The organism is Mycoplana sp. BE70, assembly GCF_031455855.1.
Classification (GTDB): domain Bacteria; phylum Pseudomonadota; class Alphaproteobacteria; order Rhizobiales; family Rhizobiaceae; genus Mycoplana.
The window spans coordinates 163,817-276,949 of the sequence record NZ_JAVDTM010000003.1 but is presented as its reverse complement, the minus strand read 5'-3'; the positions used below and the strand labels follow the sequence as shown (position 1 = coordinate 276,949).

Annotated in this window: 109 protein-coding genes (2 of these 109 only partly in view); 58 read left to right on the top strand and 51 right to left on the bottom strand. The window is 63.5% G+C overall.

What is annotated here, in order from left to right:
• Nucleotides 1–1,146: the 5' portion of a monovalent cation:proton antiporter-2 (CPA2) family protein gene (locus J2Y48_RS07515; protein WP_310415125.1), read on the bottom strand. 678 nt of this gene lie to the left of the window's left edge; the window shows 1,146 of its 1,824 coding nt (coding positions 1–1,146); its start codon is at nt 1,144–1,146; its stop codon lies off the left edge, out of view.
• A 112-nt stretch (nt 1,147–1,258) separates the two neighbouring features.
• On the opposite strand from J2Y48_RS07515, the gene J2Y48_RS07510 reads away from it, so the two are divergent.
• The 6 genes from J2Y48_RS07510 to lpxK all read left to right on the top strand — a co-directional run bounded on the left by J2Y48_RS07510 (nt 1,259) and on the right by lpxK (nt 7,113).
• Nucleotides 1,259–2,605, top strand: coding sequence for a TldD/PmbA family protein (locus J2Y48_RS07510; RefSeq protein WP_310415120.1), 1,347 nt, complete (start codon nt 1,259–1,261; stop codon nt 2,603–2,605).
• A 41-nt stretch (nt 2,606–2,646) separates the two neighbouring features.
• Nucleotides 2,647–3,468, top strand: coding sequence for a 3'(2'),5'-bisphosphate nucleotidase CysQ (locus J2Y48_RS07505; RefSeq protein WP_310415116.1), 822 nt, complete (start codon nt 2,647–2,649; stop codon nt 3,466–3,468).
• Between the two features lie 60 nt (nt 3,469–3,528).
• On the top strand, nt 3,529–3,765 hold the full coding sequence (locus J2Y48_RS07500; RefSeq protein ID WP_310415113.1) for a DUF4170 domain-containing protein: 237 nt from the start codon (nt 3,529–3,531) through the stop codon (nt 3,763–3,765).
• 104 nt (nt 3,766–3,869) lie between these two features.
• Nucleotides 3,870–5,180 (top strand): lipid IV(A) 3-deoxy-D-manno-octulosonic acid transferase, encoded by a 1,311-nt coding sequence (gene waaA, locus J2Y48_RS07495; protein ID WP_310415110.1) that lies wholly within the window; start codon nt 3,870–3,872, stop codon nt 5,178–5,180.
• Nucleotides 5,181–5,194: 14 nt separating this feature from the next.
• Nucleotides 5,195–5,932 (top strand): HAD family hydrolase, encoded by a 738-nt coding sequence (locus J2Y48_RS07490; RefSeq protein ID WP_405030179.1) that lies wholly within the window; start codon nt 5,195–5,197, stop codon nt 5,930–5,932.
• A gap of 140 nt (nt 5,933–6,072) precedes the next feature.
• Nucleotides 6,073–7,113 carry a tetraacyldisaccharide 4'-kinase gene (lpxK, locus tag J2Y48_RS07485; RefSeq protein WP_310415105.1) on the top strand — a complete coding sequence of 347 codons (1,041 nt, stop codon included), beginning with the start codon at nt 6,073–6,075 and terminating at the stop codon, nt 7,111–7,113.
• A gap of 39 nt (nt 7,114–7,152) precedes the next feature.
• Here lpxK and J2Y48_RS07480 read toward each other — a convergent pair whose 3' ends face one another.
• Together J2Y48_RS07480 and mutL are read right to left on the bottom strand one after the other, a co-directional pair.
• Nucleotides 7,153–7,377, bottom strand: a complete 225-nt coding sequence (locus J2Y48_RS07480; protein WP_310415103.1) for a DUF2093 domain-containing protein — start codon at nt 7,375–7,377, stop codon at nt 7,153–7,155.
• A 153-nt stretch (nt 7,378–7,530) separates the two neighbouring features.
• Nucleotides 7,531–9,348: a DNA mismatch repair endonuclease MutL gene (mutL, locus tag J2Y48_RS07475; RefSeq protein ID WP_310415100.1), complete on the bottom strand. Its 1,818-nt coding sequence runs from the start codon at nt 9,346–9,348 to the stop codon at nt 7,531–7,533.
• 286 nt (nt 9,349–9,634) lie between these two features.
• Here mutL and J2Y48_RS07470 point away from each other — a divergent pair, with 286 nt between their 5' ends.
• The 3 genes from J2Y48_RS07470 (at nt 9,635) to J2Y48_RS07460 (ending at nt 13,305) form a co-directional block, all read left to right on the top strand.
• Nucleotides 9,635–11,362 carry a response regulator gene (locus J2Y48_RS07470; RefSeq protein ID WP_310415097.1) on the top strand — a complete coding sequence of 576 codons (1,728 nt, stop codon included), beginning with the start codon at nt 9,635–9,637 and terminating at the stop codon, nt 11,360–11,362.
• A gap of 133 nt (nt 11,363–11,495) precedes the next feature.
• Nucleotides 11,496–12,854 (top strand): EAL domain-containing protein, encoded by a 1,359-nt coding sequence (locus J2Y48_RS07465; protein WP_310415094.1) that lies wholly within the window; start codon nt 11,496–11,498, stop codon nt 12,852–12,854.
• 112 nt (nt 12,855–12,966) lie between these two features.
• Nucleotides 12,967–13,305, top strand: coding sequence for a PilZ domain-containing protein (locus J2Y48_RS07460; protein WP_310415091.1), 339 nt, complete (start codon nt 12,967–12,969; stop codon nt 13,303–13,305).
• 22 nt (nt 13,306–13,327) lie between these two features.
• Here J2Y48_RS07460 and J2Y48_RS07455 read toward each other — a convergent pair whose 3' ends face one another.
• Nucleotides 13,328–14,236 carry a LysR substrate-binding domain-containing protein gene (locus J2Y48_RS07455; protein ID WP_310415088.1) on the bottom strand — a complete coding sequence of 303 codons (909 nt, stop codon included), beginning with the start codon at nt 14,234–14,236 and terminating at the stop codon, nt 13,328–13,330.
• An 88-nt stretch (nt 14,237–14,324) separates the two neighbouring features.
• On the opposite strand from J2Y48_RS07455, the gene J2Y48_RS07450 reads away from it, so the two are divergent.
• Nucleotides 14,325–15,875, top strand: a complete 1,551-nt coding sequence (locus J2Y48_RS07450) for a trimethylamine methyltransferase family protein (RefSeq protein ID WP_405030170.1) — start codon at nt 14,325–14,327, stop codon at nt 15,873–15,875.
• 84 nt (nt 15,876–15,959) lie between these two features.
• Here J2Y48_RS07450 and J2Y48_RS07445 read toward each other — a convergent pair whose 3' ends face one another.
• From J2Y48_RS07445 to J2Y48_RS07425, 5 genes are all read right to left on the bottom strand, one after another.
• Complete coding sequence (locus J2Y48_RS07445; protein ID WP_310415084.1) at nt 15,960–16,607, bottom strand: PRC-barrel domain-containing protein; 648 nt, start codon at nt 16,605–16,607, stop codon at nt 15,960–15,962.
• 200 nt (nt 16,608–16,807) lie between these two features.
• Nucleotides 16,808–17,692 carry an SMP-30/gluconolactonase/LRE family protein gene (locus tag J2Y48_RS07440; protein WP_310415081.1) on the bottom strand — a complete coding sequence of 295 codons (885 nt, stop codon included), beginning with the start codon at nt 17,690–17,692 and terminating at the stop codon, nt 16,808–16,810.
• Nucleotide 17,693: 1 nt separating this feature from the next.
• Complete coding sequence (locus tag J2Y48_RS07435; RefSeq protein WP_310415078.1) at nt 17,694–18,326, bottom strand: 2-dehydro-3-deoxy-6-phosphogalactonate aldolase; 633 nt, start codon at nt 18,324–18,326, stop codon at nt 17,694–17,696.
• A gap of 26 nt (nt 18,327–18,352) precedes the next feature.
• Nucleotides 18,353–19,270: a 2-dehydro-3-deoxygalactonokinase gene (locus J2Y48_RS07430; protein WP_310415074.1), complete on the bottom strand. Its 918-nt coding sequence runs from the start codon at nt 19,268–19,270 to the stop codon at nt 18,353–18,355.
• Nucleotides 19,270–20,040, bottom strand: coding sequence for an SDR family oxidoreductase (locus tag J2Y48_RS07425; protein WP_310415071.1), 771 nt, complete (start codon nt 20,038–20,040; stop codon nt 19,270–19,272). The genes J2Y48_RS07430 and J2Y48_RS07425 overlap by 1 nt, the downstream gene beginning before the upstream one ends.
• Nucleotides 20,041–20,161: 121 nt before the next feature.
• Here J2Y48_RS07425 and J2Y48_RS07420 point away from each other — a divergent pair, with 121 nt between their 5' ends.
• From J2Y48_RS07420 to J2Y48_RS07365, 12 genes are all read left to right on the top strand, one after another.
• Entirely contained in the window at nt 20,162–20,959 is a 798-nt protein-coding gene (locus J2Y48_RS07420) for an IclR family transcriptional regulator (RefSeq protein ID WP_310415066.1), read from the top strand.
• A gap of 251 nt (nt 20,960–21,210) precedes the next feature.
• Nucleotides 21,211–21,948 (top strand): LuxR family transcriptional regulator, encoded by a 738-nt coding sequence (locus tag J2Y48_RS07415; protein WP_310415063.1) that lies wholly within the window; start codon nt 21,211–21,213, stop codon nt 21,946–21,948.
• Nucleotides 21,949–22,021: 73 nt separating this feature from the next.
• Nucleotides 22,022–22,777, top strand: coding sequence for a LuxR C-terminal-related transcriptional regulator (locus J2Y48_RS07410; protein WP_310415060.1), 756 nt, complete (start codon nt 22,022–22,024; stop codon nt 22,775–22,777).
• Nucleotides 22,778–22,930: 153 nt separating this feature from the next.
• Nucleotides 22,931–24,088 (top strand): iron-sulfur cluster carrier protein ApbC, encoded by a 1,158-nt coding sequence (gene apbC / locus J2Y48_RS07405; RefSeq protein WP_310415056.1) that lies wholly within the window; start codon nt 22,931–22,933, stop codon nt 24,086–24,088.
• 145 nt (nt 24,089–24,233) lie between these two features.
• Nucleotides 24,234–25,217: a magnesium transporter CorA family protein gene (locus tag J2Y48_RS07400; protein ID WP_310415053.1), complete on the top strand. Its 984-nt coding sequence runs from the start codon at nt 24,234–24,236 to the stop codon at nt 25,215–25,217.
• 15 nt (nt 25,218–25,232) lie between these two features.
• Entirely contained in the window at nt 25,233–27,137 is a 1,905-nt protein-coding gene (locus J2Y48_RS07395; RefSeq protein WP_310415728.1) for a potassium transporter Kup, read from the top strand.
• 248 nt (nt 27,138–27,385) lie between these two features.
• Nucleotides 27,386–28,561, top strand: a complete 1,176-nt coding sequence (locus J2Y48_RS07390; RefSeq protein WP_310415726.1) for a cell wall hydrolase — start codon at nt 27,386–27,388, stop codon at nt 28,559–28,561.
• 263 nt (nt 28,562–28,824) lie between these two features.
• Nucleotides 28,825–29,199 (top strand): AtpZ/AtpI family protein, encoded by a 375-nt coding sequence (locus J2Y48_RS07385; RefSeq protein WP_310415050.1) that lies wholly within the window; start codon nt 28,825–28,827, stop codon nt 29,197–29,199.
• A gap of 58 nt (nt 29,200–29,257) precedes the next feature.
• On the top strand, nt 29,258–30,010 hold the full coding sequence (locus tag J2Y48_RS07380) for a F0F1 ATP synthase subunit A (protein WP_310415047.1): 753 nt from the start codon (nt 29,258–29,260) through the stop codon (nt 30,008–30,010).
• 82 nt (nt 30,011–30,092) lie between these two features.
• Nucleotides 30,093–30,320, top strand: a complete 228-nt coding sequence (locus J2Y48_RS07375; RefSeq protein ID WP_310415044.1) for a F0F1 ATP synthase subunit C — start codon at nt 30,093–30,095, stop codon at nt 30,318–30,320.
• A 75-nt stretch (nt 30,321–30,395) separates the two neighbouring features.
• Nucleotides 30,396–31,079: a F0F1 ATP synthase subunit B gene (locus tag J2Y48_RS07370; protein WP_310415041.1), complete on the top strand. Its 684-nt coding sequence runs from the start codon at nt 30,396–30,398 to the stop codon at nt 31,077–31,079.
• An 11-nt stretch (nt 31,080–31,090) separates the two neighbouring features.
• Complete coding sequence (locus J2Y48_RS07365) at nt 31,091–31,576, top strand: F0F1 ATP synthase subunit B (RefSeq protein WP_310415037.1); 486 nt, start codon at nt 31,091–31,093, stop codon at nt 31,574–31,576.
• 326 nt (nt 31,577–31,902) lie between these two features.
• On the opposite strand, the gene J2Y48_RS07360 is transcribed toward J2Y48_RS07365, so the two are convergent.
• Entirely contained in the window at nt 31,903–32,562 is a 660-nt protein-coding gene (locus J2Y48_RS07360) for a ribonuclease HII (RefSeq protein ID WP_310415034.1), read from the bottom strand.
• 168 nt (nt 32,563–32,730) lie between these two features.
• The gene (locus tag J2Y48_RS07355; RefSeq protein ID WP_310415031.1) at nt 32,731–33,888 is read right to left on the bottom strand and encodes a PA0069 family radical SAM protein; all 1,158 of its coding nucleotides are present in this window, start codon (nt 33,886–33,888) and stop codon (nt 32,731–32,733) included.
• A 202-nt stretch (nt 33,889–34,090) separates the two neighbouring features.
• Here J2Y48_RS07355 and J2Y48_RS07350 point away from each other — a divergent pair, with 202 nt between their 5' ends.
• Nucleotides 34,091–34,624, top strand: a complete 534-nt coding sequence (locus J2Y48_RS07350; protein WP_310415027.1) for a glycosyl transferase — start codon at nt 34,091–34,093, stop codon at nt 34,622–34,624.
• A gap of 21 nt (nt 34,625–34,645) precedes the next feature.
• On the opposite strand, the gene moaB is transcribed toward J2Y48_RS07350, so the two are convergent.
• The 4 genes from moaB to J2Y48_RS07330 all read right to left on the bottom strand — a co-directional run bounded on the left by moaB (nt 34,646) and on the right by J2Y48_RS07330 (nt 39,116).
• Nucleotides 34,646–35,188, bottom strand: coding sequence for a molybdenum cofactor biosynthesis protein B (moaB, locus tag J2Y48_RS07345; RefSeq protein WP_310415024.1), 543 nt, complete (start codon nt 35,186–35,188; stop codon nt 34,646–34,648).
• Entirely contained in the window at nt 35,175–36,098 is a 924-nt protein-coding gene (locus J2Y48_RS07340; RefSeq protein WP_310415022.1) for a 4-(cytidine 5'-diphospho)-2-C-methyl-D-erythritol kinase, read from the bottom strand. The genes moaB and J2Y48_RS07340 overlap by 14 nt, the downstream gene beginning before the upstream one ends.
• 7 nt (nt 36,099–36,105) lie before the next feature.
• Nucleotides 36,106–37,947, bottom strand: a complete 1,842-nt coding sequence (locus J2Y48_RS07335) for a tetratricopeptide repeat protein (RefSeq protein WP_310415019.1) — start codon at nt 37,945–37,947, stop codon at nt 36,106–36,108.
• Between the two features lie 152 nt (nt 37,948–38,099).
• Nucleotides 38,100–39,116, bottom strand: a complete 1,017-nt coding sequence (locus J2Y48_RS07330; RefSeq protein WP_310415016.1) for a polyprenyl synthetase family protein — start codon at nt 39,114–39,116, stop codon at nt 38,100–38,102.
• A 104-nt stretch (nt 39,117–39,220) separates the two neighbouring features.
• Here J2Y48_RS07330 and J2Y48_RS07325 point away from each other — a divergent pair, with 104 nt between their 5' ends.
• The 6 genes from J2Y48_RS07325 (at nt 39,221) to J2Y48_RS07300 (ending at nt 43,779) form a co-directional block, all read left to right on the top strand.
• Complete coding sequence (locus J2Y48_RS07325; protein WP_310415014.1) at nt 39,221–39,442, top strand: DUF2007 domain-containing protein; 222 nt, start codon at nt 39,221–39,223, stop codon at nt 39,440–39,442.
• Complete coding sequence (locus tag J2Y48_RS07320) at nt 39,439–40,254, top strand: methyltransferase (RefSeq protein ID WP_310415010.1); 816 nt, start codon at nt 39,439–39,441, stop codon at nt 40,252–40,254. The genes J2Y48_RS07325 and J2Y48_RS07320 overlap by 4 nt, the downstream gene beginning before the upstream one ends.
• A 126-nt stretch (nt 40,255–40,380) precedes the next feature.
• Entirely contained in the window at nt 40,381–41,253 is an 873-nt protein-coding gene (locus tag J2Y48_RS07315) for a S49 family peptidase (RefSeq protein ID WP_310415008.1), read from the top strand.
• A gap of 14 nt (nt 41,254–41,267) precedes the next feature.
• Complete coding sequence (locus tag J2Y48_RS07310) at nt 41,268–41,459, top strand: hypothetical protein (protein WP_192242639.1); 192 nt, start codon at nt 41,268–41,270, stop codon at nt 41,457–41,459.
• Between the two features lie 194 nt (nt 41,460–41,653).
• A complete protein-coding gene (locus J2Y48_RS07305) occupies nt 41,654–42,721 on the top strand; it encodes an NAD-dependent epimerase/dehydratase family protein (RefSeq protein WP_310415004.1) in 1,068 nt (355 codons plus the stop codon).
• 98 nt (nt 42,722–42,819) lie between these two features.
• The gene (locus tag J2Y48_RS07300) at nt 42,820–43,779 is read left to right on the top strand and encodes a glycine--tRNA ligase subunit alpha (protein WP_310415001.1); all 960 of its coding nucleotides are present in this window, start codon (nt 42,820–42,822) and stop codon (nt 43,777–43,779) included.
• A gap of 56 nt (nt 43,780–43,835) precedes the next feature.
• Here the strand turns inward: J2Y48_RS07300 and J2Y48_RS07295 are convergent, their stop codons facing one another.
• Nucleotides 43,836–44,207: a hypothetical protein gene (locus J2Y48_RS07295; RefSeq protein ID WP_310414998.1), complete on the bottom strand. Its 372-nt coding sequence runs from the start codon at nt 44,205–44,207 to the stop codon at nt 43,836–43,838.
• Nucleotides 44,208–44,294: 87 nt separating this feature from the next.
• Between J2Y48_RS07295 and J2Y48_RS07290 the strand changes: the two genes are divergently transcribed.
• The 4 genes from J2Y48_RS07290 (at nt 44,295) to J2Y48_RS07275 (ending at nt 49,587) form a co-directional block, all read left to right on the top strand.
• Nucleotides 44,295–44,843, top strand: coding sequence for a LemA family protein (locus tag J2Y48_RS07290; RefSeq protein WP_310414995.1), 549 nt, complete (start codon nt 44,295–44,297; stop codon nt 44,841–44,843).
• 15 nt (nt 44,844–44,858) lie between these two features.
• Entirely contained in the window at nt 44,859–46,802 is a 1,944-nt protein-coding gene (locus J2Y48_RS07285) for a DUF2207 domain-containing protein (protein WP_310414992.1), read from the top strand.
• 105 nt (nt 46,803–46,907) lie between these two features.
• A complete protein-coding gene (gene glyS / locus J2Y48_RS07280) occupies nt 46,908–49,022 on the top strand; it encodes a glycine--tRNA ligase subunit beta (protein WP_310414990.1) in 2,115 nt (704 codons plus the stop codon).
• 61 nt (nt 49,023–49,083) lie between these two features.
• Nucleotides 49,084–49,587: a DUF523 domain-containing protein gene (locus J2Y48_RS07275; RefSeq protein ID WP_310414987.1), complete on the top strand. Its 504-nt coding sequence runs from the start codon at nt 49,084–49,086 to the stop codon at nt 49,585–49,587.
• 110 nt (nt 49,588–49,697) lie between these two features.
• Here the strand turns inward: J2Y48_RS07275 and J2Y48_RS07270 are convergent, their stop codons facing one another.
• Both J2Y48_RS07270 and purD read right to left on the bottom strand, forming a co-directional pair.
• Nucleotides 49,698–50,174, bottom strand: a complete 477-nt coding sequence (locus J2Y48_RS07270) for a plant virulence effector HPE1-like domain-containing protein (RefSeq protein WP_310414984.1) — start codon at nt 50,172–50,174, stop codon at nt 49,698–49,700.
• Nucleotides 50,175–50,293: 119 nt separating this feature from the next.
• On the bottom strand, nt 50,294–51,565 hold the full coding sequence (purD, locus tag J2Y48_RS07265) for a phosphoribosylamine--glycine ligase (RefSeq protein WP_310414981.1): 1,272 nt from the start codon (nt 51,563–51,565) through the stop codon (nt 50,294–50,296).
• A gap of 215 nt (nt 51,566–51,780) precedes the next feature.
• Between purD and ubiA the strand changes: the two genes are divergently transcribed.
• Entirely contained in the window at nt 51,781–52,731 is a 951-nt protein-coding gene (gene ubiA / locus J2Y48_RS07260) for a 4-hydroxybenzoate octaprenyltransferase (RefSeq protein WP_310414978.1), read from the top strand.
• Nucleotides 52,732–52,735: 4 nt separating this feature from the next.
• Here the strand turns inward: ubiA and J2Y48_RS07255 are convergent, their stop codons facing one another.
• Both J2Y48_RS07255 and J2Y48_RS07250 read right to left on the bottom strand, forming a co-directional pair.
• The gene (locus tag J2Y48_RS07255; protein WP_310414975.1) at nt 52,736–54,109 is read right to left on the bottom strand and encodes a cyclopropane-fatty-acyl-phospholipid synthase family protein; all 1,374 of its coding nucleotides are present in this window, start codon (nt 54,107–54,109) and stop codon (nt 52,736–52,738) included.
• Between the two features lie 428 nt (nt 54,110–54,537).
• Nucleotides 54,538–55,104 (bottom strand): DUF6101 family protein, encoded by a 567-nt coding sequence (locus J2Y48_RS07250; RefSeq protein ID WP_310414973.1) that lies wholly within the window; start codon nt 55,102–55,104, stop codon nt 54,538–54,540.
• A 295-nt stretch (nt 55,105–55,399) separates the two neighbouring features.
• Here J2Y48_RS07250 and J2Y48_RS07245 point away from each other — a divergent pair, with 295 nt between their 5' ends.
• Nucleotides 55,400–57,703 (top strand): DUF1217 domain-containing protein, encoded by a 2,304-nt coding sequence (locus tag J2Y48_RS07245; RefSeq protein ID WP_310414970.1) that lies wholly within the window; start codon nt 55,400–55,402, stop codon nt 57,701–57,703.
• Between the two features lie 33 nt (nt 57,704–57,736).
• Here J2Y48_RS07245 and J2Y48_RS07240 read toward each other — a convergent pair whose 3' ends face one another.
• Together J2Y48_RS07240 and J2Y48_RS07235 are read right to left on the bottom strand one after the other, a co-directional pair.
• Nucleotides 57,737–59,167, bottom strand: coding sequence for an FAD-binding oxidoreductase (locus J2Y48_RS07240; RefSeq protein WP_310414968.1), 1,431 nt, complete (start codon nt 59,165–59,167; stop codon nt 57,737–57,739).
• Nucleotides 59,168–59,179: 12 nt separating this feature from the next.
• Nucleotides 59,180–60,154, bottom strand: a complete 975-nt coding sequence (locus J2Y48_RS07235; protein ID WP_310414965.1) for an L-threonylcarbamoyladenylate synthase — start codon at nt 60,152–60,154, stop codon at nt 59,180–59,182.
• Between the two features lie 171 nt (nt 60,155–60,325).
• Between J2Y48_RS07235 and J2Y48_RS07230 the strand changes: the two genes are divergently transcribed.
• From J2Y48_RS07230 to J2Y48_RS07220, 3 genes are all read left to right on the top strand, one after another.
• Nucleotides 60,326–61,399, top strand: a complete 1,074-nt coding sequence (locus J2Y48_RS07230; RefSeq protein WP_310414962.1) for a diguanylate cyclase domain-containing protein — start codon at nt 60,326–60,328, stop codon at nt 61,397–61,399.
• A gap of 166 nt (nt 61,400–61,565) precedes the next feature.
• On the top strand, nt 61,566–62,228 hold the full coding sequence (locus J2Y48_RS07225; RefSeq protein ID WP_310414959.1) for a peroxiredoxin: 663 nt from the start codon (nt 61,566–61,568) through the stop codon (nt 62,226–62,228).
• A gap of 45 nt (nt 62,229–62,273) precedes the next feature.
• Entirely contained in the window at nt 62,274–63,311 is a 1,038-nt protein-coding gene (locus J2Y48_RS07220; protein ID WP_310414956.1) for an MBL fold metallo-hydrolase, read from the top strand.
• 31 nt (nt 63,312–63,342) lie between these two features.
• Here J2Y48_RS07220 and J2Y48_RS07215 read toward each other — a convergent pair whose 3' ends face one another.
• Both J2Y48_RS07215 and J2Y48_RS07210 read right to left on the bottom strand, forming a co-directional pair.
• The gene (locus J2Y48_RS07215) at nt 63,343–63,951 is read right to left on the bottom strand and encodes a DUF6656 family protein (protein WP_310414952.1); all 609 of its coding nucleotides are present in this window, start codon (nt 63,949–63,951) and stop codon (nt 63,343–63,345) included.
• 175 nt (nt 63,952–64,126) lie between these two features.
• Entirely contained in the window at nt 64,127–65,242 is a 1,116-nt protein-coding gene (locus tag J2Y48_RS07210) for a GH25 family lysozyme (RefSeq protein WP_310415723.1), read from the bottom strand.
• Between the two features lie 400 nt (nt 65,243–65,642).
• Between J2Y48_RS07210 and J2Y48_RS07205 the strand changes: the two genes are divergently transcribed.
• From J2Y48_RS07205 to greA, 3 genes are all read left to right on the top strand, one after another.
• A complete protein-coding gene (locus J2Y48_RS07205) occupies nt 65,643–67,424 on the top strand; it encodes an acyl-CoA dehydrogenase (protein WP_310414949.1) in 1,782 nt (593 codons plus the stop codon).
• 13 nt (nt 67,425–67,437) lie between these two features.
• Complete coding sequence (locus J2Y48_RS07200) at nt 67,438–68,187, top strand: crotonase/enoyl-CoA hydratase family protein (RefSeq protein ID WP_310414946.1); 750 nt, start codon at nt 67,438–67,440, stop codon at nt 68,185–68,187.
• Between the two features lie 136 nt (nt 68,188–68,323).
• Nucleotides 68,324–68,806, top strand: coding sequence for a transcription elongation factor GreA (gene greA / locus J2Y48_RS07195; RefSeq protein WP_310414943.1), 483 nt, complete (start codon nt 68,324–68,326; stop codon nt 68,804–68,806).
• Between the two features lie 50 nt (nt 68,807–68,856).
• Here greA and J2Y48_RS07190 read toward each other — a convergent pair whose 3' ends face one another.
• The 11 genes from J2Y48_RS07190 to J2Y48_RS07140 form a co-directional block, all read right to left on the bottom strand.
• On the bottom strand, nt 68,857–69,048 hold the full coding sequence (locus J2Y48_RS07190; RefSeq protein ID WP_310414940.1) for a hypothetical protein: 192 nt from the start codon (nt 69,046–69,048) through the stop codon (nt 68,857–68,859).
• A gap of 134 nt (nt 69,049–69,182) precedes the next feature.
• Nucleotides 69,183–70,433: a class I SAM-dependent RNA methyltransferase gene (locus J2Y48_RS07185; protein ID WP_310414937.1), complete on the bottom strand. Its 1,251-nt coding sequence runs from the start codon at nt 70,431–70,433 to the stop codon at nt 69,183–69,185.
• Nucleotides 70,430–71,185, bottom strand: a complete 756-nt coding sequence (locus J2Y48_RS07180) for a TlyA family RNA methyltransferase (RefSeq protein WP_310414934.1) — start codon at nt 71,183–71,185, stop codon at nt 70,430–70,432. The genes J2Y48_RS07185 and J2Y48_RS07180 overlap by 4 nt, the downstream gene beginning before the upstream one ends.
• 71 nt (nt 71,186–71,256) lie before the next feature.
• Nucleotides 71,257–73,176, bottom strand: a complete 1,920-nt coding sequence (gene dxs, locus J2Y48_RS07175) for a 1-deoxy-D-xylulose-5-phosphate synthase (protein WP_310414932.1) — start codon at nt 73,174–73,176, stop codon at nt 71,257–71,259.
• 205 nt (nt 73,177–73,381) lie between these two features.
• Nucleotides 73,382–74,305 (bottom strand): pirin family protein, encoded by a 924-nt coding sequence (locus J2Y48_RS07170; protein ID WP_310414929.1) that lies wholly within the window; start codon nt 74,303–74,305, stop codon nt 73,382–73,384.
• Between the two features lie 96 nt (nt 74,306–74,401).
• The gene (locus J2Y48_RS07165) at nt 74,402–74,794 is read right to left on the bottom strand and encodes a helix-turn-helix domain-containing protein (RefSeq protein WP_310414926.1); all 393 of its coding nucleotides are present in this window, start codon (nt 74,792–74,794) and stop codon (nt 74,402–74,404) included.
• Between the two features lie 439 nt (nt 74,795–75,233).
• On the bottom strand, nt 75,234–75,488 hold the full coding sequence (locus tag J2Y48_RS07160; RefSeq protein WP_310414923.1) for an exodeoxyribonuclease VII small subunit: 255 nt from the start codon (nt 75,486–75,488) through the stop codon (nt 75,234–75,236).
• A 2-nt stretch (nt 75,489–75,490) separates the two neighbouring features.
• On the bottom strand, nt 75,491–76,417 hold the full coding sequence (locus J2Y48_RS07155; protein WP_310414920.1) for a histone deacetylase family protein: 927 nt from the start codon (nt 76,415–76,417) through the stop codon (nt 75,491–75,493).
• Nucleotides 76,418–76,537: 120 nt separating this feature from the next.
• On the bottom strand, nt 76,538–77,101 hold the full coding sequence (locus J2Y48_RS07150) for a biotin transporter BioY (protein WP_310414918.1): 564 nt from the start codon (nt 77,099–77,101) through the stop codon (nt 76,538–76,540).
• 106 nt (nt 77,102–77,207) lie between these two features.
• Nucleotides 77,208–77,813 (bottom strand): energy-coupling factor transporter transmembrane protein EcfT, encoded by a 606-nt coding sequence (locus J2Y48_RS07145; protein WP_310414915.1) that lies wholly within the window; start codon nt 77,811–77,813, stop codon nt 77,208–77,210.
• Nucleotides 77,807–78,487 (bottom strand): ABC transporter ATP-binding protein, encoded by a 681-nt coding sequence (locus J2Y48_RS07140; RefSeq protein ID WP_310414912.1) that lies wholly within the window; start codon nt 78,485–78,487, stop codon nt 77,807–77,809. The genes J2Y48_RS07145 and J2Y48_RS07140 overlap by 7 nt, the downstream gene beginning before the upstream one ends.
• 203 nt (nt 78,488–78,690) lie before the next feature.
• Between J2Y48_RS07140 and J2Y48_RS07135 the strand changes: the two genes are divergently transcribed.
• On the top strand, nt 78,691–79,884 hold the full coding sequence (locus J2Y48_RS07135; protein WP_310414909.1) for a winged helix-turn-helix domain-containing protein: 1,194 nt from the start codon (nt 78,691–78,693) through the stop codon (nt 79,882–79,884).
• Between the two features lie 48 nt (nt 79,885–79,932).
• Here J2Y48_RS07135 and J2Y48_RS07130 read toward each other — a convergent pair whose 3' ends face one another.
• From J2Y48_RS07130 to J2Y48_RS07115, 4 genes are all read right to left on the bottom strand, one after another.
• Nucleotides 79,933–81,054: a hypothetical protein gene (locus J2Y48_RS07130; protein ID WP_310414907.1), complete on the bottom strand. Its 1,122-nt coding sequence runs from the start codon at nt 81,052–81,054 to the stop codon at nt 79,933–79,935.
• 161 nt (nt 81,055–81,215) lie between these two features.
• Nucleotides 81,216–82,316 carry a 3,4-dihydroxy-2-butanone-4-phosphate synthase gene (gene ribB / locus J2Y48_RS07125; protein WP_310414905.1) on the bottom strand — a complete coding sequence of 367 codons (1,101 nt, stop codon included), beginning with the start codon at nt 82,314–82,316 and terminating at the stop codon, nt 81,216–81,218.
• 25 nt (nt 82,317–82,341) lie between these two features.
• Entirely contained in the window at nt 82,342–83,439 is a 1,098-nt protein-coding gene (gene aroC / locus J2Y48_RS07120) for a chorismate synthase (RefSeq protein WP_310414902.1), read from the bottom strand.
• Between the two features lie 154 nt (nt 83,440–83,593).
• On the bottom strand, nt 83,594–86,698 hold the full coding sequence (locus J2Y48_RS07115) for an EAL domain-containing protein (protein ID WP_310414900.1): 3,105 nt from the start codon (nt 86,696–86,698) through the stop codon (nt 83,594–83,596).
• A 257-nt stretch (nt 86,699–86,955) separates the two neighbouring features.
• On the opposite strand from J2Y48_RS07115, the gene J2Y48_RS07110 reads away from it, so the two are divergent.
• On the top strand, nt 86,956–87,216 hold the full coding sequence (locus J2Y48_RS07110) for a DUF1344 domain-containing protein (protein WP_310415720.1): 261 nt from the start codon (nt 86,956–86,958) through the stop codon (nt 87,214–87,216).
• 50 nt (nt 87,217–87,266) lie between these two features.
• Here J2Y48_RS07110 and J2Y48_RS07105 read toward each other — a convergent pair whose 3' ends face one another.
• The 4 genes from J2Y48_RS07105 to J2Y48_RS07090 all read right to left on the bottom strand — a co-directional run bounded on the left by J2Y48_RS07105 (nt 87,267) and on the right by J2Y48_RS07090 (nt 90,389).
• Nucleotides 87,267–87,848, bottom strand: a complete 582-nt coding sequence (locus J2Y48_RS07105) for a histidine phosphatase family protein (protein WP_310414897.1) — start codon at nt 87,846–87,848, stop codon at nt 87,267–87,269.
• A gap of 21 nt (nt 87,849–87,869) precedes the next feature.
• Complete coding sequence (gene fabI / locus J2Y48_RS07100) at nt 87,870–88,688, bottom strand: enoyl-ACP reductase FabI (RefSeq protein WP_310414894.1); 819 nt, start codon at nt 88,686–88,688, stop codon at nt 87,870–87,872.
• 122 nt (nt 88,689–88,810) lie between these two features.
• Nucleotides 88,811–89,869: a DnaJ C-terminal domain-containing protein gene (locus tag J2Y48_RS07095; protein ID WP_310415718.1), complete on the bottom strand. Its 1,059-nt coding sequence runs from the start codon at nt 89,867–89,869 to the stop codon at nt 88,811–88,813.
• A gap of 169 nt (nt 89,870–90,038) precedes the next feature.
• Nucleotides 90,039–90,389: an RT0821/Lpp0805 family surface protein gene (locus J2Y48_RS07090; protein WP_310414891.1), complete on the bottom strand. Its 351-nt coding sequence runs from the start codon at nt 90,387–90,389 to the stop codon at nt 90,039–90,041.
• 146 nt (nt 90,390–90,535) lie between these two features.
• Here J2Y48_RS07090 and pdxH point away from each other — a divergent pair, with 146 nt between their 5' ends.
• The 3 genes from pdxH (at nt 90,536) to J2Y48_RS07075 (ending at nt 93,235) form a co-directional block, all read left to right on the top strand.
• A complete protein-coding gene (gene pdxH / locus J2Y48_RS07085; protein WP_310414889.1) occupies nt 90,536–91,156 on the top strand; it encodes a pyridoxamine 5'-phosphate oxidase in 621 nt (206 codons plus the stop codon).
• A gap of 261 nt (nt 91,157–91,417) precedes the next feature.
• Nucleotides 91,418–92,644 carry a DUF937 domain-containing protein gene (locus tag J2Y48_RS07080; protein ID WP_310414886.1) on the top strand — a complete coding sequence of 409 codons (1,227 nt, stop codon included), beginning with the start codon at nt 91,418–91,420 and terminating at the stop codon, nt 92,642–92,644.
• Nucleotides 92,645–92,737: 93 nt separating this feature from the next.
• Nucleotides 92,738–93,235 (top strand): hypothetical protein, encoded by a 498-nt coding sequence (locus J2Y48_RS07075; protein WP_310414883.1) that lies wholly within the window; start codon nt 92,738–92,740, stop codon nt 93,233–93,235.
• A 23-nt stretch (nt 93,236–93,258) separates the two neighbouring features.
• Here J2Y48_RS07075 and J2Y48_RS07070 read toward each other — a convergent pair whose 3' ends face one another.
• The 3 genes from J2Y48_RS07070 to J2Y48_RS07060 form a co-directional block, all read right to left on the bottom strand.
• Nucleotides 93,259–94,314, bottom strand: coding sequence for a polysaccharide deacetylase family protein (locus J2Y48_RS07070; protein WP_310414880.1), 1,056 nt, complete (start codon nt 94,312–94,314; stop codon nt 93,259–93,261).
• A gap of 100 nt (nt 94,315–94,414) precedes the next feature.
• Nucleotides 94,415–95,830 carry a metalloprotease TldD gene (tldD, locus tag J2Y48_RS07065; protein ID WP_310414877.1) on the bottom strand — a complete coding sequence of 472 codons (1,416 nt, stop codon included), beginning with the start codon at nt 95,828–95,830 and terminating at the stop codon, nt 94,415–94,417.
• 141 nt (nt 95,831–95,971) lie between these two features.
• Nucleotides 95,972–96,505, bottom strand: coding sequence for an invasion associated locus B family protein (locus tag J2Y48_RS07060; RefSeq protein WP_310414875.1), 534 nt, complete (start codon nt 96,503–96,505; stop codon nt 95,972–95,974).
• Nucleotides 96,506–96,901: 396 nt separating this feature from the next.
• On the opposite strand from J2Y48_RS07060, the gene coxB reads away from it, so the two are divergent.
• The 11 genes from coxB to rnhA all read left to right on the top strand — a co-directional run bounded on the left by coxB (nt 96,902) and on the right by rnhA (nt 106,123).
• Entirely contained in the window at nt 96,902–97,786 is an 885-nt protein-coding gene (gene coxB / locus J2Y48_RS07055; RefSeq protein ID WP_310414871.1) for a cytochrome c oxidase subunit II, read from the top strand.
• Between the two features lie 19 nt (nt 97,787–97,805).
• Complete coding sequence (gene ctaD / locus J2Y48_RS07050; protein WP_310414867.1) at nt 97,806–99,467, top strand: cytochrome c oxidase subunit I; 1,662 nt, start codon at nt 97,806–97,808, stop codon at nt 99,465–99,467.
• 87 nt (nt 99,468–99,554) lie between these two features.
• Complete coding sequence (locus J2Y48_RS07045) at nt 99,555–100,511, top strand: heme o synthase (RefSeq protein WP_310414865.1); 957 nt, start codon at nt 99,555–99,557, stop codon at nt 100,509–100,511.
• Nucleotides 100,511–100,651: a hypothetical protein gene (locus J2Y48_RS07040; RefSeq protein WP_310414862.1), complete on the top strand. Its 141-nt coding sequence runs from the start codon at nt 100,511–100,513 to the stop codon at nt 100,649–100,651. The genes J2Y48_RS07045 and J2Y48_RS07040 overlap by 1 nt, the downstream gene beginning before the upstream one ends.
• 3 nt (nt 100,652–100,654) lie before the next feature.
• Nucleotides 100,655–101,260 (top strand): cytochrome c oxidase assembly protein, encoded by a 606-nt coding sequence (locus tag J2Y48_RS07035; RefSeq protein ID WP_310414859.1) that lies wholly within the window; start codon nt 100,655–100,657, stop codon nt 101,258–101,260.
• Nucleotides 101,261–101,317: 57 nt separating this feature from the next.
• Nucleotides 101,318–102,193 carry a cytochrome c oxidase subunit 3 gene (locus J2Y48_RS07030; RefSeq protein ID WP_310415715.1) on the top strand — a complete coding sequence of 292 codons (876 nt, stop codon included), beginning with the start codon at nt 101,318–101,320 and terminating at the stop codon, nt 102,191–102,193.
• Nucleotides 102,194–102,382: 189 nt separating this feature from the next.
• Entirely contained in the window at nt 102,383–102,766 is a 384-nt protein-coding gene (locus tag J2Y48_RS07025) for a DUF983 domain-containing protein (protein ID WP_310414855.1), read from the top strand.
• Nucleotides 102,759–103,502: an SURF1 family protein gene (locus J2Y48_RS07020; RefSeq protein WP_310414852.1), complete on the top strand. Its 744-nt coding sequence runs from the start codon at nt 102,759–102,761 to the stop codon at nt 103,500–103,502. Before J2Y48_RS07025 ends, J2Y48_RS07020 begins: the two co-directional genes overlap by 8 nt.
• Nucleotides 103,503–103,665: 163 nt before the next feature.
• Nucleotides 103,666–104,673 (top strand): 4-hydroxy-3-methylbut-2-enyl diphosphate reductase, encoded by a 1,008-nt coding sequence (gene ispH / locus J2Y48_RS07015; protein ID WP_310414848.1) that lies wholly within the window; start codon nt 103,666–103,668, stop codon nt 104,671–104,673.
• Nucleotides 104,674–104,717: 44 nt separating this feature from the next.
• The gene (locus J2Y48_RS07010; protein WP_310414845.1) at nt 104,718–105,686 is read left to right on the top strand and encodes a homoserine kinase; all 969 of its coding nucleotides are present in this window, start codon (nt 104,718–104,720) and stop codon (nt 105,684–105,686) included.
• On the top strand, nt 105,683–106,123 hold the full coding sequence (rnhA, locus tag J2Y48_RS07005) for a ribonuclease HI (RefSeq protein ID WP_310414843.1): 441 nt from the start codon (nt 105,683–105,685) through the stop codon (nt 106,121–106,123). Before J2Y48_RS07010 ends, rnhA begins: the two co-directional genes overlap by 4 nt.
• 85 nt (nt 106,124–106,208) lie before the next feature.
• Here rnhA and J2Y48_RS07000 read toward each other — a convergent pair whose 3' ends face one another.
• Both J2Y48_RS07000 and J2Y48_RS06995 read right to left on the bottom strand, forming a co-directional pair.
• The gene (locus J2Y48_RS07000) at nt 106,209–106,694 is read right to left on the bottom strand and encodes a peroxiredoxin (RefSeq protein WP_310414840.1); all 486 of its coding nucleotides are present in this window, start codon (nt 106,692–106,694) and stop codon (nt 106,209–106,211) included.
• A 69-nt stretch (nt 106,695–106,763) separates the two neighbouring features.
• A complete protein-coding gene (locus J2Y48_RS06995; protein ID WP_310414838.1) occupies nt 106,764–107,576 on the bottom strand; it encodes a protein-disulfide reductase DsbD domain-containing protein in 813 nt (270 codons plus the stop codon).
• Between the two features lie 197 nt (nt 107,577–107,773).
• Here J2Y48_RS06995 and J2Y48_RS06990 point away from each other — a divergent pair, with 197 nt between their 5' ends.
• Entirely contained in the window at nt 107,774–108,379 is a 606-nt protein-coding gene (locus J2Y48_RS06990; RefSeq protein ID WP_310414836.1) for a YqgE/AlgH family protein, read from the top strand.
• A gap of 144 nt (nt 108,380–108,523) precedes the next feature.
• Here J2Y48_RS06990 and J2Y48_RS06985 read toward each other — a convergent pair whose 3' ends face one another.
• From J2Y48_RS06985 to J2Y48_RS06975, 3 genes are all read right to left on the bottom strand, one after another.
• Entirely contained in the window at nt 108,524–111,436 is a 2,913-nt protein-coding gene (locus J2Y48_RS06985; protein ID WP_310414833.1) for an EAL domain-containing protein, read from the bottom strand.
• Between the two features lie 7 nt (nt 111,437–111,443).
• Nucleotides 111,444–112,094 carry a GNAT family protein gene (locus J2Y48_RS06980; protein WP_310414829.1) on the bottom strand — a complete coding sequence of 217 codons (651 nt, stop codon included), beginning with the start codon at nt 112,092–112,094 and terminating at the stop codon, nt 111,444–111,446.
• A gap of 123 nt (nt 112,095–112,217) precedes the next feature.
• Nucleotides 112,218–113,133 carry the 3' portion of a pitrilysin family protein gene (locus J2Y48_RS06975; protein ID WP_310414826.1) on the bottom strand. Its footprint extends 380 nt past the window's final position, so the window shows 916 of its 1,296 coding nt (coding positions 381–1,296); its start codon lies off the right edge, out of view — the gene reads right to left on this strand; its stop codon occupies nt 112,218–112,220.

Sequence of the window (113,133 nt, the reverse complement as noted above, 5' to 3'; positions counted from 1 at the left end):
GAGCACGCCGACCAGAAGCGAGGCGATCGGAGTGAGCGCCATCGAGACGGTGACGATCACCACCAGCAGCGAGGCGACGGCTGACGAGAAGACGCCCGCGGCCGCAGCGGCGGTGAACAGCACGAAGCCGAATTCCCCGCCCTGCAACAAGAGCAGCGCGACCCGCACCGCATCGTTGTGCGGCGAGCGTCCCATGCGGCAGATCAGATAGATCACGACGGCCTTGGCCAGCATCAGCACCGGCACAGCGATGAGGATGACCTGGTAGTTCCGGAACACCACGTCGATGTCGAGTGACAGCCCGACGGCCATGAAGAAGAGGGCGAGCAGAATCCCGCGGAAGGGTTCGATGTCGGCCTCGAGCTCGTGTCGGTAGGATGATTCCGAAAGCAGCACGCCGGCGAGAAAGGCGCCCATGGCCATCGACAGCCCAGCGAACTGCAACAGCGTGGCCGAGCCGAGGACCACGAACAGGGCCGCCGCTATCATCGCCTCGCGCGCGCCGGTGCGGGCGATGACCTGGAACAACGGATTGAGCACATAGCGTCCGATCATCAGCATCGCGGCGATGGCCGTGATAGCGACGATGAAGTCCTGCAATGCTGTGGTCGTGTCTTCGGGTGTCTGCTTGGCCAGCAGCGGGATCAGCGCCAGCAGCGGAACGATGGCAAGATCCTGAAACAGCAGCAGCGAAAAGGACCGCTGCCCGTAGCGCGTGTTCGTGTCGCCTTTTTCGTCCAGGATCTGCAGCGCGAACGCGGTTGAGGAAAGGGCAAGACCAAAGCCGATGATCAGCGCCGCCTGCCACTCCTCCACGCCCATCAATAGGACGAGGCCGGTCAACACCACTCCGGTCGCCACGACCTGTGCGGTGCCGAGGCCGAAGATCTCCCTGCGCATCTGCCACAGCCGCGAGGGTTGCAACTCCAGCCCGATAAGGAAGAGCAGGAAGACGATGCCGAGTTCGGCCACCCCCAGGATCTCCTCGCCGTCGTGGATATAGTGCAGGATCGGACCGATCACGACGCCCGCCGCGAGGTAGCCGAGAATCGTGCCGAGCCCGAGCTTCTTGAAGATGGGCGCAGCCAGAACCGCGCCTCCGAGCAGGAGCAATGCTTCGGCAAACAGGGCATGCGTATTTGCCATGCGAGTGCGCGTCCTTCGGTATGTTAGATCGGTGCTGGCCAAGAATCACGGGTTCCACCCTTGATGCCTCTGCCAGTGCACAATAAATGGGGCAGGAATGAAAGGCCAAATCATGTCCGAGATCATCGATTCCGAAAGCCTTCTCGCCCGCGCCGGAGAACTCATCGACCATGCGGTCAAAGCAGGCGCCGAAGCGGCCGACGCGGTCGTCGTGCGCGGCCGCTCCCGCTCCGTCACGGTCCGCCTCGGCAAGGTGGAGGGAACGGAAGCGTCGGAGAGCGACGACTTCTCGCTTCGCGTCTTCATCGGCAAGCGTGTGGCGAGCGTTTCGGCCAATCCCGGTTTCGACCTTAAGCTTCTGGCGGAGCGTGCCGTTGCGATGGCCAAGGCCTCACCTGAGGATCCCTTCGCCGCCTTGGCCGATCCGGCGGACCTGGCGAAGACTTGGCCGGACCTCGAATTGTTCGACCCGACCGAGGTCTCTTCCGACGATCTGGCGGGAGCAGCCCTTGCCATGGAGGAAGCCGCGCTGGCGGTTGCCGGCGTGACGAACTCCAGCGGCGCAGGCGCCTCGGCCGGCATGGGCGGGCTGGTGCTGGCCACCTCGCACGGGTTCTCCGGCGCCTATTCCGCCAGCCGCTTCGGCCGCTCCGTTAGCGTGATCGCGGGCGAGGGCACCAAGATGGAGCGCGACTACGATTTCGACAGCCGGCTGTATTTCGCCGATCTGCGCGATGTCGGCGACATTGGCCGCGTGGCGGGCGAGCGCGTCGTCAAGCGTCTCAACCCCCGGCAGGTGCCGACGGCCAAGAATGTTACCGTCGTGTTCGACCCGCGCATGGCGCGCGGCATGGCGGGTCACATCGCCAGCGCCATCAATGGCGCCTCGGTGGCGCGCAAGACGAGTTTCCTGCGCGACAAGATGGGCAAGCAGGTGCTGAAGGCCGGGCTTTCGGTGACCGACGATCCGTTGGTCGTCCGCGGCTCGTCCTCGCGCCCGTTCGACGGCGAGGGCGTCACAGGCGAGCGCCTGGTCATGATCGAGGATGGGGTGTTGAACCACTGGTTCCTGTCGACCTCGACGGCGCACGAGCTGGGCCTGCACACCAACGGGCGCGGCGTGCGCGGCGGCACCGCCGTCAGCCCGGCCTCCACCAACTTCGCGCTTGAACCGGGCGATATCCTGCCCGAGGACCTCATCCGCTCGATCGGCACGGGCTTTTACGTGACGGAGCTCATCGGGCATGGTGTGAACATGGTGACAGGCGAATACAGCCGCGGCGCCTCCGGCTTCTGGATCGAGAACGGCGAACTGGCCTACCCGGTCTCGGAAGTAACGATCGCATCTACCCTCACGGACATGTTCATGCGCATGACGCCGGCCAACGATATCGACAGGAAGTTCGGCGTGGCCGCGCCGACGCTTGCGATCGAGGGCATGACTCTCGCAGGCAAGTGAGCATGGCCGCAAGCCGGGGTCGAATGGAAACTGGAGCGCACATGCCGGACGGCGAAGATCACGCCCGGTGGGAAGACGACCTGGCGCTGCTGCTCGAAGCGGCGCGGGCTGCCGGCGTCCGCGCAATGGAGTATTTTTGCAACAAGCCGGACGTCTGGTGGAAGAATGAAGGGCGTTCGCCCGTCAGTGCCGCCGACATCGCTGCCAACGATATCCTCAAGTCAGCCCTGCTTTCGGCGCGATCGGACTATGGCTGGCTGTCGGAGGAAACGGACGACGATCCCGAGCGTCTGTCCCGCGAAACGCTTTTCGTGGTCGATCCGATCGACGGAACGCGCGCCTTCATCGCCGGCAAGGATCAGTGGTGCGTCAGCGCTGCTGTGGTGCATCGAGGCCGGCCCGTTGCCGGCGTGCTCGTGGCGCCCGCGCTAAACGAGGTCTTTGCGTCACGGATCGGCGGACCATCCCTGAGGAACGGATTGCCGGTTCGCGTGTCCGAACCGAATGGAGAGCGCCCCTTGCGACTGGCGGGGGGGGAGGACATGGTGTCGCGGTTGGATCGAGGCGTGCTCGGCGCCCTCGGCACGATCCAGCGCATTGCGCACGTGCCCTCGCTTGCCTATCGTCTGGCGATGGTGGCGGATGGCAGGATCGATGGCACGCTGGTCAAGGTCAATTCGCACGACTGGGACCTTGCCGCCGCCGACCTCATTCTCGCCAATGCGGGCGGTGGACTGGTAACGCTCGATGGTGCCGCGCTCACCTACAACCGGCCCGAAGTCCGCCACGACGTCCTGTGCGCGGCCGGAAATGCGTGGCTCGGAAGGTTGATAAGCGCCTCATGCGACCTTGCCGGCCATTGACCTTTTTGCGCGGATGGCCCAAATCCGATGTGAAATTATATCACAATTGAAGAGAACATCATGGCAGAGACCGGCGACAACAAGCAGCGCCTGCATCTCGTCTTCGGCGGCGAATTGACGACGCTGACGGACGTGCAGTTCCGCGACCTCGAAAACCTGGATATTGTCGGGATCTATCCCGACTATGCGAGCGCCCTGGTGGCGTGGAAGTCGAAGGCGCAGCAAACCGTCGACAACGCGCACATGCGGTATTTTATCGTGCATATGCACAAGCTGCTCGATCCAGAGAACGCTTGACGCCTTCATTTTGCCTCGCGGCTGCTCTTGATGCCGCGGGGCAACCAATGACCGAGACCCCCCATGAACGCTTTCGGACGGATCAACGCAGCCGGCAGGTGCCGATGAGCAATGCTCTCGCGCGCCTGGCTCTGTCCGCCTATCGCTGGGTCGGCCTCGGCCTCTACCCGGTCATGCGCCCCTACCTGGCGTTCCGGGCTGCGAAGGGCAAGGAGGAGCGCGGCCGCCGGGGCGAGCGCTTCGGTCGCGCAAGCGTCGAGCGACCGGCCGGACCGCTTGTCTGGATCCACGCGGCAAGCGTCGGCGAGACCAACGCGGTGTCGCCGCTGATCCGGGAAGTGCGCCGGCGGGGGATCAGCGTGGTCCTGACCACCGGCACCGTGACTTCGGCTCGTGTGGCCCGCGAGCGGCTGGGCGACAGCGTCATTCATCAGTATGTGCCGCTCGACCTGAAACCCGTCCTGAATCGCTTTCTCGACCATTGGCGCCCGGATCTCGCGATCATGGTGGAGTCGGAGATCTGGCCGATGACCATTCTCGAGCTTGGCGCGCGGCACATCCCGCAGGTGCTCGTCAACGGGCGGATGTCCGACCGCTCCTTTGCGCGGTGGCAGAAGCGCCCGGCGATCGCGGACGCGTTGTTCGAGAAGTTCGCCCTTGTCATCGCCCAGTCGGACGCGGACGCAGAACGCTTCCGCACGCTCGGCGCCCTGCCGGTGCTCGTGTCCGGCAATCTGAAGGTCGATACGGACGCACCGCCGCATGATCCCGCCGTTCTTGCCGCCTACCGCAGCCAGCTAGGCACCAGGAAGACCTGGGCGGCGATCTCCACCTTCGAGGGCGAGGAACTGGCGGCCGGAAATGTTCACGCTGCGCTCAAGCAGCACATCGAGCTTCTCACCATCATCGTGCCGCGCCATCCTGAGCGTGCCGACGCAATTGAGGAAGCGCTTGTCGCCAAGGGGCTGAAGGTGGCGCGTCGGACGCGCAATGATCCGCTTACGGCGGACACCGATATCTTCCTGGGGGACACGATCGGCGAAATGGGACTCTATCTGCGCATGACGGAGATCGCTTTCGTCGGCCGCTCGCTCTTCGGCGAGGGAGGGCAGAACCCGCTCGAGCCGGCGATGCTTGGCTGCGCCGTTCTTTCCGGCCCGAATGTTCAGAATTTCCGCGACAGCTATCAACAGCTTGCCAAAAGTGGCTGCGCCAGGATGGTGCGTGATGTCGAGATGCTGGCCAAGGGCGTCGGCTATCTCCTCGTCAACGATGACATGCGCCACAAGATGATCGCCGCCGGGCAGGACTCCCTACAGGAAATGCGTGGGGCGCTGACGGAAACGGTCCGTGGCCTCGAACCCTATCTCAACCCCTTGACGGTAAAGGCGCGGCTTCATCCGCGCGAGGCCTGATGAGCGGCAACTCCATGGAAAAGACACACACGATTTCCGGTATCCTGTTCGACAAGGACGGGACGCTGCTCGATTACGCGAAGAGCTGGGTTCCGGTGAACTACGAGCTTGCGCGCCTCGCGGCCAAAGGCGACGAGGATCTGGCCCGCCGATTGCTGGTGGCCGGAGGCATGAACCCGGATACCGGTCATGTCGCCCCCGATACGCTGCTTGCCGCGGGCAATACCGTCGAGATTGCCGAAGGCATGGTTGCCGCCGGTTCGCCGATGACGGTGGCGGAGCTTTCGACACTGTTCGACGGCCTTTTCGCGCAATCGGCATCGATGGCCGTGGCCGTCACCGATCTCGCCGGGTTCTTCGCCGCGCTGCACGCCAAGGGCTATCGCCTCGGCGTTGCCTCGAGCGACAACGAGCAGTCGATCCGGCAGACGGCGCGCCGCTTCGGGTTCGACCAGTATCTCCACTACGTCGCCGGCTACGACAGCGGCTTTGGAATCAAGCCCGAGCCGGGCATGGTGATGGGGTTCTGTGCCGCGACCGGTCTGGACCCGCATGAGGTCGCCGTCGTCGGCGACAACAATCACGACCTGCACATGGGACGCAGTGCCGGTGCCGGCTTGACGGTCGCGGTCCTCACCGGGACCGGTTCGCGGGAATCCCTGTCGGCGGCTTCTGATTATTGCCTCAACGACATCACCGAGCTTCCCGCCCTGTTGCCCGATGACGGGGCACCGCGCCGGGCAGTCGCCTGAAACCATTGCATTCCTTCATTTTCCGGGCATTGTTAGTGCGATTGCGGCGGGCATGCGCACCGAAATGCGCCGCAAGCGAGACTTACGCAGCCATGACTTCTGGGGCTTGCCGTCGCAAAGCGATCGGATCGGGGGGTGGAATGGTTTCTGAGGCTCCGCCGTTCTGGTGGACGAAGCCGGATTGGCGCGCCTACGCGCTGTGGCCGGTGTCGCGGCTCTACGGCTTGATTGCCGGGGCCCGCATGCGGCGTGCGCGCCGCACTGCCATCCCCGTCCCGGTCATCTGCGTCGGCAATTTCACCGTCGGTGGCGCCGGCAAGACGCCGACGTCGATTGCGCTTGCCCGGGCCGCCAAGGCGCGCGGCCTGCGTCCCGGATTTCTCAGCCGCGGATATGGCGGATCGCTGGACGTCATCACCGTGGTCGATCCGGACCGCCACCGCGCCCGCGACGTCGGCGACGAGCCGCTGCTCCTGGCGCGCGAGGCACTGACGGTGATCTCGCGTCGTCGCGTCGGCGGGGCGCGGCGGCTGGTGGATGAGGGCGTCGACCTTATCATCATGGACGACGGGTTCCAGAGTGCCCGGCTTGTCTTCGACCACGCGCTGCTCGTCGTCGACTCGCGGCGCGGCATCGGTAACGGCTACATGATACCGAGCGGCCCCGTGCGGGCGCCGCTGTCCGAACAGATGCACCAGGCATCGGCCCTTCTGGTCATCGGCGATGGAAATGCAGCGGACGCGCTGATCCGGCAGGGCGCGCGGGCCGGCAAGGCGGTCCATACGGCAACGCTTGCGACCGTCGACGTGGCGGACCTCGTCGACAGGCCGGTGCTTGCATGGTCGGGGCTTGCGGATAATGAGAAGTTCTTTCGCACCGCCGAGAGCACCGGCGCGTCGCTCTACGTCACCCGCAGCTTTCCGGATCACCACCACCTCTCCGACGACGAGGTCGCCGACATCCTCGACCATGCCGAGGCACACGGCTACGGCATCGTGACGACGGCCAAGGACAGCGTACGCCTGGCGGGTGGGCACGGGCGATCGGAGGAGCTGAGGCTGAAGAGCCGCGTGATCGAGGTGGAGATCCGCTTCGACGACCCGCGCGCACCGGACAAGATCATCGAGGCGGCCCTGGAGTCCGCCCGCAAGCGCAGGCTCGGGACACCACGAAGCCCGTGACGCTGCACGTTGGCGCGGCACGTAGCAGGCTGACCGGGATCAGCGGGTCTGATTTGGCAGCGCGCCGGCTCGCTTTTCCGCTTCGAGGGAGGCGGTCGCATCGACATAGGCCTCCTGGCGGGCGACGCTCCAGTAGCGCAGTTCATCGATGGGGATCTGTTCTCCGGTCACGGCGCAGACGACGTAAGCGCCGGGCATGAGGATCTGGAAATCGCCGTCGAGGTAACGGATCTTGGCCTCACGGCTTCCTTCAATTCGGTTCATCGTCCGCGTCTCCTGTTGCCTGCGCCTGCTGGCCGGGAAGGGGCGTCGCGAGGCGCTCATGGTGGCAGGTTCCTGGTTGCCGTCTCGCCCTGTGCTCAGGCATGGCCGTCATTCCAGTGCCATATCGCGGCGGGTCGCCGAACGCCAGTAGTTTCAGCTTCTGCCGAACAGTCGCTCGATATCGGCAAGCTTGAGTTCGATGTAGGTCGGCCGGCCATGGTTGCACTGGCCGGAGCCCGGGGTGGTTTCCATCTGCCGCAAAAGGGCGTTCATCTCCTCCGGCCGCATCCGCCGCCCCGAGCGCACCGAACCGTGGCAGGCCATGGTCGCGGCAAGATAGTCAAGCCGGCTGGCAAGCCCGTTCGCCGTGTCCCATTCCGCAAGCTCGTCGGCGAGCTGCCGGACAAGGCCGGCCGCATCCATCTCGCCGAGCATAGCCGGCGTCTCTCGGACGGCGACGGCACCGGGCCCGAAGCGCTCGATGCCGAGCCCCAGTCGCGCGAAAGCCTCCGCATGGGCGACGAGGCGGTCGCAGTCGTCCTCCGGCAGATCGACGATTTCCGGAATGAGAAGCGCCTGCGCCGGGATCGGGTGTGCGTGCAGCGCGGTGCGCATCGCCTCGAAGACAAGCCTTTCATGCGCGGCGTGCTGGTCGACGATGACGAGGCCGTCCTCGGTTTGCGCGACGATATAGTTCTCATGCAGTTGCGCCCGCGCTGCGCCGAGCGGATGGCGCTGCGGTTCCGCCTCAGTGGCGGTCGGGGCCATGGTCGGGATCGGCTCGGCGCGCGCCGAGGGCTGGATACCCATGTCGAAGCCGGCCTGGTCGAAGCCGGCTTGCCGGATCTCCGAGAAACCGTTCAAGGCAGGCTGGTCCGCGAGCGGCCGATAAGGGGACGTCGACGGGCTCCAGGGCTGGGAAGGGCGAGCTGTCTCCGGCCGGAATGCCCGCATCAAGCCGGCCGCGCCCGACGTGGCGGCGCGGTCGCCCTCGCGCGTCAATGCCTGGCGGATTGCGCCGATGATCAGGCCGCGCACCAGTCCGGGATCGCGGAAGCGAACGTCCGACTTCGCCGGATGCACGTTGACGTCGACCAGTTCCGGGTCGATGGCGATTTCGAGGACGGCGACGGGATAGCGGCCACTCGGCACTGTCTCGGCATAGGCACCGCGCAGCGCCGACCAGATCAGCTTGTCCTGCACCGGCCGGCCGTTGACGAAGGCGAATTGCTGCAGGCTGTTGCCGCGGTTGAAGGTCGGCACGCCGGCAAAGCCGGTCAGCCGCACGCCTTCGCGCTCGGCGTCGATCTCGATCGCATTGTCGCGAAAATCCTTGCCCAGCACCTGGGCTATGCGGGCCAGCCGGTCGCTTCCGGTGGCCGGCAGTTCCAGCGTCGAGCGGTCCGGTCCGGAGAGCACGAAGCGGACCGCCGGGAAGGCGATCGCCATGCGGCGCACCACCTCGGTGATGGCGGCGGCCTCCGCCTTCTCGCTCTTCATGAATTTCAGCCGCGCGGGTGTGGCGAAGAACAGGTCGCGCACCTCGACCACCGTTCCGCGGTTGGCCGGCGTCGGCCGCACCGGCTCCACGCGGCCGCCGACCACCGCAATCTCCGAGCCTTCCCGGGCATCGGCCGTCCGGCTCTGGATCGACAGCTTCGCCACCGAGCCGATCGAGGGCAGCGCCTCGCCGCGAAAGCCGAGCGTGCGCACGTCGTCGAGACTGTGGTCGATCTTCGAGGTGCAATGGCGCCGGACGGCAAGCGCCAGATCGCCGGGCGACATCCCCGAGCCGTTGTCGCTGACCCGCAGGAGCGTCTTGCCGCCGCCGGCCGTGGCGATCTCAATGCGGGACGCGCCCGCGTCGATGGCATTTTCGATCAGTTCCTTGGTCGCGCTCGCCGGCCGCTCGATGACCTCGCCGGCGGCAATCTGGTTGATCAGGGTTTCGGAGAGCTGGCGTATCGTCATGGTCGTATTTTCCGGGATTCGTGCTCGCGTGGAAAGGGCCAAAGTTCCCGGGCCCTGCTTCTCCCGGCTTTTCAGCTGACAGCCAATGTCCCTGTCGTTTCGTCGCTTAAGTCGACTTTAATAAAATGCTGCGAATCTGTCGCTCTCGCTTGTATGAGCACAAGCCGGCCGGATCGCACCGGCGGACCATTTCAGCGCTGCTGGCCGCTGAATTTCCTCGCGTCCAAGGGCATTTTGCCTGATCAGCATGGTTGAATAATCGCATGGACGGCGGGGACTGCAGAGAATGAACGATGGTACGTCCATCGACGCAGACATCCAATCCGGAATGTTCGACGCGGCCTGCGACCTCCTGGGCGTCGGTGCGTTCATCTATGACAGGAACGACTGCCTCGTCTTCGCCAGCCGTCAGATGCACCGTTTCCTGCCGATCAGCCCCGATGTCTTGCGGCCCGGCGCGCGCCTGCGCGATGTGCTGGGCGCCGTCTTCGACGCGGGCATCCGCTACGGTATCCCCGCCGAACAGCGACACAGGGTGGTCAATCGCGAGGAATGGATCTCGGCGCGCATTTCCGCCCATTGGCGCGAACAGCACGAGATGGTGGAGCGACTCGGCAAGGACCGCTGGGTACGTTTTCGCAAACGCCGCCTGCCGAACGGCTACAATATATCGACCCTGACGGATGTCTCGGAACAGCGCAAACAGGAAGAGCAATGGCGCGCCGATCTGAAACGGGTCGCGCTGACCGAGCACGTCCTCGACACGCTGCCGCATCCGCTCATCATCAAGGACCGAAACCTCGTCTATCTCGCCGTCAACAAGGCGTTCTGCGCCATCCACGGAGTGGAGAGTGAGGCAATCCTCGGCCACACGGTTTGGGATCTTGTCGATGCCGAAAATGCGATGCGCATCGACGCAAGCGACCGCGGCGTTCTCGAAACCGGCATACCGTCCCGAAGCGAAGAGCATATCGTCGGAACGGACGGCAGCCACCTCTACGTGGTCACGCGCAAGTACAGGATCGGCACGCCGGACAACTCCTTCCTCGTCACGCTTATGGACGACGTCACCCATATCGTCGATCCGAAGGAAGAGTTGGCGGCAAATCGCTTCACCTTGCGGGTGACGACCCAATTCGTGAAAGCCGAAAACTGCTTCGATCCGGCTCGTGAGGCAGAAACGCGGCTGTTGCTGCAGCAGTGGTGTCAGGATGACGAGGCAGATGTTGCCGGCAAAAGGATCCTGCTGGTGACGCCGACGCGCCGGACTGAAGAGTTGCTGATCGGCGAGTTGCAGGCGCGCGGTGCCGACTGCTGTGCGGTCCGCTCCCTTGCAGAGTTCAATACCTTTCTCGACGTCGCAAACAGTTGTGGCGTCGGCCTGGACCTCATACTGCTCGACGACACCATGGATGGGTTCGAGGCCATCGCCGAGGCCGGCGGCGTGCCGGTGCGGGTTATCACGCCAGACCGGATCGGGGTCGACTTCTTTCGGGCGCTGGTGGAACCGCATGCGGTGGTGGCGGAGGCCATGCCGATCGATGTCGTCGCCCCCTCGGCGCTGTTCGATGACTGGTATATTGCGACAGACGCCGACTCGATGTCCCCGATCGTGGAGGGGGATATCGAGGTGCTGGTCGCCGAGGACAACCAGATCAATCAGTTCGTCTTTTCGCAGATCCTGGAGGGCATGGGCGTATCGCACCGGATCGCCGAGAACGGCGAGGAGGCTGTCGCCCTGTGGCGCAAGCACCAGCCACGACTGGTGCTCATGGACATTGCCATGCCCGTCATGAACGGGCTGGATGCAACGCTCGAGATCCGCGAGGCGGAAAAGGCGCTCCAGACCCGTACGCCCATCGTTGCGGTCACCGCCCAGGCGTTGAACGTGGACATGCAGAACTGCCTCGATGCCGGCATGGACGACTACATCACCAAACCGGTCAGCCCAGACATGATCGAAAGCATCTATAAACGGTTCGTGACGCAGAAACGCGCCCAGAACGCCGCCTGAGGGCGCGTATCCCTGTCAACCCCCATTTTTCAGGGGGTGACGTGGGGCGACAGTGTAACCGCTTGCTATGCCTTTGTTAATTCTCGTGCCTCATTCTGTCTTTCGGAGACAGTACGTGTCGGGAAGTCGGTAAATGAAATCGGGTGAGTATTCGGATACGGACGTTTCTCCAAGCGATCTGCATGCCATGGCCTACACGGACCCGCTGACGGGTCTGGGCAATACCTACCGCCTGCGCGACAAGGTGCGCCAGCTGGCCGCGGAACGCGCGGAAGATCCTGCCCCCTTTGCCGTGGGGATTGCCAATCTCGACGGGTTCAAGCCGATCAATGATCTGTTCGGACCCGAGGCCGGCGACGAGATCCTCTGCCAGGTCGCCCATCGCCTGAAAGCCTGCATTCCGGACGGAGCGACGGTTACCCGCCATGGCGGCGACGAGTTCGCCTTCCTCTTCCCGCTCGTGTTCGAGCGCAAGGGTGCTGAAAAGCTGGCCCACATGCTGCGTGAAGTGCTTTCGGCGCCATTCGACCTCGGCGACCGCAATGTCCGGCTGTCCGCGTCCTTCGGACTTGCCATCTACCCCTTTGCCGGCGAGGAATTCACGGACCTCCTGAAGAGCGCCGACACCGCCCTCTATCGTTCGAAGCGTCGTGGCCGCGGGCAAGTGACGGTCTATTCGCAGGAAATTGCCCAGGAGATGAAGCGCGCGACCCATCTGGAGCAGGCGCTGCGCAACGCGATCATGGCCAACGAGGTCGATGTGCATTTCCAGCCAATCGTCAGCCTCCGCAACGACATGGTGGTCGGCTTCGAGGCGCTTGCGCGCTGGTGCGATGCCGATCTTGGCTACGTTTCCCCGGCCGTTTTCGTGCCGCTTGCGGAAGAGCGCGGCTTTATCGACTCGCTGTCCGAAACGCTGCTTCGCAAGGCGGCGGAAGCGGCCCTGTCCTGGCCGAAGGAACTGTTCCTGTCGTTCAACCTCTCCTCGGCGCAACTGATGGACCCGAAGACGAGCCTGACGACGCTGGCGATCCTCAACCGGGTCGGGCTGGACCCGCGGCGGCTGGAACTCGAAATCACCGAGACGGCGGTCATGACGGATGCGGCGACGGCACAGAAGATCGTTGCGGAGCTGCGCGGTGCCGGCGTGCGGGTCTCGCTCGACGATTTCGGCACCGGTCAGTCCAGTCTCGGCCGCCTGCGCGATTTCACCTTCGACAAGGTGAAGATCGACCGCGCTTTCGTTTCACGCATTTCTGACGACCGGGTGTCCGAACACATCATCAAGGCGATCGTCGCCATGTGCGAGGGGCTCGACCTGGAGGTCGTGGCGGAAGGGATCGAGGATTTCTCCGAGGCGCTCAAGCTGAAGGCACTCGGCTGCGGCATGGGGCAGGGCTATTTCTACGGCAAGCCTGCCGATGCAGTCGCGACAATGCGATTCCTGGCCGAACGCTACATGCGCGTCGAGCCCGAAGTGGCCCACGGCTGAGGCCCCGTTCCGGGGGTGAGCGCTTAATCATTTGTTTGCCATTCGCCTTAGCCGGAAATAAATTCGCCTGACCTAACGTAACGGCATCCAAATAAGAAAACGGGGTAACGGGATGCTGCAGAACATCAAGGATATGCCGGTCAGGACCAACGACCGCTCTAAGGTCCGCATTTTCGTGACGGTCAAGGTGATGCACGAGAAAAGCCGTGCAAGAGTCGTCGACCTTTCCCCGACCGGCATGGCACTCGACATCGAAAAGCCGATCCGGATCATGCCCGGCCAGATCGTCACCATCGAAAGCGAGGAACTGGGCCAGTTGACGGGAACGGTTCGCTGGTACAACAACGGCCGGCTCGGTCTTCAATACAAGCTCAACACCAACGCGCTGGCGCAGATCTCCTCCTATTTCCGCTTCTTCCACCAGGAAGTGAAGCCCGTCATGGGCCGCTGAAGGCGGCTTCTGCCGGCAGGCGCTAACGCCTGCCTTCCTCCAGCAGCCAGTCGCGCACGCGCCGCGCCTGGCTGTTGAGTTCCCGCGAACGCGGCCAGACGACATAGAAGGCCAGCCCTGTCTCCAATACGTGGCCACCGACCGGCACCAGCGCGCCGGATCCGATCTGCTGCGCGATCAGGTGCTGCCAGCCGAGCGCGATGCCTTCGCCCGCCAGCACGGCCTGGATCACGAGCACATAGTCGTTGATGGCGAGGCGCCGGGACTGTGCAGGATAGCGCAATCCCGCGCTTGCGAACCACTCCGGCCAATCGCAGGCCTGCCGCACCGGTTCCTCCAGATGAATCAGAGGTTGGCGCAACAGGTCCTGCGGCGTCCTCGGCATGCCATGCGCGTCGATAAAGGCGGAACTGGCGACGGCGGTGATGACCTCCGGCGCGAGCAGGGCGGCATGGTAGCGCGGCCATTTGGCGGGATCGCCACCGCGGATGCCGAGCGGAATCGGCTCCTCCTCCAGATCAAGGTCGCGCACGCTCGTCTGGATCCTGAGATCGATTTCCGGCAGGTCCTCGCGCAGCTTTGCCAGTCGTGGCAACATCCACATGGAAGCAAAGGCGGTGGAGGCGGCGAGCGTCACATTGACCTCGCGCCCCTTTGCGCGGATGTCCTCAGCCGACTTCTGGATCCGCCAGAGGCCGACCGATACCTCCGTGTGGAAGCGCTCGCCCGCGTCGGTGAGTGCAACGGCACGATGGACGCGATGGAAAAGCGGCACGCCGAGTTGCTCCTCCAGCCCGCGGATTGCGTAGGAGACGGCGGCCTGGGTCATGCCGAGTTCCTTGGCCGCATGGGTGAAGTTCTGGTGCCGCCCGGCAGCCTCGAAGACGATCAGGCTGGCGGCCGAGGGCAGAAGGCGACGAAGTGTTTCCATAAATCCAGCTTATATCTGCCCCAAGTTTTTTCCAGCGTTACATGGGCCTTTTTCCCGTCTAGCCTCCTTTGCAGTTATGGAGGAAGACATGGTGGCGACGGCGACAGTTGAAAACGCGACACGGCGCGGAAGGGGGGGGCGGCCGCAGCGCCGGGAGGGTTCCGCAAATGTGAAGGGCGTCCCCTACATTCAGCGCAACATCCCGACCTACGACATCCTGTCCGAGGAGAATCTGCAGAAGATCGAGCGAACCGCCGACCGCATCCTCGCCGAGGTCGGGATCGAGTTCCGCGACGATCCGGCCGCGATCGACCACTGGAAGCGGGCGGGTGCGAAGGTCGATGGCTTGCTGGTGCGCTTCGAGCCGGGCATGCTCAACGAGATCGTCTCGACCGCGCCCGCGCAATTCACCCAGTTTGCACGCAATCCGGCCAACAATGTCGAGATCGGCGGCAAGAACGTCGTCTTTTCCCCGGCTTACGGTTCGCCCTTCGTCATGGACCTCGACAAGGGGCGGCGCTACGGGACGATCGAGGATTTCCGTAACTTCATCAAGCTGGCCCAGTCCAGCCCGTGGCTGCACCATTCCGGCGGCACGATCTGCGAGCCGGTCGACGTGCCGGTCAACAAGCGCCATCTCGACATGGTCTACAGCCATATCAAGTATTCCGACCGTGCCTTCATGGGGTCGATCACGGCGGAGGAGCGGGCCGAGGATTCCATCGACATGGCGCGCATCCTGTTCGGCGCCGATTTCGTCGACCAGAACTGCGTCATTCTCGGCAACGTCAACGTCAACTCGCCGCTGGTCTGGGACGGCACGATGACGCGGTCGCTACGGGCCTATGCCCGCGCGAACCAGGCCGCGGTGATCGTCCCCTTCATCCTCGGCGGCGCCATGGGGCCGGTGACGAATGCCGGCGCGATCGCGCAGTCCTTCGCCGAGACGCTTGCCGGATGTGCGCTGACGCAGCTGGAGCGCAAGGGCGCCCCGGTGATCTTCGGAAACTTCCTCTCCTCCATGTCGCTCCGGTCCGGCTCGCCGACCTTCGGAACGCCCGAGCCGGCGATCGGCTCGATGGTGATCGGCCAGCTCGCCCGCCGGCTGAAGCTGCCGTTGCGATGCGCCGGCAACTTCTCCAACTCGAAGCTGCCGGACGGCCAGGCGATGCAGGAAGGCCTGATGTCGATGCTGTCGGCGATCCATTGCGGGGCCAACTTCATCCTGCATTCCGCCGGCTTCCTCGACGGTCTGCTCGCCATGTCCTACGAGAAGTTCGTGATGGACGCGGACCTGTGCGGGGCGCTGCATTCCTATCTCGCCGGTGTCACCGTCGACGACAACACGCTCGCGATGGACGCCTTCCTGCAGGTGGGCCCCGGCAGTCATTTCCTTGGCTGCGATCACACGATGCGCAACTACCAGACGGCCTTCTGGGATTCGACGCTGTCGGACAATGAGCCCTTCGAGAAGTGGAGCGAGGAAGGTGGTTCCACGGATATCGCCACGCGCGCCAATCGCCAGTGGAAGAAGACGCTTGCGGAGTATGAAGCACCGCCCCTGGATGTAGCCGTCGACGAGGCGCTCTGCGATTATGTCGAGCGGCGCAAGGCCGGCATGGCCGATGCGTGGTACTGATCGCATCCTGCGAACAGTCGGCCAATCCAAAAGAAAAGCCCGGCAACACATCGTGTTGCCGGGCTTTTCACTCCTGTTGCCCGCTTACTTTGCGGGTTCCGTCGTCGGAGCTGGTGCTGATGTCGCCGGAGCCGGCGTCATCGTCGTGGAGCCCGTTGCGGTCGTATCGACCGTGGAGCGCTCAGCGACCTTCTGCGACAGCGTCTTGAATTCCGGCGCTGCCTGCAGGCTTTCCGCCGTTTCGGTCGTGGTCAGTTTGACCTCGCCGCTATCGGGCGCCTGACTAATGGCAATGTTGCCGAACGGCACCGCCACCCACTTCTCGCCGATCCCCAGGAAACCGCCGACACCGATGACTGCAGCGGTGATGCCGCCGTCCTTCTCCATGATCAGGTCATTGATCGAGCCGATGCTCTCGTCCGCTGCGTTATAGACGGACTGGCCGATATAGGTATTGGCGCTGACCTGATCCGCCGACTGCTCGGTCAGATAGGTCTTGTCCATCACAGTCGTCATCGCCGGATCGGCGGATGGAGCGGTCGTAGTCGCTGCATTGTCCATTGGTTTGGCGGGATCCGCACTGGCGTCAGGCGTGGCGGGCTGACCCATCGTCTGCGTCTGTGTCTCAGGCTGCGCGGGTTGCGTCGTATCCTGCGCGAACGCTGCCGGGGCGACGGCCGCTCCGAGGAAAATCGCACCAGCAGCAACGGAAGTAAGAAGCTTCTTGGTCATTGTGAGCCTGCCTTTCTTCTGCGTTGGGTATCAAGGGCGGAGGACGCTTGCTGCCTCCGTCCGCACCAGCTGATGTTTGCAAAACTCGCTTGCTGAGGAATGGTTCCCGCGGAAATTGGTATCTCCAGGCCGTTTCCCAAATGAAAACAGCTTCGGATGCCAAGCCGAAGCTGTAACTAAAAGCGCCGATTGTGCCGGGTTCAGAGCCGGAAGGCCGGCTCGAACCGTCCCTTGACGGCGATGCCGAGTTCGAAAGTGCGGCCCGCTTCCGGGTCCGCTGCGCGCGCCTTTTCGCCCATCCCCTGCCAGGCCGAGGTGACGAGCAGCCGATCCGCGGTTGCGCCGATGAAGGCCGGGCAGCTCGCCTGCGTCGCCGGCACGGCGTAGCGCTGGACCATCATGCCGTCCGGCCGGTACACGTCGATAGTCCCGGTACCCCAGCGCGCGTTCCAGATCAGCCCGTCCGCATCGCAGACCGAACCATCGATACCGCCCGGGTAGCCTTTCTGCTCGCTCAGCACCTCGGGGGCACCGGTTGGCAGGCCGGTCGCGGGATCGACCGCGACGCGCATCAGATCGTTGACGGTGGTATCGGTGAAGTAGGCGGTGGCGCCGTCCGGCGAAAAGCAGATGCTGTTCGGAATGGTGATGTTGGAAAAGAGCCGCGTCACCGTGCTGCCGGCGACATGGTAGATGGCACCGGCATCCTTCTCGGCGTCATATCCCATCGTTCCGATCCAGAGCGCCCCGCTCGCGTGTACGCGACCGTCGTTGGACCGGTTGCCGGGTTTGTCCTCGATCGCAGCAAAGTGTTCGAGCTTTCCCGAATTTGTGTCGCGAACAAAAAGTCCGTCGTCGGAGGCGATCAGCTGGCGCGACGGATCGATTGTCGCGATGGCGCTGCCCATCAAGGGCAGGTCATGGACTCGCTTCGTCGAGGATGACAGGTGCAGTTCGTGTAGCTTGCGACCCTTGATGTCGAACCACCAGGCGGTATCGGTCGCGGGATCGTAGCTCGGCCCTTCGCCGAGCTCGCTCTTAACCTGGCACAAGGTCTGGCCGGTGAAGGGTACAATGTCCGTCATGTCAGGCTCCATAGACGCGGTCATAGGCTGCGATCGTCGTACGGGCGCGCGCGGCAACGTCCGCAGCGGCCATGTCCGGCTTGTAGAGGCTCGATCCAAGGCCGAAGCTCCTGATGCCGGCCTTCGCATAGTCGGCAAAGTTCGCCTCGGAAACGCCGCCTACCGCTGCGATCTCGAGATCGGCGGGTAGAACGGCGCGGATCGCGTTTATGCCGGACGGTCCGAGCACGCTGGCCGGGAAGAATTTCAACCCGGTCGCACCGGCACGGGCCGCGGCGAGCGCTTCGGTGGGTGTGAAGACACCCGGCATCGTCACCATGCCTTTGGCCGCAGCGAGCGAGATCACCGCCGGTTCGACGTTCGGGCTCACCATCAGGCGTCCGCCGACGACGTCGAGTTGTTCGACCTGATCTGTCGTCAATACGGTCCCGGCACCGATCAGGCAGTCGCTCGGCGCCATTTTCGCGGCGGTCTCGATCGAACGGAACGGATCGGGCGAGTTGAGCGGGATCTCGATCGCCGTGAAGCCGGCTTCGATCAGGGCGCCGACGACGCCCTCGGTCTCGGCGGGCTTCAATCCGCGCAGGATGGCGATGAGCGGCCGCTTCATCGCGGGAAAGGGAATGCGGCTCATAGGGTGACCTTCCTTCGCAAGACTGTTCAAAGAGCCCAGAGGCTGCGGGCCGCCACGGCGAGCCCGGCGCGCACGGCAATATCTGCATCGACGATCACCGGCTCGACCCCGGCGCAATCCAGCGCGCTTTCATAAAGCGCGCCAAGGGCGCCGGAGGCGACGAGCACCACGGGCGCCCCCGGCTCCGCAGCGTCAAGCGCGCCGGCGATTTCAAGGCCGATCAGGGTGCCGGATATCAGCGCTTTCGCATCCGTGGGGGCAAGACCGTGAAGGAGCGTTCCCGACCGGGCACCGAAGAGAAGACTGGTTGCGGTGGCCGGGTTGCGTATGACCTCCTCCACCGCCCGCCGGAAGGCGTCGCTGCCACCGTCGACCGCACCTGTATCGGCGATCGAGTGCTTGAGGATCGTGTGGCTTGCAACGGCGTCGAAAAGCTCCCCCGTCATGAAGGTGTGGAATCGGGTCACCATGCCGTCCGAAACATGCACCCATTTGCTGTGCGTGCCGGGCATGCAGACGAGGCTATGCCCGTCGGGGAGATCGGCGAGCGCGCCGAGAAGCTGCGTCTCTTCTCCGCGTATGACGTCGGGATGCGCCCTGTCGCGCTGCGCAAGTCCCGGCAGGATGCGGATGTCGGCGGTGGCATCGGGCACGCGCGCGGCGGCGAAGGGGATGGTGGAAAGCGCTGCTGGAACATCGATGTATCCGGCTTCGACCCAGCCCTGCCGGGCGCCGGCCATGCCGCAGATGATCACGGGCAGATCTGCCGGGGCCAAGACGGCTTCGCGATGGTTGGCCAGCACAGTGCCGAAGCCGGTCGTCGCCGCCGCCACCATGCCTTCGTTGCTGCGCCGTTCATCAAGGACGCTGCCGTCGTTGCCGATCAACCACAGCCGAAAACTGGAGGTGCCCCAGTCGACTGCGACGTAGGCCGGTTTCACCATCAAAATACTCCTCCGTCGATGATCATGGATTGCGCAGTCATCGCGCTCGATGCGTCGGATGCGAGAAACAGGCAGGGGCCGCTGATGTCGCCGGCCGTCAGCGACCGTTTCAGGCATTGCTCCTTCAGCATGGCGGCGATCGCCTCTTCGTCGAGCCACAGGCGCAACTGCCGGTCGGTCAGCACCATGCCGGGCAAGATGGCGTTGACCCGGATATTGTCCGGGCCGAGCTTGCCGGCGAGCGATTTCGTCAGGCCGATGATGCCGGCTTTCGCCGCGGCGTAGGCCGGCACCTCGCCCATGTTCAGCATGAACGCGATCGAGGAGACGTTAATGATGGAGCCGCCGCCGGCCTGGCGCATCGCCGGTGCCACCGCCTGGATCGCGAAGAACACGTGGCGCAGGTTGACCGCCTGGTTCTCGTCCCAATAGTCCGGCGTGACCTCGGCAAGGTCATGCCGGCTGTCGCGTGCCGCATTGTTGACCAGCACGCGAACCGGACCGATCGCCGCGCTGGCAGCTGCAATTGCCGACCGGTAGGCTTCGATGTCGCGAATGTCCGCCTTGAGGAACAAGGGCCGGTGGGACACCGCTGCGGCGAGGCGATCGACGAGCGCCATGCTTTCGTCTTCTGCGATGTCGACGAAGGCGACGCGGGCGCCCTGGCGGGCGAACGCTTCGACCAGGGCCGCGCCGATGCCGGAACCGCCGCCAGAGATCAGCACACCGCGACCTCGTAGCTCCGGATAGCTTGCGGCGGTCGCGGACATGACGTCTCCTTGCCGACTTCGGAATGAACGCGGTATGAGTTCCAATATATGGAATTCAGTTTGAATATATGGAATTATGTTCACCGGTTCGAGGTTGTCAAGCAGTCGCGCGGAGAGGAACATGGCTAGGCGGAACGGGGTGGAATCGGGGGCCTCGAGCACGGGGACACTCGGCAAGGCGGTCGCCGTTCTTGAACTCGTCGCGCTTTCGGATCGGCCGATGCGCTTTACGGAGATCCTGGAATTGGCGGGGCAGCCGCGCGGCACGCTGCACCGCCAATTGAGCCATTTGCTTGAGGAGGGGCTGCTCGAGCTGAACGCCGACCATTGCTACGAGCCCGGCCTTCGCCTGCTGAAGTTTGCCTCCAGCGCCTGGACGCGCAGCGACCTGCGCCGATTGGCAGCCCCGCATTTGCAGATACTGCATGAACTGACCGGCGAGACGGTCCACCTTGGCGTACTGAAAGGCTCGGAGATCATCTATCTCGACAAGGTCGAAAGCCGCCAGGCCGTGCGCATGGCCTCGCAGATCGGCAAGGCCTCGCCCGCTTACTGTACCGGGGTAGGCAAGGCCGCCCTTTCAGTCTTGCCGGAGCAGCATCTGCTCGATCTCCTGCGCGACGTCCCGTTTCGGCGCTTCACGGCGCAGACGATCACCAGCTTCGGGGCGCTGAGGGTGGAACTCGAGGCGATCCGCATGGCGGGATACGCCTTCGATCGGGAAGAGCACGAGCCGGGAATTCGCTGCGTTGCCGCCGCAATATCCGATTCAGGACTGAGCTTTGTGGGAGGCGTGTCGGTGACTGGACCTGCATACCGGGTCGGCGAAGAGGTGCTGCAGGCCTGGGCGCCGCTGGTGCAGAGGGTGGCGGCAGCGATCACGGAGGAAGTCGCCGCCCGGCTTGGCCCATCGCGCTGATCCTGAACCTAGTCCGGGAACGTGCGGAGGCAAAAATCCGAAGCCATTTTACGGTAAATTAGCAAAATGCGCTGGACGGACTTGGGGGGCGTGTTTAGCTTCCACTTCTGAGTGAACATTTCTGGGTGCTTCGTCGTAGCCTTGCGAGGAAGATGGCGCGCCAAGGCATGTTCTCGGGGGAGAAATGGGGAGGATGCCGCGATGGGCGTGCTAACGCTCGCAAGCCGCGGCTGGCTCCAGAAAGACTTGGAATGACCGAACAGCTTGTTGGGATGGCACCACAGACACCGCCTCACTGGGCGCGTCGCTTCGCCGAGGTCGGTTCGGAACGCGAGGTCTCGACGCTGCTGTCCGAAGTGACGAAGGGGTATGGCCTGTCCCGCTACCTCCTGATCAACGTTCCCGACAGCGCATCGACCGAAATTTCCCCCCATGTCCTGATGACGACCTGGCCTGCCGAGATGCTGCGGGGCTACGACCAGGCAGAATTGATCCTGGGTAGTCCGGTCATTCACCACCTGCGGCGCAGCACGAATCCATTCACCTATGACATGATCAGCACCAACAGCGACCGGCATGATGGCAAGGCGCAGATCGCCATTCGCCTGTTTGCGCAATACGGTCTGCCGCGCGGTGCTTATTTCCCGGCCCACAATCCCCTCGGGCAGCGTGGCGCCCTCGCATTTGGCGGCAATCGCTCCGTGCTGAAGCACATGGAGATGGCGGAACTGAACGCCATCGCCAACCTCGCCTTTACCAGGGTACTCGAGTTTCGGAGTGGGGCGCGGGTGCGTGCATCGTTGTCCCGCCGCGAAATCGAATGCCTGTCCTGGGCGTCCGCCGGCAAGACGAGCGCCGAGATGTCGGAGATCCTTGGCCTGTCCGAATACACGGTCAATCACTACTTGAACCGGGCAACGCGCAAACTGGACGCCGTCAATCGCGTTCAGGCGGTCGCCAAGGCAATTCGCGCCGGGCTCCTGAATTGACCGTGGTCGAGGCACAGGTCGGTCGCGACTTACGCAGATCCAAGCGGAAGCTTGCAGATCGCGCAGAGCATGGATGCAGAACGACATGACGGCGGAAGAAATAGGTCGCGAGGAACCGAACGGGTCTGATGCCAGCGCCGAGATTGCGAGCCTTGAGACGCAGTTCGACGTGGTTCGTTTTCTGCGGCGAACGGGTGAATCCTTTTCCCTGAAGCACTTCATCGCCTTCCTGCTGCCCGGGTTCGAGGCGGAGAAGCTGGGCGCTCATTCCATCGTCAGCAATTGGCCCGCGGAGGTCATCGCAAAATACGATGCCCTCAAGATGGTTCGCCGCAGCCCTGGCATCCGCAAGCTGCGGGCGACGACGATCCCGTTCTCCCTCGACTTGGCGGGTTGGATCGAAGGCGCCTCGCAAGAAGATGATCTGGCCAACCTGGCAGAGTTCCTGCAGGGGCATGGCATGCAGGCGGCGCATGTCTTCCCGGTCCATGACGCGCTCGGCAATCGTGGCGCGATCGTCTGGACTGGCGAGAAGCGTACGCTGAGCTTTGAGCAGCGGCTGTTGCTGCAGATGATCTCGATACAGGTGTTCAACCGCCTGGCGGAGATCGGAGCCGCCTGGAAGACCGGGCAGGTGGTGTTGACGGAGCGCGAGATCGAGTGCCTGAGCTGGACCGCCGCCGGCAAGACGAGCCTGGAGATCGCCGAGATCCTCGGCCTCTCCGAACACACGATCAATCACTACCTCAATCAGGTGACGCGCAAGCTCGAGGCGGTGAACCGCACCCAGGCCGTGGTGAAGGCGATCCGTCGGGGGTTCATCACCTGAAGTGCTGCAGTGCGGTGCTATCCATGCGACGCCGGCAATGACCCGGGCATCTTGCCGCACCGGCGGGCATGGAGAGGGGAGCCGTGCTGAATACCGTTCCGCTTCGACCGGGAATGCGCTATCAAAGCGCCAACGAATATCGGCGAGGTTGGCATGACGGACGTTTCGAAAGACCAGGTACTGGAAAAGCTCAAGTCGGTTCGCGGACCGGACATGGATGGCAATATCGTCGACCTGGGCATGGTCTCCGACGTGTTCATTTCCGACGGCAAGGTTTATTTTTCGATCACGGTTCCGGCAGAGCGGGCCAAGGAGCTTGATCCCATGCGCGCCGCGGCGGAACGTGTGGTGCGCGACATCCCTGGCGTGAAGGCCGCGATGGTGGCGTTGACCGCCGACAAGAAGGCGGGTGCGGGTTCGGCACCGGTGTCGCGACCGGCACCACAGGCGCAGGCGGGACATGCGCACGGTGCACACGGCCAGCAGCCGCAACGAGCCAAGAGCGGCGTTCCCGGCGTGGGAGCCATCATCGCGGTTGCCTCGGGCAAGGGCGGCGTCGGCAAGTCGACCACCTCGGTCAACCTGGCGCTGGCGCTTAAGGCGAACGGTCTTCGCGTCGGTATTCTCGACGCCGACATCTACGGTCCCTCCATGCCGCGCCTTCTCGGGATTTCCGGCCGTCCGCAGCAGATCGAAAACCGCATCATCAAGCCGATGGAAAACTACGGCATCAAGGTGATGTCGATGGGCTTCCTCGTCGACGAGGACGTGGCAATGATCTGGCGTGGCCCGATGATCCAGTCGGCGCTGATGCAGATGCTGCGGGAGGTGGCCTGGGGCGAACTCGACGTGCTGGTCGTCGATATGCCGCCGGGCACGGGTGACGCCCAGTTGACGATGGCGCAGCAGGTGCCGCTTGCCGGTGCCGTCATCGTTTCCACGCCGCAGGATCTGGCGCTCATCGATGCCCGCAAGGGTCTCAACATGTTCAACAAGGTCGAAGTGCCGGTGCTCGGACTGGTCGAGAACATGAGCTACTTCATCGCGCCGGACACCGGCAACCGCTACGACATCTTTGGCCACGGCGGTGCGCGCAGGGAGGCCGAGAAGATCGGCGTTCCCTTCCTTGGCGAGGTGCCGCTGACGATGGATATCCGCGAGACCTCCGACGCCGGGACCCCGGTCGTCGTCTCCAACCCGGAAGGGGCGGCGGCGAAAACCTATCGCGACATCGCCGCGCGCGTGTGGAGTGAACTGAAGGCAAAGCAGGCGACTGGCGCCCATGCCGCGCCGAGCATCGTCTTCGACTAAAGCCGGGCGCTCCCGACCGGGACTGTAGCGGGGCGGGACTTGATTTCAGAGCGGCGCTGCGCAATATGCGCATCCGCCTTGCCGACCCGCTTGGCGTCAACTAGGGCAAAGGTGCGCGTTTGGTCTTCTTCGGAGCCGCCCGCAGGTGATAACGGTCTATCGATCCAGCGGGGAAGCTGTGCTTCTTTCGCCCGAAATGCTGGCCGATTCCGGTTCGGTTCCGGCGGATATTGTTTGGATCGATCTCCTCTCGCCAACCCATGAAGAAGATGCCTTCGTCGAGAAGTTTCTCGATATCGATGTGCCGACGCGCGACGAGTTGAAGGATATCGAGCCGTCGAGCCGGCTCTACTCCGAAAACGGCACCGTCTACATGACGGCCTCGGTTGTCTGGAAGGCTGACAGCGATCAGCCGGAACTGGCCGACATCGCCTTCATCCTGACGGATCGTTGCCTGCTGACGATCCGTTATGCCGAACCTCGGTCATTTGAGCTCTTCCGGGCGGCGATGCCGCGTCTGGCGGGAGGCTGCGATAGGGGCACGGCGATGATCACGCGTCTCTTGGAGACGATTGTTGACCGGACGGCCGAGATTCTCGAACTGTCGGTGGCAAGGGCAGACCAGCTCTCGCTCGAGGTGTTCGGCGACAAACGCCATATCAATCGGCGAGCGCCGCGCTATCTCGAGGGTCGACTGGTGGCGGTCTCCGCCTTGCATCGGCTCGTGGCGAAGACACGCGACAGTCTGATGTCGCTTTCACGGCTGACGACATTCCTCTACACCGTGCCTCCGCTGCAGGCGGACGTGGAAAGTCGGGAACTGTGCCGCACCGTCTCGCGCGACATCCAATCGCTTTCCGAGCATGCGAACTTTATCGCAAGCAACATTTCGTTTCTGCTTGACGCCTCGCTGGGCTTGATCAATCTGGAGCAGAACCAGATCATCAAGATCTTTTCCATCGCTTCTGTCGTGCTGCTGCCGCCTACACTGATCGCTTCGATCTACGGAATGAATTTCGAATTCATGCCGGAATTGCACGTTAGCTACGCCTATCCATTGGTGCTCGGCGCGATGGTTGCTTCAGCCGTGATACCCTTTTTCTTCTTTCGCTGGAAAGGCTGGCTCTAAAGCCTGTTCAAAATGATGTCGCACATCGAAGCACACGCAGCAACTGGCCGTGGTGGCCGTGCGCGTACCCTGTTTCTCCTCGCGCTCGGCTCGATCGGCGTCGTCTATGGGGATATCGGCACCAGCCCACTCTATGCCTTCCGCGAGGCACTGCGCCCGATTTCGTACGATGGGGTCACCCGGGATGAAGTCGTGGGGTTGATCTCGCTGGTGATCTGGACGCTGACCATCATCGTGACCCTGAAATACGTGCTCTTCCTGCTGCGCGCCGACAATGGTGGCGAGGGCGGCACGCTGTCGCTCCTTGCCCTGTTGCGGAAGACAGCGAACGGGCACAAGGCCGTTCTCTTCTTCATGGGGCTCGCCGGTGCGGCGCTCTTCATCGGTGACGCCATGATCACGCCGGCGCTCTCCGTGCTTTCCGCTGTCGAAGGCGTGAAGCTCGTCACCCCCGACCTTTCCGACTATATCGTGCCGATCTCGGTCTTGATCCTCGTCGTTCTCTTTGCGGTGCAATCCTGGGGTACGGATGCCGTCTCGCGGTTTTTCGGCCCGATCATGTCGCTCTGGTTCATCGTCATGGCTGCTGCCGGCGCTGCGCACCTGGGCGACGACCCAGGCATCCTTGCGGCCTTCAATCCCGTCTACGCCGTGACCTTCCTCTACAATCACGGCTATCTCGGCTTGGTCGTGCTCGGAGCGGTTTTCCTCACGGTAACGGGGGCGGAAGCGCTCTATGCAGACCTCGGACATTTCGGTCGCAAGCCGATCCAGTGGGCTTGGTTCTGCCTGGTCTTTCCGGCGCTGACGCTGAACTACCTGGGGCAAGGGGCCCTTGTCCTGAAGCACCCTGAGGCGATCGAGAATCCCTTCTTCCTGCTGTTTCCGAAATGGGCGCTGCTTCCCGCCGTGATCCTGGCCACCGCGGCCACGATCATCGCCAGCCAGTCCGTCATCACCGGCGCCTTCTCGATCGCACGCCAGGCAATCCACCTGGGCTTTCTGCCGCGCATGGAAATCTTCCATACCTCGGCGACCCAGACCGGGCAGATTTACCTGCCGGCCGTCAATGCCGTCCTGCTTTTCGGGGTGATGTCCCTTGTGTTCATGTTCGGCTCCTCCGAGGGGTTGGCCACCGCGTACGGCATCTCCGTCACCGGGGCGATGGTGGTCACGACCGCACTCGCCTTCGAGTTCCTGCGCATGCGCTGGCGCTGGAAGCCCGCCGTGGCCGTGCTCGTGCTGCTGCCGCTGTTCCTACTGGAACTGGTCTTCCTCGGCGCCAATCTGCTGAAGGTCCACGACGGTGGCTATGTGCCGATCCTGATCGCGGCCGCTTGCACGCTGCTCATGTGGACCTGGGTCCGCGGAACGGCGCTCCTTCGCGACAAGACGCGGCATATCGAGGTGCCGCTGGATGTCTTTGTCAAGTCGATCGAAAAGAAGAGCGCCCATGCTCCCGTCTCAGTCAGCGGGACTGCGATCTTCCTGACGAGCGATCCGGATTTCACGCCCGCAGCCCTGCTGCACAACATCAAGCACAATCACGTGCTGCACGAGCAGAACTTCATCCTGACGGTTACCTCGACCAACACGCCGAAGGTCTTGCCGGCCGACCGCTGCAGCATGGAGCGCATCTCAGACCGCTTCGCCCGCATCCAGATCCGCTTCGGCTTCATGGAGACACAGAACGTATCACAGGCGCTCGGGCTTTTCCGCAAGTCGGGCGTGAAGTTCGACATCATGTCGACCTCCTTCTACCTCGGCCGGCGCAAGCTGGTGCCCGATCGCCATTCGGGCATGCCTTACTGGCAGGATCGCCTCTACATCGCCATGGCAAATGCGGCGGTCGACCCCTCGGACTACTTCCGCCTGCCGACGAACCGTGTCGTCGAGCTCGGCTCCCAGGTCATCATCTGAGGCGCACCGCCAAGACGAACGCCGGTGCCATTGCGGCGATCGCTGTCCAATCAGCTTCGGACATTCTGGAGCTGCCGGCGTTAACCGTCCATCAAGGTTAATTCTTCATTCTCCGTCAATGAAACGAGCCGGTTCGCCCCGCTTTCTCGGGGTCGGCTTCAGCAAGAGTGATCGCCTGCAGGTTCACCGCCCGGCTTGTCGGGTGGCGATGCCGCTTGGCCGTGTGTTGTCGGAGTGTGCCGGTGCGTATGCGTATCGTTCGTGTGAAGGGGTCGGCCCTGTGGCGGCGCGATTGGCTTGCCCCGGTGACCTTGGGACTTTCCCTCTACGCAGCGTTGCCCGCCGAAGCCGGCCATTCCGACCTGGCGACCTTCATCTCCGGCGTCAACCGGAAGGGCGGGAGCCAGCAGGTGGTCATGACCCCTTCGCCCGCCGGTTCAATTCACATGGTCGATGTCGCCTTCAACGACCCGATCACGACGGGTGCGCTTTCCAGCGGCGCCGGACTGGAACTGCCCGGCGGGGCGGAGGCTTCGATGGTCGCCGCCCACAAAGGGCAGGGCGGCATCCCGGACGAGGACCGCGTCAATCGCCGTGAAAAGAAGGGGCGCATCGTCGCAGTGACGCCGGTGGCGCCGCCGAAGGCCTTTACCGCCGGGTCGGTGCTCGACCGGCAGGCATCGCTGATGAGACCCGATTTCGACAATGCGGAGCGCATGCGTTTCATCGCGCCGAAGATCAAGGGCAAGGAAATCGAGATCGCCACGGCCTTCTACCGGAAAAAGCCGGTGGTGAAGGATCCCGGCGTGCCGGCAATGCTGGCGGATCTGGTTACCAATGAGGGCGCCGACGTTCTTGCCACCGCCTATGCCCCGCCCGAGGCCGACTATGCCCGCGTCTCGCCGTTCGATTCGATCCTGACGAAGAAGGATACAGCCGGCGGTCGGTTCATCCCGGAGATTGCGCCCGAAGACCACGCCTGGGCCGCCACCGTGCTTCCCGCGACCGTGTTTTCTGCGGCCGAGCAGAAGTGCCTGACGAACGGGATCTACTTCGAGGCGCGCGGGGAAACGCTGAAGGGCCAGGCGGCCGTGGCCCAGGTCATCCTGAACCGCGTGCGCAATCCGGCCTATCCGAAAACGATCTGCAGTGTGGTCTACCAGGGGCAGGATTTGCGCACCGGTTGCCAGTTCTCCTTCACCTGCGACCGCATCCCCGACCTCGTGCTGGCGCCCTGGCATTGGAAGACGGCCCAGGAGGTCGCCCTGGCGGTCACCGCCGGCAAGATCTGGCTGCCGGAAGTGGGCTCGGCCACCCACTACCACGCCACCTATGTCAAGCCGAACTGGGGCCCGACGATGCAGCGGGTCGCCAAGATCGGCAAGCACATCTTTTACCGCACCTATGGTGGAGGCTGGATCTGAGTCTGCTGCCGGTGGCGTGGCAAGTGGCCGCGCCGCCGGCGATTCCCTGTCGCTCAACCGGGGGTGATTCCCAGATTCCGTTCTAATATTTTGATTTTGCTGGTTAAATTTAGGGCCCGTCAAAGCTCCGCCCCGCCTTGACTATGCAAGTCCCTAAAACTATGTTGCGCCCGACTTCAAACGGGCCTGAAGCTGGCTTAAAACCTAACCGTGAATATGTCCGCAATAGGGCGCAGCGCGCCGCGGAAACGGAAGGAAACGCCATGAGCGACGGCCGGAAGGAAAGTCTGGAAGAACGCAGGCAGCGCCTTGACGCGGAACTCGCACAAAGGCGTAAGGATGATAGCGCAGTCGACGCAGCCGAGGAGAAGGCAGCCGAAAGCCGAAAGGGCTATGCGGTTGCGATGAAGCTCTCCAGCGAGTTCGTCGCCGCGGTCATCGTGGGCGCGCTTCTTGGCTACCTGGTGGATCGCTTTGCCGGGACTGCGCCGTGGGGCATGATCGTGCTCCTGTTGCTCGGTTTCGGTGCGGGCGTATTGAACGTGATGCGGTCGGCGGGAATGGTGGCTTCACCGCATCCGGTCGACAGGATGGCCGGCAGAGACGCCGGGCACAAGAAGAACGGGGACGGCGCCTGAGCGCTGTCCGGGTTAGAGGAATAACCGTCCGGCGGGCGGCAAACGAGAGAGATTAGCGGTGTCCAACGATCCGACCCATCAGTTTCTGGTCAACAAGATTGTTCCGATCGAAATTGGCGGAATCGATTTCTCCTTCACCAACGCTTCGCTGTTCATGGTGGCGTCCGCCGCCGTCGCCGCGGGCTTCCTCTACATGACGACGTCACAGCGCGGCATCATTCCGAGCCGCATGCAGTCCGTCTCGGAAATGTCCTATGAGTTCATCGCCTCGATGCTGCGCGAAGGCGCCGGCAGCAGCGGCATGAAGTTTTTCCCGATGGTGTTCTCGCTGTTCATGTTCATCCTGACCGCGAACCTTCTCGGCATGATGCCGTACTTCTTCACGGTCACCAGCCAGATCATCGTCACCCTTGCCCTTGCCCTTCTGGTCATCGGTACCGTGATTTTCTACGGCTTCTTCAAGCACGGTTTCAGCTTCCTGAAGATTTTCGTGCCGCAGGGCGTTCCCGGCGTGCTTTTGCCCTTGGTCGTCGCGATCGAAATCATCTCGTTCCTTTCCCGTCCCATCAGCCTCTCGGTTCGTCTGTTTGCAAACATGCTGGCCGGCCACATCACGCTGAAGGTTTTCGCAGGCTTCGTTACGTCGTTGAGCGCGCTCGGCGCGCTCGGCATCGGTGGTGCGATCCTGCCGCTCATCATGACCGTCGCAATCACCGGTCTTGAATTCCTCGTCTGCTTCCTCCAGGCCTATGTCTTTGCGGTACTGACCTGCATGTACCTCAACGACGCTGTGCATCCGGGTGGGCACTAAGGAATACAGTCGCTTGCTTCCGGCCGGTTTTGCCGCCGGAAGCGCTATCTAAGCCGCAACAACCCATTCGAAGGAGTTCATCATGGAAGCGGAAGCAGCAAAGTTCATCGGCGCAGGTCTCGCTTGCTTTGGCATGGCCGGCACGGCCCTCGGCCTCGGCAACATCTTCGGCAGCTACCTGTCCGGCGCACTGCGCAACCCGTCTGCTGCTGACGGCCAGTTCGGCCGCCTCGTATTCGGCTTCGCCGTTACGGAAGCTCTGGGCATCTTCTCGCTGCTCGTCGCCCTGCTGCTGCTCTTCGCCGTCTAATAACGGCTGGAAGACCGGACCACGGCCGGCTGCGGCCGTGGTCCGCTTACTGTTTGAGTGCACCTGGAGGTGAGCATGTCTGCGACCGCGGCCAAGGCCGAGTCCATCCCATTCACGATCGCTCAGGCCGAGACCACGACGGAAACGCACGACGCTGCTCCGGCGGGCGACGCGCATCAGGCTGCTCCGGCGACCGATGCCCAAGGCGCTGCCGCTCCCACCGGCGAACTGCACACCGAGACGGGTGTCGCCCACGGCGAAGAGAGCGGTGTGTTCCCGCCGTTCGACGCATCCACCTTTCCCTCCCAGGTCCTGTGGCTGGCGATCACCTTCGGCATTTTCTACCTGATCATGTCCAAGATCATCGTGCCGCGCGTCGGCTCGATCCTCGAGACGCGCCACGACCGCATCGCCCAGGATCTTGACGAGGCCGCTCGCCTGAAGACCGAAGCGGACACCGCAATTTCGACCTATGAGCAGGAACTGGCCGACGCCCGCACCAAGGGCCACGCCATCGCCGCCGAGGCTCGCGATGCCGCCAAGGCAAAGGCCGACGCCGAGCGTCTGAAGATCGAAGAAAGCCTCAACGGCAAGATCGCCGCCGCCGAGACCCGCATCGCCGGGATCAAGGACAAGGCCCTCGCCGACGTCGGCGCGATCGCCGAAGAAACCGCTGCGGCTGTGATCGAACAGCTCATCGGCGGCAAGACCACCAAGACCGAGATCGCGGCCGCGGTGAAGTCGGCGGCAGCGAAGTAAGGAAGCGGACCATGGCATTTGACGCAACTTTCTACGCCTTCGTTGGTCTCGTCCTCTTTCTGGCGCTGATCGTTTACCTGAAGGTCCCCGGCGCGATGGGCAAAGCCCTCGACCAGCGGGCCGACAAGATCTCGAACGAGCTTATGGAGGCCAAGCGCCTGCGTGAAGAGGCCCAGAGCCTGCTGGCGGAATACCAGCGCAAGCGCAAGGAAGCCGAGGCCGAGGCAGCCGCCATCGTGGCGACCGCGCAGCGCGAGGCCGAGGCGCTGACGGCCGAAGCCAAGCAGAAGACGGAAGAGTATGTAACCCGTCGCACCGCACTGTCGGAGCAGAAGATCAAGCAGGCCGAGGCCGACGCGATCAACGCCGTTCGTTCGGCCGCCGTCGATCTTGCGATCAGCGCCGCCGAGAACGTGCTTTCGAGCAAGTCCGATGCTGCCACCAGCAAGTCGCTGTTTGACAAGGCTGTCGCGGAAGTGAAGACCCGCTTGAACTAAGGGTCGGTGATTCCCAAGAGAATTGAAAGGCCGGAGCGATCCGGCCTTTTGTCGTTTGAGATCGTACGGCGACTTCGCCTGCGTAGGAAAACCGGATGTTGGCGAGGGCCCTTGAGTTTCGGGACGCTGGTTGATCGTTTGATGGGTGACGGGCCGAGCAGCGGCAGAAACGGTTCACGCACCGAAAAATGCTTGGCTTGTATGCGTTTCGGCAAGCGATGCAATGGGTCTATCTTCGTCGGGAAGGGGCACTGTCCCCGTCCATTTCCTAAACCGAAGCCATCTCCTTCGACGCGGACATCAACCGGCGTACGGGTCGGACAGCGTCAGTCTTGGGCGTCCACCCTGAATGGCCGAAAACTCATGCGATGCAGGGTACAGGGACCGAACTCGCCGATCGCCGAGCGATGGCGCTCGGTCGCATAGCCGGCATGGGCGTCGAAGCCGTAGCCCGGAAAGGTGCTTTCGGCGCAGGTCATCATCCGGTCGCGAACGACCTTGGCAATGATGGACGCCGCGGCAATTGAAAGCACGCGGGCGTCCCCTTTGACGACCGCCTTGCCCGCGCAGGCAAGTCCGGGCGGGACGTCCAGTCCGTCGGTCAGGACCAGGCCGGGCCGCGCGGGAAGGCCGAACACCGCTCTGCGCATCGCGTCCAGGCTGGCTTTGCGAATATCCGTGCGGTCGATCCGGCGCGCGCTCGAAGAGGCAACCGATACCATGGCGGTCGCAAGGATCTCGGCAAACAACGCCTCGCGCTTTGCTGCCGTCAATTGCTTGGAGTCGTGCAGGCCATCCGGAATTCTCTCCGGGTCGAGGATGACGGCCGCCGCCACCACCGGCCCGGCGAGCGGCCCGCGCCCGGCCTCGTCTGCACCGGCGACCGGCCATTGGCCGGCCTTGCGGGCGGCCAGCTCCATCAGGAAGTCCGGGCCTTCGGGAAGGTCGAAGAGGAGGGGGGAATCGGTGGTCGCGCGGCGTGGCATGCGGCGACCCTCGCACGACCGACCGATTCCCTGCAAGTCCCTCGGCGAGGCGGCACCGAGGGAACCACGACATTGCTGGGGACGGTGCAATGTCGATTTCGTTTGGCAGTCGGATCACGCTTTGGCCTTTTGTCTTCTGAGGCCTTTGAGTGACCGCCAGGAGTGACCTCAGAGCAGCGAGAGCTGGACGCCGCTGCCGGACGGTGGAACGAACAGATCGGTTGAAAGGCTCCGTCGGGTTCGGTTCAGCTTGAGCCGCTTGGCCGCCAGCTCGAACCGCCGCGCGATCTGCCAGGCGTATGGGCCGGCGCCCTTCATCCGCTTGCCGAACTCGGCGTCATAGTCCTTGCCGCCCCGCATCGAGCGCACCAGCGACATCACGTGCCGGTAGCGGTCCGGATATTCCCGCAGCAGCCAGTCCCCAAACAACGGGCTGACTTCGAGCGGAAGACGCAGGAGCACATAGCTCGCCTCCTGGGCACCGGCCGCCTTGCCGGAATCGAGGATGCGCTCCAGTTCGTGATCGTTCAGGCCGGGGATGAGTGGCGCCGCCATCACGCTGACCGGAATGCCGGCCTCCGATAAAGCACGCATTGCTTCGAGCCGCCGCGTAGGCGTTGCCGCGCGCGGCTCCATCGTGCGGGCCAGCTTGCGGTCGAGCGTCGTCACCGACAGGCCGACCCAGGCAAGCCCTTTTGCAGCCATGCGCGAAAGGATATCGATATCGCGCATGACGAGGGCCGACTTGGTGACGATCGAGACGGGATGGTCGGCGGCTTCCAGGACTTCGAGAATCTGGCGCATGATGCGCCACTCCTTTTCGATCGGCTGATAGGGATCCGTGTTCGTGCCGATCGCGATCACCCGAGGCCGGTAACCGGGCTTGGAAAGTTCGCGTTCCAGCAGTCGCGGTGCGTCGGGCTTGGCAAACAGCTTCGCTTCGAAGTCCAGCCCGGCGGAAAGCCCCATGAAGGCGTGTGACGGGCGGGCAAAGCAATAGATGCAGCCATGCTCGCAGCCGCGATAGGGGTTGATCGAGCGGTCGAACGGGACGTCGGGCGACTCGTTGCGGGTGATGATGCTGCGCGGCTTTTCCACCTGCACTTCGGTCTTGAACGGCGGCAGGTCCTCCAATGATTCCCAGCCGTCGTCAAAACTCTCTCGGGTCTGCGGCTCGAAGCGGCCGGAAAAGTTCAGGCCGGCCCCGCGTCCGCGACGCCGGTCAATATCGATGCGTAGACCCGTCTGCGTCATCAGCGCATCGGCAATATCGACCGTATTGGCGGGCGCGAGCGCGCCCTCCCTGAGGCTTTGCAGTTCGGTCATCGGGGTTCTCCATTGAGGGAATCTCTTCCCTCCAATGACTTTATTCCTAACAGTGAAATGAGAACAAGACAAGAACAAAACTTGTTTTCCGTGCAATTGCCCCCCGACCGGTTGGCACCGCCCGTGCGGGCATCAGAAGCTCCAGGCGGATTCGCCAATGCCGTCAGTGGCTTTGTTCGCTACCATGCGGTATTGGACTCAAATGCTGACAGTCTTGATCGAATGCCACAATGACGAGCCCGAACTGGCGCAGACCCTGTCGGCGCTTATTCCCGGCGCCGTCGAGGGGTTGGTGCGGGATGTCATCGTGCTCGATCATGGTTCGTCCGACGGCTCGGCCAAGGTGGCAGACGCTGCGGGCTGCACTTTCCTGACGCGTTGGGACTTGCACGAGGTGGTAAGTTCCGCGCGGGGCGAGTGGCTGCTGCTGCTGGAACCGGGAGCGCGGCCGTTGAACGGTTGGATCGATGCCGTCGGCGAATATATTGGCACGAGCCAGGCGCCCGCGCGCTTTGCCGGCTCGCGCAATCATCGCCGGCCGTTTCCTCGGCGGCTGCTCGGTCGGCGAACCGCGCTGGAGCAAGGACTGCTCCTTTCGAAACGGCAGGGAATTGCTCTTGCCGCGCCAAACGCCAGCCTCGCGGGGATTGCAACCGGCGTCGCGGCCCGGCAACTGGTCGCCGAGATCGTACCGGCCTGGGCGGTTCGCGCGATGCAGCAGAAAGTCGGGGCATAGCCCCTGAGAGGTGGTCGGCGGCTATTTGCGCTTAAGGTGCTCGTCCAGGCGCGGCATGATCTCGACGAAGTTGCAGGGCAGGTGGCGATAGTCCAGTTGCGCGGCGAGAATGCCGTCCCAGGCATCGCGGCAGGCGCCGGGCGAGCCGGGCAGCACAAAGATGAAGGTCGCGTTTGCGACGCCGCCGGTGGCGCGGGACTGTATGGTCGAGGTGCCGATCTTGTCGTAGGAGATGCGGTGGAACACCTCCGAAAACCCGTCCATCTTCTTCTCGAACAATGGCTCCAGCGCTTCGGGCGTCACGTCGCGGCCGGTGAAACCGGTCCCGCCGGTGGTGATCACGACGTCGATGCCGGCATCCTTCGTCCAGCCTTCGACCTGCGCGCGGATCGCCGCCTTGTCGTCCGGCACGATTGCGCGCGCGGCGAGCCGGTGCCCGGCCTTCTCCAGCCGCTCCACTAGCGTGTCGCCCGAGCGGTCGTCGGCGGGCGTGCGCGTGTCGGACACGGTCAGAATGGCGATCGAAAGCGGAATGAAGGGTCTCGTCTCGTCAAGCCGTGCCATGTGGTTCCCCTCCTTCATAACTTTCGGTCGCAACAACGAACCAGTCCGGCCGCGCCGATTCCAGCACGGCGGCCGCCCGGTGCGCCGCATCCCCGGTATCGTACAGGCCAAAGCAGGTGGCACCAGAGCCGGACATGCGTACCAGACGGGCGCCGGTTCTGATCAACTCCGTTCGCACCGCGTCGATTTCCGGACAGATGGCGCGCGCCGGTTCTTCCAGATCGTTGCGCATGGATTGCATAGCTGCAAGCCATGCCGCCGCGCCGGCGAGGGCTGCTGGTGGAGCGAGGCGCGGGTTTTCCTTCGTGGCAAGCCGCCGGAAGATGTCCGGCGTCGAAACGCCGACAAGGGGATTGACGAGAACGATCGGAAAAGAGGGCAGCGCGTCAAGCATGGTCAGCTGTTCGCCAATGCCACGGGCGACGAGCGGCCGCGCCAAGAGGCACATCGGCACGTCGGCGCCCAATTGCAGCGCCAGGTCCGCCAGATCGATATCCGGAAGCGAGGCGTCCCAGTGCCGCAAGAGCGCGCGCAGGGTGGCGGCTGCGTCGGCAGAACCGCCGCCGATCCCGGAGGCAACGGGCAGGTTCTTCTCCAGGTGCAGGTGAACGGGCGGGGTGGCCGTGCCCCGGCGTTGCAACGCCGCCCGGAGCAGGTCGCGCGCCTCGAGCACGAGATTGCTGGTCGCCGGTCCGTCCCGCAACTGCGGCGCAAACCGACCCGAGAGCGTGAACCGGTCCGCCTCCGCCGGCGCCACGCCGATGCGGTCGCCGAATCGGGTGAAAGTGACGAGCATGTCGACGAAGTGGTAGCCATCGGCCCGTAGGCCGACGACATGCAGCGCCAGATTGATCTTCGCGGGTGCCGGCTCTGCCAGCACGAAACCGGTCATGCCTTCATCGGGAGCCATTGCCGGATCAGGATTTCTTGTCGCTTTCCGTGACCTTCAGCGATGGGGTCTTGATCGGCTCCTTGCCGTCGGTCGCCTGGGCAGCGGCCGGCGGCGCATCGGTGGGCTCAGGCAGGCCGGATTCGATTTTCGCCTTGATCTTGGGGATTTCGGCTTCCTCGGGCTTGAGACCGAGTGCGCGGTTCCACTGGAAAGTCGCCTCCAGCTTGCGGCCAACGCGCCAGTAGGCGTCGCCGAGATGGTCGTTAATCGTCGCATCGCCCGCCCGCAATTCGGCGGCGCGCTCCAGTTCCGCCACCGCGTCGTCGAACTGGCCGAGGCGGAAGTAGGCCCAGCCAAGCGAATCGACGATGTAGCCGTCGTCGGGCTTGACGCTGACGGCCTTGCGGATCATCTCCAGCCCTTCCGCCAGATTGATGTTCATATCCACCCAGGAATAGCCGAGATAGTTCAGCACCTGCGGCTGGTCCGGGTTCAGCTCCAGCGCCTTGCGGAAGTTCGGCTCGGCGAGTTCCCATTTCTTCTGGCGTTCATAGGCGATGCCGCGCTGGAAGAAGATCGTCCAGTGCGAGCGGTTCGGCACATTGCCGATCACCTCGACCGCGCGGTCGTAGACCTCGCCCATCTCCTTGTATTCCTTGGCATCGGAAAGGACGCTGCCATAGGCGAGATAGCTGCGCAGGTCCTGCGGGTCCGCTTCGATCAGCGCCTTCAGGTGCTTCTTGGCGTCGTCCACCTTGCCGAGGTCGGCGAGCTGCAGACCGAGCTGTAGCTCGGAGATGCGGCGCATCGGCGAATCCTTCGGTACCTGCTGGTAGTACTCGATCGCCAGTTCCGGCTTCTTCTGGTTTTCCGCAATGCCACCGAGCAGAACCAGCGTGTCGGGGCTGTCGGGATCGAGCGCGCGCGCGATCTGCAGATAGAGCGACACGATGTCTTCCGCGCCTTCGCGGTTCAGCGCGCCGCCGATTGAAAAGAGCACGGCGGAAGCGCCCTGGGCTGCCGTACGAACCTGCTGTTCCTGCTTCTCGCCCTTTGTGACCCCCTCGCGCAGGGCCTTCAGCGGCGCGTAGTTGGAGATCAGGTTGTCACCCACCGAGATTGCGTCAAGCGCCTTCTGCGTGTTGCCCTCGCGCGCCTCGAGGCGGGCAAGCGTCATCACGGCGCGCATGAAGGTGTCGGGTGCCGCACTGCCGCCGTCGCGATCGAGGATGGCGTCGTTCAACCGCTTGCGGGCCGTGGCCTTGTCACCGGCGGCGGCCGCGATGGCGCCCGCATGGTAGTTCTTGAAGATCGCGAACCAATCCGGACCCTTCATGTCCGAAATGGTGGCAAGCGCTTCCTTCGTCTTGCCGTCGCCGAACTTCGCCCAGGCGGCCAGCAGGCCGTTCATCATGCGGTCCAGATCGTTCGGGCCGCTGTAGCGCAGGATCTTATCCGCGGTGCGGTACTCGCGCTTGCGTATCGCGTCCATGCCGCGCACGATGGTCGTGATCCGCTCGACGGCTGCATCACCCTTCAGCGCCTCGGCAAACTTCACGCCCTCGTCGAACTGACCGTCCATCAGGAGCGTGATCATAAGGCGTTCTTTGACCTCGACGTTGGTCGGGTCGTATTGCAGCGCAATCCGATAGAGCGCGATGGCGTTGTCGAAGTCCTTGTCGACATCGGCGGTGCGGGCGGCAAGGAAAGCGCCGGAGAAGCTGTTGACGCTCTGCGGATCGAAGGGGGTCTCCTCGGTGGCGGCGGCAGGAGCATCTTGGGCCGTGGCGGCCGGGAGGCCCGCAAAGGCAACGCCGGCCACGATGGCAACGCCCGAAAGAAGCCTGATAATCAGGGAGTGCCGCATAAAGATGCCTTTCACAACTGCGGTGCCGGCAGCTGCGGCCGCCGGCACATCGCGATCCTGTCCAAATCAACTGGACTCATGGCTTGAGAGAATGGCTTTTTTGGCGCGGTGCGGCAAGAAATTCCTGCACAGCGGAAAGCAAGTCTCTGCGATCAGCTGACGCGGGAAATGCAGAAATCGATCACTTCCAGGAGCGCGGATTTCCATGGACTTGCCGGCAGCGGTGCCAGAGCATCGCGGGCGATCGTGCCATAGTGCTGCGCCCGAGCGATGGTGTCCGACAGGCCGCCGTAGCGGGTGATCAGCCCGAGGGCATGCTCAAGGTTGGCGTCGTTGCTCTCGCCGCCCTCGATCGCCTTGCGCCAGAACGCGCGGTCCTCGGCGGTTCCACGCCGCCAGGAAAGGATGACCGGAAGGGTGATCTTGCCTTCGCGAAAGTCGTCGCCGACGTTCTTGCCCAGATCCGCGGCCTTGCCGCCATAGTCGAGCGCATCGTCGACGAGCTGGAAGGCAAGCCCGAGGTTCATGCCGTAGGATCGGAGCGCATTGCGTTCGGCCCGGCTGGTGTTCGCGACGATCGGGCCGACTTCGGCGGCGGCGGCAAAAAGGGCCGCCGTCTTGGCACGGATCACTTCGAGATAATCGTCCTCGGTCGTCTCCATGTTCTTGGCGACGGAGAGCTGCATCACCTCGCCCTCGGCGATCACGGTCGCCGCGGAGGACAGTACATCGAGCGCCTCCAGCGAGCCGACCTCGACCATCATCTTGAAGGCCTGGCCGAGCAGGAAGTCGCCGACGAGGACGCTCGCCTGGTTGCCCCAGATCATCCGGGCCGTCGATTTTCCGCGGCGCAGGTTGCTTTCGTCCACGACGTCGTCATGCAGGAGCGTTGCCGTGTGCATGAACTCGACGCTGGTCGCGAGCTTGATGTGATGGTCGCCCTCATAGCCGAACATCGAGGCTGCCGCGAGCGTCAGCATCGGCCGCAGGCGCTTGCCACCGGAAGAGATCAGGTGGTTGGCCACTTCCGGTATCATCTGGACGTCGGAACCGGCCTTCGACAGGATCAGTTGGTTGACCCGCTCCATGTCGGCTTTCGTCAGGTCCACCAGGGGTTTGACCGACGCCAGTTTGTTTTTGCCCTCGTCAAGCGGTATCACGACGCCCAAATGCCTGGACTCCTGTTCAATTCCGTTGCGGGACAATAGAAAGGGGGGGCTGTCTGAGCAAGAGGCGAATTGTCCCGGAAGCTCAAATATAGCTGGAAAAACGAATGATTGAACTGATCCGCGCCAACGATGCAGTCCTGCTCTCCTTCGCCGAAAGCCTGTTGCGGGATGCCGGCATCCATTGTCTGATCGCAGACCAGGGCATGAGTATCCTTGAGGGTTCGCTCGGCATGCTGCCGCGACGGCTGCTGGTGGATGCGGAGCGCGAGGACGAGGCAAGGCGGATCCTGCGGGATGCCGGGCTCGGCGCGGAGTTGCGGCCGTGACGACAGCGCAAGAGGAAGTTGCCGTCGTCCAGACCATCGATGCCTTTCATCGCGGCCGGTTTCACATCGTGCAGCCGAAGGGTGGCGGGCATCGGTCCGGCATGGATGCGATGCTGCTCGCCTCGCTCGTGGTGGGAGAGGGGCCGATGCGTGTCGCCGATCTCGGCGCCGGCGCCGGGGCGGCGGGCCTTGCCGTCGCGTCGCGGATCGAGGGCGTGCATGTGCTCTTGGTGGAGCGCTCGCCGGTCATGGCCGACTACGCCCGCAAGAGCCTGGCACTGCCGGAAAACGGCCGGCTTGCCGGTCGTATCGAGGTCGTCGAGGCGGACGTCACCCTGACGGGCCGGGCGCGGCTTGCCGCGGGGTTGGAGGACGAGGTGCAGGATCACGTCGTCATGAACCCTCCGTTCAACGACGCCAGCGACCGCCGCACGCCGGACGCGCTCAAGGCCGAGGCGCATGCGATGCAGGATGGCCTGTTCGAACAGTGGATCCGCACTGCCGGCGCCATCATGAAGCCGGGCGGCCAGCTCTCCCTGATCGCCCGGCCGGAATCGGTTGCGGCGATCATCGATGCCTGCGGCCGGCGGTTCGGCGGCATCGAAATCACCGCCTTGCATCCGCGTCCCGGCGAGAGCGCCGTGCGCATTCTCGTGACGGCGATCAAGGGCTCGCGGGCGCGCCTGACCATGCGCGCGCCGCTCGTCATGCACGAGGACGACAGTCACCGTTTCTCAGCCGTTGTCGACGATCTCAACAACGGACGGACGGGTTATGCGCGGCTGACGGCCGGCCGGCAGCGGGCGCGATGACGGTTGCACGCGTCTGACGTGCGGCGCGCTGGCGCATTCAGCCGGATTTTGTTGCAAAACCATTGCGTTTTTCCGCTGCGTGCATACATCTGGCGATGAAGCATGCATCGGAGACACGATAACGACATGGCCGGCTTTTTCAGGAAGTTGATGCCGAAGCGGTTCCGCAAGGAAGGCGTCACAATCCCGGTCGTGCGACTGCATGGCGCGATCATGGCGGGCGGAGGCCCGTTCCGCACCACGCTCAATCTGGCGACGGTCGCCCCCATCCTCGAAAAGGCTTTCGCGATAAAGGACGCGCCCGCCGTTGCCATCGCGATCAATTCACCTGGCGGCTCCCCGGTGCAGTCGCGCCTGATCTTCCAGCGCATCCGCGATCTTTCCAGCGAAAAGAACAAGCGCGTTCTCGTCTTCGTCGAGGATGTCGCCGCGTCGGGCGGTTACATGATCGCGCTTGCCGGCGACGAGATCTTTGCCGATCCGACCTCGATCGTCGGTTCGATCGGCGTGGTTTCCGGCGGCTTCGGCTTCCCGGAGCTTTTGCGGAAAATCGGCGTCGAGCGGCGCGTCTACACCGCCGGCGAGAACAAGGTGATCCTCGACCCGTTCAAGCCGGAGCGGGAATCCGACATCGACTACCTCAAGTCGCTGCAGGTGGAGATTCACGACGTTTTCATCGGCATGGTCAAGGAGCGGCGCGGCCCACGTCTGTCCAGTGATCCGGACCTCTTTTCCGGTTTGTTCTGGACCGGGCAGCGCGGCCTGGCGCTGGGGCTGATCGATGGCATTGCCGACATGCGCGCCGAAATTCGCCGTCGGTATGGTGACGATGCAAGGCTCCAGTTGATTTCGCCGGCGCGCGGACTTTTCGGTCGAAAGATACCAGGTGTGGGTGCCGAAATGCTGGCGGGATCCGCCGAGCAGGTCGCGGTTGCCGGAATCAGTGCGCTCGCCGAGATCGCCGAAGAGAAGGCGCTCTGGTCGCGCTACGGCCGATAGGTCGGGGAGGGGAGATGCCGCAACTCATATTCCTGCTGATCGTCGTGGCGGTGGCCTGGCTCGGCTATCGCAAGTTCGTCGCCGATGCCGAACGGCTTTCGCGCAAGCGCCGTGCCGCGGAGAAAGAGCACGAAACCGGGGCAATCGGCACGCTCGTGAAGGACCCCGAGACCGGCGAATACCGGCTCCGCAGGGACGACGAATAGGCGAGCGCCCAGCTGACGTTTGTACCGTTTCGGGACGTCGCCACCACCTTCCGTGCCGGTTCGGATCATTAACCAGATCGCGTAAGGTTAACGCCGTATAAAGGCCCGCCGATCCGCCAGCGCGCATTGCGTTGGCCCGTGAAAATCATGAAAACCTGCCATTCCAGATTGCATTGAACGGGAAGGCAGACACCATGGCTTCGCTCGACCTCGCCAGCATCCGCACCATCGTCGTCACCGGTGGCGCCGGCTTTATCGGCTCGCATGTGGTGGACGATCTGCTCGAGACCTGCCCGGTCGCGCAGATCCGTGTCCTTGATGCCTTCACCTATGCCGCCAACATGACCAACCTCGACCGCGCCATGCGCTCCGGCCGGGTGACCCTGCGCCAGGGCGATGTCGGCAATCTCGATCTCGTCACCGAACTGCTTCGCGGCGCCGACCTGGTCGTGCACGCGGCCGGCGAAAGCCATGTCGACCGATCCTTCCTTTCGCCCGAGCGCTTCAGCGTCTCCAATGCCATCGGCACCCAGATCCTCGCCGAGGCAATGGCCAGGCGCCAAGTGCCACTGATGATCCATGTGAGTACGGCGGAGGTCTATGGTTCGTCGAGTGCGCCGCTAGCCGAAACGGCAGCCATGCAGCCGGACAACCCGCTCGGCGCCTCGAAGGCCGCAGCCGAAATGCTGCTTTCCGGCCTATCCGTGGTCTACGATCTCGACATCCGCGTGTTGCGCCCGGTCAATATCGTCGGTTCCCGTCAGAACGCCGAGAAACTGTTGCCGCGGTTTCTCGAGCTTGCCGCCGTCGGCAAGCCGCTGACGATCCATGGCGACGGCAGCCAGCGCCGTTCGTTCCTTGCGATCTCCGACTTTTGCTCAGGCTTGCGCGCCGTCGCCAGTCGGGGTGAGAGGAACGGCGTCTACAACATGTCCGGACCGGAGACCTACTCGGTGCTGGAAGTTGCCCGCATGGTGCTGGAATCGGCTCCTGAGCCGGTTTCCGGCTTGACCTTCAACAACGGCCGTCCCGCCGACTACAGCCGTGCGCCGGTCTTGACGGAGGCCATCGCCGGTCTCGGCTGGCGCGCAGAGGCTTCGCTGCGCGGGGAACTGAAGGCACTCGCCGGTTGGTATCGCTCAAGGTTGACGCCGCTGTCGCGCACGGTCTTCCGCAACGCTCCCGATCTGGCACCCGGCGACTCGACGGTCGCGACGCAGCCGGCCGGCTCCGGCCTCTTCCGTTCGCTCGAGCGGCATTGACGCGGCGGGGGGTGCGAAAGCGGCCGCTGCACCCTTGACCCTGCCTGCGTGCCGTGGCACCTGTCCGCGCATCCCAAAGACCCATCCGGACCGGACCGATGACCTCTGCCGCCCTGCCTGACCACATGCACCCGACGCGCTCCTTCCAGGGGCTGATCCTGACGCTCCACAATTACTGGGCGGACAAGGGGTGTGCGGTTCTGCAGCCCTATGACATGGAGGTCGGTGCCGGCACGTTCCATCCGGCAACGACCCTGCGCGCGCTCGGCCCCCGTCCATGGAAGGCGGCCTACGTCCAGCCGTCGCGCCGCCCCTCCGACGGCCGCTACGGCGAAAATCCGAACCGCCTGCAGCACTACTACCAGTACCAGGTCATCCTGAAGCCGAACCCGTCGAACCTGCAGGAGCTCTACCTCGGTTCGCTCGCCGCGATCGGCCTCGATCCGCTGCTGCACGACGTCCGCTTTGTCGAGGACGACTGGGAAAGCCCGACGCTGGGCGCCTGGGGCCTCGGCTGGGAATGCTGGTGCGACGGCATGGAAGTCTCGCAGTTCACCTATTTCCAGCAGGTCTGCGGCATCGAATGCGCGCCCGTCGCCGGTGAGCTTACCTATGGCCTGGAGCGCCTCGCCATGTACGTGCAGGGCGTCGACAACGTCTACGACCTCAACTTCAACGGTCGCGAAGGCGAAGACAAGATCACCTATGGCGACGTCTTCCTGCAGGCCGAGCAGGAGTACTCCCGCCACAATTTCGAGTTCGCCGACACGGCGATGCTGCACCGCCATTTCATCGATGCGGAGAAGGAATGCCTGGCGCTGCTCGCCGCCGGTGCCCCCGGCGACACGGCCAGCGGCTACCACAAGTGCGTGCTGCCGGCCTACGACCAGTGCATCAAGGCCAGCCACGTTTTCAACCTGCTCGACGCCCGCGGCGTCATCTCCGTCACCGAGCGCCAGAGCTACATTTTGCGGGTGCGCACGCTGGCGAAAGCCTGCGGCGAAGCCTTCCTGCTGACCGACGCCGGTGGCGTGAACTGGGTCGAGAAGGCGGCGTAGTAGACGGTCGACCGTTCGCACATCGAATGGGTGGGGTTCATGGCGCCTCTCTCCGCTCACGCTTCTGCACGAATTTTCACGCCCATCTCTTGCACCTTCGGTGCAGGAGAGGCGATGGGTTGCGGCTGGCAGTCGTAGGTCTGTAGCGCCCGGCGCACGCCGGTTGGGCGTTCCGCTGGCATGCCTTCCGTATAGGCGATGAAGAGAGCGGTGAAGCCGAGGATATTGAGGGCGGTTGCGAGCGTTCTCATGGTCGTGAGCCTTGTGGGCAGATGCTGTTCGATAGCCCGATTGTCGCGCCGACCGCCGATTTCATCGGTTCCCTGGGGAACACGGCTGTATCTTTTCTTCGGTCGAACGGACCGCCTGAAACGTTTCTGCAAGAGCGGCGGCGACGCTTCTGCTCGCGGATTGATGTCCTGTTGCAACTGCCGGGCGAATTCGGGCAGGGGGACTTCCCTCTGTCTGCGTGAATGCTACCTTCGCGACGCTTCGCCATTTCAACGGAGGACATCATGATCGGTCTGGCAATCGCAGCGGTGGTCGCGTTCTACGCGATCCTTCTTTACAACGGCCTGGTGAAGGCCCGGCAGGTCAAGGAAGAGGCCTGGTCGGGCATCGACGTGCAATTGAAGCGCCGCGCCGACCTGATCCCGAACCTGATCGAGACGGTGAAGGGCTATGCCAAGCACGAGCGGGAAACGCTGGAGCAGGTGGTGGAACTGCGCAACAAGGCGCAGGCGGTGCCTTCAGGCGACGTTGCCGGGCGGGCGGTCGCCGAAGGCATGCTCGGCCAGGCGCTCGGCAAGCTTTTGGCGCTCGCCGAGGCCTATCCCGACCTGAAGGCCAACCAGAACTTCAGCGAGTTGCAGCAATCGCTCGAAACCATCGAGAACGAGATCCAGATGTCACGCCGCTACTACAACGGCGCCGCCCGCGATCTGAACGTCAAGGTCGAGAGTTTTCCGTCCAATCTGCTGGCGACCGCGTTTTCCTTCGTCAAGGCGCCCTTTTTCGAGATCGAGAATGCCGCCGACCGCGCCGTCCCCACGGTGAAGTTCTAGGAACCGGAGCGGGCCATGTCGCGGATCGCAACCTGCCTCCTGTTCCTGTTTGCGCTTCTAACGGCCGGTGTCGGTCAGGCGGCGGAGTTCATCTCCTCCTTCCATGCCGATATCGACGTGGCCAAGGATGGGGAGTTGACCGTCACCGAGACTATCAAGGTCAATGCCGAGGGCAATCTCATTCGCCGCGGCATCTACCGTGACTTTCCGCTGACCTTCGTCGATGATCAGGGACGGCAGCGGCAGGTCGGCTTCGAGATCCTGGACGTGCTGCGGGACGGCGATACGGAGCCCTATCACACCGAACAGGAGAGCGGGGCGATCCGCATCTATTTTGGCGCCTCCGATGTGCTGCTCGATCCGGGGCCGCACACCTATGAGTTGACATACCGGACCGATCGCCAGATCCGCTTTTTCGACGCCCATGACGAACTGTTCTGGAACGTCACCGGAACGGAATGGGCGTTTCCGATCCGGCAGGCCTCGGCGACGGTCACGCTGCCCGACGATGTCGAGCCGCAGGACCTGTCCGTTTTCACCGGCGCCTATGGCGATACCGGCAAGAACGCGCGGGCCGATTTCAACGGCAGCCAGGCCGAATTCGTCACGACCCGTGGGCTCGGCGCGCACGAGGGGCTGACGATCGGCGTCAAGCTTCCAGCCGGCAGCATCGACCGGCCGAGCGCTGCTCAGGAGCGGCTGTGGTTCCTCAAGGACAATGCCGGAGCGCTGATCGGCATCGGCGGGCTGGCGCTGGTCGCGCTCTACTATCTGCGCGCCTGGACCGTCGCCGGACGCGACCCGGCCGGCGGCGTCATCGTACCGCAGTGGCATCCGCCGGACGGCACCTCGCCGGCGCTCGTGAACTACATCGACAACCGGGGCTTCGGCGGCGAGGGCTGGACGGCGCTGTCGGCCGCCCTGCTGAACCTCGCCGTGAAGGGGTACGTCACGCTCAACGACCTGAAGCAGTCGATCGTCGTCACGCGCACGGCAAAGCCGGTGGACGGCAAGCTTCCGACGGGCGAGGGCGTTCTGCTGAAATCGGTGAACGGCGAAGGCGACAGCCTGACCATCGACAAGGCCAACGGAACCCGCGTCCAGACGCTCGGTTCCCGCTTTCGCCAGTCGATGGAAGCGGAGCACCGCGGCAAGTACTACCACGCCAACTGGGGCTATATCGTCGGTGGCGTCGTGCTGTCGGCGCTCTGCCTGCTGGCGCTGCTCGTTTTCGGCAACCTGTCCGAGGACGGGATCGCGCTGGTCGTCTTCCCGGCGGCGGCGGCCTTCTTTCTCTCCGTCTTCGCCGTATCCTTCGGCAAATCGCTAAGAGGCGCCAGAAGCCTCGGTCAGCGCATCATGTCGGTCGTGATCGTCGCCTTCTTCGGATTCGTGTTCCTGAGCATCTTCGGTGCCGTCCTTGCCGGTCTGGTCGCAAGCGGCGTCGAAAGCGGCAACCTCGCCATCCTTGCCGCAGTCGGCGGGATCATCCTGCTGAACCTGCTGTTCTATTTCCTGATGGGCGCGCCGACGCCGATCGGCCGGAAGATGATGGACGGCATCGACGGGCTGCGCCAGTACCTGACGCTTGCCGAAAAGGAGCGGATGAATCTCGCGGGCGTGCCGGAGATGTCGCCGCAGCACTACGAGACATTGTTGCCCTATGCGGTGGCGCTCGGCGTCGAAAAGCCATGGTCGGCGACCTTCCAGCGCTGGCTTGCCGCTGCCGCAGCAGGGGCAGCGGCAGCAGCGGCGTACCATCCGAACTGGTACAGCGGCGACGGCTTCGGCTCCGGTAATTTCGCCGATCGCATGGGCGACTTCCCCGGTTCCATGGCCGACACCATAACATCCTCGCTGCCGCCCCCGCCCAAGAGTTCGTCGTCCGGCTTTTCGGGCAGCTCCGGCGGCGGCTTCTCCGGCGGTGGTGGCGGCGGCGGTGGCGGCGGCGGGTGGTAGGCGCAGTGGCGTGGCCTGAGACTTTTCCGCCATCGAACGGATGACATTTGCCGCCGGGCTTGCTAAGTCCGCCGCAGTCCAACGATCTCCACGAAAAGCACCCCAATGCCCGATCTTCTGCTTGAGCTCCGTTCCGAGGAAATTCCCGCCCGCATGCAGCGCAAGGCGGCTGGCGACCTGAAGAAGCTCGTCACCGACGCGCTGGTCGATGCCGGCCTCACCTACGAGGGCGCCCGGGAATACTGGACGCCGCGCCGGCTGACGCTCGACATCCGCGGCCTGAATGCGCGCTCGAGCGACGTGCGCGAGGATATCAAGGGACCGGCAACGTCGGCTCCCGAGCAGGCGATCCAGGGCTTTTTGCGCAAGGCAGGACTGGCCTCGATCTCCGAAGCCCACGTTCATTCGGATCCGAAGAAGGGCGATTTCTACGTCGCCCACATCGTCAAGCCGGGCCGGCCAGCCGACGAGATCATCGCCGAGGTGATGCCGGGCATCATCCGCAATTTCCCCTGGCCGAAGTCGATGCGTTCGGGTGCGGCATCTGCCAGGCCGGGCGCGATGCGCTGGGTCCGCCCGCTGCAGTCGATCGTCTGCGTGTTCGGCTCGGAAACCGAGGAGACGCGGGTCATTCCGTTCGAGATCGACGGCATCGTCGCGTCCAACGTCACCTACGGCCACCGCTTCCATGCCCCGGAGGCCTTCACGGTCCGCCGCTTCGCCGATTATGTTGCCGGCCTGGAAAAGGCCAACGTCATCCTCGACGCTGAACGCCGCAAGCAGATCATCGCGGCGGATGCCGCCAATGTCGCCTTTGCCAACGGCCTTGAACTGGTCGAGGACGAAGGGCTGCTCGAAGAGGTCTCCGGCCTCGTCGAATGGCCGCAGGTGCTTTTGGGCACCTTCGAGAAGGAATTTTTGGCGATCCCGGCGGAGATCATCCGCCTGACGATCAAGACGAACCAGAAGTGCTTCGTCACCCGTCCGGCCGGCGGGGAAGGGCTGTCCAACCATTTCATTCTCGTCGCCAACATCGAGGCGAAGGATGGCGGCAAGGAGATCGTCCACGGCAACGGCAAGGTCGTGCGCGCCCGCCTGTCCGACGCCCGCCACTTCTGGACCCGCGACCAGCACGACCTGCCGGATCTGGAAACGCTTGCCGCCTCGGCGGAAAAATTCGGCCTCGACCTGAAGAAGCCGCTCGACCAGCGCATGGCCAAGCTCGACGCCCTGAACGTCACCTTCCACGCCAAGCTGGGAACGCAGGGTGAGCGCGTGCAGCGCATCCGGGCGCTTGCGGCGCAGCTTGCCAAGGTCACCGGCGCCGACGCCGCGCTCGTCGATCGCGCCGTGGTGCTTACCAAGGCCGACCTGCGCACCGAAGCCGTTGGTGAGTTCCCTGAGCTCCAGGGCATCATGGGCCACAAATACGCGCTGCTGCAGGGCGAGCCTCAGGCCGTCGCCGAGGCCATCGAGGATCATTACAAGCCGCAAGGCCCGTCCGACCGCGTACCGTCCGATCCCGTCGCCATCACCGTCGCGCTGGCCGACAAGCTGGATACGCTGATCGGCTTCTGGGCGATCGACGAAAAGCCGACCGGCTCGAAGGATCCTTATGCGTTGCGACGGGCGGCGCTCGGCGTCATCCGCATTCTTCTGGAGAAGGGTGTTCGCCTGCCGCTGCTGTCGGTCGTCAAGGATGCCGATCTCCTGTCCTTCTTCCACGACCGCCTGAAGGTCTATCTGCGCGATCTCGGCGCCCGCCATGACCTGATCGACGCGGTGCTGACGTCGGATGCCGACGATCTCTTGATGGTCGCCCGCCGCGTCGAGGCGCTGACGGCTTTCATCACCTCCGAGGACGGCCAGAACCTGCTCGCCGGCACCAAGCGCGCCACGCAGCTTCTCGCCGCCGAGGAGAAGAAGGGCACCGTGGTCGCCGACGGCATTGCCTCCGACCTGTTCCGGATTGCCGCGGAGAAGGACCTGCACGATGCCATCGTCGTCGCCACGGGCGAGGCAGCCGACGCCGTCGCCAAGGAGGACTTCCAGTCCGCCATGACGGCGCTGTCGAAGCTGCGCGCCCCGGTTGACACCTTTTTCGATGACGTGCTCGTCAACGACGAGGATGCGGCGATCCGGGCCAACCGCCTGGCGCTGCTCGCCGCGATCCGCTCGGCCACCGGCACGGTTGCGGATTTCTCGAAGATCGCGGGATAACGCTGAACCGCGTAGCATTGCGCGTTGGGAAGCCTGGTTCCCGGTAAAAGGAGAGGTGCTGATGCCCGGAAAAATCCTCATCAGCGCCTGTCTCATGGGCCTGCCGGTTCGCTACAACGGCGCGTCCAAGCCGCTGCTGCACGAGGCGATAGCGCGCTGGCAGGAAGAGGGGCGGCTGGTCACGGTCTGTCCCGAGCTGGCGGGCGGTTTTGCCGTTCCGCGCCCGCCGGCCGAAATCGCGGCGGCGATGACCGGAGAAGAAGTCCTCGACGGTGTCGGGCGTGTCCTGGAGGCGACCGGTGGTGACGTGACCACGGGTTTTGTCGAGGGCGCCATGCGCGCTCTTGACATCGCGCGTGAGAACGATTGCCGATATGCGCTTCTGATCGACGGCAGTCCGTCTTGCGGCTCCGGCTTCGTCTATGACGGTAGTTTTTCTGGAAAGCGCCTGGCCGGCGCGGGTGTCACGGCGGCCTGTCTCAAACGGCACGGCATTGCCGTATATGCCGATACCGAGATCGACGGTCTCATCGCGCGCCTGGCGGAAGACGATGCCGACGGCTGATAAAGCTTGCGCCCCTGCTTCTCTTCAGGGGCGCAAGATATCTGCCTTGCCGGCAGATACCCTATCAGCCTGGAGGGGCCGATGGGGCAGGGAACGCTATTACTATGGGGTCAATTGACCCGAAGTTCAAATCCTGACGGATCAAGCTCTCGTGAACCGGCCTCTTGCGAACCTGCCGCGGCAGTAGCGGCAACTGCAGCCGAACCGGTTTCGAGTGCGCCCGTCTTGGCTTCGGGGTCGATGATGTTGCCGGTTTCGGCCGAATCCGTGGCCTCGGTGTTCCCCGTGCCCTCTTCGGGTGCCTTGCTGACGAAAATCACCGGCGAGCCGCCGAGCCAGGCCTCGCTGCGGAAGACCTTTCTTTCACCGTCGACTTCGCGGATCTCGACCTTTTGCGTGCCGGGTTCGATGTCGGGCACGATGTAGGTCTTGCTCCGCTTCGTTTCCTTCAGTGCCGGGCAGTCGGCGCAGGAAATCGTCTGGATGCTACCTTGGCCCTTGCCGCCGGAGGCGATCGGTTCGATCGAGGAGGCAAGGGCAGGGGCGCCAAGAAGCGCAAATGCAACGGTTGGCAAGAGGCTACGCATCACTGGTTCTCCCGTAAGGTCGACGGAAAGACTATGCGTTTTCCGTTACGTTCCGGTCAGGAGAATTGGTAAAAATTGAATGATGCGTCGTTTTGTGCCGCTTGCCGAAGTCGGCCGGTTCAAACCTTTTCGCGTTCCACCGCGCGCCAGCCGATATCCCGGCGGCAAAAGCCGTTTTGCCATTTCACCTGATCTGCCAGGGCGTAGGCGCGGGCCTGTGCCTCGGCGACGGTGGGCGCCACCGCCGTTGCGTTCAGCACCCGGCCGCCGGTCGCGACCAGTTCGCCGTTCTTCAGCGCTGTGCCGGCATGAAACACTTTGGTCGTGTCGCCGTCCGCCGGAATGAACCCGATCGGCGTGTTCTTGTCGTAAGCGCCCGGATAGCCCTTCGACGCAAGCACGACTGTCAGCGCCGTCTCGTCCCGCCAGGTGGCGGAGACCGTGTTGAGCGAGCCGGTTGCCGCGGCGTGGAGCAGTTCGAGCAGGTCACTCTCAAGCCGCATCATCAGCACCTGGCACTCCGGATCGCCGAAGCGGACGTTGTACTCGATCAGTTCCGGCCCCTTCTTCGTGATCATCAGCCCGGCGAAGAGAACGCCGGTGAACGGGTGGCCGTCGGCGGCCATGCCGCGAATGGTGGGCTCGATGATCTCCTTCATCGTCCGCTCGACCATTTCCGCCGTCATCACGGGAGCAGGGGAGTAGGCGCCCATGCCGCCCGTGTTCGGGCCGGTATCGCCATCGCCGACGCGCTTGTGATCCTGGGCCGAGGCGAGCGGCAGGGCGTTCTTGCCGTCGCAGAGGCAGAAGAAGCTCGCCTCCTCGCCGTCGAGGAAGGCCTCGACAACCACTTCCGCTCCCGCCGCGCCGAAGGCGCCGTCGAAGCAGTCGTCGATTGCCGAAAGCGCCTCGTCGACGGTCATCGCCACCGTCACGCCCTTGCCGGCGGCAAGCCCGTCCGCCTTGATGACGATCGGCGCGCCCTGTTCGTCCACATAGGCCTTGGCCGAAGCCGCGTCCGTGAAGCGCCTGTAGGCGCCGGTCGGGATGGCGTAGTTGGCGCAGAGATCCTTCGTGAAGCCCTTGGAGCCCTCCAGTTGCGCGGCCGCGGCCGAGGGGCCGAAGACGTCGATGCCGTCGGCGCGCAGCCGGTCGGCCAGTCCCGCCACCAGCGGTGCCTCGGGGCCGACGACGACGAAGGTGATGCCGTTGTCGCGGCAGAAGGCAGAGACGGCCGCATGGTTGTCGACGTCGAGCGCTGCAAGCGTCGCGTATTCGGCCATGCCAGGATTGCCGGGAGCGGCATAGAGCGTGGTCAGGCGTGGCGACTGGGCAATCTTCCAGGCCAATGCGTGCTCGCGCCCGCCCGAACCGATCAACAAAACCTTCATGGCCAATCCCCTGCAATCTGAGTGTGCCCGCCGGTTAAGCGGGTGGGGGCTAAACGTCAAGTGCTGCGTTTGCGGGAATCGGGGTGTGACAATAGAAGGTGCGGTTCACTTTGCGATGACACGCCTCTGCACGCCAGGTTCGGCGTCCTGCTGCCCGGATCGGCAATCCCGCACATCGACCTTGACCCGAGCCAGCCGGACTGCGAACTAGGTGCATGAGCATCAATCCCGATTCCGGACGCGTTGCCGACGCGCCCTCCGACAACTGGGTCTATCGCGTTCTTCCCCGCTCGCTCTGGCCCTATGCGCAACTCGCCCGCTGGGACCGGCCGATCGGCTGGCAGCTGCTGATGTGGCCCTGCCTGTGGTCGGCCGCACTCGCCGCCAACGTGGCGCGGGCAGCTTCCTCCTACTCACTGTCGCAGTTTGTCTGGCACCTGCTGCTGTTCGTCATCGGCTCGATCGCCATGCGCGGTGCCGGCTGCACCTATAACGATCTGGTCGACCACGAGATCGACAAGGCGGTGGCGCGAACGCGCTCGCGGCCGTTGCCGTCGGGCCGCGTCACGCGTGGCCAGGCGAAGCTGTTCATCGCCCTACAGGCGCTGGTCGGGTTGCTGGTTCTCCTGCAGTTCAATGTCTTCTCGGTCATGCTTGGTGTAGCTTCGCTTGCGATCGTCGCGATCTATCCCTTCGCCAAGCGCTTCACCGACTGGCCGCAGTTCTTTCTCGGGCTGGCCTTCTCCTGGGGCGCGCTGATGGGCTGGTCGGCGCAGTTCGGCACGCTGTCGCTCGCCGCTATCGCGCTCTATGGCGGCGCCGTTGTCTGGACGATCGGCTACGACACGATCTACGCCCACCAGGACAAGGAAGATGATGCCTTGATCGGTGTTCGCTCGACCGCGCGGCTGTTTGCGGAGCGAACCCGCCAGTGGCTCGTCACCCTTTATGGACTGTCTGTGCTGCTGATCCTCGCGTCGTTCGCTCTCGCCGGTGTCGGCGTCCTCGCCTATCTCGGGCTCGCCGTCGCCACCGGGATGCTGGTCTGGCAGATCGTGACGATCGATATCGACGACCCCGAACAGTGCCTGGCGCTGTTCAAGTTCAACGGGGTCGTCGGTCTGATCGTGTTTATCGGCCTTCTCGCCGCATTGCCTTTCGCCTGAGGTTTCAGGCGGATTTCAGGATATTCGCCCGCGCGTCGTCCGGATCCACCCGGCGTGCGCCGCCATAGATCGTCGTGCGATCGAAGCCGATGCCTGAAGCGCCGGAGCGGCGGTTGGTGGCGACGACCTGGAATGCGTTGAGCGCGCCACGGTGGAACGAGAGGGCGCAGAGCGAGAGATAGAGCAGCCAGATGCGCGTCTGCGGCATGCCGACGAGGGCAGCGCCCTCTTCCTTGCGGTCGTAGAGACGGCGCACCCAGTGCTCCGTCGTGTGGCCGAAATGTTCGCGCACGGCCTCGACTTCGTGCACTTCGAAGCCGGCCTGCTCCAGCGCGCCCGTCGTCATGCCGATATGATCCAGCTCGCCGCCCGGGAAAATGTACTTGATGATGAACTGCATGTAGGGCGTCAGCCGCGGGAAGTCTTCCAGCCGCGCCGTGTTGCGGCGGAAGCTGGCCTGACCGAAATAGACGCCGCGCGGGCGCATGTGCTTGCGCAGGTACTTGTAGAAGTCCTGGTGGTTGGCGATGCCGACATGCTCGATCATCTCGACCTGGGCGATCTTGTCGAAGATCTGGTCGTCTGCGAGGCTGCGGCAGTCGCGCAGTTCCACCTTGACCCGGTCGCCGAGGCCCATGTTCGCGACCTTGGTCTTCACGTGCGCGAACTGCTCCTCCGACAGTGTCGTGCCATAGGCCTCAACGCCATAGTGTCGAGCGGCATAGCAGAGCAGGCCACCCCAGCCGCAGCCGGGGTCGAACAGCTTGTCGCCGGGCGCAAGGCGCAGCTTGCGGCAGATGAGGTCGAGCTTGTTCAACTGCGCCTCGTCGAGCGAGGAGTCGGGCGTTGGGAAATAGGCGGAAGAATACACCATCTCCTTGTCGAGGAAGAGTTCGTAGAACTCGTTGGAGAGGTCGTAGTGGAAGCCGATCATCTCCTTGTCGTTCCGGCCGCTGGTCGGCGTGACGCCGGCCTTTTTCGTGAAGCGCTTGACGAAGGAGGAGACGGAATAGCTCTTCAGAAGGATCGGCAGGGCCATCTTCAGCATGCGCGCCTTATTGACCTTGCGTGGCAGTGAGAGGAACTGCAAGTGGTCGACCTGGCGCATCGCATCGATCGGGTTGGCGCCGACGACGTCGAGGTCGCCCGTCGCGTAGAGTTCGGCAACGCTGATCAGCGACGGCTGGCGCAGCAGGCGGCGCAGCACGTTGGCGGAAGCGATGACGAAGCGGATCTCTTCCTGGGCGCCTTCACCGAGCGGGATGATCGTGCCGTCCCAAAGTTCCAGGCAGATATTGACGTCGAGATGTTTCGCCAATTCGCCGATGACGGCCTTGGTTGCTTGCAATTCACGATCAGTACCAAGTTCACGCGACATATAGTGACTTCCCGACGTTGAAAAAAACCGCAGTGCAATGTGCGGTTTCATATCCGGTTGTCAATCTCTGATTGCTTTACCGTAACGCAGCAAGTGGCGCCGACGGGGGTGTATGGAGCGTCGGGGTGTAAATCACCAGCCCGAAACGGTGGCGCGCCGGGCGACCCCCTGAAGGAGCGCCGCATCGGCTTTCCGGATATGCACGACGAGAGGGGAGGGCCTTGCTGATAAGCGGTCGCTGCGCGCTTCCCTTGTCGGGTGTCAGAAGTGGTCCTGGGAGAGCAGCGAACGAAAAAAGCCGACCGCAGGGGGCGGCCGGCTATGGGCGTTTCGGCGCGCGATCGCGAGCCGAATTGCCAAAAGGATAGGTCGTCGTCGCGACTGGAGGAAGCGCAAACGCCCTATGGGTTCATGTCGTCATTGCATGCTCAGCGGCGCGCGATGATTTCGCGGCCGTCGATCATCATCTTCAGGCCGAGATCGCCGGTCGAGCGGCGAACGAGAAAGCGCGGCCGGCGATCGGCGAAGTAGGTGTGGTGGCGACGCTTGCGTGCCGGGCGGGCGGGAAGCGAGCCGAGGTGCATCTCCAGCGGCCGGGCGACCCCGTCGGCCTCGACCATCAGCATCGGGATGCGATATGCGTCGGCCCAGCTGCGCCAGTCCGCGGCGATATCGCAGAGGTCGTGCGCGACGAGCAGTGGAATGCAGAGGTCCGGATCATCGTGGTGCAGTTCGAGCGTCACCGTGACTTCGCCATTGCCGTGGTCGATCGCGCGAGCGGCCACGCCCTTGAAGGCGCGGGCGGGCAGGGCAAACGAAAGCGGCAGGCCGCTGGAGGGCAGGATCTTGCGCAGTACGGCGCCGCGCTCGTCGAGCGTGATCGTGACGTCGCTCATATCGCTGCGCAGGGCATAGGTGATCTGCTGGGGGAACCGCTTGGGGTCGAGCCGAAGTGTGCTTCCGGCCCAGGCCGGCTTGGAAACGGTGTTCAACATGTCTTTCGCCCTTGTCTTCCTTGAGAGCCGGTGACCGGTCTTCTCCGGGGACTTTTTCGTCCCTCTGTGTGTGACGGGAAGAATAGGCGCCGTATCTTCCGCTCCGCTTAAAAATCGCGGTTAAGAAAACTTTGCCCGGGCAGATGGTTAGCAAAATGCCGCTTGGTCAGGGTTTCCGTTTCGTCAATGCGTCGGTTCGACAGCCCCGGACAAGGCAATCCGGCTAGGCTCGGAAAAGCAATGGTGCACGCGTGCGCCGCCTGCTGCAGCAAGGTGCAAAAGGGATAGTCTTGCAATGCTTTCGACCTATACGAGCTATAATCTCTTCGCCAAGGATCTGCTGACGTCGCTGAACCGCGTTTCGCAGCAGACAATCAATGCGCGCGAGGCCGAGTACTATAAGGCGAACATCGGCAAGGTCGGCTCGGTCGACGAATTCCTGGATGATTACCGGCTCTACAATTATGCGATGAAGGCGTATGGGCTGGAGGAGATGGCCTATGCCAAGGCTTTCATGCGCAAGGTCCTGGAAAGCGATCTGGCCGACTCCAACAGCTTCGTCAATCGTCTGACCGATACCAAATACCGTACCTTTGCGCAGTCCTTTTCGTTTCAGAGCGAAACCGCGGTTGCCCAGTCAGATGCCCAGTTGGATGAGGTGATCGGGCTCTATACGGCGACGGTAAACAACGCCGGCAAGGTGCAGCAGGAAGAGACGCGCTACTACAACATCGTCGTCGACAAGGTCACGACCGTCGACCAGTTGCTTCAGAACGAGCGGATGAGGGCCTACGTCTTCACGGCCTTCGGCATCGACCCGGCCACGTTTTCCTACCAGGCCGTGCGCGGTGCGCTGACGAGCGATCTCGACGATCCCGACAGCTATGTGAACCAGACGTTCGGTGCAGCGATTGTCGACTACACGGCGAAGATCGCCGCTGCGAACGCTCAGCTTGCCGATCCCGACCTGTCCGCCCAGGCAAAGGCGGCGCTGAAGTCGAAAGTTTCCGGCTGGAATGCCCAGATCTCCTCGGCGGAGAAATTTCTGGCGCTGGCGGCTGCCTACAATTTCAATACTGACGGAACCCTGCCGGCCGGCACGCTGGCGCAGACGGAGGTGCAGAAGACAGCCACCAACAAGGCCTATGTGCTCTCCACCCCGCGCGTGACCTCTGCCGCGGCCCTCTTGACAAAGGCGCACTTCGAGGGAGCCGTTGCCACCGCCACCACGGTCGATGAGCTTCTTAGGGACACCCGTGTCCTGAATTACATCAAGGTTGCCTACGATCTGAACGGCGTCACCATCATGCCGTCGACGATCAAGAACATCCTGACCAGCGATCCGGACGATCCAGGCAGCTATATCCATACGGTCGGCAAAGGCGACGAGAGATATGTCGCCCTGGCCAGGGCATTCAACTTTCAGCCGGACGGCACGCTCGCGGCCGGCGACCAGGCGCAGAGCGCCGAAAAGACCGCCGAGGCCGGTCGTCTCTACATGACCCGCTACAATGACGCGGACGATGCAGCCGACGAGAAACTCATCAGGGAATACAAGGTGAAGGCCGGGCTGCTCACCAACGTCGACGAATTCCTCACGACGCCGAGCATCTACAAGCTCGCGCTCAATGCCTTCGGTCTCAATCCGAGCAGCGAGAGTGCCTACAAGATCAAGCAGGTCATGTTGAGCGACCTCAACGATCCTAAGAGTTATGTGTACCGCCTGAAGGACAGCCGCTATCTCGAATTGGCCAAGGCCTTCAATTTTGACGAGAAGGGCGCCATCGACGTGCCCGTCATGGCCCAGACCGGGGCGGAGATCCAGATTGTCTCCAAGGCCTATGTGATCGAAAAGTCCCGGTTCGGCACGGCAGACGACAAGAAGAAGGCGGAGGCTGAGGCGAAATATTACGCCGAGCAGATCCAGACAATCGGATCGCTCAAGGAGTTTCTTGCCAATTCGCGGCTCGTCAACTTCGTCCTGGAGGCAAATAACATCGATCCGAAGACTGTCCCGGAAGGGTTCATGGCGCAGATCTTTGCCTCCGACCTCGACGATCCGGACAGCTTCGCCAACCAGCAGCCCAACCGGAGCTACCGCACCATCGCCGCCTCGTTCAATTTTGGTGCGTCGGGCCAGGTGGAGCGTCCGCATGACACAGCGATCCAGACACGTCGCGGCATCTATCAGACCCTCGACTATTACGTCCGCCAGGCCATGGAGGTCGAAGCGGGCGAAGACAATGCGGGTGTTCGTCTGGCACTCTATTTCGAGCGCAGCGTGAATTCGATCTCCAGCGCCTACGACATTCTCGCCGATGACGCCCTGTATCAGGTCTTCAAGACCCTCCATGGTCTCCCAGACGAGATCGGCGGCGCCGACATCGATGCTCAGGCCGAACTGATCAAGCGCTATATGGACCTGAAGGATCTGCAAGATCCGGAAAAGGTGTCGAAGATGATCACCAAGTTCGCCGTCCTCTACGACCTGGAGAACTACAGCGAGACGTCCGGTGCCGTTGCCGTTCTCAGTGGCGGCGGAAACATCAGCGCCGACACGCTGTGGAGTGTGGCACAATTGCGAAGCGGCGGGAGGTAGCCAGGCCGACTGGGCGCCACGGCTTGCGTCCGGTCAGAGGCCTGTCTGCAGCACCTTGCCCGGGTTCATGATTCCGGCGGGATCGAAGGCGTGCTTGATGCGGCGCATCAGGTCGATTTCGATCGGTGCGCGGATCTCGGCCAGTTCGTCGCGCTTCAACTGGCCGATGCCGTGCTCGGCGGAAATCGAGCCGCCGAACTTCAGCACGATGCCGTGCACGACCGCGCTGACGTCCTTCCACCGGTCGAGAAAGGCCTGCTTGTCTGCGCCGACGGGTTGGGAAATGTTGTAGTGGATGTTGCCGTCACCCATGTGGCCGAAGGCGCAGATGCGCGCTCCCGGGATCACCGCAGTTACGGCATCGTCCGCTTCCGCCATGAAGGCCGGAATGCTGGAGACGGGGACGGAGACGTCGTGCTTGATCGATCCGCCTTCGGGCCTTTGCGCCAGCGACAGGCTTTCGCGCATGTGCCACAGCGCGCGCCGCTGCTCGCCGCTTGCAGCGATGACGGCATCCTGGACCAGTTCCTTCTCAATGGCGTCTGCGAGCAGCGCCTCGATCATCTCGCGAGCGGCCTCGTCCGAGACCGAGGTCGAGACGTCGATCAGGGCATACCAGTCGTGGCGCGTTTGCAGCGGGTCGCGGACGCCGGGGATGTGCCGCGACGCGAAGTCGATTCCGATCCGGGGTACCAGTTCGAAGCCGGTCAGCGCCTCACCGCAGCGCTGCGAAGCCAATTCGAACAGCGCCAGCGTATCGGCCACGGAGCGCAATCCGGCAAAGGCCACCTCATGCCCAGCGGGACGGGGAACAAGCTTCATGACCGCTCCCGTGATGACGCCGAGCGTGCCTTCCGCGCCGATGAAGAGGTCGCGCAGGTCGTAGCCGGTATTGTCCTTCTTCAGGCGCCGCAGCCCGTCCCACACTTCGCCGGTCGGCAGCACCACCTCCAGTCCGAGGCAGAGCTGGCGGGCGTTGCCGTAGGCGAGCACCGCGGTGCCGCCCGCATTGCTCGAGAGATTGCCGCCGATCTGGCACGTGCCTTCCGATCCCAGCGAGAGAGGAAAGAGCCGGCCGGCCGCTTCGGCCGCCTTCTGGATGTCGGCCAGCACGCATCCGGCGTCGACGACGATGACATTGCCGACCGGATCCACGTCGCGGATGCGGTTCAGGCGGGAAAGCGAGAGCACGACATCGGCAGCACCCTCCCGCGGAATCTGCCCCGCGACGTGTCCGGTGTTGCCGCCCTGCGGCACGATTGCGGTGTCGGTCGCGGTTGCGAGCTTGAGGATCTCGGAGATCTCGCCGACGCTCCCCGGTCGCAACACCAGCGGGGTCGTTCCGTGGAAGATTCCCCGCGTCTCGACCAGATAGGGGGCGACTGCGCTCGCATCGGTGAGTGCAAATTTCTCGCCGGTGATGGCGGAAAAGCGGGAAATCAGATCAGCCGGGAGTGCAGTCATGGCGGTCCTCGTTCAACTCCTGGGGGCGGCTGCGCGTTCGAGCCGGTCATTGATTGCCTCACCCAGGCCCGTGGCGGGAATTGGCGAGAATGCGATCGAGCGGGCGCCGGTCGCGTCCGCCTTCTGCATATGGCCGAAAAGGTTGGCGGCCGCCTCGCGCAGGTCGCCGGTCGGGCTCAGGTCGAGCACGATGGCCGCACTTTCCTCGCCCGGCAGCGCCGTTCCTCCAAAGCGGATCAGCGCTTCACCCGGAGCGACGCGACTGGCATTGAGCCGCACGCCCGCCGCCGGCGCATAGTGTGAGGCAAGCATGCCCGGCGCCTCGATCGTCGCTCCGGCGCTCTTCTGCCGGATCACCTTGCTGCCGGTCAGCCTTTCGACGTCGGAGACGTCGAGCCCGCCGGGCCGAAGAAGGTGGACGGCACCATCGACCACCTTCAGGATGGTGGATTCCAGCCCCACTTTGGCCGCGCCGCCGTCGAGGATCAGTTCGATCCTGTCGCCGAGATCGGCATTGACGTGGCCGGCGCTCGTCGGGCTGATCCGCCCCGACGTGTTCGCGCTCGGTGCCGCGAGCGGCCGTCCGAACGCGGCAATCAACCGATTGGCAAAGCCGGAGGGCACGCGGATGCCCACCGTGTCGAGCCCGGCACAGACGAGCGGATGAATGGACGTATTCGCCCTTACCGGCAGGACCAGCGTCAGCGGACCCGGCCAGAACGCTTCGGCGATCTGGCGGGACAGCGGATCAAAACAGGCATACCGTTCGGCCATCTCCAGATCGGCCATGTGGCATATCAGCGGATTGAAGCGTGGCCGTCCCTTGGTTTCGTAAATGCGGGCGATGGCCTCCGGATTGGTCGCGTCCGCCGCCAGGCCGTAGACCGTTTCCGTCGGTATCGCGATCGGCAAGCCTCTCGCAAGTACCGCGACTGCTTCCTCAAGGGTTGCTTCGGGATCCATCCTCGTGTCGATGACCTTTGCCATCTCGCCCCTTCTTTGCGTTTGATGGCCCTCGCTTTACAGCCTTTGACGGCCGGATGCCAAGTTTTAAGGACACGGTGAACGAGCTTGCGGAAAATCGCGTCCAATGGCGCCGCGCGTTAGATGCTTCGTAACCGATCGCTGGTAATGCAGACAGAACAGGGGAGTGGGTGCATGAACATGAACCAGAGGAAATCCTCGACGAACGACATTGCCTTGCGTATCGCCACAGCGATGCACCAGATGGGCATCGACGCGCTGCCGCGAAATTATGAACTGGTCTACGAGGCCTATGCGGGCGCCAATCCTGATCTGGTCCGCGAGTTTGTCGCTCTTGGCAAATTCAAGACGCAAGCGTCTCTGGACGAGCTTGGCCGCAAGTATCTCCCCCACCATCACGAAGAAGGCGTGCTGCAACGCTCGGCCGGCGCCGTCCGCGACGAGATGGCCAACTTCATGGCGTTGCTGCAGCAGGAGGAGATCTCGCTCAGCGACTATGGCCGTTTGATCGGAGAGGCATCGCAGGCGATCTCCGCCGATAGCCCGGAGTCGTCCTCCGCGCTTGGCCTGTCGATCGAGCGGCTGCGCCAGGCGACCGAACAACAGGCCACCCGCAATGCCGCGATGGCGGCGAGCGTCGCAGCGCAATCGGAGAACATGGACGCGATCCAGCGCGACCTGGCTTCGTTCGAGGCAACCAAGTTCGCCGATGCGGCGACGGGTCTGGGCAATCGCCGTGCCTTCAACAAGGCGGTCGCCAAGGTCTACGCCCATCCCGAATTGCCGGTGTCCTGCGGCCTGGCCATCGTTGATGTTGATGTCTCAAAGCGCTTTTCGCCCGCTCAGTCCGAGGCGCTGAACGACTACCTGATCCGCCACTATGGCGCCCTGGTGAAGCGAGCGACGCCGGCGACCGACGTTGTCAGCCGTTTCGACGGGCTGCGTTTCGGCTTCCTGTTCTATACGTCCGACGAAAACGAGATCGTCCGGTTATTGGCGATGCTGCGTTCGGCCTTTGCGGCAGCACCACTGCGACACCCCGAGACGACGCGCAACCTCGGCTGCCTCACGTTCTCGGCCGGCGTGTGCATGGTGGACGGGATTGGAAATGCCTTCGATCTGGTCACCTTCGCCGAAAAGGCGCTGCAGCAGGCACAGTCGGCTGGCGGCAATCGCCTCGTCGTCCACCGCGGCGGCAACGACGGCGGGCCCGACGGCAAGGATTGGATGCTATACAAGAACGGCTAGGTCGCTTCCGGATCCTGGTGCATTTTTTGCGCGATGGTCCCACGATCGTCTTCCCGATACGGTAGTATTGATCAATCAACATTAGCGTTGCCTAATGGGTCGATTGGTGCAAACTTGTGCGCCTTCGTTCCCTGATCATCGTCTTTGAAAGACGAGGAGGTGTGTGGTGACGCTTGCTATCAACGATGTGGCGCCGGACTTCCAGGCGCAGACGACCGAAGGCGAGATCCGGTTCCACGACTGGCTCGGTGATTCCTGGGCCGTGCTGTTCTCGCACCCGAAGGACTTCACGCCGGTTTGCACCACGGAACTCGGCTACATGGCGAAGATAAAGCCGGAATTCGACCGGCGCGGCGTCAAGATCATCGGCCTTTCCGTCGATCCGCTCGATCGTCACGCCGGATGGGCGAGCGATATCGAGGAAACGCAGGGGCATGCGCCCAATTTCCCGATGATCGCCGACGTCGATTTCAGCGTCTCGAAGCTCTATGGCATGTTGCCGGCCTCGGTGTCGGGCGACCCGGCCACACGGACACCTGCCGACAACCAGACCGTGCGCAACGTCTTCGTCATCGGCCCCGACAAGAAGGTCAAGCTGATCCTGGTCTATCCGATGACCACGGGGCGCAATTTCGACGAGGTGCTGCGGGTAATCGACTCGCTGCAACTGACGGCGCAGCACAAGGTTGCGACCCCAGTCAACTGGAAGCAGGGCGAGGACGTGATCATTGCCGGCTCCGTATCTGACGACGACGCGCGGAAACAATATCCCGATGGCTGGCGTGCGCCCAAGCCGTACATCCGGATCGTGCCGCAGCCGGGGACGTGAGGCAGGCGGCATCCCGGTACGGTGAACGGTTGATGGAGGGTGCCGATGATTTTCCGCCAGCTCTTCGACAGTGTCTCCGGCACCTACACCTACCTCATCGCCAGCCGGTCGGGAGGCGAGGCGCTGATCATCGACCCGGTGCTTGAAAAGGTCGATCGATACCTGCGCCTGGTGGAGGAACTGGATCTCAAGCTCGTCAAGGCGGTTGACACCCACCTGCACGCCGATCACGTGACCGGCCTCGGCGCGTTGCGCGACCGCACCCATTGCATAACGGTGATGGGCGAGCAGACGGCAGCCGATGTCGTTTCCATGCGTGTTTCCGAAGGCGACCGGATCGCGATCGAGGGCCTGAGCCTCGACGTGCTCTACACGCCCGGCCACACCGACGATTCCTACTCCTTCCTGATGGGCGGGCGTGTGTTCACCGGCGACACGCTGCTGATCCGCGGCACCGGGCGGACCGACTTCCAGAACGGCGATCCGCGGCAGCAATACGACTCCATCTTCAACAAGCTGCTCAAGCTGCCGGAGGAAACGCTGGTCTATCCGGCGCACGACTACAAGGGCGACACGGTCTCGACCATCGGTGAGGAGAAGCGGTTCAATCCCAGGCTGAGGGTCGGCTCCGTCGACGAGTACGTCGACGTGATGAACAACTTGCACCTGCCCAACCCGAAGATGATGGACGTGGCCGTTCCGGCCAACATGCGGGTCGGCCTCCATCAGGAAGAGATCGCCCGGAGGGGGTGGGCGGTAACGGCGGCAGAGGCGTTGGCGTTGCGCAACAGCCGCGATGTCGTGATCGTCGACCTGCGTGAGACGGCCGAGCGTCAAAAGCACGGAACCATCCCTGGCTCGCTCCACGCGCCCTATCCGGATCTGCAGGAGAACGTCGGCGCTGGCGGGATGCTGCATGAACTCGCCGCCACGACCGGTCGGCGAATCGTCTTTTACTGCGCCTTCGGCGAACGCTCGGCCATGGCGGTCGAGGCCGCCCAGGATGCCGGGCTGACCAACGCCTGCCACATCGAGGGCGGGATGGCCGCCTGGAAGAAGGCAAACGGTCCGGTCGTCCGCTAGCGCGTCTTCAGATGGATGCGCAGGCCGACGCTCAGATCGCGCGGATGACCTTGCGCAATTCCTCGTTGCGGGCACCGAGCATCAGGACGCTCTTCATCGCCAGCTTCGCGTCGTGGGTGTGGAACAGCACCCCGTCGTCGCCGACCGTTCGGTTGATCTCCAGCCGGTCGCCGCTCTTCGCCGGGCATGTCGCCACCGCGAAGTACATGCGCGAGAATTTTGGGCTGATCGCCTCGAAGAACCGCTCGCCGTCGCCGATCTCCGCATAGAAGTTGGCCATGTAGAACGACCACTGGACGTCTTCTTGCTTGGCAAGCCTCGTCTTGGAAACAGTGACGTGGCAATAGCCGAGATGAGGCATCGAGGCGAGGGTGCGGTGGAAGATCAGCTTTGGAAAGCGGATCGCCCGGTGGAAGCCGTTGATGCGCTCATGGGTGAGGGTGCCTGCCTTCTCCAGTTTCCGGCCGGTCTGCTCGGCAACCTCCGGGTAGCTCATGTACCGCTTGTCGGTCCGCTTCCAGTCGCCACGCGTTTCCAGCTTTCCGGTTCGAAGAAACTCGGTATGGGCGAGTGACTGCCTGCCTTGCGCGCGCTTGAGGGCGGTGGCGTCGTAATACTTAAATTTCGGCGTAGGCTGCACGAGGGTACTCCGGGAGGCGGCGCTTTCGGAAGGGGGATCATGCGTTGTTATGGTTAACGCCACCCTTACGTCGAACAGAAACGATGGACGGACTGCGCAAGGCAGGGTCAGGCCGTGCGCTCGATCGCCCAGGCGGGCCGCGATGACCTGCCCGTCGTTTCTGATCGGAATTTGCTTAATAGTTCTGGTAGTTCAGAGGCGTTACCGGATCCGTGCCTGGATGCGCCGCGGCGGGTGTAACCGCGCCTTCCGCGGCCGTGGGTTCGCCGTTTGCCGATGATGCAATCGTTCCGGAGATGGCGCCGCCATCCTTGTTTTGCACACTCGCGCTGGCAGCCGCGACAACGCCCGCAATCGTTTCTGCCGCAATTTTTACCGGCATCGATTTGGGCTCTTCGTCTGCCGCCCCGCGGTTGATCGAGGCCGTCACGATCTCGTCGACCCGGATTTCGTCGGTAGCATCGAACGGCTTTTCCGGCAAAAGATCGCCAAAGGCCCAGATCTTCACCAACTCCGAACGGTTCACCGGCACAACATTGACGTCGATGTCGTTCAGCGTGCCCTTCACGCGATAGGGACAGCGCCGCTTGTTGCAGTTGGCGGCGGCGGAAAACTGCCAGAGCGCATAGTTGTCCCAGTTGCCGAGCGGGAAGACGGCTTGGATGCCCGGCTTGTAACGCGCGTACCAAAGCGGCAGGCGTGAGAGTATGCGGTACTTGTCGCGGTTCGCGGCGATGTATCTTGCTGTCGAGTGATTGGTGTAGAGAACGGGGTAGCGTCCGGTGCGCGCGCGGATGTGGCCGGCGAAGACCTGCGCGTCGGCGAGCGACATGTACTGCTCCGGGTCGATCCCCTCGATATCGAGCACCATCATCTCGCCCGGTTGGGGCTTGGCGTAGTCGAGGAAGTGATTGGCCTGGTCGACGGGATTTCCGGGACGCGCGAGATGATAGGCGCCCCACAAAAGGCCCTGTGCCTTGGCCAGCAATCTGCGCGTCTCGTAGAGTTCCCGGCTGACCGCGTACTTGCGCCACATGGTCTTGCAGTGCGCGACCGTGTCGCCGTCGTGATCGCCCTTGCAATTAAAGCTCTCCGGCAGGCCGTCGGATGCCTTGGAGATGAAGCCGACGATACGTTTGTCGGTCAGCATCAGTGGCCAATCGATCTCGTTCAGTTCGTAGGCATCGACGACGATAGCGTTTTCCGGCTTTCTCCAGGGCTCCAGGTCGCTCGCCGAAAGTGCGCCGGGCATGGCCAAGAGGAGCGCACCGGCAGCGGCCAGTCTCTTCATCGTCGTCATGCTTCGATCCCCGCTTCTGCCCCTCCGCCCCGGATGGTGCCGTCGACATGGTTAGCAAGACGTTAACAGGGCCTGGCTTTGTCGCCCGGTGCTGCGGTTGATTCCCGGAACGACGGGAGCCGCGGCGTCCATGCCGGTCCTTGTTGTGCGCGAGATGAAAAATTCCCCTGCCTTACATTTCCGAAAGGTGTTTCTAATCTACACACGTGAGATCCGTTGAAAAGTGCGAATGGGTCTTTTCTGCGAAAGGGCGAGATCGACGCGGCCATTGAGCGGGGCTTTGCGTTGACGTTTACGTAAAAAGAAATACTCTGCCGCGCATTGCGCCGGTCCCGTTCGACCGCCATGCTTCCGGTCGAAGCGTCCGCAAGACGAATTAGTGGAGGTCACCATGTACAGGGCACCGGTCGATCAGATCGCGTTCACGCTTCGCCACGTGGCCGGCCTCGAGGCCGCATTGGACGAAGGCCGGTTCGGCGAATTGTCTGGCGACCTCGTCGACGCGATCCTCCTCGAAGCGGGGCGTTTCGCCAGCGAAGAGATCGCGCCGCGGGCTGAAACCGGTGATCGCCAAGGTGCCGTCCTGCGGGATGGGCACGTCGCCACGCCCGAAGGCTGGCCCGCGCTCTACCGGGCCTGGGCGGAAGGTGGCTGGAACTCCCTGACGGCACAGCGCGAGTTCGGCGGGCAGGGACTGCCGCACATGCTTCATGTCGCGGCGATGGAGATGTGGAACGGCGGCTCGATGGCCTTTGCCATCGGCCCGACGCTGACGATCGGCGCAATCGAAGCCCTCTCCGCACATGGATCGGACGCGTTGAAGCAGATCTATCTGCCCAAAATGGTTTCCGGTGAATGGATGGGGTCGATGAACCTCACCGAGCCGCATGCCGGCTCGGACCTCGGCGTGATGAAGACGCGCGCCGAGCGGCGCGACGACGGCACCTACCGCATCTTCGGCCAGAAGATCTTCATCACCTACGGCGAGCACGATTTCACCGACAACATCGTCCATCTCGTGCTGGCGCGCCTGCCGGATGCGCCGGCGGGAACGCGCGGCATCTCGCTGTTCCTCGTTCCGAAGTTCCTGGTCAATGCCGATGGATCGCTTGGCGCCCGCAATGACATGTTCTGCCACTCGATCGAGCACAAGCTCGGCATCCACGCCTCGCCGACCTGCACGATGATCTATGGCGACGGCCGGTTTGGCGAGGAGTCTGGGGCGATCGGCTGGCTCGTCGGCGAGGAGAACAAGGGCCTCGCCTGCATGTTCACCATGATGAACAATGCGCGCCTTGCTGTCGGCATGCAGGGGGTGGCGATCGCCGAGGCCGCCACGCAAAAAGCGATCGCCTACGCCAGGGAGCGCACCCAGGGCAGGGCGCCAGGCTGGCAGGGAGCGGGCATGAGCCCGATCATCGAGCACCCGGACGTCACCCGCATGCTTTTGACCATGAAGGCGCTGACGCAGGGGGCGCGCGCCATCACCTATGCCTGCGCCCACGCGGTCGACATGTCGCATGCCACTTCAGGCGAGAAGGCGCGGCACTGGGCTGAGCGGGCGAGCCTGCTGACGCCGATCGCCAAGAGCTTCGCCACCGATGCCGGCGTCGACGTCGCCTCCCTCGGCATCCAGGTTCACGGCGGGATGGGTTTCATCGAGGAGACCGGGGCGGCCCGTCTTTATCGCGATGCCCGCATTGCGCCAATTTACGAGGGCACGAACGGCATCCAGGCGATCGACCTCGTCACCCGCAAGCTGCCGCTCTCGGACGGCACGCAGGTCAAGGGTTTCATCGAGGAACTGAAGGCGATCGCGCGCGCCGTGGCCGCTTCCAACGACCCGGCCTTCGGCGAAACCGCCTCCCGGCTGGCGTCGAGTCTCACCGATCTCGAAGCCGCGACCGCCTGGCTCGGCGAGGCGCTGGCGGATGGCCGCCAGGCGGAGGCGCTCGCGGGCGCAACTCCGTATCAGCGTCTCTTCGGCCTTGTCCTGACAGGTGTCTACCTGGCCAAGGGGGCGTTGGCCGACGCCGGCGACGGCCGCGGGGCGGAGCGCACCGCGCTGTGCCGCTTCGCTGCGGAAAATCTCATTGCCGAGACCGCGGCGTTGAGGGATCGGGTGGTTAACGGCGCTGCAAGCCTTGCGGCGGCGCGCGCGGTTTTCGGCTGAGGAGAGAAGAGAGATGAGCGACCACATCCTGATCGATCGTCCCGAGACGCTGCCCGGCGTACAGGTGATCCGCCTCAACCGTCCGGAGAAGAAGAACGCGATCACCCGCGCGATGTACCAGACGATGACGGACGCGTTGCGCGCCGCCGACGTCGACCCTTCGATCCGGGCCACGCTGCTGCTCGGGTCGGAAGGCTGCTTTTCCGCCGGCAACGACATGGCCGAATTCCTGGCCTTTGCCGTGGGGGGCACGATGGGGCGGGAGGTCGTCGATTTCCTGCACGCGCTTGCCGCCCACACCAAGCCGCTGATCTCCGGTGTGGACGGTCTGGCGATCGGCATCGGCACGACTATCCACCTGCATTGCGACATGACCGTTGCCTCGCCGCGGTCGCTGTTCAAGGCCCCGTTCGTGGATCTCGCGCTCGTCCCCGAGGCTGCATCCAGCCTGATCGCGCCGCGGCTGATGGGCCACCAGCGTGCCTTTGCCCTGCTCGTCGCCGGCGAGAGTTTTTCCGCCGAGGAGGCGCATGCCGCCGGCTTGATCTGGAAGGTTGTGGAGGAAGTCGAAGCCGAAGCGATGGAGATTGCGAGGCGCCTGGCGACCAAGCCGCCGGAGGCGTTGCGGGCCGCCCGCGAACTTCTTCGTGGCAATCGCGAGGAGATCGCCGGCCGGATCGACGAGGAGGCGCATCATTTCGCCGTGCGGCTGCGCAGCGCCGAGGCCCGCGCTGCCTTCGAGGCCTTCATGGCGAAGAAGTAGCAGGCCCGGCGTTCACCGCCCGTTGGAACAAGTTGGCCAGTTCGTCTATTGTCATCCGATCCACGGTTCAGACAAACGTCGGATAGGTGTTCACGCGCGCTGCAAAGTGCATCGCGTTGAAATGGAGTTCGAGAAATTGAGCGTTGCCTTCGTCAAGGAAGAGAGTGCCGAAACGGCTGCGGAAACCCTGTTGCCCGACCGCCCGGTTTCGCCGCACCCGAACCTCGTCACGGAAGCGGGGCTCAAAGCCCTGGAATTGCAGCTTCAACAGGCACGCGAAGCCTACCATGCGGCCAACACGATCGAAGAGGTGAACGAACGGCGCCGGCAAACGGCCGGCCCCCTGCGCGATCTGCGCTACTTCACCGAAAGGGTCCGGACGGCTGAACTCGTTCCCGACCCGACGTCGTCCGAGACCGTCGCGTTCGGGAGCACGGTGACGTTTGCCCGTGACGACGGCCGCGTCCAGACGTACCGGATCGTTGGCGAGGACGAAGCCGATCCGAAGGCCGGTTCGATCTCCTATGTGTCTCCCGTGGCCAGGGTTCTCATCGGCAAGGCGATCGGCGATGCCGCCAGCGTCGGCGAGCAAGAGCTCGAGATCACCGCCATCGCGTAAGGCGTCCAACCATCCCTGTTGATTGGCGTCAGAAGCGCGTTCCCGGTCTGTCACCCGGCGGCGAGCTTTTCCTTGCAATCATGCTTGATCATTGCCGCGGCCAGGTTCTCTCGCCCGGTACCGGTCGCCTGGGCCTTTGCCGCAGCCATCTCCCGGCACCAGTCGGCGTCAAGGACTTCCTCCGGGATCCGGGTCATGCAGGACGACAGCAGCAGGAGCGAGCATAGGGCAAGGACACGCATTCGCAGGCTCCGTTCAGGTGTAGCGAATCCATATCATCACCGGAGCCGAAAGGAACCTGCATTCGATGCTCCGCCGTCACGTGGAAGGCGATCTCGGCACCGCCTCGCAATACCCGGCGGCAATCCTCTCCCGCCTACTTCTCCAGCGTCGCTACCGCCTCGACATGCGACGACCAGAGGAACTGGTCGATCGGCGTCACGCCGGTGATCCGATAGCCGGCGGCAACGAGGATCGAAAGGTCACGGGCGAGCGTCACCGGATTGCAGGAGACGGCGGCGACCTTCTTCACGCGCGAACGGGCAAGTTCCCGACATTGATCTTCGGCGCCCGCCCGTGGCGGATCGAAGACGACGGCGTCGAACACCTTCAGTTCCGAGGCCATCAGCGGACGGCGGAACAGGTCGCGCTTCTCGATCGTCACCGGTTTCAGCCCCTGCGCGTGGCGAGCGGCATGATCCAGCGCCTTCAAGGCCTTCTCATCGCCTTCAACGGCGTGAACGCGAGCCGTCCGGGCGATCCGCAGGGCAAAGGTTCCTGACCCGGAGAAGAGGTCGGCGACGCGCTTTGCCTTGCCGAGATGGTCGAGCACGAGGGCGGCCATTGCCTCTTCAGCCTGGATTGTCGCCTGGGTGAAGCCACCGGCCGGCGGGATGACTGGCACCCCATTAAAGTCGATCTGTGGCTTCTGCGGCTCGATCAGGATCTCGCCGTCGTTGGACACGCGGGCGATGCCACGCAGGGCGAGCACGCATTCGGTGACGGCGCGGCGTTGCTTGTCGCCAATCTTGCGGACACCCTCGAAGGCGAGATCGAGGCCGCTGAGCGTTTCGAGCACGGTCAGCCGGAATCCCTGACTGTCGGTCGCCAATGCGTCGGCGACCATGCGGATCGCATCCAGCCTCGAAACAATGCCCGGGCTGCTGATCGGGCATTCATCGATGTCGACGATGTGATGGCTGGATGCCTGGTTGAAGCCGAGCAGCATGCCTTTCTCGGTTTTGCGGGCGGTGAAGACCATCCGCCTCCGCTCACCAGGGCGGGCGATGACGAGCGGCGCAACGTCGGGCGTCAAACCCTTCGACTTGAGCGCGTCCACCACGAGGCCGCGCTTGTAGGCGTGATAGAGCGTCTCGCCGGCGTGCTGCAGCGAACAGCCACCGCAGGCGCCGTTCTTGCCGTCGGGGCCGAAATGGTGGCAGGCCGGGGCGATCCGGTCGGGCGAGGCGACGGAGGTCGACATCACCGTCCCGTGGTTCTTTACCCGGGCGATCGCCACGGTTTCACCGGGTAGCGTGAAGGGGACGTAGACGGGGCCATCCGGACCGGCGACAATGCCGTCGCCGCCGCTGCCGAGCCTGTTGATCGTGACCGTTTCGGTGCTCATGGTTTGCGTCCTGCGAGAAGATATTCCTGGTTGCCGTCGCCGCCGGCAATCGGCGAGGGGATGATGCCAAGACTGGTCCATCCCATCTCCTCGACGAGCCAGCGTTCCAGCACTGTCGCGACCTCCGGCCCCGTTGCGGGATCCTTGAGCAGGCCGCCCTTGCCGATCGCCTCGCGCCCGGCCTCGAATTGCGGCTTGACGAGCAGAACGCAGGAGGCGCCGGGCCGTGCCAGCGAAAGCGCCGGCGGCAGCGCCAGTTTCAGCGAGATGAAGGAGACGTCCGAGACGACGCAGCCGATCACCCGTTCGCCGACCTCCGCTGCCGACAGCACGCGAGCGTTCAGCCCCTCGAGGTTGGTGACGCGCGTGTCCTGCGCAATGCGGGGATGCATCTGACCGTGGCCGACATCGACGGCCACGACATGATGCGCACCGCGCTGCAACAGAACCTCGGTGAAGCCGCCGGTGGAGGCGCCGATGTCGAGACAGTCGAGGCCCGTCGGATCGAGTGTGAAATGATCGAGTGCCGCGACGAGCTTGAGCGCCGCGCGCGACACATACGCGCGCGCCGGATCATCGAGTTCGATCGCCGCTTCCGGGCCGACGGTCGCGCCCGCCTTGGTCGCGACCTTGCCGTCGACGCGGACGGTGCCGCGGTCGATTGCGTCACGGGCGCGCGAGCGGCTGTCGAACAGGCCGCGCGCCACCAGAAGCTGGTCGAGGCGTTGGGATGTGGCGGGTTTGTCGGTCATCGCCTCTCATGGCGTGTTGCGGCCATGGAGGCAAGTCCGTTGAGTCGGTGCAGGCTAGCGGAAGAGGAAAATCAGCCGGCGACGCCGACGCCGATATCCTTCTGGCCGAGCGCCTTGAAGACGGTGGCGACGATGCCGGCGCGGTCAAGGCCCGCCTTCGCATACATGCTTTCCGGTTTCGCCTGCTCCATCCAGATGTCGGGCAGCACCAGCGGCCGCACCTTCAGCCCGGTTTCCAGCAGCCCTTCGACGGCGAGGAACTGCAGGACATGGCTGCCGAAACCGCCGATGGCGCCTTCCTCGATCGTCACCAGCACCTCGTGATGGCGGGCAAGCTGGCGGATCAGGTCGTGATCGAGCGGCTTTGCGAAACGCGCGTCGGCGACGGTGGTGGAGAGGCCTGCGGCATCGAGGTCTTCGGCCGCGAGCAGACAGTCCGCAAGGCGGGTGCCGAAGGAAAGCAGCGCAACCTTCGTTCCCTGCTTGATGAGACGGCCCTTGCCGATCTCCAGGATTTCGCCGCGCTCCGGCATTTCGACGCCTACGCCCTCGCCGCGCGGATAGCGGAACGAGATCGGACCCTCGTCATAGGCGGCGGCTGTTCGCACCATGTGTTTCAGTTCCGCCTCGTCGGCGGCTGCCATGACCACGAAGCCTGGAAGCGAAGAGAGATAGGTGGTGTCGAACGATCCCGCGTGGGTCGGGCCGTCGGCGCCGACGAAGCCGGCGCGGTCGATCGGGAAGCGAACCGGCAGGCCCTGGATCGCTACGTCGTGAACGACCTGGTCGTAGGCGCGCTGCAGGAACGTCGAATAGAGGGCGGCAAACGGCTTGTAGCCTTCAGCGGCAAGGCCGGCGGCGAACGTTACCGCGTGCTGCTCGGCGATCCCGACGTCGAACAGGCGAGCCGGATAGATCCCGCCGAACTTGTCGAGGCCCGTGCCGTTCGGCATGGCGGCGGTGATGCCGACGATCTTGTCGTCGAAACCGGCCTCCTGGATCAGCGCGTCGGCAAAAACGGAGGTATAGGAGGGGGCGTTCGGCTTGGTCTTGGCCTGCGCGCCGGTGATGACGTCGAACTTGTTGACGCCGTGGTACTTGTCGGCGGCGGCTTCGGCCGGCGGATAGCCCTTGCCCTTCTGCGTCACCACATGGATCAGCACCGGACCATTGCCGTTGTCGCGGACGTTGCGCAGGACCGGCAGCAGGTGCTCGAACGAATGGCCGTCGATCGGGCCGATATGGTAGAAGCCCATCTCCTCGAACAGCGTGCCGCCAGTGACATAGCCGCGTGCATGCTCCACGGCGCGGGTGATCGCGCGGTCGACCGACTTGCCGAGATAGGCGGTCATCTTCTTGCCGAGTTCGCGCATGCCCATGTAGGTGCGCCCGGAGGCCAGGCGCGCCAGATAGGCGCTCATCGCGCCAGTCGGCGGGGCGATCGACATGTCGTTGTCGTTGAGGATGACGATGAGGCGCGCGTCGAGCGCCCCGGCATTGTTCATCGCCTCATAGGCCATGCCGGCCGACATGGCGCCGTCGCCGATGATGGCGATCACGTTGCGGTCTGCGCCCGAAAGCTCGGACGCCACCGCCATGCCGAGACCGGCTGAGATCGAGGTGGAAGAATGCGCTGCGCCGAAGGGGTCGTACTCGCTCTCCGCACGGCGGGTGAAGCCGGAAAGGCCGTCTTCCTGCCGCAGCGTGCGGATCCGGTCGCGCCGGCCGGTCAGGATCTTGTGCGGGTAGCACTGATGGCCGACGTCGAAGATCAGCCGGTCTTTCGGGGTGTCGAAAACCTTGTGGATGGCGATGGTGAGCTCGACCACGCCGAGGCCAGCGCCGAGATGGCCGCCGGTCACGGATACGGCATCGATCATCTCGTCGCGCAGCTCGGCCGCGAGTTGCGGCAGGTCGCGATCGTCCACCTTCTTCAAATCTGCCGGGGTGTTCACCTGATCGAGCAGGGGGGTCGCTGGCAATTGTCTCACTCTTGATGCCCTTTTGCCGACCGCCGGCTGGCCGAGCCTTCGCCGGGCCGCGCCGATGGTCCTGTTCTGCCTGTCATTGCCGATGCGGCGGCGCTTTGCAACCTTCACGCCAACTTATGCGCTATTTGCCGACAAGGAAACCGGGCGAGCGCCGGATTGCGCGCTTGTGGAACGACAAGAAGGCTTTGTCGGGGCACGCATAGCGTCAGCCTTCCGGCAATGGGATGAATTCCTCCTCATCGCCCGGCACGATATCGAAGCGCCCCGTCCGCCACTCCTGCTTGGCCTGTTCGATTCGCTCCTTCGAGGAGGAGACGAAATTCCACCAGATGTGGCGCTTTGAGCCGAGCGCGGCACCGCCGAACAGTGCCACGTGACAGCCTTCGGCGCCGGCCTTCAGCGTGATGGCATCACCGGGGCGAAACACCAGCAGCCGGTCGGCCTCGAACCGATCGCCGGCCACGTCGAGTTCGCCGGACAGCACATAGACAGCGCGCTCTTCCCAGTCGGCGGCCAGTGGCGCGCTGGCACCGGGCGCCAGCATCAGGTCGGTGTAGAGCGTGTCGGTGGGAGCCTTGACCGGCGAACGATGGCCTTCGTAGTGGCCGATGATCACACGCCCCTGAATGCCGTCGGACGCAAAGACCGGCAGTTCCTCATGCGTGGTGTGGATGAAGGCCGGGTCGATTTCCTCTTGACCGTCGGGAAGGGCAAGCCAGGTCTGGAGGCCCGAAAGGCTGTGCGGATGGCCGCGGACGTTTTCCGGCGAGCGCTCCGAGTGGACGATGCCGCGTCCCGCCGTCATCAGATTGAGATCGCCGGGGCGGATGACCATTTCGGTCCCCAAGCTGTCGCGGTGCTTGATCTCGCCGTCGAACAGATAGGTGACGGTCGAAAGGCCGATATGCGGATGCGGCCGCACATCGATCGCCTGGCCCGCCCTGAACAGTGCCGGTCCCATCCGGTCGAAAAAGATGAATGGCCCGACAAGGCGGCGTTTTGCCGTCGGCAGCGCGCGGCGCACTTCAAAGCCGCCGAGATCGCTGGTGCGAGGAATGATCAGGTTTTCCAAGGCGTCGCAGGCGGCAGCGTCACCTGCGACAGGATCCGGTCCGGGGAAAAAGCTCATGTCGCGCACTCCGTTTCAAAAGATATGGGAGACAGTGAACAAGAGGCGGCCAGTCGTGGCAAGTGGTCACGCGGGATTGCCGCGTGAACACAGTGTTCAGGGCAAGGGGGCGGCGACCGTCTGCCGGTCGAAGGATTTTTGCGCCGCCTCGATTTCCTCGCTGTTTTCCCGCAGCCAGTCGACCAGTTCCGTCACCGGCTTGAGGAGCTTGAAGCCGAGAGGGGTCAACTCATAGTCGACGCGCGGCGGGATCGTTGCGAACATCGTGCGCGTCACCAGGCCGTCACGCTCAAGATGCCGGAGCGTCAGCGTCAGCATGCGCTGGGAGATTCCCTCGACCTGCTTCTTGAGTTCGTTGAAGCGCAAGGGGCCGTGGCAGAGGGTCTCGATGACCGACAGCGACCACTTGTCGCCGACCCGGTCAAGGATTTCGCGGCTCCCGCCACGAGCGGTGTGGCGGCGTTCGGATGGGGAGAGATAGTTCAGCATGAGAGGCCTGCAATGAATTGGGGCAAGTGCTTGAAGGGAGAGAACTGTGTTTCGCGCTATGTCAGGGTTGGGAGGAGACCCATCAACGCTTGATAATGCTCGTCATTTCCCTTCTTCGCGTCTCGCCTGTCGCATTTCTATTGGAGCGTGCGTCGAGCATTTCGTCGGCACGCGCATAAGGCGATCCCATTTAATGAGGGTGCTCCTTATGTGGGTCCTACTTGGTCTGTCTCATCAATTTTGGCAACCCCCAAATGTTGGGCTATGCAAAAACGCCGAGGCAAAATTGGCCAGCGGGGAGCTCTGATCACAAGTGTGAAAAGACGCCAAAACTTCAAACCCCAGCTGTTGCGGACAGCCGGGGTTGGATGCAGGCCAGGTATCTGGGGTAAGCGATGACACGCGGTCACGATTGTGTGACCCGATGGCATTTGGGGTGTTAGCCGTTGTCGAGTGGTTCGACACCCTGTGGGTTACCAGCGCGGTCGAGCCTGATCTTCTCGATTCGATTCTCGGCAGCGTTGAGGAGTTTCTCGCAGTGCTTCTTGAGCGCTTCGCCGCGTTCATAGATCTCGATCGACTTGTCGAGGGCGACGTCGCCGCGTTCCAGCGCGGCCACTATCCTCTCGAGCTCTTCCACGGCCTGCTCGAAGGAAAGCGCAGAGACGTCCGCAATGGGGGTCGATGTGGTCATGATCAGCCTCTCATCAGCCGGTGGATATGCAAGGCGGCCGATTCGGCCAGCCCCTGGAGGTCGTAGCCGCCTTCAAGCAGGCTGACCACCCTGTGCGATGCGGACCGTTCGGCAATGTCCATCAACTTGGCCGTCGCCCAGTCGAAGTCGTCGGCGACGAGGTGAAGTTGCGCCAGCGGGTCGCGGTGGTGGGCGTCGAAGCCTGCGGAGATGACGATCAGGTCGGGCCGGAACTCGGCGACGCGCGGCAGCACACGGCTCTTGAAGGCTTCGCGAAAGTGATCGCTGCCGGTCTCGGGCGAAAGCGGCGCGTTGACGACGTTGCCGGCGCCGATTTCGTCCTTTGCACCGGTGCCGGGGTAGAGCGGCATCTGATGGGTGGAGCAGAAGAGCACCGACGGATCGTCCCAGAAGATGTCCTGCGTGCCGTTGCCGTGGTGAACGTCCCAGTCGATGATGGCGATGCGCTCGGCGCCATGCGCTATTTGGGCGTGACGCGCAGCGATGGCCGCGGAGTTGAAAAAGCAGAAGCCCATCGCCTTGGATTTCTCGGCGTGATGGCCGGGCGGTCGGGCGGCTATGAAGGCGTTGTCCGCCTCGCCGGAGAACACCGCGTCGACAGCCGAGATCGCGCCGCCGATCGCGGTCAGCGCCGCCTGGAGACTGGCAGGGCTGGCATAGGTGTCGGACTCGAACTGGTTGATACCCTCTTCGGGGATCTCCTTCATCACGGCGCGTAGATGGGCCTCGGGATGGGCAAGGAGGACGAAGTCCTCGTTTGCTTGCTCGGCCGTCTTGCGAACGAGCGACTGGAAGCGCTCGTGCTCCAGGGCGAGGTTCAGCGCCCGCAGCCGGTCGGGCCGCTCGGGATGCCCCTCGGGTGTCTTGTGCTCGAGAAAAATCGGGCTTTCGAAGAGGAGCGTCGTCATGATCCGAGGCTACCCGCTGCGCAGAATATGGTCCACGGGAAATGGGGGCGAGCGGCGTGCTTTTCAACAGCCGTGCAATTGCAGTAGGCGGGCCCCAATGGCACCCGCCATTGGTGCGGATCAGGTGCGGACCGGCAGCAGCGGATAACCGGCCAGCACGGCACGGCCGGCCAGCATCGCCACGAAGGCCTTGATCAGGTCGCCGGGGATGAAGACGAGCGAGGCGAGCGTCGTTGCGATGAAGGCCTTGCCGCTCATGTAGCAGAGCCAGGCGATGCCGAACAGATAGACGATGCCGATGCCGCCAACGACCGCAGCGACGAGGAAGCCGAGGAACTGCTGGAACTCGGGCTGTCCCTCGCGCACGAGCCGCTCGGCGATCAGTCCGGTCACGTAGGCGCCCGCAACCCAGCCGACGAGATAGCCGGCAGTGGGTCCGGCGAAGACGGCAAGTCCGCCGCGCCCGCCCGACAGCACCGGCAGGCCGATCGCCACCAGAAGAACGACCAGCAGAACGGCGGCCGCACCACGCTTGGCACCAAGGATGCAGCCGGCCAGCATGACGCCGAGCGATTGTGCGGTGATGGGAACCGGAATGAAGCCGAGCGTGATCGGTGGCAGCATGCCGAGCACGACGATGATGGCGGCAAAGAGGGCGACGAGGACGATGTCTCTGGTGGTCATGCAGGGCTTCCCGGCTAAAGGTGCGGCGTGCCGAAGATCGGTTTCGGCAGGGGGCGTGGGCTTCGAATTCGGCAGCATGTCGAGAATTGCAAGCCGCTAATATGGGTTATGGACGGCGAAACCCGCGGGCGTCAATCGCCATGGCGACCGTATCCGCGTCCTTCAGCGTCAGGATGATCAGCGGCAGCAGAATCCCCAGAGGACGCACGCGCAGGCCACGCGCCCGGTGCGCGTCGCGGATGTCAGTGTAGCGCGCCAGGATTTCCGGCGTGAACCGCAACACCAGCCCGACAGCCAGGCTGACGTCGGCGGCACGAACGAAGCCGAAGCGCTCGAGCGGGCGCAACAGCCGCGTGATCTCGTCCATGAACGCAGAGATCGTCGTGGTGGCTGTGACCGCAGCGGCGAGCAGCACCAGGGCGGTCAGCCGGAACAACACGGAAAGCGCGTCTGCGAGCGAATGGAAGAGGTAGTTTGCCAATGCCACGAGCAGCACGGTGAACAGCACGAAGCGAACCCGGCGAAAGGCCTCGCGAGGAGGAATGCCGGTCGAGCCGTATAATCCGGCAGCGACAATGGCGCCGCCCGCCAACACCCAAGGGCCGTCCAGCAGAAACAATCCGATTGCCGCGGCGAACAGCAGGATCAGCTTGGCTCGACCAGACAGCCGGTGAAGCGGCGTATCGCCCTCGATGTCGAGGCCGGTCAGCATGCGGCGATTTCCCGATAGGTGCGGACAGCTTCGGCTGGCGTCGCGTCGGCCGCAAGCCGGCCCCGATGGAAGAGCAGCACGCGGTCGAAGCCGTCGAGCAGCGGCAGGTCGTGGGTGATCACGATCGCCTGTTCGGGAAGCGCGGCGATGGTGCGTTCGATCATGTCGCGGTTCTTCAGGTCCAACTGGTTCGTCGGCTCGTCGAGGATCAGCACGTCCGGTCCCGTCACCAGAACGCTGGCGATTGCGGCAAGCTGGTTCTCTCCACCGGAAAGCTCATGCACGCGCCGCTTTGCCAGATGCGCGATGCCGAAGCGCTCTAGCACGGCCTCCGTGCGCTTGGAAATTTCGTCCTTTGCCAGTCCGCGGTTCTTCAGGCCAAAGGCGATGTCCTCGGCCAGAACCGGCAGGATCATCTGATGCTGCGGGTTCTGGAAGATGAAGCCCACCCGTCCGCGCGCCGCTTCCTCGTCCTTCACCGTGTCCAGGCCACCGATCGTCACCCGTCCGGACGCCGGGCGGATCAGCCCGTTGATCAAGCGTGCAAAGGTCGTCTTGCCGGAGCCGTTCAGGCCGATGATGCCGATGCGGCGCTCGCTGAGTTTCAGCGAGAGGGAATGCAGCGCGGTCTGTCCGGCGAAGGTGGCCGAAGCGTCGCTGAAAACGATGTCCAATGGGAACTCCCGGGCCGGTGACGTGGCGCGAGCTATAGAGCCTTTCAGGGTCAATTTGAAGCGTTCGGCCGGGCATGCTTTCGCAAGGATCGGGCCCGATCCAAGCCTGCTTCGGCAGAACGCTTAACCCGTAACGCTTGTCCAGGTCGTCAAGCAAAGGAATTCGGGTTGGAAGAGGTGGGAATATATGCCTATCATGGCACATGACGAATCTGGTCACAAACGCTGACGCCCGCCGCGTCTTCCTGGCAAGGCAGGGGCTTTGCACGCCGCCCGGTCGCCTGCTCGGCAAGGATGGCCTGCTGCGGCTGATTCATGACATTGGTTTCGTGCAGGTCGACAGCATTGCCACGGTCGAGCGCGCCCACCATCAGATCCTCTTTTCCCGCAACCAGACCTATCGCCGCGAGCACCTTGCCGACCTTCTGGAGAAGGACGGCGACCTGTTCGAAAACTGGACGCACGACGCCTCGATCATTCCGAGCGCCTTCTACCGCTACTGGAAGCACAAGTTCCGGCGGGAGAATGGCGCCATTCTCGAACGCTGGCGCCGCTGGCAGGGGGAGGGGTTCGATACGAGCTTCGAGGAGACATACGGCAGGATCGAAGAGAATGGTGCGGTGCTGTCGCGCGAACTGAAGTCTGCCGACCACGAATCCGGCGGCTGGTGGAACTGGCATCCGAACAAGACCGCGCTCGAATACCTCTGGCGCACGGGCAAGATCGCGATCGCCAGGCGGGAGAACTTCCAGAAAGTCTACGATCTCGGCGAACGGGTGGTGCCGCAGCACCATCATGAACCAGAGGTCGATCATGATGCATTTGTCGACTGGGCGTGCCGGAGCGCGCTGTCGCGGCTCGGTTTTGCCACCCATGGCGAGATTGCCGCGTTCTGGGACCTGGTTTCACCGGACGAAGCGCGGTGCTGGGTCGAAGCCCACCGTGACGAACTTCGACCAGTCCGCGTCGAGCCGGCCGACGGCAGCAAACCGCGCGCCTGCCACGCCTTCGCCGACTTCCCCGAAGCACTCGGCGACGTGCCGGAACCGCCGGCCCGGCTGCGGGTGCTCTCGCCGTTCGACCCACTCATCCGCGATCGCAACCGCACCGAGCGGCTGTTCGGCTTCTTCTATCGCATCGAGGTCTTCGTGCCGGAGCCGAAGCGGCAATATGGCTACTACGTCTTCCCGCTGCTTGAAGGCGATCGCCTGATCGGGCGCATCGACATGAAGGCGGACCGCAAGGCTGGCGAGCTCGTGGTCAGAAAGCTCTGGCTCGAACCCGGTGTAAGATCTTCGGCGGGGCGAATGGAGCGCCTCGATGCGGAATTGGCCCGGTTGGCCCGCTTCACCGGCGTCGAAGAGGTCCGCTACCTCGACGGTTGGCGGCAGGGCTGAAGTTGCGTCACACCCTCCGCGTCATCCTCCACGCGATGGGCACCGCACTCAGAAGCGAACCCGTTTCCGAAGCTTGCGCCATTCGACCAGCGCGCGCTTGCCGATATTCATGGCGGTAAGGGGTGGATAGGTCTTGCGGGTCTTCTTGAGGGCGGTTTGCAGCAGATCCTGCACGGCCGGAATCCTGCGTAGTTCTTCGTCGTCGTAATAGACGAACTCCGCAGTATGGTCGCCAAAGATCCGATCGCCGGCCGGCTGCGGATGCATATGTTTTCGCAATGTGTTCAGCAGGCGCGTTTCGACGGTGCGGAAATCCTCGGATTGACGCGGCACAGCGAGCGTGCGGCGCGCGGAAGCACCTTCGCTTGCCATTGTATCGACGATCCGCGCCTTTTCCTCGGGCGTGAACAGGTAGCGCATGACCTGGCCGATGTGGAGCGCCTTGCGGCTGTTCGGTTTTCCGGTTGGGAACCTGCTCTCCTTGGCCAGCAATCGGATGAACTCCGTCATCTCGATCGGCAGCCGCTCGTTGACCGATGGCTTCGTCGCCTTGAGGTCATGAATGTCGAGCATCGTCTCAAGGAAGTAGGTGAAGATGTCGAGCTTCTGCCTGCGGATCTCCTCGTAGAGCAGCACCCTGTAATCCACGCCCGGCAGCGCCAGCACCGGCCGGATCTCCCTGAGTGGGTTCAGGTAGATTGCCCGCAAAGGATTTCGCAGGGGTCTTTCCATCCACTGGGGCAGGCTTGGCGCAGACCCCATGCCGGCTTTCTGCGCCCACAGCGAATAGATCGTGTCGAGCGGATCACGCAGGGTATAGACGAGCTGCAGGGAGCGGTTGCCGATGATCTCCGCAACAGCCTGGAAATGCTGCTTTTTCCAGCGCCTGAAACCCTCTGACGAGAGAAGGATGTCGAGACCGTCCCGGTCGGCCTTCTGGAGCACCTTGAGAAAATCGGAATAGGCCGCGCCTTCGCGCTGCAGAAACTGGTCCTCATGGTCGGAGAGGTCGTGATGGGCGGTGCCGACACGTTCGCCGATCACCGGGTAAAGCCAGCCCCGCTCGCGCAGCCGATCGGCGTTGTGATGGAAATTGGCCTGCATATAGGTGGTCGCGGTCTTGTGCGGACCAATATGCATTACCAGGCGCAGGGGTTTGTCTTGCTTCATGCAGATTTCACGTTCCACGACGGGAGTTCACGATCTCCCTGGCCGCTTTCGTCCCGCCTAAAGCGCGTCGCGATCTTTCGGATTCGCTTGCCACGCTTTAGGTCCTTGTTCTTTCGCATGTCTTTGTCCCGAAACCGGTTCCCACTTTCGGGAGACATGCTTCAGCAGATGTCCGTCGCCGCGATGTTGATGCCGAAGCCTTCGAGGCCGACATAGTGACGTTCGCGGGAAGCCATGAGCCTGATGGAGGTTATGCCAAGGTCTTTGAGGATCTGTGCGCCGAGGCCGATCTCCAGCCACTCGTTCTCGCGCGCCATCGCCTCGCTGTGTCCCTCGCGCTCGTGGCTGCCCTTGCGCGCCGTCTTCGAGACGCCGACGCCGACGGAGCCTTCGCGCAAATAGACGATCACACCGCGGCCGTGTTCGGCGATGCGCTTCATGATCCCTTCGAGCTGCCGATCCTTGCCGAAGACGTCCTCGCCGACGTTTTCCAGGTGCAACCGGACGGGGATGTCGACCCCGTCGCGGATGTCGCCGAAGACGACGGCCATATGGTGCATCGGGTCCCAGGGCAGGGAGTAGGTTGTCGCCTTCGCCTTGCCGAACGGAGTGTCGACGTCAAAGGTCGCGCCCTGTTCGATCAGGGTTTCCTTGCGCTGGCGGTAGGCGATCAGGTCGGCCACCGAAACCTGCTTGAGGCCGTGCGTCTCGGCGAACTGCGCCACCTGCGGTCCGCGCGTCACGGTGCCGTCGTCGTTGACGAGCTCGCAGATGACGCCGACCGGCGGCAGGCTCGCAAGCTTGCAGAGGTCGACCGCCGCCTCGGTATGGCCGGAGCGCATCAGCACGCCGCCCTCGCGGGCAACCAGCGGGAAGATGTGACCGGGACGGACGAAGTCGGCCGGACCGATATTCGGATTGGCGAGGTTGCGGACGGTCAGCGTCCGGTCCTCGGCGGAAATGCCGGTGGTCGTGCCGTGCTTGAAGTCGACCGAAACGGTAAACGCGGTGGTGTGCGCCGAATCGTTGTCCGCCACCATCGCGCTGAGGTTCAGGCGCTTGGCCTCCTCGCGCGGCATGGGCGTGCAGACGATGCCGGAGGTATGCCGTACGATGAAAGCCATCTTTTCCGGTGTGCAATGAACCGCGGCGACGATCAGGTCGCCCTCGTTCTCGCGCCCGTCGTCGTCGGTGACGACGACGATCTCGCCGGCCTCGAAGGCCCGGATCGCATCGACAACGCGCTTCTGGTCAAAGGACATTTCGTAACTCCTGGTCGTGTCGCGGTTAAGCCAGCCGGCCGGTCTGGCCGCGGTCCCGCAGATAGTGGTCGGCGATCGCGCAGGCAACCATGGCCTCGCCGATCGGCACCGCCCGGATCCCGACGCACGGGTCGTGCCGACCCTTGGTGCGCACGTCCACCTCGTTGCCGTCGCTGTCGATCGAACGGCGCTCGGTCAGGATCGACGAAGTGGGCTTGATGGCGAAGCGGGCAATGACCGGCTGGCCCGTCGCGATACCGCCGAGGATGCCGCCGGCATGGTTCGACAGGAACATTGGCTTGCCATCGGGACCGATGCGCATCTCGTCGGCGTTCTCTTCGCCAGTGATCTCGGCGGCACCGAAGCCGTTGCCGATCTCAACGCCCTTCACCGCGTTGATCGACATCAGATTGGCGGCGATGTCCTGGTCGAGCTTGCCGTAGATCGGCGCGCCGATGCCCGCCGGGACACCTTCGGCAACCACTTCGACGACCGCGCCCACCGAGGAGCCGGCCTTGCGGATGCCGTCGAGATATTCTTCCCACACCGGCACGATTTCCGGGTCGGGCGCGAAGAACGGGTTGGTGTCGACGACGCTCCAATCCCAGTTGGCGCGGTTGATCCGGTGCTTACCGATCTGTACGAGGGCGGCGCGCACGGTCAGGCCCGGCACGACCTTTCGCGCGATCCCGCCGGCGGCCACGCGTGCCGCCGTCTCGCGCGCCGAGGAACGTCCGCCGCCGCGATAGTCGCGGATGCCGTATTTCAGGTCGTAGGTGTAGTCGGCATGGCCGGGACGGTAGCGCTGGGCAATCTCGGAATAATCCTTCGAGCGCTGGTCGGTGTTCTCGATCATCATCGAGATCGGCGTGCCGGTGGAAACCATCGTCTCGCCGTCGTCATCGAGCATGACGCCGGAGAGCACGCGGACCAGATCGTCTTCGCGCCGCTGGGTGACGAAGCGCGACTGCCCCGGCTTGCGCTTGTCGAGCCAGGCCTGGATCTCCGCGAGCTTGAAGCGGAGGCCGGGCGGGCAGCCGTCGACGACGCATCCCAGCGCCGGGCCGTGGCTCTCGCCCCAGGTGGTTACGCGGAAAAGATGGCCGAAAGTATTGTGCGACATGAAATCCTGCCCAGTGCGCTCACGGTCGCGACATGCGCCACGATCCGCTCCTTCCTGTTGCGGCACTCATAGAGCCGATTGGCGCAAAGTTGAAGTCTTTTTGATGGGAAAGGCCGGGTGATGCAGAGCTTTCAGCGCGTGCGACCAGATTCCTTCAGGAGGCCGCTTTCCGGCGATGTCCGAGTGCGTAGGCCTGGAATTTGTTGCCCGGCAGCGGCGCGGCGAAGGCAAAGCCCTGCAGAAGGTCGCAACCGAGCGCGCTCAGCATCTCTGCATGCGCCATCGTCTCCACGCCCTCGGCGACGATTTCGATCCCCAGCGACTTGCCGATATCGATGATGGAGCGCACCAGGGCCTGCTCATGGCGCGAAGTGAGGATCGGTGCCACCAGTTGGCGGTCGATCTTCAGCCGCTTTGGCCGCAGTTTCAGCAGGCTGACGATCGACGTATGCCCGGTACCGAAATCGTCGATCTCGATGTCGATGCCAAGTTCCTTGATCCGCTCGATATTGCGGAGAACAACGTCGTCGCTCTCGTCGAGAAAGATCGATTCCACGAGCTCGAACGTTATCTGGCCGGGCAGGATGGACAGACCGGTCAAGGTCTCGACCAGCGTTTCGTCGCGCAGGCGCCGGGCCGACACGTTGACCGAGATCTTCGGCATCAGGATGCCCTTTGCAGCCCATCTGCTACAGTCGATCAACGCCTTTTCCAACACGATCCGGTCCAGCGTTGCCGTAACGTTCAAATCTTCGGCAACCTTCAGGAAGCGATCGGGTAACAAAAGGCCGTTTTGCGGGTGGTGCCAGCGGATCAGTGCCTCGACGCCCGCAAGCTTCAGGGTGCGCGCGCAGATCTGCGGCTGGTAGTAGGGGATAAACTCATTGTTCTCGATACCGCTCAGGATGTCGTCGGCCATGCGCTTGTTGCTGACGATTTCGGCCTCGAGAACCGACGTGAAGAACTCGTGCCGGTTACGCCCGAGCCCCTTGGCCCGGTAAAGTGCGATATCGGCGTTGACGAGCAGCTTGCGCGTGTCGATCCGGGTGCCGCTTGCGACCGCGATGCCGATGCTGACGCCGAAGCGGCACATGTGGCCGTTGTAGTCGACCGGTTGGCGCATCAGGCCGGTGATACGTTGCGACAGCGCCGAAAGATGAGTGTGGTCGTCGCTCTCGATCACCACCACGAATTCGTCGCCGCCAATGCGCGCGACCAGGTCGTTATGGTCGACAGAAGAGCGCAGGATCTGCGCGACATGGACGAGAAGCGCATCGCCGGCCGCATGGCCGAGGGTGTCGTTGATCTGCTTAAACCGGTCGAGATCGATGTGGAGGATGGCGATGTTGACGGCTTTGCTGCGGCTGCGTTTGGCCAGCCCCTCCAGATGACCATCCAGCTTTCGCCTGTTGCCGAGACCCGTCAGCGGATCGTGGAGAGAATTGTGCTCGATACGGTCCTTAGCCTGTTCGAGCTCGAGGTTCTTCGCATCTGCCACCGCCTTGGCGTGCTTGAGCTGTTCGGTCATCAGCATGTCGTCGGTGACATCGAAGGCGAGCCCGACGAACTTGCGCTTGCCGCTCGCCTCGACATGAAGTTTGCCGACCGACTGGATGTATCGGACCGTGCCATCGGGATGAACAACGCGCGCCTTGCGCAGATAGGGCGTGCCCGTCGCTATGCTTTCTGCCGCCGTTGCCTCGGCGTCCTTGCGGTCATCGGGATGAATTGCGTTCAGCCATGCCTCGTGGGTTATGCGCTCGCCTGTATCTGGAATGCCGTAGAGCTGGCACATACGCGCATCCCAGATCGTCAGTCCCTCGTCCAGGTCCGCCTCCCACAGTCCGCACTGATAGGCGCTCAACGCCATGTCGAGGCGCTGGGTGATCTTGAAAAGTGCGTCCTTCTGCCGGTCGGATTGCTCCTTGGCCGACTTCAACCGTTCATTGAGAAGCACGTCCTCGGTAACGTCCCAGCTGATGCCGGTCAGCTTTTCGTCGTCGCCGATCGTCAGTCGCGAACCGACGCTGCGGATGTGACGGACACTGCCATCCGGCAGGACTACCCGATATTGCGACCAGTAGTCGGTACGATCCGCGATGGCGGCGGCAATGGCCGCTTCGGCGGCCGCAATGTCCTCGGGATGCACGGTGGCCCGCCAGGATTCCTCACTGGGCGACTGTTCTTCTGTGAGGCCATGCAGAATGTACATCTGACGATCCCACTCGCGGCCGCGGTCGGACAGCGAGAGTTCCCAAATGCCGGTCTTTGACGCCTCCAGTGCCAGATCCAGTCGCTGCGAGAGCGAACGGATCAGTGTCTCGCGCGCCTTGAGGCCTGCAATGTGTCGCTGTCGCTCCCCGACGAGGCCGCCGGCCAGCAGGATCGGTCCGATGATGACGAGGGCAGCGATCGCGGTCGCAAGGCGGATCCGCCGTTGATTGTCCAACGGTGTTTCCCAGCCTTCGGCCGGAACGGCCGCGAGTTCCCACGTCCCGCCGGGGAAGCTGACCGTGCGTCGGACAGCTTCGCCGTCGAAGATCGCGGCATTGCCAAAGAGCGGTTGCTGGCTCGACCCCGAACCGATGGTGCGAATGGAAACATTGAGGCCAGCCGCACCTTTTCGAAGTTCGCTTCTGGCGTCCGGCCGGTCGATCAACCCCGCTCGGATGTACAGCCTGCGTTCGTCTATGACGCCTTCGACATAACCCCACCAGGCGGTAGGTCCGGCGCCGCTGCTGATGACAGGAATGAGCAGGTCGAAGCCGCGGCTGCCATCGGACAATTGCATCGGGCCGGTCATGGCCAGTTGCCCGAAGGCCCGCCTCGCATCGGACGCAACAAACCGGTTGAGATCGGACCCATTGTACCGCTCGTTGCCCCCGACCGGGAAGGTCTGCGCTACAACCCCGTTCGGAGCTGCGGCGACGCGGTGAAATTGGTTGTTCTGCGCGAGCAGTTTGCGCGCCAAAACCGGGAACTGGGCAGCCGCCTGGTCGGGGGCTGCAGCGAACATGTTCGCAAGCCCTTGTAGGGCAGTCACGTTCCGGTTGATTTCGCCCTCAAGCCGCGAGCCGATGAGGCCGAGTGCTGTATCGCCGCGGGCATGCAGCTCGTTGCGGTGGAGCCGGTCGTTTTGCGCCTCATAGGCGTAGCCGGCGCCGACGATGACGATAGCCGCGATGGCGGCCGGCAGAAGGGACGGCCTGGCCCAATAGGCAACGCTGTTGAGTGTGTGTCTGATCCGCCCCGGCCGCAATATGGCGCCATCCCCTCACGTCAATCTTCACCCTAGGACGCTTTGATTAAGATTGAATTGATGCTTTCGCATAGGTTGTAAGGCGCGGCGGCGGCGCGGAACTCGTACGGGGATGGCAGACGATTGGCTCTTGATCGAGCCTTGGATTCCCGGCATCCATTTGAACGCAAGGCGTGGCATCGGGCGAATTTCGCCATATTCGAAAGGCATCAAGCGTGACAGACAAGAACACTGCTTCGACCACGGGGGTTCGCAAGATGCGTTTCATGATAGTCGCTCTGTTGGCTGCGGTCGGCATGCTCGCGCCGCTGACATCGTATGCCGAGAGCGCCGATGTCGAGGCCGTCATCACCAAGGTCGACACGAACGGACTAAGCCTCTCGCTCGACGACGGGAAGAACTATCAGGCTCCGGAGGAGTTTAACTTCGAAGGGCTTTCACCGGGGGTGAAGGTGCTTGTGTTCTACACCGAGGTCGACGGCAAGCGCATCATCGACGACCTGGAAATCATCCAGTAGCACGCAAGGCGTATTCCGTGGTGGCGCAGCCTTGCGGGCGGCGCCCGGGACTACAGCCATGTCGCTCCATCGTCATCGATGCGTAGGATGCGGTCCTGATACACGGGAGCATGGGACGCCTCGATCACCGGCATGCCGCTGAACTTGAAGAGCGCCCTGAACACGCCGCCATGGCCGACGCATACGGTCGGCTTGTCGATTTCCTTGAACCATGAAGCGACGCGCCAGGACAGGATCTCGTAGCTCTCTGCGGCCTCGCCGGGCGGGATGAAGTCCCATTTCGAACGCGAGCGCTCCTTGACCCGATCGCGAACGGTCTTCTTGAGTTCGGAGATGGTGAACCCTTCCCAGTCGCCGAAGGAGACTTCGACCAGGCGATCGTCGGTGCGGTAGGCGAGGGGATCGAGGCCCATGGCGCCACGCACGAGTTCCATCGTCTCGCGTGTGCGGCCGAGCGGGCTTGCGACATAGTCGAAGTCGTTGGCGGTTCTGCCGAGAACGGCCTTCAGGGCCCGGCCGTTTTCGGACGCCTGCCGGCGTCCGATGGCGTTCAGCGGAATGTCCTTCTGGCCTTGCAGCCGTCCCTCGGCATTCCAGTCGGTCTGCCCATGACGGATCATGTAGACAAGCACCGTCGTGCTCCGCAGTAAGCCTCAGTCCTTGACGACCGAGATGTCAGGGGCGTCAACGGCCTTCATGCCGACGACATGGTAACCGCTGTCGGCGTGATGCACTTCGCCGGTGACGGAGCGCGAGAGATCCGACAGCATGTACAGGCCGACGTCGCCGATGTCTTCGATCGTCACGGTCCTGCGCAGCGGCGCATTGTACTCGTTCCACTTCAGAATGTAGCGGAAGTCGCCGATGCCGGACGCGGCCAGCGTCTTGATCGGACCGGCCGAGATCGCGTTGACGCGGATGTTCTTCGGGCCAAGGTCGACGGCGAGATATTTCACGCTCGCCTCGAGTGCCGCCTTGGCGACGCCCATGACGTTGTAGTTCGGCATGACCTTCTCGGCGCCGTAGTAGGTGAGCGTCAGCATCGAGCCGCCGTCCGTCATCAGTTTCTCAGCGCGACGTGCGACCGAGGTGAACGAGTAGACGGAGATTTGCATCGTCTTGGCGAAGTTCTCCGCCGACGTGTCAATGTAGCGGCCGGTCAGTTCGTCCTTGTCGGAGAAGCCGATGGCGTGCACGAAAAAGTCGATCTTGCCCCAGGTCTTCTCGATGGTCTCGAAAACGGCATCGATGGAAGCCTCGTCTGCGACGTCGCAATGGCCGGCGAGAATGCCGCCGAGTTCCGCTGCAAGTGGTTCGACGCGCTTCTTGAGGGCCTCGCCCTGATAAGTGAGGGCAATTTCTGCGCCCTGCGCACGAATGGCCTTGGCGATACCCCAAGCGATCGACCGGTTGTTCGCCACGCCCATGATGACGCCGCGCTTGCCGCTCATCAGACCGGATACCTGAACCATGGAATGTCCCTTGCTGATTTCCTTTGGATTTTGCCTATGACATAGGCAGCATTAGGGTTCAAGCATGACGGGTTCAGGAACTGTTAGCACTGGTAACAATGAGTGCGCATTTCACGAAACCATCACAGATAGAGCCCTTCGCGCAGGCTGCGCATCAGGTCGATCATCTTGTCGTCCGGCCTGTCCCATAGGAGAAGCCGCAGTTCGACAACAAGGTTGCCGCGGTTGCCTTCCTCGTCCGCGAGGCCTTGACCGTCGAGATGGATGACGTGGTCCGAACTGGACCAGGCCGGGACGACCACCGGCAGATCATCGCCGTTCGGCGCGGTGACCGTGGTCTCACAGCCCAGGACGGCGTTCTCGATCGTCACCGGGAGCGTCATGCGCAGGTCGAAGCCGTCGACACGGAACGGACCTGGGGCCACACGGACGGTGAGCACGGCGTCGCCGCGCTTCAAATCGTTGATCCGATGCCCCTGATCTTTCAGCCGAATGACGGTGCCGTCCGTCGTGCCGGTCGCAAGCGGCACCCTCAGCGTTTCACCGTTGGCCTCCAGCGTGACGCGCGACTGCTTCATCAGGTCTTCGAGCGTCACGACAAGGTCGCAAACAAGATCCGGGGCCTTGTCGACCACCGGGCGCAGGCCGCGTATGCGGCGCACGAGGGCCGAAAGGATGTCGACTGCCGCGGTCGTGCGCCGTGCCGCCGGGACTGGCAGATCAGAATTGTCCAGGCTCGAGGCCGGCGCTCCGGATGGCCCCTGCCGTTCGCTGTTGGCGGAGGGGTGGAGCGGCGGCGCGGCATTGCTCGCCGCCTGCTGCTGGCGCGAATCGATGCCGAAAATGCGCGACACCACGTCCTCGGCGCTCTCGGTTGTGCCTTGAACACTTTCCGGCTGGGCCTTGCGGGCGCTCTGCTGGCGGCGCATCTGTTCCATGCGGCGCAGTTCCATCTCGCGCCGGATTTCTGCTTCGCGGTGTGCTTGGTCGTATCGGCTGCGCTTCTGCGGGTCGCGCAGAAGGTCGTAGGCGCGGCCAACCTCGGTAAAGCGGATGGTGGCGAAGGGATCGTCCTGGTTCTGGTCGGGGTGGACGGTCTTGGCGACGATTCGCCAGGCCGCCCGGATCTCTTCCTGTCCCGCGTCGCGCTTGACGCCCAGGACCGCATACGGATCACGCATCAACATTATGCCGCTCTTCTTTTCCTTGGAGCCTTTAACGCCTTGTCGTCTTGGGCCCGTGCAAAGCCCGCGGGCATGGATGATGCCAACAACGTCCTAACCGATGGTTACGGTATCCATCGCAGAATCGCATAGGATGCATCGCGCGCTGGTTCCCGGAGCAGGTGGGCTATTGCTGCCGGTTGAAGCGCGTCAGGGACCACATGCCGTCGCCGCCGACGCAGGTCCGGCCGTCATAGTTGGCAATTCCCGTGTAGGAATGAAGCGTCGTGGTGAAGTCGCGGCAGATCCGGCCTGCCTCGTCGTTCAGTTCCAGAACGCTGCTGACGACGCCGGCACTGCCAGAAACGGTGTTCGCCCAGGGAATGGGGCTGCCGGCATTGCGGGCAAGGTCGACAGACGAAACGGCGTTGCGCACCGTCGCTGCGTCCGTGGTGTTGTCGAGACCTGCACCGGGGACCGCGCTCGTCTTGACACCCTTGTCGACGGACATCTCCGAAGCAAAATCAAGTCCGCTCATGCATCCCGACAGGGGTGCAAGGCAAAGCGCTAAAAGGGCGATCCGTGACCGTCTCGTCCACAATATCATTGTCTCCCGTCGCGACTTTGCTATGACTTCAACCCCGGCATGTCCCAACGGACCGATATTCGGCATTGGATTCAAATATGAGCGACATAGAGTTAACAACCGGTGACTTTACCGAGGAAAGCGAGCCCTTCTCCCTGTTCGGAAAGTGGCTGGAGGATGCGGAGAAGAGCGAACCGAACGACCCGAACGCCGTGGCGCTCGCGACTGTCGACGCTTCCGGTCTGCCGAATGTGCGCATGGTTCTCCTGAAGGGATTCGATGAACGCGGCTTTGTCTTCTACACGAATTTCGAAAGCCAGAAAGGCCAGGAGATCCTAGGGGCGGGGAAGGCGGCGATGTGTTTCCACTGGAAATCGCTGCGCCGCCAGGTGCGGGTTCGCGGACCGGTTGAAATCGTTTCCGACGCGGAGGCCGATGAATACTACGCATCCCGGCCGCGCGGCAGCCGCATCGGCGCCTGGGCCTCGAAACAATCCCGGCCGCTGGAAAGCCGCTTCGCACTCGAAAAGGCCGTTGCGGAATACACAGCGCGCTATGCGATCGGCGAAATCCCGCGTCCATCCCATTGGTCGGGCTTCCGCATCAAGCCGGTGTCGATTGAGTTTTGGCACGATCGACCCTTCCGTCTGCATGACCGGTTGGAGTTCCGTCGCGCTGCAGGCGGCGAAAGATGGGAGAAGGTCCGGATGTATCCCTGATGCATTCGGATTGCTGACTAGATCGCCCTTGTGCCGGCCGCCTGATGCGGTGGCCGGCTGTCTCGAATCGTGAAGCACGCACAGGCCGTAAAAGGCTGCCGGAGTATACAACTCCAATTGGTGTGCTATATTTTTTGCCAAGACAGGAAAGCATTTTGGCCCGCAGTTCACGGGACGGGCAGGTCGCATTCTCGTTTTGAAGCGACACAACGCGCATCAGGCAAGGCTGAATCTCGAGGCATTCATGCGGAGGAGAATTCAATGGCCAGCAATCTCGTATCCTATCTCATGCAATTTTTGACCCCCGACGTGATTGCGCGACTGGCAGCCGCGCTGGGGCTTGACACCGACAAGGTCCAGCGCGGCGTCGCGGCGGCCGTGCCGGCGGTCCTTGCGGGGCTGGCCGGTGTTGCCGCGCAACCCGGCGGTGCTCAGAAGGTCGCGGATGCCGCCGGACAGCAAAGCGGCGTTCTCGACAACCTCGGCGGCCTGCTTTCCGGCGGGGGCCAGTCTCCGCTGATGCAATCCGGCTCGCAACTGCTTTCTTCGCTTTTGGGCGGCAACGTCAGCGGCGCGCTGGCGAGCTCGATCGGTAACTACTCCGGGCTCGGCCAGAATGCCGGCAACTCCCTGCTCGGCATGCTGGTACCGCTCGTCTTGGGTGGCATCGCCAAGAACACGGGCGGTGACCTCAGCGCAAACGCTATCGGCGGATTGCTGGCCGGCCAGCGAGACAATATTGCCGCCGCAATGCCTTCGGGCTTGCGGGACATGCTGGCCGGCACCGGGCTCCTAGACTCGCTTGGTGGAGCGGCACGTACGGCCACCGCAGCCGGCAGCGATGCCGCGGCGCGGGCCACCTCGTCGGCGGCCACCGCCGCCCGGACGACCGCAGCAACGGCGACAACTGCCACGCGCAGTGGCAGCAACTGGCTCTATTGGCTCCTGGCGGGGTTGGTGCTCCTGGCGATCCTCTACTACCTGTTCGGCCGCCCCGCCCAACGCACGGCGGAGCAGACGCCGCCCGAGCCCCAGGCCCCGGCCCAGACCGAGACCCAGCCGGCACAGCCGCAAACCCCGGCTCCGGCCGAGACCCAGACTCAGCCGGCCCAGCCCGAAACCCAGACTCAAACCCAACCTGCAACACCCGCCGCCCCGTCGCTGACGGTTGCCGGCGTCGATGTCGGCAAGCAGGTCACCGACACGATGGCCGAGTTGCAGACGACACTGAACGGCGTCACGGATGCGGCGACGGCGCAGGCCGCCTTGCCCAAGCTTCAAACTGCAACCGACACCTTCAACAAGGTGGACGGGATGCTCGGGCAGCTTTCGGCGGAGCAAAAGGCTGCGTTGTCGGGCCTCGTCAAGCCAGGGCTCACGAGCCTCAATGCCTTGTTCGACAAGGTTTTGGCGCTTCCGGGCGTCTCGGATGTCCTGAAGCCGACGATCGATGCCTTGAAGGCAAAACTGGCGACGCTGGCACCTTGACCTTCGACTAGGGAACACCGCCGGCCCATCGCCGGCGGCTCCCCCGAACAGATCCTCCCGCACGTCAACTCTAGCAAGAGGAGGCGATCAGCCATGGCTGACAAAACGACCTTTACACCCGAAGAATGGAACCAACTGCTGGAAGGTGTGATGGCGGCGGGAATTGCCGTCACCGCCGCCGAACCGAGCGGTCTTTGGGGCATGCTGAAGGAGGGCTTGGCGAGTAGCCGCGCGCTTCTGCAGGCGAAATCCGGCACCGGTTCGACCCAGCTGATGACCGCAGTCGTCGAGAGTTTCGAATCCTCCGAAGGCCGCAACGCCGCCAAGGATGGGCTGCAGGCCACGTTGAAAGGTGCGAAACCCGACGAGATCAAGACGAAATGCATCGAGGTGGTTCGACGGGCGGCGGAGGTCGTCGACGCCAAGGCCCCCGCCGATGCGACGGCCTTCAAGGCATGGCTCCTGCAAATCAGCACCGATGTCGCCGAAGCTTCGAAAGAGGGCGGGTTCCTCGGATTCGGTGGAACGCCGGTGAGCGAGGCGGAGAAGGCGACGGTCGCCGAGATTTCGTCTGCTCTGAAGCTCGCCTAGAAAAAAGCCTGGTTGGCCGCCGGCTAGCGCCGCAGCAGCTTGAAGGGGATGCCAGAAGCGAGCGCCGACACATATTTGCGCTTCTGGTAGAGCCCGTTCAGCGAGATGCGCGGCAACGCCATGGGCGTGTCGAAGCTGCGTACGTCGAGTGTCCCGGGATCCGTCGTGACGGCGACGGTGAATCCAAGTTCGCCGGCGAGGTGGTGCTCGCGCCGCGAAACGGTGGGGTTGAAGCCGTAGGGATAGGCAAAAGCGACCGGCCGAACGCCGGTGAGGCACTCCAGCCGCTCGGCGGAAGCCTGCATCTCTTCCCTGGCTTCGTGTTCCTCAAGCCGGGCCAGTGCCCGATGGCTGATCGTATGGGCCCCAAGTGTTGCGAGCGGGTTTAGGACCAGGCTCTTGAGTTCCGGCTCGCGCATGACCAGCCGCTCCGTGATCAGCAGCGGGTCGATGCCGTTCGACTTTGCCGCCGCATCGAGCGCCTTGATCGCCTCTGTCTCGTCGCTGGAATGGATGAAGGCGGAGAAGCGCGCGAAGGCGGCCTCCTTGTGCCGGTTGGTGGCCAGGGGCAAGGTCACCGGACCGGAGCCGAAATCGAACTCGATGTGCGGCAGGGCGCGCAGCAGTTCGGCCAGGGTTTCCCACCAGATGCTGTGGGTCCGGCAGGCGAAGCCGCCGGTAATGAAGACGGTGAACGGAACCCGATGCTCGGTGAAGATCGGCTGGGCGTGGAGGGCATTGTTCCGGTAGCCGTCATCCAGGGTAAAGGCTGCGAACCGCTCCTCGGGACGGGCGATCGCCATGCGCGCGGCAAGGTGATGCAGGGCGACGAACTGGTATCCGTCCGCAGCCAGGAAGCGGATCGTCTCATCGAGGAATTCGGGGGTGATTTCCAGGTGGGCGTTCGGGTCGAAGGATTGTTCGATCTTTGGCCGCACATGGTGCAGCGTGAAGATCGCGCCGCGGCCTCGCGCGGACGCCAGCAGACCGGCGCGCCCGGCCAGGTTGGACAGTTCCAGCCCGCCCGTAATGGCGGCGCGCTTGAGGCTCTGGCGCATCACATTTTGCAATGTCGGCATCTGCGCTCCCGTAGGCGATTCTCTTGCCGCCTTTATGCGGGGGGTATGGTATCCGCGCAGTTAACGCGTCTTTGCAGCGAGCGGCATCCGCCGCCGAAATTCAGGTCCTTGTGCCGCCGACGGTGATCTGGTCCATGCGCAGATGCGGCTGCCCGACGCCGACCGGCACGCTCTGGCCGCCCTTGCCGCACATGCCGATTCCGGTGTCGAGCTTGGAGTCGTTTCCGACCATCGTGACCCGCCGCATGGCCTCGGGGCCATTGCCGATGATCATCGCGCCCTTGACCGGGGCCCCGACCTTGCCGTTCTCGATGAGATAGGCCTCGGTGCAGCCGAAGACGAACTTGCCGGAGGTGATGTCGACCTGGCCGCCGCCGAAGGAGACGGCATAGATACCGTTCTTCACTGACGCGATGATCTCGTCCGGCGTCCTGTCGCCCGACAGCATGTAGGTGTTGGTCATGCGCGGCATCGGGCTGTGCGCATAGGACTGGCGGCGGCCGTTGCCGGTCGCCTTCATGCCCATCAGCCGAGCGTTCTGCCGGTCCTGCATGTAACCGACGAGCTTGCCGTCCTCGATCAGCACGTTGTAGCCCGACGGCGTACCCTCGTCGTCAATGGTCAGCGACCCGCGGCGGGCCTCGATCGTGCCGTCGTCGACGACCGTGACGCCCTTGGCCGCGACCTGCTCGCCCATCAGGCCGGAAAACGCGGAGGTCTTCTTTCTGTTGAAATCGCCCTCGAGCCCATGGCCGACCGCCTCGTGCAGCATGACGCCGGGCCAGCCGGACGAAAGCACGACATCCATCGTGCCGGCCGGAGCATCGATCGCCTCGAGGTTCACAAGCGCCTGCCGCAATGCCTCATCCGCCCCGTGCTGCCAGCTCTCAGTCGTCAGGAATTCGCCGAAGCCGCGCCGGCCGCCCATGCCGAAGGAACCGGTCTCCTGCCGGTCGCCCTCACCGACGACGACGGAGATGCTGACGCGCGTCATCGGGCGCACGTCGACGACCTTGTGGCCGTCGGCGCGGAGAATGTTGACCACCTGCCAACTGGCTGAGATCGCTGCCGTGACCTGGCGCACTTTCGGCTCCTTGCCGCGCAGGTAGGCATCGATGTCCTGCAGAAGCGTCACCTTTTCCTCAAAGGTCGGGCTGCCGATCGGGTTTTCCTGGCCGTAGAGCCGGCGGTTCGTGCCTTGCGGCGCCGCGGCATAGCTGCCGGCGTAGCCGCGCGTCACCGCTGCCGCGGCATCCGCCGCCCGCTTCAGGGCCGAGAGCGACAGTTCCCCCGAATGCGCATAGCCGACCGCCTCGCCGGCGACCGCTCGCAGGCCGAACCCCTGGTCTGTGTTGAAGCTGCCGCCCTTCAGCCGTCCGTTATCGAAGGTCAGCGACTCTGCCTGTGCGTGTTCAAGATACAGTTCGCCGTCATCCGCATTTGCCAGGCTCTGTCCGAGCACCTTGCGGACCGCTGCCTCGTCGGCGTCGAATAGGGAGAGAAGATCGGTGTTCATGGGCGGGACTCCGCGCAGAGGCTGACGTTTCGCGTATCCATGTAGAGAGCCGGCCGGCAAACGGCAAGTTTGACTCGCTCCGTCATTTGCGAAGCCGCGGGCCGTGGGTGTCAAATGTTGCGCACGCTAACGCTGGGCTGCTCACGGCAGCGCGTCGTAGCCCTCGCCAAACCCCTTCAGGTCGACGGGAATGCCGATGCCTTCCTCGGGCGTCTGGAACACGATGAAGGTGGCGGTCGCGCCGGAGCGGAAGGTTTTCAGGAGTTCTTCCTCGAGCACCACTTCCGCATAGCAGCCATCGGAGAAGCAGCGGACGAAATAGGCGCGACCGATGTCCTTGCCATCGACGTTGAGACCGAGTCCGTTCGGCAGCAGCACGCCGAGCGGTGCGAGCACGCGCAATATCTTCGCCTTTCGATCTGCCGTCTTGAGAATGACGACCGACAGGCCGACCTCCGGACGATCCTCGGCGATCACGTTCTGCATCAGGGCGCACTGCTCGGACGAAGCGCCAGCCGGCTGGTCGCACACGATCGACCAGGCACCGTGGTTCGATTTCACCGTACCCGGCTGCTGCTGGGCCTGCGAGAAAGCAGGCGAGCTGGACGCGATCACGGCCAGCGCGGCAAATGCGCGAACCGCCCTGATCAGGCGCGAAGGGGAACCGGAACCCATGTGAACCTCGAAGTCTCGAATCATACGCGCCATTCTTGAATAGCGATCGCGCAAATTGAAAGCCCTTAGCGCTCTTTTCCAGTTTATGCGGCGGAAATTGGACGTTGCCGCTGATTCTTTACGCGGGCGGACCTTTAACATCGCGTTCTGCAACGAAGGCGGGTGCTTCCGCCGCCCTGTTTAGCAGGACGGGCGCCCCGCATCCTCGACGGTCACTCTGAAGAGTCTGGTGAAAATTTGACCGTCTACGCCCCAGACTTGGCTTTGCGCAAAAATGCCGCATGAGCATTCATCCGAGGCGGTTGCGGCGAGCATGAAACTGTGGTTTTAAGCACTCAGCATTGCAGGATTCTGCGCGTTGTTTGATCCCAATCAAACACTTTGGGGAGATTTGTTGTGATAAAGAAAGCTTTTGCAGCGCTGACGGCCATCGGCTGTTCGCTGTTTGCTTCGAGCGCCCTGGCCGACCAGCCGGTCGATTGGCAGAGGGGCCTCCAGCCTGCCGCCACCTCGATCATGGAAGAGATCCGCTGGTTCGAGCAATATACCCTGTGGTTCATTGTCCCGATCACGATTCTTGTGCTGGTTCTCCTCGCTGTCGTCATCGTGCGGTTCCGCGAGGGTGCGAACCCGGTTCCGTCCAGGACCAGCCACAACACGATGATCGAGGTGATCTGGACCATTGGCCCGGTCATCATTCTTCTGTTCCTTGCCGTTCCTTCGTTCCAGTTGCTGACCAAGCAGCTGGCGCCGACGGAAGAGCCGGAACTGACGGTCAAGGCGACCGGCTATCAGTGGTACTGGGGCTACGAGTACCAGGTTGGCGATAATCCCGTTTCTTTCGATTCCCTGCTGTTGCAGGACAAGGATCGTGCCGCTGCAGGCAAAGAGGACAGGGCCGTATATCCGCGCCTCCTCACCGTGGACAATGAAGCCGTCGTTCCGGTCGGCAAGCATGTCCGGCTTCTCGTAACGGGCGCCGACGTGATCCATGCCTTCGCAATGCCGTCCTTCGGCATCAAGATCGACGCCGTCCCGGGTCGCATGAACGAGACCTGGTTCAAGGCCGATCGTGAAGGGCTCTTCTACGGCCAGTGTTCCGAGCTGTGCGGCAAGGATCATGCCTACATGCCGATAGCCATCCGAGTCGTCTCGCAGGAAAAATTCGACACCTGGCTTGCCGCCGCTGCGACCAATATCGGCGAGGCAAACAAGGCTCTGACGGCATCCATCGACGGTGAAAAGAAGACCGTTGATGTCGCCCAGAACGCCGCGCAGTAATTCCAAGGGAGTGCAATCCATGGCCGGAACAACCGCTGCCCACGATGACCACGGTCATCACGACCACAAGCCTTCGTTCTTTGTCCGCTGGTTCCTCTCGACGAACCACAAGGACATTGGAACGCTCTATCTGATCTTTGCGATCATTGCCGGCATCATCGGCGGTGGGCTTTCGATCTTCATGCGCGCCGAGCTGCAGGAACCGGGCATCCAGATCTTCCACGGTCTTGCCCAGATGGTCTACGGCTTCGAGGGCGATGCTGCCATCGACGGCGGCAAGCACATGTTCAATGTCTTCACGACCGCGCACGCGCTCATCATGATCTTCTTCATGGTCATGCCGGCGCTGATCGGCGGCTTCGCCAACTGGATGGTGCCGATCATGATCGGTGCGCCGGACATGGCGTTCCCGCGTATGAACAACATCTCGTTCTGGCTGATCATTCCGGCATTCCTGCTCGTGCTTCTTTCGATGTTCGTCGAAGGTCCGGCGGGTGCCTACGGCGCGGGTGGCGGCTGGACGCTCTATCCGCCGTTCTCGACGTCCGGCATGCCGGGTCCGGCGATGGACTTCGCGATCCTCGGCGTTCACATCGCCGGTGCCTCGTCGATCCTCGGTGCGATCAACTTCATCACCACGATCTTCAACATGCGCGCACCTGGCATGACCATGCACAAGATGCCGCTCTTTGCCTGGTCGGTGCTGATCACGGCATTCCTGCTGCTGCTTTCGCTGCCGGTTCTGGCAGGCGGCATCACCATGCTCCTGACCGACCGCAACTTCGGCACGGCATTCTTCGCGCCTGAAGGTGGCGGCGACCCGATCCTCTACCAGCACCTGTTCTGGTTCTTCGGTCACCCGGAAGTGTACATCCTGATCCTGCCGGGCTTCGGCATCGTCAGCCACATCATCTCGACCTTCTCGCGCAAGCCGATCTTCGGCTACCTCGGAATGGCCTATGCCATGGTCGCGATCGGCGCCGTCGGCTTCATCGTGTGGGCGCACCACATGTATACGGTCGGCCTGTCGCTCGACACGCAGCGCTATTTCGTCTTCTCGACGATGGTCATCGCCATCCCGACGGGTATCAAGATCTTCTCGTGGATTGCGACGATGTGGGGCGGGTCGATCCGCTTCACCACTCCGATGATCTGGGCGCTCGGCTTCATCCTGCTCTTCACCGTCGGCGGCGTCACGGGCGTCCAGCTTGCAAACGCCGGCCTCGACCGCGCTATGCACGACACCTACTACGTGGTCGCTCACTTCCACTACGTTCTGTCGCTCGGTGCCGTCTTCGCGATCTTCGCGGCCTGGTACTACTGGTTCCCGAAGATGACGGGCTACATGTACTCGGAGTTCCTCGGCAAGCTGCACTTCTGGGTCATGTTTATTGGGGTGAACCTGGTGTTCTTCCCGCAGCACTTCCTGGGTCTGGCCGGCATGCCGCGCCGCTACATCGACTATCCGGATGCGTTCGCCGGCTGGAACAGGGTTTCCTCGTACGGCTCCTACATTGCAGGCGTCGGCGTTCTGATCTTCCTGTTCTGCGTCTTCGAAGCTTTCGCCCGCAAGCGGGTTGCCGGCAACAACCCGTGGGGTGAGGGCGCGAACACGCTCGAGTGGCAGCTCTCCTCGCCGCCGCCGTTCCACCAGTGGGAACAGCTCCCGAAGATCAAGTAAGATCGCAGACGAACACGGAGGCCGCCGTCCAATGGCGGCCTCTCCAAGTCCCGGCCGGTAGATCGGCCACAGCAAGTGACAGGCATAATGGCAATCATCGATCATCACGAAGCGGCTGCGGAGGGCGGGGACATGATCCTCTCTGAGGCGACTGCGCGCGATTACTTTGAGCTTTTGAAGCCACGCGTGATGTCGCTCGTAATCTTTACCGCGTTTGCCGGTCTGGTTCTGGCGCCCGGTCACATCAACCCGGTCATCGGCGTGATCGCGATCCTCTGCATCGCCGTCGGTGCCGGTGCCTCCGGCGCACTCAACATGTGGTACGACGCCGACATCGACGCCGTCATGTCGCGCACCGCAAAACGCCCCATTCCCGCCGGCCGTGTGCAGCCGCGCGAAGCGCTTGCCTTCGGGCTGACGCTTTCCGCCTTCTCGGTCGCGATCCTCGGGCTGGCGGTCAACTGGCTGTCGGCCGGGCTGCTCGCCTTCACTATCTTCTTCTACGCCGTCATCTACACGATGTGGCTGAAGCGTTCGACGCCGCAGAACATTGTCATCGGCGGAGCCGCCGGCGCGTTTCCGCCGATGATCGGCTGGGCCTGCGTCACGAACGGCGTGTCCGTCGAAAGCATCGTCCTCTTCCTCATCACCTTCCTCTGGACGCCGCCGCATTTCTGGGCGCTTGCGCTCTTCAAGATGCGCGACTACGGTGCCGTTGGCGTGCCGATGCTGCCGAACGTGGCGGGCGAGAAGACCACCAAGCAGCAGATTATGGTCTATGCGGTGCTGACGGCGCTGATCGCTGTCGCGCCGACCTATCTGGGTTTCGCCAGCCTCGGCTACGGCATCTTTGCCGCCGCTATGGGCATCGGCTTCGTGTGGTATTCGATCGGCGTGCTGCGCATGCCGGAGTCCGATCGCGTCATGGTCCCGGCGAAGAAGCTGTTCGGCTATTCGATCTTCTACCTCTTCGCCATTTTCTCCGGCCTGATGATCGATCGCGCCGTCATGGCTGCCGGCTGGCTGGCAGGATGGAGTGTCTGATGGAAACCATCACCCTTACCGACAAGCAGAAGAAGTCGCGCCGCGGCCGCAATATTGCGATCGCAGCTACACTCGTCGGCCTTGTTGTCCTTTTCTATATCATCACGCTGGTGAAATTCGCCGGCGGCATGGCGGGCTGAGCCATGGCTGACACCACACCCGCAAGGCGGCAGAGAATCGGTAACGGCACGATTGTCGCCGTCTGCCTCACCTTTGCCGTCGGGATGCTCGGCATGGCCTATGCCGCCGTTCCGCTCTACGAGATGTTCTGCAAGGTCACCGGCTACGGCGGCACGACCCAGCGCGTCGAGCAGGCCTCCTCCGTCATTCTCGACAAGAAGATCAAGGTCCGTTTTGACGCCAACACCGGACCCGGCCTGCCGTGGTCCTTCGAGCCCGTCCAGCGTGAGATCGAGTTGAAGATCGGCGAGACGGTGCAGGTCCTGTACAAGGCCCGCAACACTTCTAATGCCGAGGCAACCGGGCAGGCGACGTTCAACGTCACGCCGCAGGCGGCCGGCGCCTACTTCAACAAGGTGGCGTGTTTCTGCTTTACGGAAACCACGTTGAAACCCGGGGAGGAGATGGAGATGCCGGTCGTTTTCTTCGTCGATCCGGAGATCGTGGACCCGGTCGAGACCAAGGACATTCACACCATCACGCTTTCCTACACCTTCTTCCCGCACGAGAAGACGAAGCCGGTGGCTTCGGCGGCGGACATGACGGACGAGGAAGCGAGCAAGCTTTGAGAGACACGCGTTTCCGGCCAGGCCGGGGACGAGAACGTATACATGGGGATGACTGACATGGCGCAAGCGCAGAAAAATCACGACTACCACATCATCGATCCAAGCCCGTGGCCGCTGCTGTCATCGATCGGCGCCTTCGTGCTGGCGATCGGTGGTATCATCTACATGCGCTACCTTGCCGGTGGTTCGCTGAAGATCTTCGGCCTGGAATTTGCCAATCCCTGGGTCTTCGTGATCGGCATCGCGATCACGCTCTATTCCATGTACGGCTGGTGGTCGGACACGATCAAGGAAGGCGACGAGGGCCACCACACGCGGGTCGTCTCGCTGCACCTTCGCTACGGCATGATCATGTTCATCGCTTCCGAAGTGATGTTCTTCGTCGCCTGGTTCTGGGCGTTCTTCGATGCCAGCCTCTTCCCGGGCGAGGCCATCCAGGCCACGCGGGTCGAGCATACCGGCGGCATCTGGCCGCCGAAGGGTATCGAGGTTCTCGATCCCTGGCACCTGCCGCTCTACAACACCATCATCCTGCTGCTGTCGGGCACCTGCGTGACCTGGGCGCACCATGCGATCCTGCACAACGACCGCAAGGGTCTCATTCAGGGGCTGACCCTGACGGTGCTGCTTGGCGTCCTGTTCTCGTTCGTGCAGGCCTACGAGTACGTCCACGCTCCGTTTGCGTTCAAGGATTCGATCTACGGCGCGACCTTCTTCATGGCGACTGGCTTCCACGGCTTCCACGTCTTCGTCGGCACCGTCTTCCTGCTGGTCTGCCTGATCCGCGCGATCAATGGTGCCTTCACGCCGAAGCAGCATTTCGGCCTCGAGGCCGCCGCCTGGTACTGGCATTTCGTTGACGTGGTCTGGCTGTTCCTGTTCTTCTCCATCTACATCTGGGGAAGCTGGGGCGGGACCATCGCCCACGGCTGATCTGCCGGGATATCGTTCAGGAACGGCCGCAGCGATGCGGCCGTTCGCTTTTGCGCAAGGTCGCTATGTCGCATCCGCTCAGTTGGACGGGCGACACGGAGAGGCGTACCTTATTTGACAAAATGCATGTGGCGAGACGGTCTGATCCCTGGCTCTTGTTCAGGCCGTCTTGTCTGCCGGAGTACGACGATGAATGATGACAAGGCCCTTTACCCGCCCGTCGAACCCATCTCGACCGGACTGCGGGGCCATTGTCCACGCTGCGGTGAGGGCAAGCTCTTCGATGGGTACTTGAAGATCAAGCCACGCTGCGCCGCCTGCGGGCTGGACAATTCCTTTGCCGATTCCGGTGATGGCCCGGTCGTCTTTGTTCTGCTGATCGTCGGGTTCGTTGTCGTCGGCCTCGCCCTGTGGATGGAGGTCAACTTCAGCCCGCCGTTACGGCTGCACTTCCTGCTGTGGGTCCCGCTGACCATCGCCTTCGGCCTGGTCCTGACGCGCATGCTGAAGGGAGTGCTGGTCGCACTGCAGTATCGCAACAACGCTCGTCCCGGCGAGATCGATCGTGGCTGAGGTGGCGCGAGGGGGGCGCCGATCCGTGCGCCCGGCGCTTTCGGCTGCCTTGCTGCTTGTGGTGCTGGCAATCCTGCTGACGCTCGGAACCTGGCAGATGCAGCGTCTCGCCTGGAAAGACAAGCTGCTGGCAGATATTGCCGAGCGGCATGCGCAGGCGCCTGTGGAACTCGCTGCGATAGAGAGCATGTGGCGGGGTGGAGGCGATGTCGAGTATCGGCCTGTCATCCTCAAGGGGACATTCGAGCACGACAAGGAGCGGCATTTCTTTGCCACCTGGAACGGCCAGTCCGGCTATCACGTCTATACGCCGCTTCGACTGACGGACGGACGCCACGTGTTCGTCAACCGCGGCTTTGTCCCTTTCGAGAGGAAGGATGCGGAGACCCGGAAGGGTGGCGAAATCAGCGGAGAGCAACAGGTCGTGGGGCTCGCTCGTGCCCGGCTGGATGGCAAGCCTTCGTCGCTCGTGCCGGACAATGATCTCGCCAAGAACGTCTTCTACTGGAAGGATCTCGACGCGATGGCGTCGAGCACGGGGATCGCGCCGGAAAACCTCGTGCCGTTCTTTGTCGACGCGGACAATGCGCCCAATCCCGGCGGATTGCCCGTCGGAGGCGTAACCCAGTTCGACCTGCCCAACAATCACCTGCAATATGCGCTGACCTGGTATGGCCTGGCTGCCGCGCTGCTGGGTGTGAGCGGGATCAATTTTTGGCGCTCGCGTCGCCGATGATGGGCACGTGGTTCCAGGCACGCTGCAATTCTCTGTCCGGAGTGGCGGTGACGCCTTTCATCGACCGTGATTTATGTTAAATCCGACATAGCCCCTACGGTTCCTCTGCTTTCAAGGGCCGCCCGCGATCAGCGCGCTCTCTTCGTATCGGTGACTTTCTGACATGGCTTCCTCGACCGCACTTTCGCCCCTGACCATCCGCCTTTGCGGCCCGCGCGGCTTTTGTGCCGGCGTTGACCGGGCAATCCAGATCGTCGTGCTGGCGCTCAAGGCCTATGGCGCGCCGGTCTATGTCCGCCACGAGATCGTCCACAACCGCTATGTCGTGGAGGGGCTGGAGGCAAAGGGGGCGATTTTCGTCGAGGAACTGGACGAGATCCCGGCGGAGCATCACGCCCAGCCGGTGGTTTTCTCGGCCCATGGCGTGCCGAAGTCCGTTCCGGCCGACGCGGCCGCCCGCAACCTGTTCTATCTCGATGCGACCTGCCCGCTGGTCTCCAAGGTCCACAAGCAGGCGATGCGTCACCAGCGCCTCGGCCGCCATGTCATCCTCATCGGCCATGCCGGCCATCCCGAGGTGATCGGCACGATGGGGCAGTTGCCGGAAGGTTCCGTCTCGCTGGTCGAGACCGTCGCGGACGCCGATGCCTATGTGCCGGCCGACCCGGACAACCTCGGCTTCGTCACGCAGACGACGCTTTCGGTCGATGATACCGCCGGCGTCATCGCGCGCCTGAAGGAACGCTTCCCCAACCTGACGGCACCGGCGGCCGATTCGATCTGCTATGCCACGACCAACCGGCAGGAGGCCGTGAAGCAGGCCGCGCCCGGATGCGATCTGTTCCTCGTCGTCGGTGCGCCGAATTCCTCCAATTCCCGGCGCCTTGTCGAAGTGGCGTTGCGCGCAGGTGCAAAAAAGTCGTTGCTCGTCCAGCGCGCAGCGGAAATCGACTGGAATGAAATCGGTGAAATTCGTACCGTTGGTTTGTCGGCGGGTGCTTCGGCGCCGGAGGTCATCGTCGATGAGATCATCGAGGCGTTCCGCGCCCGCTACGCAACGACGGTGGAGCTTGCCGATACGGTCGAAGAGACGGAGAACTTTCTCGTCAATCGTGAGCTTCGCAACATCGAACTGACGGCGGCCGACATGGCCTTCGTCAACGGGGAATAGGAAGAAGGCCTGCTTCCCGGGCCTTCCGATCGTGAGCTGAAAATTTGGCAGTCTATACCGATATCACCGAAGACGACCTCGCGCGCTTCCTGACCGAATACGAGGCGGGAACGCTGCTTTCTTACAAGGGCATCGCCGAAGGCGTGGAGAATTCCAACTTTCTCCTGCACACGACGAAGGGCGCCTTCATCCTGACGCTCTACGAAAAGCGCGTCGATCCGAAGGACCTGCCGTTCTTCCTCGGCCTGATGCACCATCTCGCCGACCGCGGCCTCAACTGCCCGCTGCCCCTTTCACGTAAGGATGGCCAGTTGCTCGGCGAGCTTTCGGGCCGTCCCGCCGCCATGATCAGCTTTCTCGAAGGCACCTGGCTCAGGAAGCCGGCCGCCAAGCATTGCCGCGAGGTCGGCAGGGCGTTGGCAGACATGCATGTGGCCGGCCAGGGCTTCGCGCTGACCCGCAAGAACGCGCTGTCCGTCGATGGCTGGCGGCCCCTGTGGGACAAGTCCGCCGCCCGCGCCGACGAGGTGGAACCGGGCTTGCAGGACGAGATCGCCGAGGAGCTCGCCTTTCTTGAAAGCCATTGGCCGAAGACGCTGCCACACGGCGTCATCCATGCCGATCTGTTCCCGGACAACGTCTTCTTCATTGGCGACCAGCTGTCCGGGCTGATCGACTTCTATTTCGCCTGCAATGACAGCTATGCCTATGACGTCGTCACCTGCTTGAACGCCTGGTGCTTCGAGAAGGACGGTTCGTTCAACATGACCAAGGGCATGGCGCTGCTCGACGGCTACGAACAGGTGCGCCCGCTGAACGGTGCGGAACTGAAGTCACTGCCGTTGCTGGCGCGCGGCTCGGCGTTGCGCTTCTTCCTGACCCGCCTTTACGACTGGCTGATGACACCGCCGGGTGCGCTGGTGGTCAAGAAGGATCCGCTCGAATACCTGCGCAGGCTGCGCTTTCATCGCCAGGTCAAATCGGCAGAAGAATACGGCCTGGTGCATCGATGAAGCACGTAGATATCTTTACCGACGGCGCCTGTTCGGGCAATCCGGGACCAGGTGGCTGGGGCGCAGTGCTGCGTTATGGCGAGGTCGAGAAGGAACTCTCAGGAGGCGAGCAGCAGACGACCAACAACCGCATGGAGCTTCTGGCTGCGATCACCGCCCTGGACGCCCTGAAGGCGTCCTGCGAGGTCGATCTCTACACGGACTCGAAATACGTCATGGACGGCATCGAGAAGTGGATCCACGGCTGGAAGAAGAACGGCTGGAAGACGGCCGACAAGAAGCCGGTGAAGAACGGCGAACTCTGGCAGGCGCTCGACGAGGCCCGACGCCGGCACAAGGTGACGTTCCACTGGGTCAAGGGCCACGCCGGCCACCCGGAGAACGAGCGCGCCGACGAACTGGCTCGCATGGGCATGGAGCCGTTCAAGAAACGGTGAGGAACTCGTCCCACTCGGATTTAAATGGCAATGCCCGCGAGATCGCGGGCATTGTTGTTTCAGACGAGGTAAGCGGGCGTCAGCCTCAAAGCTGCCCGATCATCGCCGCTGCAGCCGACACGGTCGCCTGGCCGGGGCTTTCCTCGATGTTGAGGTTCTTGACCACGCCGTCTTCGACCAGCATCGAGTAGCGCTTGGAGCGCACGCCGAGGCCGGCTGCGGTCAGGTCGATGTCGAGGCCGAGGGCCTTGGCAAAAGCAGCGCTGCCGTCGGCGAGGAAGCGCAGCTTGCCGGCGCCGCCGCTTTCCTTGGCCCAGGCCGTCATCACGAACGCATCGTTGACCGCGACGACGACGATGTCATCGACGCCCTTGGCGAGGATGGCGTCGCGGTTCTCCAGGTAGCCCGGCAGGTGGTTCAGTGAGCAGGTTGGCGTAAACGCGCCCGGAACTGCAAAGAGCACGACGCGCTTGCCCTTGAAGATATCGCCGGTCGAAACCTCGGCCGGTCCGTCCGGCGTGGTTTCCTTCAGCTTCAGGTCGGGCAATTTGTCTCCAACGGCAATCGTCACGATCAGTCTCCTTGGTTGCTCCAGCCCACGCAGTGCGCGCGAACAGTCAGCGCGGAATATAGGCCGCGGTCAGTCGATGGCAAGCGCCGTTTCCATCGACCGGTCGCCGCTTTCGGCGGTGAAGAGGATCGGGGCGCCGGTGAGGCCTGACGACTTGGGCTTGTGCAGGAGGGGTACGTCGACACGGTAAGCGTCGCCGACGCGCTGCGGTATGGCGCCTGCGCCGAACTGAAAGCCTTCCGGCCCGGAAACGAACACCTGCGGCGGCTTGTCCGATTGCTGTGGCGGGGCGATGAAGGTGACCGAAAGCGACTTGCCGTCGGCGTCCCAGCGCGCTTCCCTGATGTTGAAGTCGGGTGAGGGAGGCTCCGGAAGGCCGGCCTTAGCCGCCGCGAGAACGGTCGCGTCCCCGGAGCCGGCCATCGCAGCAGCCTTCAAATCGACCGTGAGTTCGGCTTGCACCGGGATGCAGATATCCTTGCACATGCCAAGGAAGATCGAGGCGGTCACTTCGTCGCTGCCGGCGGCGGAACCCTTGCGCCTCAGCGTCAGCGGAAAGGCAACGGACTGGTCGTAGCCGGTGTAGCGTGAGTAGCCGTCGTCGAAATGTTTTGGAACCGGAAACCGCATCGATTCCAGCACAAGGCCGGAGGCGTTTGGAATGCTGACCGACGGCGGAATGCCGCTTTGGCCCGGATCGCGCCAGTAGGTCTTCCAGCCGGCCTCGAGGTGAACGTCCAGCAGCGCCGGGATCTCTCCATCGGCTTGCTCCGGCAGCACGACGAGGCGGACGCGGCCGCCCTCGGTCTGGATCCAGTCGGAACTGGCGCCAGCCGCCAACGTCGGAGCCATCACCGCTAGGACGAACAAGGTAGAACGCAAGCCTCTCATGGGCGAAAGATGTAGCCCTCGTCCACCGAAGTTTCCACCACCTTTGCCGCTTTCTGGATCATATTCTCTTGATCGCGGCGCGCGCTGCTCCACTTCTATCAGGAAGTGGTTCTTGGGGTGCCGGGCAAAAGCAGCGACACGGCGAGAAGGCGCTTTTCATTTGGCCGTGAATTGATAGGCTGTTGGTTATGGCGACGTCGGTCCTGAAGAAAAAACGAGAGCGCGGCTTCCTTGACGGTCATTTCCTGATCGCCATGCCGGGGATGCTCGACAAGAATTTTGAGCGGAGTGTCGTCTATATCTGCGCCCATTCCGAAGACGGCGCCATGGGCTTCATCATCAACCGTTCGCAGCCGATGAACTTCATGGACGTCCTCCTCCACCTGCAACTGGTGGCGGAAGACGAGGCGATCCGAATGCCCGACGGGACGGTCGATTTCCCGATCCGCGCAGGCGGTCCATGCGAGAGCGGCCGCGGGTTTGTCCTGCATTCCGACGACTACAGCTCCGAATCCAGCATCCCCGTCAGCGATGACATCAGCCTGACCGCGACCCTCGATATTGTTCGGGCGATCTCGCGCGGGGAGGGGCCTCGGCGCGGCCTGCTGATGCTCGGCTATGCCGGCTGGGGTGCGGGGCAACTGGAGAACGAGATTGCCGCCAACGGCTGGCTGACCTGCCCGGCCTCGGAGGATCTGATCTTCGACACGACGGTCGAGGACAAGTATGACCGTGCCCTGGCACTGATGGGGGTCACCCCGGCGATGCTGTCGATGGAAGCCGGCCACGCTTGAGCCGGCAAGCACTGGCACCCCGTTCCTTCTGAAAATCTTCAATCGCGTCACGGCCGTCAGGCACCGCCATGAGGCGCCGGATCTGAAGGCGTAAGTGTCGGCGCCTGTGGTCGGTCGTTAGGCAATGGGCCGCGCTCCGAGCGATCAGGCCCGCTTCATGAGCGGAAACCGTTCCTTCAGCAGGCGCAACACCGAATCGCAGCCGATCGGCGGCCCGAACAGGTAGCTTTGGCCGAACTGGCAGCCCATCCGCCCGAGTTCGATGGCGTCTTCCTCCGTCTCGATGCCCTCGGCGACGACCTGCATCTCCATTTCGAGCGCCATCGAGATCACCGACCGCAGCAGAACCGTGCGCTTGTCCGAACTGTCCCGCACCAGTGCCTTGTCGATCTTGATCGTGTCGAAGGGGAAACGGGTGAGATAGGCGAGCGAGGAGTAGCCGGTGCCGAAGTCGTCGAGCGCCAGGCCAAGGCCCGCCTCGCGCAACTTGTTCAGAACGAGCCGTGCCTGCTCGGCATTCTCCATCACCACGGACTCCGTCAGCTCGAACTTCAGCTTGTGCGGCTCGCAGCGCGTCTTCGACAGCACCGCCCTGACGTCGTTGTAGAGTTCGTTGTTGAGCAGTTGCGCGCTGGAGAGGTTGACCGAGACGAAGATCGGCAGGTCGCCGGTCTGCAATTGCCAGTCCATGAGGTCGCTCGCCGCCTTGTCGAAGGCAAAGGCGCCAAGCTGGCTGATCAGGCCCGACTGCTCGGCGACTGGAATGAATTCCTCCGGCGAGATGCTGCCACGCTTCGGGTGCTCCCAGCGCATCAAGGCCTCGAAGCCGGCGATCTCCGCATCCGAGAGCCGTACGATCGGTTGGTAGACGAGCGAGAGTTCCTTGCGGTCGATTGCGCGGCGCAGGTCCGTTTCCATCTGCAGCCGGTCGGTTCCCATGCTGCGGAAGGCGGGGCGGAACGGCTCGACGCGATTGCCGCCGGCCTTTTTCGCCCGGTACATGGCAAGCTCAGCGTCGTTGAGCAGGCTGGCCGCGTCCTGCTGCGGGTCCAGGCAGGAGACGAGGCCGATCGAGGCGGTGAGAATGATCTCGCGATTGGCGAAGTTGATCGGAACGGTGATCGCCTTGCTGACGGCATCGGCGAAATCCGCCACCTTTGCCGGGTCGCGCTCAGACAGCAGTATCAGGCCGAATTGGTCGCCCGAAAGCCGTGCAAGCGTGTCCTGGGGTTTCAGGATCCGTCGCAGTCGCCGCGACAGTGCGACGAGGATATTGTCGCCGGCGGCGATTCCGAGCGCGTCGTTCACCTGCTTGTAGCGGTCGATGTCGATCGCAAGCACGGTCGGCCGGACCGTTTCGCTGGAGCCCGCGATCGAGAGCACCGATTGCAGCCGGTCGAGGAAGACCTGGCGGTTCGGCAGTCCGGTGAGGTTGTCGTGCAGCGCATCCTGCAGCAGGCGGTCGACGGAATTACGTTGCTCGGTGATGTCGACGATCGTGCCGACGCAGCGGATGATTTCGCCGTTGGCGCCGAGCACGGGCCGCGCCCGGATCGCCAGCCAGTGATAATGGCCATCCTCGGCGCGGACACGGAACTGGTGGTTCAGCCGGCCGCGGCGATGTTCCAGCAGCACGTCCAGCGTGGCACGGAAACGGTCGCGATCGTCGGGGTGCAGGCGCGGCAGCCAGTTGCGGGCAGGGCCATGCATCACGCCCGGGGACAGGCCGAGCTGGGTGGAGATGTCGGGGATGGTGACGACCCGGTCGCGGGCAACGTCCCAGTCCCAGACGGTGTCGCCTGAACCGGTCAGGGCCAGTGATTGCCGCTCGAGGTCGGAGAACAGTCCCTGCTGATAGGCGCCGCCGGCAAAGGCGTGCTGCATCACCGTAAAGCCGATCAGAAGCACGATCAGAACGAGGCCGCCGCCGAGCGCGGGCTGGATGATGTCGTTGTCGAGCCTTCCCGTCACCGTCATCCAGGCGCCGAACAGCCAGACCAGGATCAGCGCCCAGGCCGGAACAAGCAGGATGGCCCGATCGTAGCGGTTGAAGCCGAGATAGGCGATGAGGATGATGCCGGCGGATGCGGTCAACGCGAACGAGATGCGGGCGATGCCCGCGGCGATCGGCGGGTCATAGATCGCGACACCGAACAACAGTCCGAGCCCGAGAATCCAGGCGAGCGTCGCATAGGAAAGATGCGCGTGCCAGCGGTTGAGGCTCAGATAGGTGAACAGGAACACGACGAGGCCGACGGCCAGTGACACTTCCGTCCCCGCGCGCCAGATCCGCTCGTCGCCGGCGGTAATGCTGATCAGCTTGGAAAGAAAGCCGAAGTCGACGCAGATATAGCCCAATACCGCCCAGGCGAGCGCCGCCGTCGCCGGCAGCATGGAGGTTCCCTTCACCACGAAGAGGATGGTCAGGAAGACGGCCAGCAACCCGGCGATACCGAGCACGATGCCGCGATAGAGCGTGAACGCGTTGACCGTGTCCTTGTAGGCGTCGGGTTCCCAAAGGTAGATCTGCGGCAGCTCGGGCGTCGCGAGTTCCGCGACAAAGGTGACGACGGAACCGGGATTGAGCGTGATGCGGAACACGTCCGCCTCCTCGCTCGGCTGGCGGTCGAGCGCGAAGCCTTCGCTCGGCGTGATCGAGAGGATGCGTTTCGAGCCGAGGTCCGGCCAGAAGAGCTTGGAACGCACCAGCCGGAAATGGGGGGCTACAATCACCCGGTCGATTTGCTCCTCGGACACGTTCGCCAGCGCGAACACCGCCCAGTCGCCCTCGTGGCCGGGATTGGTCGCCCGCACCTCGATGCGCCGGACGATGCCGTCGGTGCCGGGGGCGGTGGAGACCTGGAAGGCCTCGCCGCGACCGGTGTAGATTTCGGTCGTTGCCGTCAGGTCCAGCGCCGTGTCGTCGCGGGAGATCTGTACCGGCTCCACGGCCTGTGCCGACGAGACGAACGGCCCGACAAGCGACAGCGCCGTCAGTAGGATAAGGGCGAGCGCCCGGCTGACGAGCAGCAGTGTCGGCACGGAACGGAATATCATCGAAATGCTAGTTTCCTGTCGTCTGGGGTGCCAGCACCCCTCTCTCCTGCGCGGCCTGCACCCGCTGTTGGCCTCTGTCCCCCGCCAACAGTGAATACATCACGTGGTCACGCCACTCCCCGTTTATCTTCAAATATTCGCGAAGATAGCCTTCGCGCTGAAAGCCGGCCTTTTCAAGGAGGCGAATGCTCCTCACATTGTCAGGAATACAGGCTGCCTCAATACGGTGCAACTGAAGCCCCGAAAAGATGTAGGGGATCGACAGGTTCAGCGCGCCCAGCATGTGGCCGTGACCGGCGTAACGTTCGCCCATCCAGTAGCCGATCATGCAGCACTGGGCCGCTCCGCGGCGGATGTAGCCGATGGTAAGCCCGCCCACGAGACGTTGCTCGGATTTGAGAAACAGGAAGAGCGGCACGGCCTGGCCGCTCGCAAATTCCTGTTCGTTGCGCACCACGCGTCCACGAAACGCGTTCTCGGTCAGCTCGTCGCTGCGCCAGGTCGGCTCCCAGGGCTCAAGGAACTGACGGCTTGCGGAGCGCAACGGATACCACTGACGATAGTCGGAATAGCGAGGCAGGCGCAGCAGGTGGGTTTCGTCTTCGAGCACGACGGTGTCGGACTGTCTGGACAGGAACCGAAATACCGATCGCGTCATCTATGTCTCTCCGCTGCGACAGCTACGCGCGACGGCTCGTACCTGATCGTTGCAGCCCGCCATCGGCGAACTGTACGCCAGCGCCTGCGACGCCGTCAAACGGCTATCGCGCCTGGGCTGAGCCTAGCTGGCCGCACGATGCGCCGCGTCGCCGCGCGTGAGCGCACCGACGATGTCGTCGGCGGAGGCGAGTTGCTCCAGGGGACCGATGGCCGAAAGCGTGGGGCGCGTGTCGAAGAACAGCCGCCCGGCGAGGTCTGTCAGGCGGGCCGCGTTGATGCCCGCAAGCCGTTCCATCAATTCGTCGTTCGGAATCGGGCGTCCATAAAGCATCATCTGTCGGGCGATCTGGCCAGCGCGCGCCGCGGGGCTTTCCTGCCCCATCAGCAACTGCGCACGGATCTGCGCGCGCGCCCGGTCGATTTCCTGCTCATCGATCCGATCGGCGGACTTGCGCAGTTCCTCGATGATGACCGGCACGAGTTCGGGAAGGTTCTCGCCGCCGGTCGCCGCATGGATGCCGAAGATCCCGGTGTCGGAAAAGCCCCAGTGGAAGGCATAGACCGAGTAACAGAGCCCGCGGTGCTCGCGAACCTCCTGGAACAGTCTGGAAGACATGCCGCCGCCGAGAATATTCGCAAGGATCTGCGAACAGTAGAAATCGCGGGCGTGGTAGGCCTTGCCCTCGAAGCCGAGCAGTACCTGTGCATCCATCAGGTCGCGCGTCTCGCGCGTATCGCCACCGGTGTAGCGGGCCGTTTCCGAAACGGGCGGAGCCGAAGGCGTCTGCGGCAGGGAGGCGAAGCGCTTCTCGACGTCGCGCACGAAGTTGTCGTGGTCGACTGCGCCGGCGGCGACGACGAACATGCGATCGGTCGTGTAATTGCGATCGAGGTAGGCGCGGATTTCGTTGGGTTCGAAGGACAGCACCGTCTCCGGCGTGCCGAGGATGGCTCGCCCGATCGTCTGGTCGCGATAGGCGACCTCCGAGAACTTGTCGAAGACGACATCGTCCGGCGTGTCGTTCGCCGCGCCGATT

Coding starts and splice junctions, on each gene's coding strand:
- J2Y48_RS07510 (WP_310415120.1), top strand. CDS start 1,259: ATGTCCGAGATCATCGATTCCGAAAGCCTTCTCGCCCGCGCCGGAGAA.
- J2Y48_RS07505 (WP_310415116.1), top strand. CDS start 2,647: ATGCCGGACGGCGAAGATCACGCCCGGTGGGAAGACGACCTGGCGCTG.
- J2Y48_RS07500 (WP_310415113.1), top strand. CDS start 3,529: ATGGCAGAGACCGGCGACAACAAGCAGCGCCTGCATCTCGTCTTCGGC.
- waaA (WP_310415110.1), top strand. CDS start 3,870: ATGAGCAATGCTCTCGCGCGCCTGGCTCTGTCCGCCTATCGCTGGGTC.
- J2Y48_RS07490 (WP_405030179.1), top strand. CDS start 5,195: ATGGAAAAGACACACACGATTTCCGGTATCCTGTTCGACAAGGACGGG.
- lpxK (WP_310415105.1), top strand. CDS start 6,073: ATGGTTTCTGAGGCTCCGCCGTTCTGGTGGACGAAGCCGGATTGGCGC.
- J2Y48_RS07480 (WP_310415103.1), bottom strand. CDS start 7,377: ATGAACCGAATTGAAGGAAGCCGTGAGGCCAAGATCCGTTACCTCGAC.
- mutL (WP_310415100.1), bottom strand. CDS start 9,348: ATGACGATACGCCAGCTCTCCGAAACCCTGATCAACCAGATTGCCGCC.
- J2Y48_RS07470 (WP_310415097.1), top strand. CDS start 9,635: ATGAACGATGGTACGTCCATCGACGCAGACATCCAATCCGGAATGTTC.
- J2Y48_RS07465 (WP_310415094.1), top strand. CDS start 11,496: ATGAAATCGGGTGAGTATTCGGATACGGACGTTTCTCCAAGCGATCTG.
- J2Y48_RS07460 (WP_310415091.1), top strand. CDS start 12,967: ATGCTGCAGAACATCAAGGATATGCCGGTCAGGACCAACGACCGCTCT.
- J2Y48_RS07455 (WP_310415088.1), bottom strand. CDS start 14,236: ATGGAAACACTTCGTCGCCTTCTGCCCTCGGCCGCCAGCCTGATCGTC.
- J2Y48_RS07450 (WP_405030170.1), top strand. CDS start 14,325: ATGGTGGCGACGGCGACAGTTGAAAACGCGACACGGCGCGGAAGGGGG.
- J2Y48_RS07445 (WP_310415084.1), bottom strand. CDS start 16,607: ATGACCAAGAAGCTTCTTACTTCCGTTGCTGCTGGTGCGATTTTCCTC.
- J2Y48_RS07440 (WP_310415081.1), bottom strand. CDS start 17,692: ATGACGGACATTGTACCCTTCACCGGCCAGACCTTGTGCCAGGTTAAG.
- J2Y48_RS07435 (WP_310415078.1), bottom strand. CDS start 18,326: ATGAGCCGCATTCCCTTTCCCGCGATGAAGCGGCCGCTCATCGCCATC.
- J2Y48_RS07430 (WP_310415074.1), bottom strand. CDS start 19,270: ATGGTGAAACCGGCCTACGTCGCAGTCGACTGGGGCACCTCCAGTTTT.
- J2Y48_RS07425 (WP_310415071.1), bottom strand. CDS start 20,040: ATGTCCGCGACCGCCGCAAGCTATCCGGAGCTACGAGGTCGCGGTGTG.
- J2Y48_RS07420 (WP_310415066.1), top strand. CDS start 20,162: ATGGCTAGGCGGAACGGGGTGGAATCGGGGGCCTCGAGCACGGGGACA.
- J2Y48_RS07415 (WP_310415063.1), top strand. CDS start 21,211: ATGACCGAACAGCTTGTTGGGATGGCACCACAGACACCGCCTCACTGG.
- J2Y48_RS07410 (WP_310415060.1), top strand. CDS start 22,022: ATGCAGAACGACATGACGGCGGAAGAAATAGGTCGCGAGGAACCGAAC.
- apbC (WP_310415056.1), top strand. CDS start 22,931: ATGACGGACGTTTCGAAAGACCAGGTACTGGAAAAGCTCAAGTCGGTT.
- J2Y48_RS07395 (WP_310415728.1), top strand. CDS start 25,233: ATGTCGCACATCGAAGCACACGCAGCAACTGGCCGTGGTGGCCGTGCG.
- J2Y48_RS07390 (WP_310415726.1), top strand. CDS start 27,386: ATGCGTATCGTTCGTGTGAAGGGGTCGGCCCTGTGGCGGCGCGATTGG.
- J2Y48_RS07385 (WP_310415050.1), top strand. CDS start 28,825: ATGAGCGACGGCCGGAAGGAAAGTCTGGAAGAACGCAGGCAGCGCCTT.
- J2Y48_RS07375 (WP_310415044.1), top strand. CDS start 30,093: ATGGAAGCGGAAGCAGCAAAGTTCATCGGCGCAGGTCTCGCTTGCTTT.
- J2Y48_RS07370 (WP_310415041.1), top strand. CDS start 30,396: ATGTCTGCGACCGCGGCCAAGGCCGAGTCCATCCCATTCACGATCGCT.
- J2Y48_RS07365 (WP_310415037.1), top strand. CDS start 31,091: ATGGCATTTGACGCAACTTTCTACGCCTTCGTTGGTCTCGTCCTCTTT.
- J2Y48_RS07360 (WP_310415034.1), bottom strand. CDS start 32,562: ATGCCACGCCGCGCGACCACCGATTCCCCCCTCCTCTTCGACCTTCCC.
- J2Y48_RS07355 (WP_310415031.1), bottom strand. CDS start 33,888: ATGACCGAACTGCAAAGCCTCAGGGAGGGCGCGCTCGCGCCCGCCAAT.
- J2Y48_RS07350 (WP_310415027.1), top strand. CDS start 34,091: ATGCTGACAGTCTTGATCGAATGCCACAATGACGAGCCCGAACTGGCG.
- moaB (WP_310415024.1), bottom strand. CDS start 35,188: ATGGCACGGCTTGACGAGACGAGACCCTTCATTCCGCTTTCGATCGCC.
- J2Y48_RS07340 (WP_310415022.1), bottom strand. CDS start 36,098: ATGGCTCCCGATGAAGGCATGACCGGTTTCGTGCTGGCAGAGCCGGCA.
- J2Y48_RS07335 (WP_310415019.1), bottom strand. CDS start 37,947: ATGCGGCACTCCCTGATTATCAGGCTTCTTTCGGGCGTTGCCATCGTG.
- J2Y48_RS07325 (WP_310415014.1), top strand. CDS start 39,221: ATGATTGAACTGATCCGCGCCAACGATGCAGTCCTGCTCTCCTTCGCC.
- J2Y48_RS07315 (WP_310415008.1), top strand. CDS start 40,381: ATGGCCGGCTTTTTCAGGAAGTTGATGCCGAAGCGGTTCCGCAAGGAA.
- J2Y48_RS07310 (WP_192242639.1), top strand. CDS start 41,268: ATGCCGCAACTCATATTCCTGCTGATCGTCGTGGCGGTGGCCTGGCTC.
- J2Y48_RS07305 (WP_310415004.1), top strand. CDS start 41,654: ATGGCTTCGCTCGACCTCGCCAGCATCCGCACCATCGTCGTCACCGGT.
- J2Y48_RS07300 (WP_310415001.1), top strand. CDS start 42,820: ATGACCTCTGCCGCCCTGCCTGACCACATGCACCCGACGCGCTCCTTC.
- J2Y48_RS07290 (WP_310414995.1), top strand. CDS start 44,295: ATGATCGGTCTGGCAATCGCAGCGGTGGTCGCGTTCTACGCGATCCTT.
- J2Y48_RS07285 (WP_310414992.1), top strand. CDS start 44,859: ATGTCGCGGATCGCAACCTGCCTCCTGTTCCTGTTTGCGCTTCTAACG.
- glyS (WP_310414990.1), top strand. CDS start 46,908: ATGCCCGATCTTCTGCTTGAGCTCCGTTCCGAGGAAATTCCCGCCCGC.
- J2Y48_RS07275 (WP_310414987.1), top strand. CDS start 49,084: ATGCCCGGAAAAATCCTCATCAGCGCCTGTCTCATGGGCCTGCCGGTT.
- J2Y48_RS07270 (WP_310414984.1), bottom strand. CDS start 50,174: ATGCGTAGCCTCTTGCCAACCGTTGCATTTGCGCTTCTTGGCGCCCCT.
- purD (WP_310414981.1), bottom strand. CDS start 51,565: ATGAAGGTTTTGTTGATCGGTTCGGGCGGGCGCGAGCACGCATTGGCC.
- ubiA (WP_310414978.1), top strand. CDS start 51,781: ATGAGCATCAATCCCGATTCCGGACGCGTTGCCGACGCGCCCTCCGAC.
- J2Y48_RS07255 (WP_310414975.1), bottom strand. CDS start 54,109: ATGTCGCGTGAACTTGGTACTGATCGTGAATTGCAAGCAACCAAGGCC.
- J2Y48_RS07250 (WP_310414973.1), bottom strand. CDS start 55,104: ATGTTGAACACCGTTTCCAAGCCGGCCTGGGCCGGAAGCACACTTCGG.
- J2Y48_RS07245 (WP_310414970.1), top strand. CDS start 55,400: ATGCTTTCGACCTATACGAGCTATAATCTCTTCGCCAAGGATCTGCTG.
- J2Y48_RS07240 (WP_310414968.1), bottom strand. CDS start 59,167: ATGACTGCACTCCCGGCTGATCTGATTTCCCGCTTTTCCGCCATCACC.
- J2Y48_RS07235 (WP_310414965.1), bottom strand. CDS start 60,154: ATGGCAAAGGTCATCGACACGAGGATGGATCCCGAAGCAACCCTTGAG.
- J2Y48_RS07230 (WP_310414962.1), top strand. CDS start 60,326: ATGAACATGAACCAGAGGAAATCCTCGACGAACGACATTGCCTTGCGT.
- J2Y48_RS07220 (WP_310414956.1), top strand. CDS start 62,274: ATGATTTTCCGCCAGCTCTTCGACAGTGTCTCCGGCACCTACACCTAC.
- J2Y48_RS07210 (WP_310415723.1), bottom strand. CDS start 65,242: ATGAAGAGACTGGCCGCTGCCGGTGCGCTCCTCTTGGCCATGCCCGGC.
- J2Y48_RS07205 (WP_310414949.1), top strand. CDS start 65,643: ATGTACAGGGCACCGGTCGATCAGATCGCGTTCACGCTTCGCCACGTG.
- J2Y48_RS07200 (WP_310414946.1), top strand. CDS start 67,438: ATGAGCGACCACATCCTGATCGATCGTCCCGAGACGCTGCCCGGCGTA.
- J2Y48_RS07190 (WP_310414940.1), bottom strand. CDS start 69,048: ATGCGTGTCCTTGCCCTATGCTCGCTCCTGCTGCTGTCGTCCTGCATG.
- J2Y48_RS07185 (WP_310414937.1), bottom strand. CDS start 70,433: ATGAGCACCGAAACGGTCACGATCAACAGGCTCGGCAGCGGCGGCGAC.
- J2Y48_RS07180 (WP_310414934.1), bottom strand. CDS start 71,185: ATGACCGACAAACCCGCCACATCCCAACGCCTCGACCAGCTTCTGGTG.
- J2Y48_RS07170 (WP_310414929.1), bottom strand. CDS start 74,305: ATGAGCTTTTTCCCCGGACCGGATCCTGTCGCAGGTGACGCTGCCGCC.
- J2Y48_RS07165 (WP_310414926.1), bottom strand. CDS start 74,794: ATGCTGAACTATCTCTCCCCATCCGAACGCCGCCACACCGCTCGTGGC.
- J2Y48_RS07160 (WP_310414923.1), bottom strand. CDS start 75,488: ATGACCACATCGACCCCCATTGCGGACGTCTCTGCGCTTTCCTTCGAG.
- J2Y48_RS07155 (WP_310414920.1), bottom strand. CDS start 76,417: ATGACGACGCTCCTCTTCGAAAGCCCGATTTTTCTCGAGCACAAGACA.
- J2Y48_RS07150 (WP_310414918.1), bottom strand. CDS start 77,101: ATGACCACCAGAGACATCGTCCTCGTCGCCCTCTTTGCCGCCATCATC.
- J2Y48_RS07145 (WP_310414915.1), bottom strand. CDS start 77,813: ATGCTGACCGGCCTCGACATCGAGGGCGATACGCCGCTTCACCGGCTG.
- J2Y48_RS07135 (WP_310414909.1), top strand. CDS start 78,691: ATGACGAATCTGGTCACAAACGCTGACGCCCGCCGCGTCTTCCTGGCA.
- J2Y48_RS07130 (WP_310414907.1), bottom strand. CDS start 81,054: ATGAAGCAAGACAAACCCCTGCGCCTGGTAATGCATATTGGTCCGCAC.
- ribB (WP_310414905.1), bottom strand. CDS start 82,316: ATGTCCTTTGACCAGAAGCGCGTTGTCGATGCGATCCGGGCCTTCGAG.
- aroC (WP_310414902.1), bottom strand. CDS start 83,439: ATGTCGCACAATACTTTCGGCCATCTTTTCCGCGTAACCACCTGGGGC.
- J2Y48_RS07110 (WP_310415720.1), top strand. CDS start 86,956: ATGCGTTTCATGATAGTCGCTCTGTTGGCTGCGGTCGGCATGCTCGCG.
- fabI (WP_310414894.1), bottom strand. CDS start 88,688: ATGGTTCAGGTATCCGGTCTGATGAGCGGCAAGCGCGGCGTCATCATG.
- J2Y48_RS07095 (WP_310415718.1), bottom strand. CDS start 89,869: ATGCGTGATCCGTATGCGGTCCTGGGCGTCAAGCGCGACGCGGGACAG.
- J2Y48_RS07090 (WP_310414891.1), bottom strand. CDS start 90,389: ATGAGCGGACTTGATTTTGCTTCGGAGATGTCCGTCGACAAGGGTGTC.
- pdxH (WP_310414889.1), top strand. CDS start 90,536: ATGAGCGACATAGAGTTAACAACCGGTGACTTTACCGAGGAAAGCGAG.
- J2Y48_RS07080 (WP_310414886.1), top strand. CDS start 91,418: ATGGCCAGCAATCTCGTATCCTATCTCATGCAATTTTTGACCCCCGAC.
- J2Y48_RS07075 (WP_310414883.1), top strand. CDS start 92,738: ATGGCTGACAAAACGACCTTTACACCCGAAGAATGGAACCAACTGCTG.
- J2Y48_RS07070 (WP_310414880.1), bottom strand. CDS start 94,314: ATGCCGACATTGCAAAATGTGATGCGCCAGAGCCTCAAGCGCGCCGCC.
- tldD (WP_310414877.1), bottom strand. CDS start 95,830: ATGAACACCGATCTTCTCTCCCTATTCGACGCCGACGAGGCAGCGGTC.
- J2Y48_RS07060 (WP_310414875.1), bottom strand. CDS start 96,505: ATGGGTTCCGGTTCCCCTTCGCGCCTGATCAGGGCGGTTCGCGCATTT.
- ctaD (WP_310414867.1), top strand. CDS start 97,806: ATGGCCGGAACAACCGCTGCCCACGATGACCACGGTCATCACGACCAC.
- J2Y48_RS07045 (WP_310414865.1), top strand. CDS start 99,555: ATGGCAATCATCGATCATCACGAAGCGGCTGCGGAGGGCGGGGACATG.
- J2Y48_RS07040 (WP_310414862.1), top strand. CDS start 100,511: ATGGAAACCATCACCCTTACCGACAAGCAGAAGAAGTCGCGCCGCGGC.
- J2Y48_RS07035 (WP_310414859.1), top strand. CDS start 100,655: ATGGCTGACACCACACCCGCAAGGCGGCAGAGAATCGGTAACGGCACG.
- J2Y48_RS07030 (WP_310415715.1), top strand. CDS start 101,318: ATGGCGCAAGCGCAGAAAAATCACGACTACCACATCATCGATCCAAGC.
- J2Y48_RS07025 (WP_310414855.1), top strand. CDS start 102,383: ATGAATGATGACAAGGCCCTTTACCCGCCCGTCGAACCCATCTCGACC.
- ispH (WP_310414848.1), top strand. CDS start 103,666: ATGGCTTCCTCGACCGCACTTTCGCCCCTGACCATCCGCCTTTGCGGC.
- rnhA (WP_310414843.1), top strand. CDS start 105,683: ATGAAGCACGTAGATATCTTTACCGACGGCGCCTGTTCGGGCAATCCG.
- J2Y48_RS06990 (WP_310414836.1), top strand. CDS start 107,774: ATGGCGACGTCGGTCCTGAAGAAAAAACGAGAGCGCGGCTTCCTTGAC.
- J2Y48_RS06985 (WP_310414833.1), bottom strand. CDS start 111,436: ATGATATTCCGTTCCGTGCCGACACTGCTGCTCGTCAGCCGGGCGCTC.
- J2Y48_RS06980 (WP_310414829.1), bottom strand. CDS start 112,094: ATGACGCGATCGGTATTTCGGTTCCTGTCCAGACAGTCCGACACCGTC.